Here is a 111086-nt window from a genome sequence, read left to right on the forward strand (position 1 = left end):
CCGACGACCGGTGAGCTGCGCAACAGTATCGCGTTCAGCGATATCGGCGAGACCGTCAAGCTGAGGGTGCTGCGCGACGGTGATGAAATGGACGTCGAAGTGGTGGTCGGCGAGCCGCAGAAACTGGCCGGCAGCGGGCTGCATCCTCTGCTCAAGGGCGTGACACTCGCACCAAGTCCGGAGGGTGGGGTCAAGATCGTCGAGATGGCGCGGGACTCCCAGGCGGCGATGAGCGGACTGCGTCCCGGTGACATTCTCCTGAGCGTCAACCGCGTCAAGGTGTCGACGGTCGAGGCGGTCGAAGAGGCGCTGTCGCAGGAGCAGGATCAGGTGCTGCTGCAGGTCCAGCGCGGCGCCGGCGTGTTCTTCCTGGTGCTGCGCTGACACCGACCCGCTCCCCCGCGCTGGCGGGGAGCGGGCCCGGTCAGCGGTTCTCCAGCCGGCTATAGTCGAGTATGCCGGCTTCCAGCGGCCGCAGCGCGCGGTAGTCCCGGTGCAGGCGGTCGCTGTACTGCCAGAAGCCGGACGCGGTGCGGCGCAGGCCGTAATGGTCCAGTGTCTCGCTGTAGGCACTCTCCGACCTCAGCTGTGACAGCCTCTGCACGAAATCGGCCACGCTATCCGCCTCGACGCGGAAGAACTGGTTCGGATAGACTCCGAGCACGCCATTGGCCAGAATCAGGCTGTCCTCTTCCGGCAGACGCCGGTCCTTTTCATTGAACAGCTCGGATACGTTGCTGTGGGCGCTGTTGTGCAGCAGCGTGAAGTACCAGCCTCCGTTTCCAGGCGCGTCGACCCTGATCAGCGATATTTCCGGAAACAGTGCCAGTTGTGAGCCGGAAACGGACTCCAGCCTGCTCAGCTGGTCAATCAGGGCAGGCGGTGCCTGGCTGTCGCGAGGCCTGTAACCGGCGGGCTGCAGCGGTGCGAACTCGGCCCGCAGCAGCGCGTAAAGTTCAGGCAGCGGCTCGTCGCTGCTGTAGCGGATCGCGGAATCGCCGCTGTAGAGTATCCCCTCGCCGAACAGGTATCCCTTGATATGGGACAGGTAATCCTGCACGTGCTGCCCGGCCTCGCGATACCAGTGATCCCGTGCCGCCTTTCGCGCGTTGCGCGGCAGCAGGGTGAGGAAGTTGAACTCCGATTCCATGCGTAGAAAATCCATGTACAGGCGGCTGCTGAGCTGGTGGCCGACGTTGCCGTAAACATCGAAGCCGGCCACCAGCAGGTAGTGAATCCGTTCCAGCGTCGGGTAGCCGATCAGCCAGGCGGTCTGGGGCGTGTCGCCCAGCAGGCCCTGAATCACCGAGGCACTGTCGAAATGGCGAAAGACGGTAAGGCTGGCATTGGGATTGTCGCCGTCGCCATCCCAGAGATAGTCCAGGGATGGCGGAATGCGACGTGCCAGCTGCCGGACCATGCGGCGTTTGGCTTCCAGGTAGTCGGCCTCGGCTTCGGCGTAGCGGATCCAGTTGAACAGGCCGGCGGTGCTTTCCGACGGCAAGCGCAGGTTGTCGCGCTGTTCGGCGAGAAAATGGGCCTCGCCCTCGGCCTGCAGCAGGTCCGGATCAACGAAGAATACCCAGAAATGATCGTTGATCACGTTCAGGGCCACCTGGCCGCGACAGACCGGGCTCTTGATAAAGCCCTGAAGGGTGAAGCCGGCTTCGTCGAGCATAAAGCGGTAGCGGCTGCGCACCGGTATGGCCTCGAAGGAGACGAAAGGGTTCGACGCCTTATCGGGGTTGTAGCCGGGCAGTTTTTCAACGCGATAGTCGGCGTCGAGAAACAGCTGCCGCCAGCGCTGCTGACGCTGCGGGTTCAGAGCATAGGGCATCTGGGTCTTGGCCAGGCGGGCGCCCTGAGCCGGCAGCAGCCGGTAATAGACCCGCTCGACACCGGGATCGTCGTACGGGCGGCGGCTGGCGATGGCACGGACCGGTTGCCCCGGTGGGGTGGCGGAGCGTACCAGATTAAAGAAGGTGCGCTCCGGCTGTCCCGCGTCGAGCTGGTCGAAGTGAAGGCTGGCAATGAAGAGGTGCTCATAGATATAGCGGCTCATCAGCCGGGCCTTGTTCGAGGGCTGGTTGAGAAAGGCTTCCCAGCTGGCGATGGCGTCCCGATAGTGATTTTCGGGCCAGCCCGGCCCGCGCCCCGGCGCGCCGGCTTCAAGCCAGCGCACCAGGGTGTCATGCTCGTCCGCGGGCAGTGCCGGCAGACCGTAGGGCATGCCCCAGAGCGGGTGGTCGCGGGCGAAAGCGTCGAACTCGCCGGGCGCGGGGCAGTACTGGTCCCGGTTCAGGGACAGGTCGAAGCTGTCTGGCAGCCGCTTGTCGCCGGGCAATGGATGCTGCTGCTTAAGCTCCAGCATGCGCCTCATCAGGCCGGCGGGCTGTCCGGGGCCCGGCAGTACCGCATGAAAACCCTTGCTGCGCCAGGCCGCGATGCCTTCGGCATCCTGGAGCCGGGTCAGGGGGCGGCGATCAGCCGGGTGACGTCATAGATTCTGTCCGGATGGGCCCCCCGCTCAACACCTTCCCAGGCACCGAGCTTGAGCTGGCAGGGGGCGTCGTAACAGCCATGGCAGACCACGCAGCGACGCTCGAGTATGGGGCCTATATCGCGCAGATAGTCCGGCGTCGCGCCCAGGGCGGCCAGGGCCGGCAGGCTCAGGAGGATGGCCGGCAGCCGGACCGGCCCCCAATGCAAAGGGGCTCTCGCATCGGCCCAGGGGCTCTGTTTCATGCGTGGCATCCGGTTGAAGGGCGTCGATAGCAGCATAGCCGTGAATGGCCGTGGCTTCATTGCGGGCGCGTTTTGTGCTTCTATCGCAGGGACCACTATCGAACAGGGATGCTTCCATGCCTTATGCGCTCACTCTGCACCTGCTGGCCGCCGTTATCTGGGTCGGCGGGATGTTTCTCGCCTATGTCTGTCTGCGCCCGGTGGCCGCCAGTCTGCTGGAGCCGCCGCTGCGGTTGCCGCTCTGGTCGGCGCTGTTCGGGCGTTTCTTTCCCTGGGTCTGGGCGGCGGTGGTTCTGCTGCTCGTGACCGGCCACTGGATGATCGCGCTGTTCGGCGGTTTCGCCGCGGTGGGCCTGCATGTGCATATCATGCTCGCCACCGGCTACCTGATGATCGCGCTCTTTCTACATCTGTACTTCGCGCCCTTCCAGCGCCTGAAAAGGGCGGTCGCCGCTTCGGAATGGCCGGTGGCGGGTATCCAGCTCAACCAGATCAGGCGCATTGTCGGCATCAATCTGATACTGGGGCTCGTTACGATAGCCAATGCGGTCGCCGGACGCTTTCTCTACGCCTGACACTATACTGAATGGATAGCGCCGAGGCTTGTTCCGGGTCTGGCCTGGCCGTTCAAGAGTCGTCCTATGAAAGAAATCGATGCACAAGCCCTCTGGCAGGCCAGGGGGCCAGCCTTTTTCCGCGAACTGTCCACCTTCGGCGCCCTGTCGGACCGGGTGGTCCGCCGAATCCTGGTCGAGGGGCGGGTGCTGCAGCTGGACAGGGGCGAAGTGCTCTACCGTGCCGGTGATGCGGTACAGTCCTTTTATGTAGTGCTGCGCGGCAGCCTCAGCATGTACGTCTGTGATGAGGACCATTATGCTCTGGCTCGCCGCCACCTGCAGGGGGAGCAACTGGGCTTCGTGCCGATGATCGGCCTGCACGACCATACGGCGACCGCTGTTGGCGCCGAGGACGAAACGCTGCTGGTCGAGATCAGCGCCGACCAGTTCTACGAGCTGCATGTCAGCGAACCGGACGATTTCGGTCTGCTGCTGCTGAATCTGGCCCGCGAGATGGCCCGTGCCATCGGTGCCCTGAGCCGCACAATCGTGGAGTTGAGCCTGCAGATGCAGAAAGGGCGCCAGCCTGGCTGAGTGAAGCAATCAGGGGGCGACAGGAGATGATTGAGCTGGACAGGGCGAGATGGTCGGACTTTCTGAAACCGGACTCTCTGAGCGAACTCTCGACCTTCGGAGCGCTTTCCCGCAACTGCGTGCATTTCATGCTGAACCGGGGCCGTCTGCTGCGGCTCGAGCCCGGCGAGGTGCTGTATCGACCCGGCACCTCATCGGGCAGTTTCTTCGTCCTTCTCGACGGGGCGCTAAGGTTCTACAAGCATTTCCCCCGCTGCGATGTGTTCACCCGGGTGTTCCGCAGCGGCGAGCAGCTGGGATTCGATGCGATGATCGGACTGCACGAGCGCACCGGCACACCGGTGGCGATGGAACCCTTGCTGATCCTGGAGATTTCCGTCGAGCTGTTCCACGATATCCACCTCCATTACCCGGCCGATTTCGGCCTGATCATGATCAATCTGGCGCGGGAGCTGTCCCGGGAGATCGCCGCGCTGGAAGAGGTGATCGGCCAGAGCAGCGGCTGGATGCCGGGCTAGTCTCATTTGTTTGATGCCCCGCTCGTTCCTGACGTACAGTGGGCAGATGCACAACGCCACAGGCTGCCCTGATGAGACACCGCTCCTCCCATTACCCGCCCGATCAGGACGAGGTGCAGTTCAATCTGCAGACGCTTAAATCTCTGGTTCCGTATTTGCTCGAATATCGCCTGCGCATCGCGCTGGCACTGGGGTGCCTGGTGGCGGCAAAGCTGGCCAGCGTCGGCATGCCCTTTATCCTCAAGCACATCGTCGATGCACTGGATTCCAGTCAGGGGGCGGCGATGGCGCTGCCGCTGGGGCTGCTGCTGGCCTATGGCTCGGTGCGCTTTGCCAACGTGCTGTTCGGCGAGATCCGGGACACCATCTTCGGTCGCGTCACCGAAAGGGCGATGCGCCGGATCGGGCTGACGGTATTCCGCCATCTGCATGCGCTGGAGCTGGATTTCCACCTCAATCGCAGCACCGGCGGCCTGTCGCGGGATATCGAGCGCGGCGTGTCCGGCATCAGTTTCCTGATGCGTTTCATGGTGTTCAACATCGTGCCGACGCTGTTCGAGATCGCGCTGGTGGTGGGGTTGCTGCTGGCCAACTATTCCGCCTGGTTCGCCCTGATCACACTGCTGGCGGTGGTGCTCTATGTGGCCTACTCGGTCGTGGCGACGGACTGGCGTACCGGCTATGTGCGGGCGGCCAACAAGGCGGATTCCGAGAGCAACTCCCGCGCCGTCGACAGCCTGCTGAATTACGAAACGGTGAAGTACTTCACCAATGAGCGCTACGAAGCCGAGCGTTACGACGAGGACCTGGCCAGCTGGGAGCAGGCGCGGCGCAAGAACCGCCTGACGCTCTTTGCGCTCAACGGCGGTCAGGCCCTGATCATCGCGCTGGCAATGACGGCAATGATGGTACTGGCGGGGCGCAACGTCGTGGCCGGCACCATGACCCTCGGCGACTTCGTGCTGATCAACGCCTTCATGATGCAGCTGTTCATGCCGCTGAACTTTCTCGGTTTCGTTTACCGCGAGATGAAGGGCTCGCTGGCGAATATCGAGCGCATGTTCGCCCTGCTGCGCCGTGCTCCGGCGGTCCGCGACGCCGCGGATGCCCGGCCGCTGCAGGTCGGGACCGGCAGTATCGAGTTCCGCGATGTCTGCTTCGGCTACGGTCCCGAGCGCCGGATACTCGACCACCTCAGCTTTCAGGTCCGGCCGCGGCAGAAGGTGGCGGTGGTCGGGGCCAGCGGTTCCGGCAAATCCACCCTGGTCAAGCTGCTGTTCCGCTTCTACGACGTCGACGGCGGCGCGGTACTGATCGATGGCCAGGATATTCGCGGCCTGACCCAGGATTCGCTGCGCCGCGCCATCGGCATCGTGCCCCAGGATACGGTGCTGTTCAACGCCTCGATCTACGACAATATCCGCTACGGCCGCATCGATGCGACGCCCGAGGCGGTGCAGGAAGCGATCAGGCTGGCCCATCTGGACGACTTTATCGCCCGGCTGCCGGACGGCCACCACACCCTGGTGGGCGAGCGCGGGCTCAAGCTCAGCGGTGGCGAGAAGCAGCGGGTCGCGATCGCCCGCACCATTCTCAAGCGACCGCCCATCCTCGTCTTCGACGAGGCGACCTCGTCGCTGGACAGCCGTTCCGAGCGCAGCATCCTGCAGGCGATCCGCGAAGTCTCCCGCGGCCAGACCAGCCTGGTGATCGCCCACCGCCTCTCGACCGTCGTCGATGCCGACCATATCCTGGTGCTGCAGGACGGCCGGCTGGTGGAGCAGGGCAGCCATCGGCAACTGCTGGAGCAGAACGGTACCTATGCGCACCTGTGGCGGATTCAGCAGCAGCAGCGGGATGCCGCAGGCCGGGAGCCTCAGGCGGCAAGCGAAACGTAGGAGTTGACTAAGCTATGAGAGGATGGGTCAAGCGATGCAACCCTGGTCCTTCAACCCTGGCCTCGCCGCCCGGGGCATCGTGGACCCATCATATCGATCGCCGTACAGATCGATTGGTTTCCGGTGGCAATCTAACATCCCGAAACATTTGGTGTTGGGTCCACTGTCATTTGCTCCTGCAATGACAGTATTTTCGCGGGGCGGCCTTCCGCCATCCATGGCGGTCCGCTCCTGCGTCGCTTGATCCAACCTACGATTGGTGTCAGGGTCGTACAGCGCTGTACTTATGCGTAGCCTGGAATGAGCTTGCGAATTCCGGGAAGTGGCGTCGGAATTCGCTGCGCTCATTCCAACCTGCAAGGAAGCTTCGGCACAGCCTTCAATCATGCGCGATGGGTTTGTCGGTGAACAGATAATCCCGCAGTTCCCCATCCAGTTTCGGGTCCCGGCGCCGGATCCACTCGAGCACCATCGCCGCGTGTTCCTTCTCTTCATCGCGGTTGTGTTTCAGAATCGCGCGCAGCTCGTCGTTCCTGCAGACATCGACACGCTGGTTGTACCAGTCGATGGCCTCGAGTTCCTCCATCAGCGAGGTGATGGCACGGTGCATGTCCCGGGTCTCGTCGGACATTTCGTCGACTGGCTCGTGGTAACCTTCATTGGCCATGGGCGTGCTCCTCTGGCAATTGCTCGGGATGGGCCTCAACTGAGTGTAGTCAAACGACGTGCCGGCCGCTGTTGACTATTCTTTAGACGGCATCGCAGGCGCTTCGGAGGTGGGGCATGGGCAGGCGTTTCGACAATATCCTCGGTACCGTGGGGCATACGCCGGTGGTCCGCATCAATCGCCTGGCGCCGCCGGGAATCGAACTTTTCGTCAAGCTCGAATCCTTCAATCCGATGGGGTCGGTCAAGGACCGTCTGGCCCTCGGTGTCATCGAGGATGCCGAGCGCCGAGGTCAGCTCAAGCCGGGGCAGACGGTCATCGAGGCCACCAGCGGCAATACCGGGATCGGACTGGCGATGGTCTGTGCCCAGAAGGGTTATCCGCTGGTGGTGACCATGGCGGAAAACTTCAGTGTCGAGCGCCGTCGCATGATGCGTTTCCTCGGGGCGCGGGTGGTACTGACGCCGGCGGCCGAGAAAGGCAGCGGCATGCTGGCCAAGGCCGTGGAACTGGCCGCCCGGCATGGCTGGTTCCTGTGCCGGCAGTTCGAAAACGAAGCCAATGCCGAGTTCCATTCCCGTACCACGGCTGTTGAAATCGTCGAGGATTTCGCGGATGTCGGGCTCGACTGCTGGGTCACCGGCTTCGGCACCGGCGGTACCCTCAAGGGGGTGGCGCGGGTACTGCGGGAACAGAGCCCGGCGACCCGGATCGTCGTCTGTGAACCGGACAACTCGCCGCTTCTGGGCAGTGGACTGAGGCAGTCGCGCGCGGCTGACGGTGCCCCCGCCGCCAGTCATCCGAGCTTCCGGCCCCACCTGATGCAGGGCTGGACACCGGATTTCATTTCCGGGCTGACGGAGGAGGCGGTCAACGAGGGGCTGATCGACGAGGTGGTGCCGGTATCTGGAGACGAGGCACTGCGCCTGTCACGGGAGCTGGCGTGCCGGGAGGGGATCTTCTGCGGCATCACCGCTGGTGCGACCCTGGCAGGAGGTCTGCAGCTGGCGCGGCGCAGCCCGCCCGGCACACGCATTCTCTGCATGCTGCCCGATACCGGCGAACGCTATCTGAGTACGCCACTGTTCGCCGACATCGAAACTGAAATGACCGCACAGGAGCTGGAAATATCACGCTCGACGCCGGGCTATCGCTTCGACCGTCCGTCGTCGGCGCCACCGGCACCGGCTGCGCCCGCCGTGGCGGCGACGCCCGGGGCCGAGGCCTTCCTGACGGAGCTGTTGTCCGACCCTGACCGACCGGTGGTGATGTTCGCGCTGGAGTGGTGCGAATTCTGCTGGTCGCTGCGCAAGCTGTTTGCGCGGCTGGCGCTGGACTACCACTCGGTCGATCTCGACAGTGCCCGCTTTCAGCGCAACAGCGAAGGCACTGCCATTCGTGCTGCTCTCAGTGACCGTACCGGTTGCGTGACGATTCCCCAGGTCTTCATCGGCGGTGACTTTGTCGGCGGCTGTACCGAGGTGTTCGACGAGTTCGGCAGCGGGCGCTTGCAGCAGCGGCTGCAGGATGCCGGCGTCGCCTTCGACAGCAGCGTCTCGGTCGACCCTTATTCGCTGCTGCCGGCCTGGCTGCACCCGCGCAGCTAGTGCTGGCTCAACGGCTGCCGAAGATTTCGTCGCCGAGCTGATCGATGGTCTGCCTGGCTTTCTGCAGCGTGACCTCGTCGCACTGTTCGCGGCTCGGTAGCTGGTCGGCCCGGATAAAGAGGTGTTCCCGGACTTCGCCGTCTATCTCCCTGCGGATCAGGCCGCCGACGCCATAAAGCCCATCGACGGGGCGCGCCTTGAGAAAAATCTGGTAACCCTTGTAGTCGATCGCCTCCCCGGATCTTCGTCCACCGGGGCCGCGCCCCCGCCACCCAGAAGCTTTTTCAGCATGGATCCCAGGCCCATCGTTTTCCCCCTCGCTCAAGCTGGATTATGGCCGCCGTCGCTCCGGCGCCCGGTTGCAACGCTGACGTTAGCCCGGGATGGCGCGAACGGCAACCGCTTCAGCGTCTTACTTCGTCGTCCCGGTAGTGGGCATCCGTCCAGCATCGTGGCAGGGCTTCCCCGGACAGGAAAATCAGGTTGTCCTTGCCGAACTCTTCGGGGTCCTGCGCTTCTTCACCATGGTTGTAACGGCCGGTGACGGAGGCATGGAAGGGGTTGAAGAGATCCGGCAGTGAGATGACTTCAACCAGATGGCCGCTGGACTTTTCTTTCAGGAACATGGTGTCCTCCATGGGCGGGGCATGTCGGGGCGGGGTGGACCCGCCCTGAAAGAATAGATGAACTTCAGCCGCGGCGCCGTGCGTCCGCCGACCGTCTCAGGGCCTGTCTGGCCCGGTATCTTGCGAATTCTGCATGTCTTTTCTTTTCCACTTAAGTCCCATTCATCCGGCATTGGCGCTTCAGGTTCGACCCGTGGCACGGATTGCGCGCTGTAACCGACTGTTTGCAGGGATTTTTTTGCGATCCTGAATAGGCTTGTATTGTTGACGTAATTGTTAACAAAGGTGAGCCCATCTTTTCTGTATTGTTTACATGATTGTTGACGACTATGTACATGGGATTGTGTTTTGTGTAAAACAGATAGCAACGGAGCGAGCAACAGAGAAGAAAAACCATGCAGATTCGAGTCATCAACCCCAATACGACCCTGAGCATGACCGACAAGATCGGCGAGGCCGCACAGCGTATCGCCGCCCCGGGCACCCGCATCGTGGCGACCAGTCCGGCCAGCGGTCCCGTGTCGATCGAGAGTCATTTTGACGAAGTCGTCAGCGCTGTTGGCGTGGCGGAAGAGGTACTGGCCGGCGAGCGGGAGCAAACCGATGCCTATATCGTCGCCTGCTTCGGCGATCCCGGGCTGCTGGCCGCGCGGGAGCTGACGCGGGCACCGGTGATTGGCATTGCCGAAGCCGCATTCCATATGGCGACCCTGATCAGTACCCGTTTCTCCATCGTCACCACGCTTGGGCGCACCGGCATCATTGCCGAGCATCTGCTGCAGGCCTATGGCTTTGCCCATCACTGCCGGCGGGTGCGGGCGGCCGAGATTCCGGTGCTGGACCTGGAGGACAGCGGCCGCGCCGCGCTGGAGAGAATTATCGCGGAGTGTCGGCGCGCCAGGGACGAAGACAATATCGGCGCCATCGTGCTCGGCTGCGGCGGTATGGCCGATCTGCGCGGCGAGATCAGCCGCGAGGTGGGGCTGCCGGTCGTCGAGGGCGTGACGGCCGCAGTGAAACTGGCCGAGTCGCTGGTCAGCCTGGATCTGGGCACCAGCAAGTTCGGCGACCTGGCCTTCCCGAGGCCCAAGACCTTCACCGGTCGCTTCGAGCATCTGTCGGGTATCGGCGGCTGAGCCGCAGGTCCCGTACTTGCTTAAAAATAAAATAACAAAGCGGGTTGTGGCCCGCGCCCTGAGGACAACACTATGAGTAACGAACAAGTACTACAGGCGAACCTGCCGGTGGACGACGTTATCGAAACCAAGCATGCCGGCGAGGAATCGCTGGCGCCGCAGAAAACGCGCATCATGGGCCGGCTGTCGTACCTGCTGGCCTGGTTCGGCGGCTGCGTTTCCATCGGTACCTTCACCATGGGGTCCAGCATCGTCGGGACCCTGAACCTGCTGCAGGCATCGCTGGCGATCGCGATCGGCTGCTTCGTCATCGGAATCGCCCTGGCGCTGAACGGGGCCGCCGGCTACAAGTACGGGATTCCCTTCATCGTCCAGGCGCGCAGTGCCTTCGGCTTCACCGGCACCCACTTCCCGGGGCTGGTAAGGGCGGTACCCGCGATCGTCTGGTACGGCTTCCAGAGCTGGGTCGGTGCCGGGGCCCTCAATGCCGTCTCGGCCACCATGTTTGGCTTCGACAACCTGGTCTTCTACTTCATCGCCTTCCAGTTGCTGCAAATCGGCCTGTCGATGTTCGGATTCAAGGGCATCAAGTGGCTCGAGAACGTGGGCAGCGGCTTCATTCTCGTCTCCCTGGTGTACATGTTCTACAGCGTGGTCACCAAGTACGGTGACGCCATCAGCACTCAGCTGGTGAATATCGAAGGCACCTGGGGCCTGCCGTTCTGGGGCGCCACCATGCTGTTCCTCGGTATCTACAGCACCATGATGCTGAACGTCAGCGACTATTCCCGTGAGCTCAAGGAAGGCAGCGGACGCGGTCTGCTGGCGACCCTCTACGCCATGTCGATCCTGCCCTGCACCCTGTTCATGGGGCTGATCGGCCTGATGGTCTCAGGCGCCACCGGCGTATCCGACCCGATTCAGGTATTCGCCAGCGCCGTCGACAATCAGTTGCTGCTGGTCACCACCCTGCTGTTCATCGCTTTCGCCCAGGTCACCACCAACGTGCTCAACAACGTGGTGCCGCCGACCTACATCCTGATGAACGTCTTCAAGCTGAAATTCCGTACTGCCACCATCATCGTCGGTCTGCTGGCCTTCTGTACTTTCCCCTGGGAACTGGTGAAGGACGAGTCGGCCGCCGGCCTGCAGATGTTCGTGCAGATCTATTCCGCTTTCCTCGGCCCGATCTTCGCGGTCATGGTGGTGGACTACTTCATTCTCCGTCGCCAGAAGCTGAACCTGGATCATCTCTACGACGAGAACGGCCCGTACCGCGGCGTCAACTATGCGGCCATCATCGCTTCCCTGCTGGGCGCCGTGGTCGCCCTCTGGTTCTCCTCGGTATCCTGGTACGCCAGCCTGATCCCGGCCGGTGTCACCTATTACCTGCTGATGAACAGCTGGTCGGCCTGCGCCCGGTTTCGCAGCTGATCGATCCTGAGCGACCGCCGGTAACCAGACGCCGCCCCCGAGGGCGGCGACTTCATTTTCGGGGTCAGCTTTGCTGGGCGCGGAGCGCATCGAGCGACTGCTTCTGATCGGCCAGCACCGACTGGCTGTGATCGCGGGCCTCGACCCTGGCCATCCAGGCGGCCAGCTCCGGTTCCTCGTCCAGCGGATTCCACTGGTAGACAGTCCGGGCGACCAGCAGGACCAGGCGCATGCAGTAGAAAAGCACGAGATCGGCATAGCTCAGGTCGTTCCCTGCCACCCAGGGGGTAGCGGGCGACCCGTTTCAGAGCCGCCAGGCCCTGCTCGATCGCCGGACGGGCCTCGTCAAGGGCGGCTTGCGAGAGTGGTTCGCCGAACAGTACATGGCCGAGGTGGCGACGGGCCGGAGCATCGAGATAAAGCGTCGCGATGCTCATGATCTCCCGGGCCTTGGCGCGTTCGAAGGTGTCGGCGGGAAACAGTTTGGGCACCGGATGGGTCTCTTCGAGGAACTCGAGAATCACCAGTGACTCGGAAAGAAAGCCGTCGGGTGTCTCCAGGCAGGGAATCTTGCCCATGGGACTCTTTGCCAGGAACCCGGGTTTCCGGGATGGCGGCGTCGGGACTTCCTCAAAGGCGATACCCTTTTCCAGCAGGCTCTGCTTGACGATGGCGTAATAGTTGCTGAGCGCAAGACCGTACAGTTTGAGCATGGGGCACAATTCCTTCGTTGGTGGGTGAATGTCATCCTTCCCGGCATTTGAGGCGCGATTGCGGGGCCGGTTCCCCGATAATGTCGCAACCTGCCGGTCCTGGCTACCGCTTCCGGCAGCCTTCATGCCCCGTTCATGCTGGCTGTTGTCTCATGGCACCATCAGGAGAGTCAGAGACGCGCAGACCCTTGTGCGCAAGGAGAGACCCATGAAAAAATTCATACTGACTGTTTTGCTGGCGTCGCTTTTGCCGGCCACGGCGATGGCGAGAGACCTGACCACCGATGCCGCCATCGGCGGTGCCCTGGGCGGGGCGATCGGCGGTGCCCTGGGCGCCGAGATGGGGGGCGTGACGGCGCAGTGCTCGGTTCAGGGGTAGGGGCGGCGGTCGGAACCGCCATCAACACCCGGGACTATCGCGAGAACACCCGGGACTATCGCGAGGCCTACCGTGATTACCGTCCGGTCGAGCGTCGTACTGTCGTCGAACATCACTACTACCCGTCGCAAGAGCACCACTACTACTCGGGCAAGCGCAAGCACCACTGGAAGCATCGTCATCATTCCAGGCGTCACCACCATGGCGGCCACCGGCGTCACTGGGAGCACTGATGCCGTTTATGCGTGACCAGCCCCGGCGAGGGGTGGTCAGCCGTTGCAGTCTCTATTACTGTATTCCTGTTCCGCCAAGCGGACAGCACTGGAGGTAAGAACCGTGAGAAAATCCAGAATTGCCATTGCCATGCTGGCCCTGTTGCCGACCCTGTCGATGGCCGGCGACCTGACCGTCGATTCAGCCGTTGGCGGGGCGGTCGGCGGCGCACTGGGGGCGCTATCGGCGCCGAACTGGGCGGGCGCGATGGCGCCGTGGTCGGTTCCGGCATCGGCGCGGCGGTCGGCACCTCGATCAATACCCGCGACCATCGCGACGATGGCTATCGCGAAGTGCGCCGGGACGACCGCCGCTACCGTGAAGAGCATCACCATTATCACAACAGCAACAGCAACAGCTTCTGCCCGCCGGGGCAGGCCAAGAAAGGACGTTGCTGAATTCAGCAACCCTACCTGCGGCGACGGCCTCAGCTGGTGAGGTCCTCGAGCAGTTCACGCAGTTCGGCAACCTCGGCTTTCAGGCTCGCGACCTCCTGTTCCAGTTCGGTCAGGCGGTCGTCGGCAGGTTCAGCCGCGGCCGATGCCACCGGGCCTGTCGCCACCGCTTCGGTGACCTCGCCGCTGAACAGGTGGGCATAGCGTGATTCGCGCTTGCCGGGCTCCCGGGCCAGGCGCACGACGAAGGGGCCGTTGTCCCGTTCCATCAGTTTCTGCAGCACCCGTTCGACCTGCTGTACGTCGTTGAAACTGCACAGGCGATTGGTGCGGGTGCGCAGCTCTCCCGGTGTCTGCGGGCCGCGCAGTAGCAGCACGCAGATAATGCCCAGTTCCTGCTCCGAGAACTGCAGTTCGCCGAACTCGGTATTGCAGAAGCGGTGCTTGTATTTCACCACCCGGCTGCCGAAGCCGCTTTCCTCCTTCACCAGTCTCAGGCGGGCCAGCTCGTCCAGGGTCTGCTGCACAGAGGTCTCGTCGAGTTCCAGGACGGGGTCGCGGTTACTCTTCTGGTTGCAGGCCAGGGTCAGTGCATTCAGCGACAGCGGATACTGGTCGGGGGTGGTAATCTCCTTTTCGATCAGGGCGCCGATGACGCGGGCCTGGTACAGGGTCAGATTCAGTTCCATGACGACTCCGTGGCAGTTTCTTTTGAGCTAAGCATGCATCAATCAGGGGCGATAAGCGAGATCTGCACAGGAGGTGCCGTTGGGCGCATACGCTGCTATGGTTTGGCAGTGGCCGGACAGTGGTGATCCCGTTCTCCGGTATTCTTCACTCGAAACAGGGAGTGCAGTATGCGCGACGCTTTTCTGCAGGCATTGCAAGACCAGCTCGATCAGATCCGGGCCGATGGCTTCTACAAGGATGAAAGGGTGATCGACAGTCCCCAGCAGGCCCGTATCCGGCTGGCGGACGGCCAGGAAGTGCTGAATTTCTGTGCCAACAACTATCTCGGTCTGGCCGACGATCCGAGGCTGATCGCAGCCGCCCGGGCGGGGCTGGAGCGTTACGGATTCGGCATGGCCTCGGTACGCTTTATCTGCGGAACCCAGTCGCCCCACCGGCAACTGGAGCGTGCGCTGTCGGACTTTCTTGGCACCGAGGACAGCATCCTCTACTCGAGCTGTTTCGATGCCAATGGCGGTCTGTTCGAAACCCTGCTGACGGAGCGGGATGCCGTGATCTCCGATGCGCTCAATCATGCCTCGATCATCGACGGCGTGCGTCTGTGCAAGGCGCGGCGCTACCGCTACCGCAACAACGATATGGCGGACCTGGAGGCGCAGCTCAAACAGGCCGTGGCCGACGGCACGCGGTTCCGGCTGATCGCCACCGATGGCGTTTTCTCGATGGATGGCGTCATTGCCGACCTCCGGTCGATCTGCGACCTGGCCGACCGTTACGGCGCCCTGGTGATGGTGGACGATTCCCATGCCGTCGGCTTCGTCGGAGAGCAGGGCGCCGGTACACCGGAATATTGCGGCGTGCGCGATCGCGTCGATATCATCACCGGCACACTCGGCAAGGCGCTCGGTGGCGCCTCCGGCGGTTTTACCTCGGGTCGGCGCGAGATCGTCGAGCTGCTGCGCCAGCGTTCGCGCCCCTACCTGTTCTCCAACAGCCTGGCGCCGGCGATCGTGGTCGCCACCCTGGAGGTGCTGCGGCTGCTGGCAAGCTCCGAGGGCCGGGCGTTGCGCGAAAAGTTGCGGCATAACAGCGAGCGCTTTCGCAGCGGCATGACGGCGGCCGGTTTCGAACTGGCCGGTGCCGGGCATCCGATCATACCGGTCATGCTTGGCGATGCCGCGCTGGCCGGGCGCATGGCCGATGCGCTGCTGGCCGAGGGGATCTACGTGATCGGCTTTTCCTATCCGGTGGTGCCCAGGGGCAGGCCCGCATCCGCACCCAGATGAGTGCGGCCCACAGCGACGACCAGATCGATGCCGCTATCGAGGCGTTCAGCCGCATCGGTCGGGAGCAGGGGTATTGCGATGAAAGCCCTGTGCAAGCTCGAAGCGGGCCCCGGGCTTACCCTGACCCGTACCCGCAAACCGGTGCTCGGCCATAACGACGTCATGATCAGGATCCGCAAGACCGCGATCTGCGGTACCGACGTCCATATCTGGAACTGGGATGCTGGGCACAGCAGACGATCCCGGTGCCGATGCACGTGGGCCACGAATATGTCGGCGAGATCGTCGAGATCGGTCAGGAGGTGCGGGGCTTCGAGGTTGGCGACCGGGTCTCGGGCGAGGGTCATATCACCTGCGGCTTCTGCCGCAACTGCCGTGCCGGGCGGCGCCACCTGTGTCGCAATTCAGTCGGCGTCGGCGTCAACCGGGAGGGCTTTCGCCGAGTATCTGGTAATTCCGGCGTTCAATGCCTTCAAGATCCCGGAAGACGTCTCCGATGACCTGGCCGCGATCTTCGACCCCTTCGGCAACGCCACCCATACGGCACTGAGCTTCAACCTGGTCGGCGAGGACGTGCTGATCACGGGGGCCGGCCCCATCGGCGTCATGGCCGTGGCCATCGCCCGCCATGTCGGTGCGCGCAGCGTCGTCATCACCGACGTCAACGATTACCGTCTCGGGCTTGCCAAGCAGATGGGGGCCACCCGCACGGTGAACGTGGAGCGCCAGTCGCTGAAGGAGGTGATGGAGGATCTGCACATGCTCGAGGGCTTCGACGTCGGGCTGGAGATGTCCGGCGTGCCCTCGGCCTTCACCTCGATGCTGGCCCATATGAACCACGGCGGCAAGATCGCACTGCTGGGGATTCCGCCGGACAACACCGCCATCGACTGGAATCAGGTGATCTTCAAGGGCCTGCAGATCAAGGGCATCTACGGCCGCGAGATGTTCGAAACCTGGTACAAGATGGTGGCGATGCTGCAGAGCGGGCTGGACCTGTCGCCGGTGATCACTCATCATTTCCCGGTTGCCGAATACGAGGCCGGCTTCGCCGCGATGCTTTCGGGGCAGAGCGGCAAGGTGATCCTGGACTGGATGCAGGGATGACCGGCCCCATATCTAACTTCCTGGAGAGCTTTATTCGATGAGGATCCTGCAACGGGCTTTGCTGTTCGCGTGGCTGCTGGTGCTGGCCGGCTGCGCCACGCTGCAGACGGATTTCGAAAAACCGACCGTCAGCGTCACTTCGTTCCGGGCGTTGCCGTCGGACGGCATGGTGCCGCGTTTCGAGATCGGACTGCATGTGATCAACCCGAATCGCACCGCGCTCGATATCGAGGGCATGACCTACAGCGTTGCGCTCGAGGGGCGCAGGCTGCTCAACGGCGTGGCCAATGACCTGCCGGTGGTGCCGGCGTACGGCGAGGCCGATATCCGCGTGCTGACGACCGCGGACCTGCTCAGCGGTTTCCGCCTGCTGGCGGACCTGATGCGCACGCAACGTGACACTGTCAGCTACGAGCTGAACGCGCGGCTGGATCTGGGGCGTTTCCTGCCCTATGTGGATATCGTCGAAAGCGGGGAAGTCAGTCTGACGGGCGGGCGTTAAAAAGTGACGCCTGTGGGAGCGGCGCCTCGCAGCGAACAGGCGATGGTGCGGGCATTGCGCCGGCACCATCGCTAGACATCACTTCTGCGCTTCGTAGGCCGCAGCGGCCTTGGTCACGGCGTCGCGGGCGGCATCGGCGTTGGCCCAGCCTTCCACTTTGACCCACTTGCCCTTCTCGAGGGTCTTGTAGTTTTCGAAGAAGTGCGCGATCTGCTCTTTCAGCAGTTCCGGCAGGTCGTCGACATCATTGATGTCGTTGTAGGCCTGACTCAGCTTCTGGTGCGGTACCGCAACCAGTTTGGCGTCTTCGCCGGCTTCGTCGGTCATGTTCAGAATCCCGACCGGACGGCAGCGGATCACGGAACCGGTCATCACCGGGTGCGGGGTCAGCACCAGCACGTCCAGCGGGTCGCCGTCGTCGGCCAGGGTGTTGTTCACATAGCCGTAGTTGGCCGGGTAGAACATCGGCGCCGCCATGAAGCGGTCGACGAAGATCGCATCGGCATCCTTGTCGATCTCGTATTTGACCGGGGAGCTTTCCGCCGGAATCTCGATGATGACGTAGAGGTCGTTCGGCAGTTCTTTACCGGCAGGCACTTTAGCAAAGCTCATGCGTGTCTTCCTGTTGGCTGTTGTAAGGGCAAAATCAGAACGGATTATAGCCAGTGGGGGCCCTGTAGTTGAATACGACTTAAGGCCGCCCACCGTTGCTACGGGCGGTTAATTTTCCGGTGTGTGGTACTGCAGCATGGCGTCGACCTCGTTGCGCGAGCCAAGCGCCACCGAAACGCGCTGATGGATTTCGGTCGGCTCGACGTCGAGGATCGGCTGGTAGCAGGTGCTGGCGAGGCCGCCGGCCTGTTCGATCAGCAGGCTCATCGGGTTGCCTTCGTACATCAGACGCAGCTTGCCGGGTTTCTGCGGTTCGCGCCCGTCCCAGGGGTAGCTGAAGATGCCGCCGCGGGTCAGGACGCGATGCACTTCGGCCACCATCGAGGCGATCCAGCGCATGTTGTAGTTTTTGCCGCGCGGGCCATCGCTGCCCTGCAGCAGGTCGCCGATATAACTGCGCATCGCCGGTTCCCAGAAACGCTGGTTCGACATGTTGATGGCGAACTCTTTCGTTTCCACCGGAACCTGGACGTTCTCCTGGGTAAGGATGAAGTCGCCGGTGTGGGCCAGGGTGAAGAAGTTGACGCCCTGGCCGGTGGTCAGGGCCAGCACGGCCGAGGGGCCGTAAAGTACATAGCCGGAGGCGAGCTGACGGCGGCCGTTCTGCAGATAGGCGCTGTGGTGCGCCGGATGTTCGCCCGCCGGCAGCTCCAGGATCGAGAAAATGGTGCCGACCGAGACATTGATATCGATGTTCGAGGAGCCGTCGAGCGGATCGAAGGTGACCAGGAAGCGGCCTTCGGGATTGCCGGCGACCGGATCGTCCTCCTCTTCGGAGGCCAGGCCCGCAACCAGCCGGTTGTCCAGCAGTACCTTCTTCAGCACGTCGTTGGCGATGATATCCAGCTTCTTCTGGGTTTCGCCCTGAACGTTGGTGTTCTCGGACGTGCCCAGCACGCCGGCGAGTGCACCTTCGCGCAGCTGCAATGCAATTTCCTTGCACGCGACCATCAGGGTGTCGATCAGTTCGACCAGTTGTTCGTCAGTTTTCCGATGTTTCAGGAACGAGCTCAGGAGCTGCATTGTTCTGCTTCAACCTTTGGGGTCTGCTTGGGAGGAGTTACGGCGCGATTGTAAGGGAATCGGTTGCCGAATGCATGGCCTGATGCCAGTTAATTGTAGATGAATTGACCATTTTTACCGCCATTCGAAACATTCAGCGAGGCTTCAGCAGCGCCGGTCGAAACTGGCCGGCCCGGGGAGCTTCGTGGCCCTGTTTTTGCCGAATTGGTGGCCGTCAACGGGTGCGGCCGCGGGCGTAAAACGGGTATTATCCCCAGATCAGTGTTTATGAACAGGATCCTGTTGCGTGCATATCCATATTCTCGGCATCTGCGGCACCTTCATGGGCTCTCTGGCCATCCTGGCCAGGCAGCTCGGGCACCGGGTGACCGGTTGCGATGCCAATGTCTATCCGCCGATGAGCACCCAGCTCGAACAGCAGGGGATCGAGCTGATCGAGGGCTTCGATCCGGTACAGCTCGAGCCCGCGCCGGACCTGGTCATCGTCGGCAATGCCATGTCCCGCGGCAACCCCTGTGTCGAATACATGCTCGATCGCGGCCTGCACTACATGTCGGGCCCGCAGTGGCTGTCGCAGCATCTGCTGCAGGATCGCTGGGTACTGGCCGTCGCCGGTACCCATGGCAAGACCACCACCGCGACCATGCTGGCCTGGTTGCTGGAGCAGGCCGATATGGCGCCCGGCTTCCTGATCGGCGGCGTGCCGAAGGACTTTCCGGTTTCGGCACGGCTGGGCGAGTCGCCGTTTTTCGTCATCGAGGCCGACGAGTACGATACGGCCTTTTTCGACAAGCGCTCGAAGTTCGTGCATTACCATCCCCGGACCCTGATCCTGAACAATCTCGAATACGATCACGCCGACATTTTTCCGGATTTGGCCGCCATTCAGCGCCAGTTCCATCACCTGCTGCGGATCGTGCCCGGTAACGGCCAGCTCGTGGTGCCACAGGGGCAACCGGCTCTCGACGAGGTGATCGGCATGGGCTGCTGGACGCCGGTGGTACGCACCGGACTGGATGCCGGCGCCGCTACGGAATGGCAGGCGCGGCTGCTGGCGGAGGATGGCAGTCGCTTCGAGGTGCTCCACCGCGGCGAGCCGCAGGGAGTCGTCGAATGGGCCCATACGGGCCGGCACAACGTCTCCAACGCGTTGGCGGCGCTGGTCGCGGCCCGGCATGTCGGGGTGAGGCCCGAGCATGGCATCGAGGCGCTCTGTTCCTTCGGCGGCGTCAAGCGTCGCATGGAACTGCTCGCCGAGGTTAACGGCATCTGCGTCTACGACGATTTCGCCCATCATCCCACGGCGATCGAAACCACCCTGGCCGGACTTCGGGCCCGGGTCGGCGACGCGCCGGTGATCGCGGTCGTCGAACCGCGTTCCAACACCATGCGCCTGGGCGCGCATCGCGCGGCACTGGCACCCTCGGTGGCCGCCGCCGACCGGGTCTACTGGTTCCAGCCGGCCGGGCTCGACTGGTCCCTCGATGCGGTGGTCGACGACAGTCCGGTGCCCGCCTCGCTGTCCAGCGATACTGCCACGCTGATCGCCGAACTGGTGCGGACCGCGGTACCGGGCAGCCATATTCTGATCATGAGCAACGGCGGCTTCGAGGGCGTTCACCAGCGCCTCGTGGCTGCCCTGACGGAGGCCGCGTCTTGAGTCCGGAACCGCGTCGCGTCACCCTTGCGATCACCGGCGCATCCGGTGCCCAGTACGGCCTGCGGCTGTTGCAGTGTCTGCTGGCGGCCGATGTCCAGGTCATGTTGATGATATCCAAGGCGGCCCAGGTGGTGATCGCCACCGAAACCGAGGTGGCACTGCCCGGGCGTCACGAGGAGCAGGAGGCCTTTCTCGGTCGCGAGTACGGCGCGGGCCCTGGCCAGTTGCGGGTATTCGGCCGCGAGCAGTGGATGGCACCGGTGGCCTCGGGCTCCGGCGCGCCGTCGACGATGGTGGTCTGCCCCTGCAGTACCGGCTGTCTGTCGGCGATCGCCACCGGCGCCAGCAACAACCTGATCGAGCGCGCCGCCGATGTCGCCCTCAAGGAGCGGCGTCAGTTGATTCTGGTACCGCGCGAGGCGCCCTATTCAGAGATTCACCTCGAACATATGCTCAAGCTGACCCGTATGGGAGCGGTGGTGATACCGGCCAGCCCCGGCTTCTATCACCGGCCGCAGAGCATCGAGGATATGGTCGATTTCATCGTGGCCCGCATCCTCAACCAGATCGGTGTGGAACAGACCCTGCTGCCGCGCTGGGGCGAGCCGCTGCCGGGTGGCGACTGAGTCCCGGTCCAAGATATTCACCCCCTGAAACAAGAAGGTTTTAATGAGCAAGATTCTTGCCCTGGATACCTCCACCGATGCCTGTTCCGTCGCCCTCTGGATCGACGGCGAGGTGCGGGAGGATTTTCGACTGGCGCCGCGTCAGCATACGCGGCTGCTGCTGCCGATGGCCGAAGCCCTGCTGGCCGAAGCGGGATTCGGTCCCAGTGCGCTCGACGCGGTGGCCTTCGGGCGCGGTCCCGGCTCCTTTACCGGTATTCGCATTGCCACAGGCGTCGCCCAGGGGCTGGCATTTGCCGCCGATCTGCCGGTACTGCCGGTCTCGACGCTGGCGGCCCTGGCGTTGCAGCAGGGACGCGAACAGCAACGCGACTGGATCATCGCCGCGCTCGATGCGCGCATGGACGAGATCTACTGGTGCGCCTATGAGTTGACCTGCGGTCTGCCGGACGAGAAGGTCGCCGAGCAGGTGAGTAGTCCCGCCGATCTCTATCTGCCGGTGATGGCACCCTGGCTGGCGATCGGCCCGGGCTTCAATTATCTGCAGGGCATGAGCGCCAGCGTACAGGCCGGCATCCAGGGGCAGCCGGTCACCGAACTCCATCCGTCGGCGGGGGCGATGCTGCCGCTGGCGGAGCGTGATCTGATCCAGGAAGGGGCCTGGCGCCCGAACAGGGGCTGCCGGTCTATCTGCGTGAAGGTACCTGGAAGAAAAAGGACGAGCAGTAACGATGGATATTTTTCAGGCTGTCTGGCTGGCGCTTATTCAGGGCGTGACCGAATTTCTGCCGATCTCGAGTTCGGCGCATCTGATCCTGCCGTCGCAGTTGCTCGGCTGGCCCGACCAGGGGCTGGCGTTCGACGTCGGCGTGCATGTCGGCACGCTGGCGGCGGTGGTGTTCTATTTCCGCCGGGACCTGGCGCAACTGTTCCTGGCCTGGTGCCGCTCGCTGGGCGGGCGCGGCTCGACCGAAAGTGCCCTGGCCTGGTACCTGGTGTTGGCGACGGTGCCGGCGGTGCTGGCCGGTTTTTCCTCGACAGCCTGATCGAGCATTTTGCCCGCTCGATCCTGGTTATCGCCGGCACCACCCTGATCTTCGGTGCACTGCTCTGGTACGCCGACAGCCGGCGCACCGAGCAGCGGCAACTGCAGCACATCGGCACGCGTGACGCCCTCTGGATCGGCATGGCCCAGGCGCTGGCGCTGATTCCGGGGACCTCCCGCTCGGGCATCACCATTACGGCCGGTCTGATGCTTGGACTCGAGCGCGCGGCGGCTGCGCGGTTTTCGTTTCTGTTGTCGATTCCGATCATTGTCGGGGCCGGCACCTTCAAGGGGCTGGAGCTGTACCAGAGCGGGACAGTGGAAAGCTGGTCGCTGGTGGGGTGGGGCGTACTGCTGTCCGCTGTCAGCGCCTGGGCCTGCATCTGTCTGTTCCTGAGCTGGCTGAATCGCATCGGCATGCTGCCGTTCGTGATCTATCGACTGCTGCTGGGCGTGGCACTTCTGGGTATCTACTTTGCCGGCTGACGCGCGCATCGTACCAATACTAGTGTACTGTTTCACCCTAATAGATACTTATAGAGCCCGCCAATTCGTGTCCAGCAAGGCGCCGTTCGCCGGGAATAGTGGCGCTCTTGCCAAGAACGGCAACGCCGCGGGGCGCGCATTGGCGGGCTCCCTCCGGGCGAGCCGCCAAGGGGCCGTCCGCGGTGTTGCATTTTCTCGACATAGACCCACTATGCCTTCAAAAATGCGCCTTGCGGCCAACCCCTTGGCGACTCGCTATAAGTGCCTTTAAGAGTGAAACAGTACACTAGAGCCAATTCCCATGACCGAGTCCTTTTCGCTGGCCGTCGAATACGCCAGCAGCGAGCATCAGTCCGAAGCCGCCAGCCTGGGTGCCACGCTCGGGGTCCCGGTGCTGTTCCGGGCCGATCTGCTGCATTGTGATTATGCCTGCCTGCTGCGCCTGACCTCCGAGGGGCTGCAGTTGCAGCAGACCGGGCGCAAGGCACCGGGGCCGGTCCGGGTGGATTTTGCCGGCGGCGCGGTCGCCCACCGACGCAGGCAGGGGGCGGTACCGGCCAGCTGATCGCCAGGGCGGTCGGCCTGAAGGGCGGTGTGCGTCCCCGGGTCGCCGACGTCACGGCGGGCCTGGGCCGTGACAGCTTCGTGCTCGCGAGCCTGGGCTGCGAGGTGCAGCTGATCGAGCGCGTGCCGGTGATCCAGTTGCTGCTGGCAGACGGTCTGGCCCGGGCGGCGCAGGACCCCGAGCTGACCCCGATCATCGAGCGCATGGAACTGATCCGCGAAGACAGTATCGCCTGGCTGCGACGCCAGGCCGGTGCTCTGCAGCGGCCCGAGGTGGTCTATGTCGATCCGATGTTCCCGCATTCCGACAAGAGCGCCCTGGCGAAAAAGGAGATGCGTCTGTTCCGCGACCTGGTCGGCGACGACGGCGATGCCGAGCTGTTGCTGGCCGCGGCCCTGGAGGCCGCGCAGAACCGGGTCGTGGTCAAGCGCCCGCGCAAGGCGCCCCTGATTCCGGGCCCGGCGCCGAGCTTTCAGCTCGAGGGCAAGTCGGGCCGCTTCGACATCTATGCGTTGAAAAAGCTCGAACGGTAGGGTGTTGCTGACCGCCACGGATGGTGGAAACACTGTAAACGCAGGAGCGGTTTACAGTGGAGTGAAACGAAGCGCACCGAAAAGAGGCGCGAAGGCACCGGCTGACATTTCGACGCGGTGCGCTTACCGGCACCCTACGCCTAACGCCTAACGCCTAACGCCTAACGCCTAACGCCTAACGCCTAACGCCTAACGCCTAACGCCGCTAACAGAAAAGGTGACAAGTGACAGTAGCCCCGTCACCCTAACCCTTGCTTCAAGCCTCCAGCTGTTCATCGATAAAATTGATCAGCCTTGGCGTCAGCAGCTGCCTGGCCTGGCGCATCAGCCCGCCGATATCCACGGCGGTCTCCAGTAATTCTTCCCGCTGAACCAGGATGCCGCGGTCGAGCAGCTGGGCAAGGAATGTCTCCAGTACGCGGCGGTCGGCATATTCGGCTGAGTCGAAACCGAACTCCCGATGCAGCTTGCGGGCGAGGTCCAGAGCCCGCTCGACCAGGCTCTGGGGCGGCAGGCGGCCCTCGCGCTCCAGCAGCCGGAACAGCAGATAATAGCGCAGCAGGAGTGGCTCCACGCTGCGCATCAGTGCAAGCGCCGTGTCGCACTCGCCGGCGACCAGGTGCCGGCCGTCGAGACTCAGCAGGCCCCGCTCGATCAGCCGCCGGCGCAACAGCGCCGCGACTTTCGTGAAACCGGTCTCGTCCCAGGGCAGAAAAAGTTCGGCCTGCAAATAGGGATAGAGTACCTTCAGCATCCGGGTCACGAGTTGCGGCAGCGGGTTGGGGCTGCGGCGCACCAGCAGCAGGCACAGTCCCGGCAGCACGAAAAAGTGCAGCAGGTTGTTGCGATAGAACGTCATTTCACGTGCCTGGGGCGCCGCCAGCTGCGTCATGGCACCGTCGATCTCGAGCTGGCCTCGCTGGCGGGCCTGCTCTATCCAAAGTCGCGGGCGCCTGTCCGGTATGCCGGCCGGCGCATTGGGCAGCACGCAGGCCAGGGCGCTCAGAGCCTCGAGCAGTGCCTCCAGCCGTTCGGTTTCCAGGCGCTGTGCCGGCTGCGGCAGCAGTGCGCAGGCCAGCATTCCGCTTTCGGTCAGGGTTGCGGCGGCATTGATGCGGGCCATGATCTGCAGGCCGATGGCCCGGGCCTGGGCGCGGGTTTCGAGCTTCAGGTCGAACCGGTCCGCAAGGAGAAGCGGTTCACCGATGCTCAGAGTGGCGCGGCCGAATCGCTGGCGCAGGATTTTCAGTGCACCGAGCAGTCCGCCGAGGCTCTCCGAGCGCTTGCGCTCGCCCTCGAGTTCGCGCTGGTAGTTTTCGGCCTCGACCACCCGGTCGTAGCCTATCCAGACCGGGATCAGCGCCACCGGGCGTTCCGGGCTGGTGCGCCAGCCGTCGAGTGTCATGCCCAGCAGGCCGGTACGTGGCGGCAGCAGGCGCCCGGTGCGACTGCGTCCGCCCTCGACAAAGTATTCCAGTGCGTGGCCGTGGCGCGACATCAGTGCCAGATACTGCTGATAGAGGGCCTGGTAGAGGGCGTCGTCCTGAAAACTGCGGCGCATGAAAATGGCACCACCGCGCTTGAGAATGGCACCGACCAGCGGCAGGTCCAGGTTCTCGCCGGCGGCGATATGGGGCAGCATCAGCCCGTGGCGATAGAGCGCCCAGGACAACAGCAGGTAGTCCATGTGACTGCGATGGCAGGGCAGGTACACCAGCTGATGATCCAGTGCCAGGGCCCGGATGCTGTCCAGTCCTCTGATGTCCACCTCGTTGTAGAGACGGCGCCAGACGGCATTGAACAGCGGATACAGCATCCGGGCCGTAACCGGGCTGAAATCGGCGGCGATGCCGTCGAGGGCGGCGGCGGCATAGCGTTCGGATTCGAGCGAGCTTTCGCGTTTTTCCCGTGCCCGTCCGGCAATGGCTCGGCGTACCTGCGGGTGACGCAGTATCAGCGACATCAGGGTGCGGCGGTGGGAAAGGTCGGGCCCGACGACTGCCTGGCGACGGCTGTGAAAGTGCTGCAGCAGCAACCGGGTGGCCTTGCGGCACAGGGCGTTGCTGTCCTCCGTATTGGCACGCAATTGCTGCAGGTGCAGGGGGCAGTCGATGTGAACCAGCGTCTGACGACCGTTGACCAGCAACTGCAGCAGCCTGCCGATACGCCCGCCCTGGTCCCAGGACTCTGCATACAGCAGGTTCAGCCAGGAGGTCTCCCGGATCGGCAGGCGCCCGTGAAACACCGAAACCGGAATCAGGGTCAGCCGGTATTCCGGGTCTTCACGGGTCAGTCGGCAGGCTTCGTCCAGCTGCTCCGGCAGCACGGACTGGCCATTGTGCCGGGCACAGAGTATCTGCGACGGCTGCAGCTGCACACCGGCACGGCGTGCCTGGGCGAGCAGCAGCTGGCGGTGGCTCCAGCGATCGGTTTCGAGCACATAGCGTACCCGGGAACCGCCATGCAGCCATTGATCGCCGATCAGCGTCGTTTTTACCAGGCCCCGCAGCAGTACTCTGCCGAGCAGGTGCAGCAACGACATCAGTAGTGGGGGAGGTTCGTCGGCCACCTCGTCACCGCCGCCCAGATCCAGTTGCTTGAGCTGGCTGTTGATGATCTTGATCATGCGGGTCAGGCGCTCGATCTCGAGCTCCTGCCGTGACACGACATCATTGAGCTTGTCGAGGGTATCTTCCTGGAAGGCGATACGGGACTCGAGGTCTTCCATTCGCTCGGCGTCACTCATGGCAATGCTCCCGATGGGTGTGGTTTGTCGTTAGTCTATGTTTTCTAAAAGTTTTTTTCGAGCCGTCGAGCGCAGTGAGGGCCATGACGGCAAGGCCGGGCATGGCGGCGGCTGTCCCCGCTGTCCGGTATTCGCAGCCGGGTTCGCCGGGCGCTGCTCAGAGGATAGCCCATTATTAACGGTAAGCTGTTGAAAAATTACGCAAAATTAGCTATATCTTGCGAGCGTCCGGGTTTTTTCTCCAGACGTTGGTCAACTGAGTTATAACTGCAAATCACAAGAGAAGATTAAATGAGTGGTGTACAACTGATACGTAGTATTGTTGTCAGTGCCCTGGCGGCCGTCGTGATTCCCTACCTGTTGGGAGCTGTCGCCAAGGTCGAAGTTGAGTTGAATGTTGCGGTACTGGCTGTGGTTTTTGTCGTCGTTCTGGCAGCTTCCGTCGTTTCCGGTCTGGGAAGCGGCACGCAGGCCCGATCCGGCGCCACGCCGCGTTACGAGGACGAGGTGCCCGACGAGGATGACAATCGGGAAATGGGTCAGGTCAAGTGGTTCAACGTTTCCAAGGGCTTTGGTTTCATCACCCGGGAAAACGGCGACGATGTGTTCGTGCATTTTCGCAGTATCCGGGGGCGCGGTCACCGGTCCCTGACCGAGGGGCAGCAAGTCCGCTTCAATGTCCGTGAAAGCGACAAGGGTCTGCAGGCGGAAGATGTTTCCGTCGTCCGGACCTGATCGATACCGGCGGGGTTGTCCCCGCCACCGGAGGCCTGACCTCTGCCAATACGGGAGCCCTAGGGCTCCCGTATGCGTTTCCGGATCCGGGGAATCAGACCGGATGCCGTGTCATAGCCGGCGCTCAGCGCAAGTAGATCATCGCCATGCTGCAGCAGCAGTGCCGGGAAGCCCTGCACGCCCAGTTTGTCCTTGAGCGCCAGGTGTCGCTGCAACTGCCGTTCGGTATCCGGGTCCTGTAACATCCCGCGGAACCGCTCCGGGTCCAGCCCGGTTTCCTGGGCCAGCGCCACCAGAACATCCGCATCCGAGGGGTTGCGCGCCTCCAGGTAATAGGCACGCTGGATCGCGGCGACCATTCTTTCGTCCGCTCCGGTTTCAATCCGGCCGGCACTGATCACGGCGCGGCAGGCGCTCCAGGTGGCCCGGCGGGGCTGGTTCAGGCGCCAGAAGTCGTGGTTGAAGGGGGTGCCGGTGCGAGCCTCGATGTGGCGCCAGGTCGCCTGGATCTGCTGCTGCAGCGGTGCCGGCATCGGCGCCTCGGTATCCGGTGCCAGCCCCCAGAACGTACTGCAGCGCCAGGTCGTCGAAATGCCGGCGAACCGCCGCAAGCTGGGGCGCGAAGGCCCAGCACCAACTGCACATCGGATCCATCACATAGATCAGTGTCGTCATCAGAACAGGGTCTCCTGCTGGCGGATGCCCGGGCTCCAGGGGCTGAAACCCTGGACGCCGGGGCAGCGCTGTAACAGCCGTTCGGCGAAGAGCCGGGCCAGTTCCGGCGACTCGCGGTTGTCCGGGGTATGGAAAAACAGATAGGGCGTGCGTCCTTCACCGAGCCAGTGGGCGACCTTGCCAACCCAGGGCTCGAGCCAGGGCAGGCCCCGCTGCCAGTCCAACGGCGTGATGAAGCGCACCATCGGCGCCGTGCCGGTTGCGATGACGTGCAGCGGTACCCGCGGCTTTTTCTGCAGCGCATCGCGGCTCAGGTCATCGTCCGCCGGCAGTGCGAAGAGGGCGCGGGTATCGAACAGAGTGCGATTGATGCCGCGTTCCATCAGCATCCGGTTGAGCCTGCGCTCCGCATCGCCTTTGTCGAAAAAGCCCGGATGCCTCACTTCGAGACCGTAGCGATAACCCTCTGGAAGTGCCGCGAGAAAAGCGGTCAGTGTCTCCAGCGATGCGGGTCCGCAGCGGGCCGGCAATTGCAGAAAGAGCTGGCCCAGCTTGGTTTCGAGCGGTGCAATGCTGTCGAAAAAGGTGCGCAGTTCGGCAGTGCAGTGGCGCAAGCTCTGCTTGTGGCTGATTGTTTGGGGAAACTTGAAGCAGAAACGGAAACCTGCCGGTGTTTCGGCGTACCAGCGTTGCACGGTATCGGCCGCGGGAAGGGCATAGAAGGTGGAGTTGCCCTCGACGGTCGAAAAGTGCGCGGCATAGCGCTCCAGCGCTGGCTGCCGGCGGCTGCCGCTGAGGGCGGAGTGTCCCCAGTCGGGATGATGCCATTGCGGCAGTCCGATATAGCAGTGGTTCTGCACCTGTCTTCCACGGGGTCGGGTTGATGTCCGGCGTTGCCATTATAACGATCTTTGGCCGCGGGCAGCAGGGCCGCAACGGCCGGTCCTGGAGTATCGCGCCATGCTGGCATGATATTAGACTGTTTTGTAATAAAGGGATTGACGGCGCCTGAATTCGAGCGTAGTATTCGCTCCACGTTGATGCGGGGTGGAGCAGCCTGGTAGCTCGTCGGGCTCATAACCCGAAGGTCGTCAGTTCAAATCTGGCCCCCGCTACCAAATTAAGAAAAAAGCCTGAAGTCGAAAGGCCTCAGGCTTTTTTCGTTCTGAGGCAGGCTAAAGCAAAGCAGCGTCGGGCTCGCTCTTCATAACCGCGGGCGAAGGTCGTCAGTTCAAATCTGGCCCCCGCTACCACTTTATTGCCTGGTACTTCGTAGTCAGGGCCCGACGAGTCGGGCTCGCTTTCTACAAGTGCCCGGCGAAGCCGGGGCGAAGGTCGTCTAAGTACTTCGCACCCAGTTTGAGAGAAAAGCCTGAAGTCGAAAGATTTCAGGCTTTTTTCGTTTAATAGGGCGTAAAAGATTGGCGTCGGGCTCGCTCTCTATAACAACCGCGGACGAAGCTCGCTGACGCTTGATGTTCCGACGTAGGGTGCTGCTGAGCGCAGCGAAGCGCACCGGCATTTTGACAGTGCGGTGCGCTTACTGTCACGCCTCACGCCTCACGCCTCACGCCTCACGCCTCACGCCTCACGCCTCACGCCTCAGGATCCCTGATAAAGGTCCAGGTATCGCCCTTGGACATTTCCGGGGCGAACTGGTAACCCTCGAGGTCGAACTGCTTGATCTGCTCCGGGTTTTCGATGCGGTTCTGGATGATATAGCGGGTCATCAGGCCGCGGGCCTTTTTGGCGTAGAAGCTGATGATCTTGTACTGGCCGTTTTTCCAGTCCTTGAACACCGGGGTGATCAGCCGGGCATTGAGCTTTTTCGGCTGCACCGACTTGAAGTATTCGTTGGATGCCAGGTTGACGAGCACCGGCTCCGGGCCTTCGAGTTCGTCGTTCAGCGCTTCGGTCAGGCGAGAGCCCCAGAAATCATAGAGGTCCTTGCCGCGGGCATTGCCGAGCCGGGTGCCCATTTCGAGCCGGTAGGGCTGCATCAGGTCCAGCGGCTTGAGAAGGCCATAGAGGCCGGACAGAATGCGCAGGTGCGACTGGGCAAATGCGAGGTCGTCGTCGCTCAGGCTTGCGGCCTCGAGCCCGCCATAGACGTCGCCCTTGAACGCCAGCAGGGCCTGCTTGGCGTTTTCCGGGGTGAAGGGGCGCGACCAGCTTTCGTAACGCGCGACGTTGAGGCTGGCGAGCTTGTCGCTGAGCTTCATCAGGCCGGCCAGGTCCTGCACCGAGAGCTTGCGCAGCTCGTCGATCAGCAGTTCCGACTGGTCGAGCCAGTCCGGCTGCGAATAGCGCTCGGTGGCGGCCGGGGTTTCGTAATCCAGGGTCTTGGCGGGGGAAATGACAATCAGCATGGCTTCGTGATCGGTTGCATCGGTTTGCCAGTGATCATACGCAGATCGGGGAGGCAAAAAAGCAACGGCAGGCTTGGCCAGTCCATTACCCATAAGCTCTGAACGGCGACTTGTGGGTAAAGGGCAGGGCTTGGCTACCACCCCATGTGAGCCATGCACGCAGATGCGACCTGGATGGCATGGGTCTCATCGATGATGCCGTCGGTCGAGGCGATGCGGTCTATGCAGCCGAGCAGCTGTTCGGCAAAGGGTTTCAGCGTCTCGATATCGCCGCTGCGCCTGACCGTCGCTTCGACGCGCTTGCTGGCCAGTGCCCAGTCCGCCGAGGTGGCCAGGCGGTTGGCGTAGGAGGCCCGGCTCCAGTCATGCACCGAGCTGGCATGCAGGGAGCCGCCCTGAAACCATTCGTTCGCCTTGGCGTGGGCCGGCGACAGCAGCGTGACCGCTGACAGAACGACCGCTGCAACGCTCGGAGCCTTCATCCTGAATGGCGGCGATCAGTTGCGCAGGCGGCTGTCGAGTTCGTCGACGACTTCGCACCAGTCCGAGTCTTCGTCAAAAGCCTCGCGCAGAAATTCAGCCTGGGACTCGGTCCAGAAGGTGGCCTTGTCCAGGCGGATGTCCTGGCTGAAAAGCCGATGGGTGCGAATGAACTGCTCGACCTCGCGTTCGCCGCTGGGAAGCCCGAGCTGCTCGAAAAGATTGTGCATATTGTGTTGCGACGTATCCATGACGAACTCCTGCCATCGGGGATATTCAGAGCACTATGGAGTTTTGTTCAGGAAACCGTGAAAGTCAAAGCCGCCGCCGGCGCGGCGGGATGGGCGGCTCGGCCGGCTCCGGCTCAAGACGACCCTTGTCACTTTTGTGTATCATAGCGGCCAAACCCCTTGTCAGGCTTCTGCGAGCACAGCGAGCGTCATGAGTAAAAAGACAGTCCTTACCGGTATCACCACGACCGGTACCCCCCATATCGGCAATTACCTCGGGGCGATCAAGCCCGCAATCGAGGCCAGCCGCAACCCGGCCTACAACAGCTACTTTTTCCTGGCCGATTACCACGCCCTGATCAAGTGCCATGACCCGGGCCGGGTGGCGCGCTCGACCCGCGAAATCGCGGCAACCTGGCTCGCACTGGGGCTTGATACCGATGTGGCGACCTATTACCGCCAGACCGATATCCCCGAGATACCGGAGCTGACCTGGATCCTGACCTGCATGACGTCCAAGGGACTGATGAACCGTGCCCACGCTTACAAGGCGGCGACCGATGCCAACCGCGAGGCGGGTAATGCCGATCTCGATGACGGCGTGACCATGGGGCTGTTCAGCTATCCGATCCTGATGGCGGCCGATATCCTGATGTTCAATGCCGATATCATTCCGGTGGGACGGGATCAGATCCAGCATATCGAGATGGCGCGGGATGTGGCCGGCCGTTTCAACCATGTGTTCGAACCGCTGTTCACGCTGCCCGAAGCCCAGGTCGACGAGCAGACCCAGCTGATTCCGGGCCTCGATGGACGCAAGATGTCCAAGAGCTACGACAATACCATCCCGCTGTTCTGCTCCAGCGACGAGCTGCGCAGGCTGATCAACCAGATCACCACCGACCTGCGCGAGCCGGGGAGCCCAAGGATCCGGACAGCAGCACCCTGTTCCAGCTCTACAGCTGTTTTGCCGAGAGTCACGAGATCGAGGCGGTGCGCAGGCAGTATCTCGAAGGCATCGCCTGGGGCGACGCCAAGAAGCAGCTGTTCGAATACCTGGACGCCAAACTCAGCGAGCCGCGCAACCGCTACAACGAACTGATGAACGACCTGGGTCACGTCGAAGACGTACTGCAAAAGGGCGCCGAGAAAGCCCGTGCCCAGGCCGCGCCGCTGCTCGAGAAGGTCCGCATCGCCGCCGGTATCCGCCCGCTGACCTACGTGCCGGCTGCCGTTCAGACCGAGGCGAAGAAAAAGGAGAAGTCGGCGGAGGAGCTGGCCCGTGCCGAAGAGGGGCGCCGGCGGGCGATTCTGCTGCAGCTGCAGCCGCTGCTCGATGAGGTCGCGAATGCCGAGGACAAGGCGGCGGTGGCCCGGGCGATTGTGGCCGGCAAGACCGAAGAGGTCGAAAACCTGAAGAAGAAGGCGAAGCAGAAGGCTCAGAACGAACTGGACCTGCTGCGCGAAGAACTGGCGGCCTATCTCTGATCCCTGGCCCGAACCGAATCCTGCTGGAGGCACCCATGTACAACACCCTCGTGAGTGCGGAGCAGGTCCGGCGGCACCTCGGTGACTGGTGCCTGCTCGACTGTCGCTTCAGTCTCGCCGATACCGGCTACGGCCGCCGGGTCTATGGCGAGGGGCATATAGCGGGTGCCCGCTTTCTCGATCTGGATCGGGACCTGTCGTCGCCGGTCGGCCCGCGGACGGGACGGCATCCGTTGCCGGTCCCCGGGCGGCTGAATGCGCGCCTGCGTCAGTGCGGCGTCGGGCCCGGCGTTCAGGTTGTGGTCTACGACGATTGCGGCGGCGCCATGGCTGCCCGTGCCTGGTGGCTGTTGCGCTGGCTCGGGCATGATGCGGTGGCACTGCTCGATGGCGGTTATCCGGCCTGGCTGGCCCTTGGCGGCGAGACACAGCAGACGCCTCCGGCCGACGCGGATTCAGGTTGGCGTGCCGAGTGTGACGGGCAGGCGGTCGTCGACGTCGATGAAGTGGAAGCCGGTCTCAGGGCGCCGGCCTTCACCCTGGTCGATGCGCGCAGCGCCGAACGCTTTCGCGGCGAGCAGGAGCCGATCGACCCGGTGGCCGGCCATATCCCCGGCTCCCTCAACCGGCCGTTGAGCGAGAATCTGGCCGGCGGGCTGTTCAAGGAGGCCGCGCAACTTCGGCTGGAGTGGCAGGCGCTGCTGGGGGATCGCGATCCCGCGTCGGTGGTGCACCTGTGCGGCTCCGGCGTGACGGCCTGTCACAATCTGCTGTCGATGGAGGTCGCGGGTCTTGCCGGCTCGCGTCTTTATGCCGGCTCCTGGAGCGAGTGGATAAGGGATCCGGCGCGCCCGGTCGCGACCGGTGCCGGCTGACGGCTGTCGTCGCTGACTGTCATTAAACTTTCGTAGTGTCTCCGTAGTCTATACTGAGTAGTTAAGACAACGACAAGAATGAGTGGAGACGGGCGGATGCAGATCAAAGAACGCGTCAGAAAAATAGCGGTGCTGGATATCGACGGCGAAAGTTTCGAGGTGGACGGCCATTACAGGGGCCAGGAGTCCAAGGTGAGCTGGTATACCGTGACCCGCAGCCGGGATCACAGTGTCACGGTCGATCATCTCGCCCAGTTTCCGAGCTGTGACAAGATTCGCAGCCTGATTCACTGATCCCGGGAGGTACGCCAGGAACAGAGGGTGCCTGTGTTACGACCAGGGAAGGTCAGCAAAAGGAGCCGAAAGGCTCCTTTTGCGTCTGTGAGCGCCTACTGAACCAGCTCGTTCTCGCTGAACAGGCCCTCGAACAGCGCTGTCGAGAGGTAGCGCTCGCCGGAGTCCGGCAGGATCACGACAATATGCTTGCCGGCGAAAGCCGGGTCGTTGGCGATGCGCAGCGCGGCGCAGGTGGCGGCGCCGCAGGAAATGCCGGCCAGGATGCCTTCCTTCTCCATCAGCGCCCGGGCGGTGGCGATGGCATCGTCATTGCCGACCTGCTCGACCCGATCGACCAGCTCCAGGTCGAGGTTGGCCGGCACGAATCCCGCACCTATACCCTGGATCTTGTGGGGTGCCGGCTTGATTTCCACCCCTTCCAGCGTCTGGCTGATGACCGGTGAGTCGGTGGGCTCGACCGCAACCGAGGTGATCGCCTTGCCTTCCGTCTGCTTGATGTAGCGCGATACCCCGGTGATGGTGCCGCCGGTGCCGACGCCGGCCACCAGGACGTCGATCAGACCCTCGGTATCCTGCCAGATTTCCGGGCCGGTGGTTTTCTCGTGAATGGCGGGGTTCGCCGGGTTCTCGAACTGCTGCAGCATCAGGTGGCTGTCGGCGTTGGCCGCAACCAGCTCCCGGGCTTTCTCGATCGCACCCTTCATGCCCTTGGCCGGTTCCGTCAGCACGATTTCGGCGCCGAGGGCCTTCATCAGCTTGCGTCGCTCCAGGCTCATCGACGAAGGCATCGTCAACACCAGGCGGTAGCCGCGGGAGGCCGCGACAAACGCCAGGGCGATGCCGGTGTTGCCGCTGGTCGGTTCGACCAGTGTCATGCCCGGCTTCAATCGTCCGGACTCCTCTGCGGCCCAGATCATGCTGGCACCGATGCGGCATTTCACCGAGCCGGCCGGGTTGCGTGCCTCGATCTTGGCGTAGAGATTGGCGTTGGGGGCCAGGTGCTTGAGCCGGACCAGCGGGGTATTGCCGATCGACTGGGAGTTGTCCTCGTAAACCTTCATGATCATCCTTACGTCTGGTTAGCAGCTGTTCTTTATAGCGGACCCCGGCGCTTTGTTAAAGGGCGGCGCCAGGCCTTACAATAGCGGACTTCCGGGGAAAGGGTGTCAAAATGCGTCTGTTGATGAAGTTGATGGCGCCGGCCATTTTCTGGCTGGCCTACGGGCTCTTCCGCTCGCGGCTGCTGCGGTCGTCGAAACGCAAACACGACCTGGTCATGAAACTGTTCCGCTTCGCCGCCGACAACGGCAGCCGGCGTGCCCTGTCGGTATACGGACATTTGCTGCATTTTCGCGGCGAAGGCATCGCCAACCGCATCCAGGGCGCGCTCTATCTCGAACGCGCCGCCGGAATGGGGGACGCCAGGGCCTGTTACCAGATGGGGCGCATCAGCGAGCAGGGTTTCGAACATCGCTTTTCGCCCGATCCCGTCCGTGCGTTGCATTACTATCGTCTGGCGGCGCAGCAGCGACATCCGCTGGCACTGAGGCGGCTGGTGGAGGTCTATCGCGACGGCGGGCTCGGGCAGACGCCGGATCCCGCCGAGCGGGCGCGCTGGGAGGCATTGATACCGGACTCTGCAGGCGCCTGACGTGTGGCAGATTCTATGGTTCATGGCCACCCCTGATCGTGACAGGTGCCATGGCCGGTATTGCGTAGGAGCCTCGCCCCGAGGCGAAAGGTTCCGGTACCGAGGTTGTTCGCACCGGGGCGGCGCTCCTACGGCGGGCGCCGAAATTTCCGAGGCCGGCTTTAGCCGCGAACAGCCGCCCTGAGTGCCATCCTTTGTGTGGGCTAATCCGGCTTTTTCAGTCGCACGCGGAAACGCAGCACCCTCTTGTCCTCGGCGGGGATGTCCAGAGTCCACTGGGCGCGGCCACTGTTTTCCTGCTGCATCGGCAGGCTGCTGTGTTCCAGGGACCAGGGCTGGGTGAAATTGACCGCCAGCTGCAGCTGCTTGTCGGCGGCGGCGCTGTTGCGCACCAGTACCTCGTATTCGAGCAACTGGCTGTCATACTCCTTGCTGAACAGTGTCTGCTGGCGCTCTATGCTCAGGTCGAAGGCATCGCCGAGCTGCAGCTCCACGTCCTGGCCTGTGGCCGTATGGTCGATCCGGGCGCCGCCGACGAACTGCAGCCGGCCCTGTTCATCGGGGGCGAAGGTGCGCACGGCGCCGGCCGGCAACGGCTGATCGGCGCCATTGCGAAAGGCCAGCCAGGTCTGTGCGGGGGACTTGTGGCGCTGGTTGTCCAGTCGCGGTATCACCAGGAACTCGTGCCGGTATTCCCGCTTGACCGGCAGTGCCGCCTGGCTGACCAGCGGCAGCTGCTTGTGTTGCTGATCGAGCAGGCTGGTGCGCTGGGGCAGGCTGTAGAGGTGATAGTCCTGGAAGGCCTCCGGTGCCATGCCACTGGCGTCGGCCATGGCCGCCATTGCCAGGTTGGCCTTGCGGTAGGCTTCCGGTGCCGGTTGATTGATCGTGCCGGCCAGTAGCTGGAAACCGGCATCCCGAAAGTCGGTACCGGTATCGTTGTGCAGGGTGGCAAGACCTTCCAGTGCCATACGCTGGCCATTGGCGTCCAGGTTCAGCACGTAGTCCATCTGCCAGCTCAGTCCGCCGGTCAGGTAGCTGATGGTGGCCGGCGCCGGTGCCGGGGTTCCCTGGCTGCGAAACTCGAGACTCGGGCGGCTGATCAGGTGAGCCGGCAGCTGCGGGAAGATGAATCGCCAGTCCTGACCCAGCGGAATGCTCTCGATCTGCTCGTTGCGGCGCACCAGGGCGCGGTCGCCCTCGATGCTCAGCAGTGTTACCGCGCTGAGGCTCTCTTCGCCGTCGGCGGGGTTGCGTCGCGCCAGGCTCAGTTCACGACCGAGATAGTGTTGCAGCAGCGAGTGGTGATTCAGCAGGTTGGTGTTGAGCGTCTGCTCCAGGATGGCGCCGGCGCCGTTGATCGACAGCGTCTCGGTCTGCATCTGGCGGCTGACATCCTCGATGACCACCGGCTGGCCGGCGCTCAGTGCCGGCAGTTGCCGGGTATCCCGCACCAGCCCCAGGTTCTGATTGTAGACGGTCAGCGACAGCGCCTGGCGGGCGCCGGCGTCGACCGGCAGCGTTGTCTCGGCCTGCAGCGGGCAGACGATGAAGGCCGTCAGGGCCAGGCTGTAGCGGTTAAGAGGGGCTCGCATCGAAATTCTCCATTTTCTCGTCATCGGGCGGCAATCGTTCAATTCGGCAGGTCGACCGCCACGCGGAAACCCCAGCTCGAACGGCGGGCCCCCGGCGGGTGCCGGTAGCGGCTCGATGATCTCACCAGCCGGCCGATGTCGAACCAGGAGCCGCCACGCATCACCCGAAACTCGCAGGTGGCGGCGGTACGGGACGAACCGTCGTCCGGCGCACCTTCGTAAGTATCGGCATAACAGTCCTGGACCCATTCATCGACATTGCCGTTGAGATCGTGCAGGCCCCAGGGTTGGCGCTCAGGCTTGCGGCCGGCGCCGGCTGGCGACCGTCCCATTCGCTGCCGCATTCGTCACAGACCGCATTGCCGCTGCCAAGTTCAGTGCCCCACCACCAGGGCGTCCCGGTGCCGGCGCGGGCGGCATACTCCCATTCCGCTTCCGTGGGCAGGCGATAGGGCTGACCGGATTCGGCCGCCAGCCAGCGGGCATAGGCCCGGGCATCCTCCCAACTGACGTTGACGACCGGTATGGCGCCGCGGCCCCAGCCATTGTCGTCGGGCCGGGCGCGGCCGGTGGCGTCGGCAAAGCGGTCGTATTGCTCGAAGGTCACCTCGTGACGGGCCAGTGCAACTCCGTATTCGATCCTGACCCGGTGCACCGGGCGTTCGTTATCGTCGCTCAGTTTCGAGTCGGAGCCCATCAGGAAACTGCCGCGGGGCAGCGGTACCATCTCAGGGCCGAAGCCGCCACTGTCGAGTTCATCGCGAAAGGCGCCGGCCGCTTTGTCGACTCTGGTCGTCGCGTCCGCGCTGGATGCGGCGGCACTGACGGTCGCAGGCGCGGCATCGGTTTCGGCTTTGTGATGGACGGGAAGCGCGGTCAGCCCCGCGCTGGCGGCGGCCAGGCCGGGAAGAGCGGTATCGGCTCCGCTGGGGGACGATTGCAGAGCCTGCAGCGCGGTTTGTACGTCGGCGCCCTGCCGGGCGACCTCGAGCAGCTGCTCCCGGGTGCTGTCGAGCTGGCGCTGGCTGGCCCAGAGTCCCAGCCAGAAGCCCAGTGCCAGTCCGCCGAAAAACAGGCCTGCATAGACCGCGAGCCTCGGATTGAACCAGGCCGGCATTTGTAGCGCGCCGGCGCCGGCAGCCGTATCGGTTGTCGCTGCCGGGGTCAGGCGCTTGAGCCAGGATGCCAGACGCCGGCGCAGCGGCGCGGACGGTTGCGACTCGGTGAGATTGCTGTCTTCGGGGAGGAGTTCGGCTGGGGGTTCGGGGGCGGGCCTGGCCGGCGGTTTCGGCGCCTTGGGATCGAACAGCTGCCGGACCCAGGCCGCCGTGCCCGCTGTGCGCGGTACGTCCTCTGCGGCCAGTGCCTCCTGCAGCAGCGACCACTGGTCGGGACTGATCCTGGACGGTCGAGACAGCTTGGCAGGGTCGCGTTCCTGGCCGGCCGACGGCCAGGGCAGGGCGCCGCTCAACAGCTCAAAGGCGATCACCGCCAGGGCGTGGCGGTCGATGGCGGCGCCGGTCGCTGTCTCCGACTGATAGAGTCCTGGTGCGAGGGCGTTCGGGTTGAGCATGCCCGCGGCCGACTCGACGCAGGCGGCGGTGGCGAAGCCGAACAGCTTGACGCCACCCTGGCGGTTGATGAAGACCTGGTCCGGTGTCAGGGCGCCATGGGGCAGGCGCAGCTTGCCAAAACCGGCATCGAGGGCCAGTGCCAGCTGTCCCAGCAGGGCTCGTTTCTGTGCGCTCGGCAGCTTGCGGCCGCGGCCCTTGTCCAGCAGTCCGGTGAGGGTCAGGCCATCGAGCGCTTCGTGGGCGCTGAACAGCAGGCCGCTGCGGTCGAGGAAGTAGCCGTAACTGGCGACGATGTGATCGTGGGACAGGGACTTGCATAGCGTCAGCTGCTTCTTGAAGGCATTGACGAAGCGGCTGTTGCGCAACAGCGGCGGATTCAGGATCAGCAGGCTGACCGTCGCCTGAGGCGTGGTGCTAAGGTCACGCGCAAGCCATATGACGCCGAACAGGTGTTCGCCGAGGGCTTCGCCGAGGCGGAAGCGGTGGTGTTCCGGGCCGAGAATCAGGCCGCTGGCGAGAGACGGGTACTGCTTGTCCGTAGGCGTTTCCATCGCGGGCCTTGTACAGAGTCGTTACAGGTTACGCGTGACGCGTCACCTGTCCGAGCGAGTCGCTTGTCTTTTACGCGTAACCCGTAACTTTCGGTCAAACGGCCGAGGTGTCCAGCGGCGCGAAGCTCTTGACCAGTTCGTCGACGGCCTTCATCTGGGCGAGATAGGGCTCGAGCTTGGCCAGCGGCAGGGCACAGGGACCGTCGCACTTGGCCTTCTCGGGCTCGGGGTGAGCTTCGAGGAAGAGGCCGGCAATGCCCTGGGAGAGACCGGCGCGGGACAGCTGCGCGACCATCGCGCGACGACCGTCGGCGGAGTCTGACCGACCGCCCGGCATCTGCAGTGCATGGGTGGCATCGAACATCACCGGATAGCCGAACTCTTTCATGATGGTGAAGCCGAGCATATCGACGATCAGGTTGTTGTAACCGAAGCAGCTGCCGCGCTCGCACAGGATCAGGCGGTCGTTGCCGGCCTCCTCGCACTTGTGCAGGATATGCTTCATTTCGTGGGGCGCGAGGAACTGGGCTTTCTTGATATTGATCGCGGCATCGGTCCCGGCCATGGCGCTGACCAGGTCGGTCTGACGCGACAGAAAGGCCGGCAGCTGTATGATGTCGCACACTTCGGCGGCCGGTGCGGCCTGATAGGGCTCATGGACATCGCTGATGATCGGTACGTTGAAGGTGTTCTTCACCTCTTCGAGAATCTTCAGGCCTTCGTCGAGGCCCGGACCGCGGAAGGAGCTCAGCGACGAACGGTTGGCCTTGTCGAAGGAGGCCTTGAAGACATAGGGAATACCCAGCTTGCCGGTGACTTCGACATAGTGCTCGGCGATCTGGAGGGCCAGGTCGCGGGATTCGAGTACGTTCATGCCTCCGAACAGCACCATGGGCTTGTCGTTGGCGATCTCGATGTTGCCAACCTGTACGACTTTCTGCTGCATCTTTTCCTACCGTTAGCGGGTGTCTTGGAGAGCGGGCTGCGCCGTCACCCGGCGCCGGACCGCCTTGGCGGCGGGGACCCGGTCGAATGGCCCCGATTATAGGTCATTCGCCGGGAAAAGTGCGGCGTATTTGGCGATCCACTCCAGCGCCGCCTCGTCTTCACTGAGCAGCCGGCCCTGCTCTTCCCGCATGCGCAGGCGATAGCGGCGGATATGGCAGACCTGTTCGAACATCCGCATGCGCATCGCGTGCTCGCCGTTGGCAAAGAGGATGCCGAGTTCGTAACCGCCCCGCCCGGGATGGCACCAGTCGATACGGCCGGTGATATTCGGGCAGTAGATCATGCCATGGGCGCTGATACTGACCTGCTGTCCGCACTCGAGCTGGGCGAGGGATCTGCAGACAAGGCCCAGGGGCATGGCTGTTGCGTCAGGGGCGAGAGGACGTTCGACGACTTCCAGGTCGAGCGGGATCTCGTCCGGGTGCCGGATAAAGAGTTGCAGGTTGCTCATGACAACCTCCGCAGTCCAGAAAAACTTGGACGTCGGTGAATGAATCGGGGGTGCTGGATCAGACCTCGGTTCATTCACCGGCTCCCTTGGAAATCGGAAATTCGAGTCCCGTTGCATTTCTGGGTTTTGAGCCTCGAAAAGGCCCGCTATGGCTCGTTTCCCGTTTCCATACCTACAGTATATCGGCCGAGGTGAAAGTAACCTGAACAGAAGGGATCAAATTTTTTCGGCTCTTTCCGGTTTGTATCAGCGGCAACTGATAGCCGGGGGGATGCTGTACCGATAACTGAACACTCAGAGGGTCAGCAGGAGTTCGCCGGCCATCCAGCTGGCGGCCAGTACGGCCAGGAAGCAGCCGTGGGCATACCAGCGATAATGGCGCGACAGCTTTTCCTCGTCATGGGTCGAGAGCAGATAGGGCTGATCGCTCTCGTCGGGGCAGTTGAGGATATGCATCGTCGGCAACGCATGCAGCTGACGCTGCTGCTGCCGGGCCTGGCGCTGTGCTTCGGTCTGGACGCGCTGCCATTCATCCGTGTCCAGCTGGCCGTTGCCGTCGCTGTCGAAACGTGCGAGCAGATCGTCATAGCGGGTCTTCCAGCGCCGGATCAGTTCGCCGGCGGTGCTGTCCCGATCGAGCTGGTCGCGGCCGCCACCGACGCTCTGAAAGCGCCCCAGGGCATAAAGGGTTTCATACTCGAGGATCAGCTCCTCCAGATAGCGATAGCGCCGGCCGAAACTCAGGGAGATATTCAACAGCGAGCCACTGCGGGCGGGACGGGCGCCGGGCATCGGCGTGCTGCCGTACCAGCGACGCCGGCTCTCGGCCCGGATCCGGGCGCCCTCGGGATCGATCTGGCAGATGCCGCTGCCGTCGTCGAGCTGGAACCACTGGCTCGAGGTGCCCTCTTTTTCGGTCACCCAGCGGCGGTTCTTGCCGCTGCCTTTCTCGCGCTCGACCCGGTAGTGGTACCAGAGGCATTCGTTGCCGGTGAGCGGCGAGCGCACCGGACCCTCGGGACCCGGCAATGCCTGGCCGACCAGTTCGACATAGCCCTGGTGGGCCGAGCGCACCCGGGCTGTCGGGGTATCGGCGATCAGGCGGTAGCGCCGCAGCTGGCGGAATCCATACCAGGTTCCGGCGGCGACGATGCCGGCGCAAAGCAGCAGAAACAGCAGGCGCTCATGGTACTCGAGGCCGGTGACGTCTATCAGCATCAGCCGAACAGTGCCCTGATATCCACGTCGGCCTTCTGCTCCTCTTCGAACTCCAGCAGGTCCGCGGCCCTGAAGCCGAACCTGCCGGCGACCAGGTTGTCGGGGAACTGTTCGATGCGGATATTGTTGAGGTTGACCGACTCGTTGTAGAACTCGCGCCGGTCGGCGATCGCGGTTTCGAGGCCGGTGATGCGCGACTGCAGGTGTTGAAAGGACTCGTTGGCCTTGAGGTCGGGGTAGGCTTCGGCGACGGCGAAGAGGTTGCCGAGGCCGAAACGCAGCTGGGTTTCGGCCTTGCCGAGCGCCTTCACATCCTGGGCTTCACGGGCTTCGGAGACCGAACTGCGGGCCCGCATCACGGCCTCGAGGGTTTGCTGCTCGTAGCCCATGTACTGCTTGCAGGTCTCGACCAGCTTGGGCAGTTCGTCGTGACGCTGCTTGAGCAGCACGTCGATATTGGCCCAGGCCTTGGATACGTTGTGCTTGAGGCGCACCAGGTTGTTGTACAGCGTGATGCCGTACAACAGCAGCAGTACCAGTGCGGCCAGTACGATCAGGGTAACGGGGTCCATGGCGGTCGTCCTTGGCGTTCTTTTTCCGAACTATAGCGTAATGGAAGCAGGTGAGTCGCCAGGAATGGTGCGGTGCGCTCCGCTTACCGGCACCCTACGGCCTGTGGGAGCCCGGTCTCCGGGCGAACAGACCTGGCACCGGGGTTGTTCGCCCACAGAGTGGGCTCCCACATTCGGCTTACCGCTTGTTAAATATTCCCGCCGCCCATCAATTCGACGACCACGGTCTTGATGACGAAGGCGAAGAGGCCCATGCCGAGGACGACGAACAGCATGGCGGTGCCGAACTTGCCGGCCTTCGACTTTTTCGCCAGGTCGTAAATGATGAAAAACACGAAGGCCGCGAACATGGCGAGGCCAATGTTCAGGGCGATGGATTCCATTTCAGCCAGACGCATGCAGGGCTCCTCTGAAAAAGGGATAAAAAGAAGAGGGGAAAAATTGGTCGGCAATTGTACAGCAATGCTGCCCGCCAAAGAACCGGTGTTTTGTAGGTGTATTTTTTCTGCATGATTGTGCTTCGCGGCGGTGTCTGCCGGCCCTGAACGCAACGGCCGGCTGATGGTTCAGGTTGGTGCGTTGCGCCAATAGGGGCGCGGCCTGCACCCTGAGGGCGCATTCCGGCAGGCCAGGGTCGCACCTGGACAGCTCCTGTCAGCCTGGAGGCGCCGAGAGAAAGGGCTCCGGCGCCATTCGGCGACAGTTGGCACCCCTTTGCAGAATTCCCGTCGCAGAAAAACCTCTGCAAAAAGTACTGCGCATGTTTCTGACTGATGCACTTAATCGAAGAAGGGGTGACTGTTGATGAATACCGGTAAATCAAAGTCCAGGCTGCTGTTCGGTTCGATGTCCGCGCTGGCGCTGTCGGTCTCGATGAATGTGGCAGTGGCGGCGGAAGACACCATCAAGGTCGGCGTCCTGCATTCGCTCTCCGGCACCATGGCGATCAGCGAAACCACGCTGAAGGACACCATGCTGATGCTGATCGAGGAGCAGAACAGGAAAGGCGGTCTGCTGGGGAGGAAGCTGGAGCCGGTGGTGGTGGATCCGGCCTCGAACTGGCCGCTGTTCGCCGAGAAAGCCCGCGAGCTGGTGGAGAAAAACGGCGTTGATGCGGTGTTCGGCTGCTGGACCTCGGTATCCCGCAAATCGGTATTGCCGGTGTTCGAGGAGCTGAACAGCCTGCTGTTCTATCCGGTGCAGTACGAGGGCGAAGAGTCGTCGAAAAACGTCTTCTACACCGGTGCCGCGCCCAACCAGCAGGCCGTGCCGGCCGTCGACTACCTGATGAACGACCTCGGTGTCGAACGCTGGGTGCTGGCCGGTACCGACTATGTCTATCCGCGCACCACCAACAAGATCCTCGAAGCCTACCTGAAAGCCAAAGGCGTGGCGGCCGAGGACATCATGATCAACTACACGCCCTTCGGACACTCCGACTGGCAGTCGATCGTCTCGGACATCAAGAAATTCGGTTCCGAGGGCAAGAAGACCGCCGTCGTCTCGACGATCAACGGTGACGCCAATGTGCCCTTCTACAAGGAGCTGGGCGCCCAGGGCGTCTCGGCCGGCGATATTCCGGTGGTGGCCTTCTCGGTGGGCGAAGAGGAGCTCTCCGGCATCGACACCGCGCCGCTGGTCGGCCATCTCGCAGCCTGGAACTACTTCATGAGCGTCGATTCAGAGGCCAACGACGGCTTTATCGACAGCTGGCACAGCTATATCAAGGACGACAAGCGCGTTTCCAACGATCCGATGGAGGCCCACTACATCGGCTTCAACATGTGGGTCGAGGCGGTCAAGAAGGCCGGCACCACCGATCCGGCCGCGGTGCAGGATGCCATTGTCGGTGTCTCGGTGCCGAACCTCACCGGCGGTTACTCCACCATGATGCCGAACCATCATATCACCAAGCCCGTGCTGATCGGCGAAATCCAGGATGACGGTCAGTTCGAGGTGGTCTGGGAAACCTCCGGCACCGTGGCCGGCGATGCCTGGTCCGACTATCTGGAAGGCTCGAAGGACATTATCTCCGACTGGCGGGCACCGCTGTCATGCGGCAACTACAACACCAGGACCGGCAAGTGCTCGGGTCAGAACTTCTGATCTGACAGGGCAGGGACAGATCTGTCCCTGCCAGCACCGACTCTGTGCCGGCACGCCGCTGTGCCGGTGTCCGATCTGAGACACCTGTTGGAGAACCCATGCCCATGGCCCGGCTGCTGCCCTTTTTCGCGCTCTGGATGCTGATCACCGTGCTGCTTGCTCTGTCGATGGAGAGCCGGGCTGCCACGGACGATACGCTGCAGGAGGCGAGTGCGTTACTGGTGCAGAAATTCGACGCGCGCGCACAGGCAGTCAGTCTGTTGGTGGAGCGCAATCATCCCCGTACCCGCGAGATCCTGCGTCTGCTGCAGCAGGGCGAGCTGTACTATCGCAAGCGCGACGATCGCCTGTTCGTGATCGGGAATCACGAGACCGGCGCTCCGGCCGTCGATCTGCTGGACGGGAGCCGTATCGACATCGGGAAAACCCGCGACTTCAAGCGGGTGACGCTGAACAACCAGATGCGTGGCCAGATCAGCCAGGCGCTGGCGGAGCTCGGCCTCAAATCGGAGGACCCGCAACGCCGGGCTTCGGCGGTGCGCGAACTGCTCGGCGCCCTGGATGACGAGACGGTGGCGGTGCTGCGCAACCGCATCGCCAGCGAGCCGGTCACGGAGGTGCGGGATCTGATGACGCTGGCGCTGGCTATCCGGGATCTTGGCCAGGAGACGAGGCGGCCCGGCTGTTGGCGGTCGAGCGCCTCGAGGGCTCGCTCGAACCGCCGGTGCGCAATGCGCTGAGCGCGCTGCTGGCCTCGGATGTCAGTGCCCCGCTCAGGCAGCGGGCGCAGCTGGCGCTGAACGGCATCGACGAAAAGGTGCGCTACTACGGCATGCTCGAAACGCTCTACTTCGGCATCAGCCTCGGGTCGGTACTGGTACTGGCCGGTATCGGTCTGGCGATCACTTTCGGTGTCATGGGCGTGATCAACATGGCCCACGGCGAGCTGATCATGCTCGGTGCCTACACCACCTACGTGATCCAGCAACTGATGCCCAATCATATCGGGGCTTCCATTCTGGTGGCGATACCGGCGGCCTTCCTGGTGTCGGCCCTGGTCGGCATCGCCATCGAGCGCGGCGTGATCCGCTTCCTCTATGGCCGCCCGCTGGAAACGCTGCTGGCGACCTTCGGCATCAGCCTGATACTGCAGCAGGCGGTGCGCTCGATCTTCTCGCCGCTGAACCGTTCGGTGGCGACACCCGACTGGATGAGCGGTCTGGTCGAGATCAATCCGGTGTTTTCGCTGACCCTGAGCCGGCTCTACATCATCCTGTTCTGCCTGCTGGTCTTCCTCGCCCTGGTGCTGGTGCTCAAGCGTACGTCGCTGGGCCTGCAGGTTCGCGCCGTGTCCCAGAACCGGGCCATGGCCCGGGCGATGGGGGTGCGTTCGAAGTGGGTCGATGCAATGACTTTCGGTCTCGGCTCCGGCGTGGCGGGCGTCGCCGGTGTGGCGCTGTCGCAACTGACCAACGTCGGTCCGAACCTCGGCCAGGCCTATATCATCGATTCCTTCATGGTGGTGGTGTTCGGCGGTGTCGGCAATCTCTGGGGCACCCTGGTCGCGGGCCTCAGCCTCGGCGTCGCCAACAAGGTGCTGGAGCCCTGGGCCGGCGCGGTGCTGGCCAAGATCCTGGTGCTGGTGTTCATCATCCTGTTCATTCAGAAGCGCCCGCGCGGGTTATTTCCGCAGCGTGGTCGTGCGGCGGAGGGCTGAGCCATGCTGTTGGGCGTAGCGAGAAATGTGACGGGCGCGGCCTGTTTCCCCATCAACGGCGGTCGTGCGGCGGAGGGCTGAAGCATGCTGTCACTGAAAGCGCTCAAGGAAGACCGCGGCGGCCAGGTACTGCTGGGCGTGCTGCTGGCACTGACGATCCTGGTGCCGTTGCTGAATCTGGTGGTACCCGAAGGGCATCCGCTGCACGTGCCGACCTATACCGTCACCCTGATGGGCAAGTACCTGACGCTGGCGCTGCTGGCGGTGGCGGTCGACCTGGTCTGGGGCTATCTCGGCATCCTGACCCTGGGACATGCGGCCTTTTTCGCCCTCGGCGGCTATGCCATGGGCATGTACCTGATGCGCCAGATCGGCGACCGCGGCGTCTACGGCAATCCGCAGCTGCCGGATTTCATGGTATTCCTGAACTGGGACGCACTGCCCTGGTTCTGGCACGGCTTCGATCAGTTCTGGTTCGCCGCGCTGATGGTGCTGCTGGTGCCCGGCCTGCTGGCATTCGTCTTCGGCGCCCTGGCGTTCCGTTCGCGGGTCTCCGGCGTCTACCTGTCGATCATCACCCAGGCCCTGACCTATGCGCTGATGCTGGCCTTCTACCGCAACGAAATGGGTTTTGGCGGCAACAACGGCCTGACCGACTTCAAGGACCTGCTCGGCTTCGACCTCCAGGCCGACAGCACCCGCATCGGACTCTTCGTGGCCTCGGCGCTGGCGCTGATGCTCGGCTACCTGCTGTGCCGCGTGCTGATGGCGGGCCGGCTCGGACGGGTCTGCGTCGCGGTGCGCGATGCCGAGTCGCGGGCGCGCTTTCTCGGCTACCGGGTCGAGAACGTCAAGCTCGGGGTCTTCACCGTCTCGGCGATGCTGGCCGGTATCGCCGGCGCCCTCTACGTGCCTCAGGTCGGCATCATCAATCCCAACGAGTTCTCGCCGCTGAACTCCATCGAGGTGGTGGTCTGGGTCGCCGTCGGTGGTCGCGCCACCCTCTACGGCGCCGTGGTCGGGGCCCTGGTGATCAACTATGCCAAAACGTACCTGACCGCCGAGTTGCCGGAAGTCTGGCTGTTCGCCCTCGGCGGACTCTTCGTGATGGTGACGCTGCTGTTGCCGCAGGGGCTCACCGGATTTTGCGGCGCAAGGAGGCCCGCGCATGACCGTTGCCAGCATTTTCGAGCAGATGCTCGACCGTGATCATGTCTATCCGTTCATGCAGCGGTCGCAGCCGCACCGGGTGGACGTCAGCCACCAGGTGCTGCTGTACCTGGAAGGCATCTCGGTCAGCTTCGACGGTTTCCGGGCGATCGACGACCTGAACCTCTATATCAACGACGGCGAGCTGCGCTGCATCATCGGACCCAACGGTGCCGGCAAGACCACGATGATGGATATCATCACCGGCAAGACCCGCCCCGACAGCGGTTCGGCCTGGTTCGGTCAGAGCATCAACCTGCTCGAACTCGACGAGCCGGCGATCGCCCAGGCCGGCATCGGCCGCAAGTTCCAGAAACCGACGGTGTTCGAGTTTCTCAGCGTCGCGGAAAACCTGGAGCTGGCGATGGATGACGACCGAAAACTCTGGACCCTCCTGCGGGCGAAACTCAGCGGCGAGCAGCGCGACCATCTCGACAGCGTGCTGGAGATGATCGGCCTCGGGGAGCAGGCGGCGCTGCGGGCCGGCAGCCTGTCCCACGGCCAGAAGCAGTGGCTCGAGATCGGCATGCTGCTGATGCAGCGCCCGCGCCTGCTGCTGGTGGACGAGCCGGTCGCCGGCATGACCCATCAGGAGATGGACCGCACCGCCGAGCTGCTGATTTCACTCGCCGGCCGCCACTCGGTGGTGGTGGTCGAGCACGACATGGATTTCGTCCGCAACCTGGCCGCAGGCGGGCGCACCGTCACGGTACTGCACCAGGGGTCGGTGCTGGCGGAGGGCACCATGGATCAGGTGCAGAATGACCGGAAGGTCGTCGAAGTCTACCTGGGGAATGAGATGCTGAAGGTAAGCGGGCTCAATCAGTTCTACGGCGAGAGCCATACCCTCTGGGATATTGATCTCGAGGTGCCCGAAGGGGAGTGCACGGTGATGATGGGGCGAAATGGCGTCGGCAAGACCACCTTGTTGCAGTGCATCATGGGGCATCAGGCGGTGCGCAGCGGCACCATCGAGCTGGGGGGAGCGATTTGCTGGCCCGTTCGGTGGAGCAGCGCCCGCGGCTCGGGATCGGCTATGTGCCCCAGGGGCGGCAGATCTTTCCGCTGCTGACGGTCGAGGAAAACCTGCAGATCGGCCTGCCGGTGCGCAAAAGAGGCGACCGCAGGGTGCCCGACTATATCTTCGAGCTGTTCCCGGTGCTCAGGCAGATGCTCAACCGGCGCGGCGGGGATCTCTCCGGTGGTCAGCAGCAGCAGCTGGCGATCGGCCGGGCACTGGTGGTGGATCCGAAGCTGCTGATCCTCGACGAGCCGACCGAGGGCATTCAGCCCAACGTGGTACAGGAGATCGGCGATATCATCCGCCACCTGAACCGCGAGATCGGCCTGACGGTGCTGCTGGTCGAGCAGAAACTGCCGTTCGCGCGCAAGGTCGCCGACCGCTTCTGCATCCTCGACCGCGGCCGCAGCGTCGCCACCGGCGCGATGGACCAGCTCGACGATGGCCTGATCCGGCAGTATCTTACGGTTTAAGAGAAAGCGGCAAGCGACAAGCTACGAGCGGCAGGTGACCCTGAGACCACGTAGGAGCCGCGCCCCGCGGCGAACAGGGCCGGCACGGTGCTAACCCCGTTCGCTCCGGGGCGGCGCTCCTACGAGCGGGGCCGGTGGTTGCTATCACCCGCTACGCTTTCAATTTGGAGCTTATCCCATGAATATGGCTATACCTGAATCCCGCGGCTGGCAGGCGCGGCTGGAGCTGGGCTTCGAGCCCAGGCCCGGCCGGACGCGGCTGGTGCATCGCAGCCAGCGCGGACCGCTGGCGGTGCAGCGCCCCTTTTATCCCGAGACAGGCGTCTGTCACTGCTACCTGCTGCACCCGCCCGGCGGGGTGGTGGGCGGCGATGAACTGGAGATCGAGGTGCGGGTCGCGGCGGGTGCCCGGGCGTTGATCACGACGCCGGGGGCGACCAAGTTCTACCGCTCGGCCGGATTGACGGCCTTGCAGACGCAGCTCCTGCGAGTCGAAGCCGGAGCATCGCTCGAGTGGCTGCCGCAGGAGGCGATCTATTTCCCCGGCGCACGGGCCCGGTTGCGCAGTCGCATCGAGATCGACGAGGGTGGCCAGTTTCTCGGTTGGGAGCTGCACTGCCTGGGGCGGCCGGCCAACGGCGAGCGGTTCGATCAGGGTGCCGTCGACAGCCTGGCCGAGTTCTGGCTGGACGGGCAACGGGTGCTGCTCGACCGTCTGCAGGTGCTCGGCGATGATCAGTACCGGGCCGCTGCCGGTCTGCGCGGCCATGCGATGGCGGCTTCGCTGTATGCGGTCGGCGCCGACCAGACGATGCTCGATGCCGTGCAGCAGTTGATCGACGAGCGATTTGCACAACTGCCGGTCGGCGCAACCCTGGTCGATGGCGTGCTGGCGGTGCGAATGCTGGGGCAGAGTACCGAAGGTGTCCAGGCGGCACTGGTACCCGTATGGGGTCTGTTGCGTCAGGCGCTGCTTGGACTCGAGCCCTGCCCGCCACGGATCTGGGCCACCTGAAAAAAGACGGCAATCGGCTGCGACTTTGGTCTACACTCGGCTGTTCATCCTCGTTGCTCGGGAGCGCAGCCGATGACCAGAAACCGGTATCTGATCCTCAACGGCAACACCAATACGGCCATGACGCAGAGCATGGTGAGGCTTGCCGCGGACTGGTTCGGTGACGATGGGGAGGTTCGCGGTCTGAGTGCGGCCTCTGGATACCCCTATATCAACACCCGGGAGCACTGTGTCGCCGCCTGTGACGCGGTGCAGGAACTGCTGCAACAGCCGATCGCAGACGTCGATCTGGCGATCGTCGGCTGCTTTGGCCTGCCCGATATCGAGCGCCTGCGGGCGAGCGCACCCTATCCGCTGATCGATATGCTCGAGTCCGGTGTCCGGGCGGCGCGTCAACTCAGTGACCGGTTCGTCATTCTGACCGCCGGGCAGCAGTGGCCAGGCATGCTGCACCAGGAACTCGAGCGCCGTGGCCTGATGGGTGGCTGTATCGGCATCCGTGCACTGGATCAACTGGCGCTGGATCCCCTGAGCGAGCGCGATGCGCTGATCGAAACGATGGCGGACCAGGTGAAGGAGGCGGTCGAGGCGCTGCAACCCGGTGCGGTGCTGATCGGCGGAGCGGCCTTTGCCGGCATCGGCACCGAGCTGCAGGCGCAGTTCGAGATTCCGGTCATCGACTCGTTCCAGGCCACGCTGGCGCTGGCCGAGACGCTGCTGTCGATGCAGCATGCCGGTATCGACTGGCAGGAGGGCTTCAGGAGTCCCCGTCCCGGTCGCGATCGAAAAGTCGATGGAACCATCTGAGATCCTGTACCGGATCCCGGCTGCCTCGGCTGTCCGGCGTCCGGTCATGGTGCCGGGCCCGGTCGCCCCTGTTGTAGTGGCGGGGCACCGCATCGGCCTTGCCTCGCTCGTGGCGGTTGTCATGTTGCCAGGACTTTCGAGACGGCTCTCTGGTGAATCGCTCCGGGCGCCGGTCGCCATCCAGGCTCCGTCTGTGACGGTCGTCGTCCCGGTACCTGTCGTGCAGACGGCGGTTCCGGTCATCGGTCCGCCTGATCGAGTCGTTCTCCCGTTGCCTGTCCCAGTGACGGTCGCGCTCGAACCGGCTGCGATCGCGCCAGCGGTGATCGTCGCGGTCCCGGCGTCTGTCCCAGTCGCGGTCCCGATCCCTGTCTCTGTCCCAATCGCGGTCGCGATGGTGATAGCGGCGGCGATGGTCGTCGTAGTGGCGGTAGGGGCGGTCATGGTCAAGGCGCAGCTTCACCCTGTGACGGGGCTGCAGGTGGATATGGGACGGCAGCGTCCGCACCCGGGTCCAGTGACCGTGAGGGCGATACCAGTAATCGCCCGAGCGAATGCTGAAATAGACGCCGACGTTGGGATAGAAGTAGAAGTCGTCGTAGCGGCTGTCGTAGTAGCCGGTGCCGCCGACAGTGGCGCTGGTATGGTAGGGACCGGAAGCGCAGGCCGTGAGCAGCAAGGCCGTTATCAGCAGCGCCGGTCCCGCGATGATTCTGGATGACATGGGTCACCTCCAAGATCGGGAGTGGGACGTTAGGAGCTTTCCTGTCTCCCACCTTTAACCATTAGGACAACAATCAACTGAATCGATGCTTAAACTCCGATAATATCGTTGCGGATCGCTGTTCAGAGGGAGTTTTCATGCGCACTATCATCGCTGCACTGGGTCTTGGGCTGATGCTGGCGGGCTGTTCCGACAGCGAAGTCGGCGAGGTCAGTCTCGGCGTCTTCACCACCAAGGACATCAAGCTGGAAATGCTGAAGGACCCGAAGATACCGGGTGTCACCTGCCATATCAGCCATGTCGAGGCCAATCTCGACTTCGCCGACCCCTCGGACATGTCCATCGCCTGTCGTCAGACGGGTCCTATCACCGCCGGGATGATCGCCGCGATCGACAAGTCGAAGAGCGGAGAAGTGCTGTTTCGCACCTCCAAGAGCGTCTTGTTCAAGTCGCTGAAGGTGCGGCGCATCTTCGATGCCGAGAACCGCACGCTGCTGTACGTCAGCTACTCGACCAAGGAGGTCCAGGGCAGCCACAAGCACGCCCTGTCCACGGTGCCGCTCTGGGGCAATCCGGTTTGGTCCGAGCTCGATATCCCCACTCAGCCCTGAGGGGCTTTTTCTCCCGCGTGGCAGGCCGTGGTGCATGCTACGCCCCATAATGACGCCTATCCTGTCAGTAGCGCCCTGTTGCGGGGCATAAATAACGCCGTTCAGCGCTGTTTTGACCGCCTGGCGTCCGGATGCCGGATTGGTCCGGGTATTGCAGTCCTTATTGCCATCCGCCGGTTGAGCGCTCGCGACACCGGCTGCCAGCCATTGATGGAGAGGTCCGGTATGGAACTGACGCCACGGGAGAAGGACAAGTTGCTGCTGTTCACGGCAGGGCTGTTGGCCGAACGCCGCAAGGCACGGGGGCTGAAGCTCAACTACCCCGAAGCGGTGGCCTATATCAGCGCCGCGATCCTCGAGGGCGCGCGCGATGGCCGCACCGTCGCCGAATTGATGGACTACGGCCGCACGCTGCTGAGCGCCGAAGACGTCATGGAGGGTGCCCGAAATGGTGCACGAGGTGCAGGTCGAGGCGACCTTCCCGGACGGCACCAAGCTCGTCACCGTTCACGATCCGATCGTTTGAGGAGTGCGGCATGATTCCCGGAGAGATGATCGTTCAGGATGGCGAGATCGAGCTCAACGCCGGCCGTCCCACCGTCACCCTCGAGGTGGCCAACACCGGTGACCGGCCGATCCAGGTCGGCTCCCACTACCACTTTTATGAAGTCAACGAGGCGCTGCAGTTCGATCGCGACCAGGCGCGGGGCTTTCGCCTCGATATCGCCGCCGGCACCGCGGTGCGCTTCGAGCCGGGCCAGACCCGCACCGTCGAACTGGTGGCTTATGCCGGCGATCGCCGGGTATTCGGCTTCCAGGGCAAAGTGATGGGGGATCTGTAATGGCCAGGATTTCACGGCAGGCGTATGCGGAGGCTGTTGCGGGAGCGGCCCACACCGGCTTCTTCGTCGCCGGCAGGGAGGTTTAACCGATGGCTAAAATCTCGCGACAGGCGTACGCCGAAATGTTCGGCCCCACCACCGGCGACCGGGTGCGGCTGGCCGATACCGAGCTCTGGCTCGAGGTCGAGAAGGACTTCACGGTCTATGGCGACGAGGTGAAGTTCGGCGGCGGCAAGGTGATCCGCGACGGCATGGGGCAGGGCCAGCGACCCAGCAGCGAAACCATGGACCTGGTGATCACCAACGCGCTGATTCTCGACCACTGGGGCATCGTCAAGGCCGACATCGGCATCAAGGCCGGGCGCATCGCCGCGATCGGCAAGGCCGGCAACCCCGATGTGCAGCCCGGCGTCGATATCCTGATCGGGCCCGGTACCGAGGTGCTGGCCGGGGAGGGGCAGATCGTCACCGCTGGCGGCATCGACTCCCATATTCATTTCATCTGCCCGCAGCAGATCGACGAGGCGCTGATGTCCGGCGTCACGACGATGCTCGGCGGCGGCACGGGGCCGGCCACCGGCACCAACGCCACCACCTGTACCCCGGGGCCCTGGAACATCCACCGCATGCTGCAGGCGGCCGATACGCTGCCGATGAACATCGGCCTCCTCGGCAAGGGCAACGCCAGCCAGCCGGCGGCGCTGCGCGAGCAGGTCGCGGCCGGCACCATCGGCCTCAAGCTGCACGAGGACTGGGGCACCACCCCGGCGGCGATCGACTGCTGTCTGACGGTGGCAGACGAGATGGATGTCCAGGTCGCGATCCACACCGATACCCTGAACGAGGGCGGTTTCGTCGAGGAGACGCTGAAGGCGATCGGTGGGCGTACCATTCACACCTACCACACCGAGGGCGCCGGCGGCGGTCACGCGCCCGACATCATCAAGGCGGCCGGGTTCGCCAATGTGCTGCCGTCCTCGACCAACCCGACGCGGCCCTACACCGTCAACACCGTCGACGAGCACCTCGACATGCTGATGGTCTGCCACCATCTGGACCCGGGCATCGCCGAGGATGTGGCCTTCGCCGAGTCGCGTATTCGCCGCGAAACCATCGCCGCCGAGGATATCCTGCACGATCTGGGCGCCTTCTCGATGATCTCGTCGGACTCGCAGGCCATGGGCCGGGTCGGCGAGGTGATCACCCGCACCGCAGACGGCGCACAAGATGAAGGTGCAGTTCGGCAGCCTCGACGGCGATCCGTCCCGCCACGACAACAATCGTCTCAAGCGCTACGTCGCCAAGTACACCATCAACCCGGCGCTGGCCCACGGCATCGCCCACGAGGTGGGCTCGGTCGAGATCGGCAAGCTGGCGGACCTGGTGCTCTGGAAGCCGGCCTTCTTCGGTACCAAGCCCAGCATCATTCTCAAGGGCGGCCTGATCGCCGCGGCGCCGATGGGCGATCCCAACGCCTCGATCCCGACACCGCAGCCGGTGCACTACCGGCCGATGTTCGGCGCCTATGGCGGGGCCTGCCAGGCCACCTCGATGCTGTTCATGTCCCGCGCCGCCCTGGCGGCCGGCGTGCCGGAGCAGCTCGGGCTCGGCAGCCTGATCGGGGAGGTCGAGCGCTGTCGTAGCGTCACGAAGAAGGACATGGTGCACAACAGCTACCAGCCGGTGATCGAAGTCGATGCCCAGACCTACCAGGTGCGCGCCGACGGTCGTCTGCTGGTGTGCGAGCCGGCCGAGGTGCTGCCGATGGCGCAGCGGTATTTTCTGTTCTGATCCGGTGTTGGGATACGGCCTGCGGCCTGCACCCAACCTACAGAAGCTCGTAGTCAGATGGGTGAAGCGATGCATCGCCGGAAAGGTTACAGACTTGCACCTGTTACGGGCATCGCGTAACCCATCATAAATACCCCGAAGAGTGGCGAGTAAAGAATGATCAAACTGACCCGGGTGCTGAGCGAAGCGAAGCCCACGAAGCGACGCTGCGGCTGCCGATCGACAAGCGCATCAAGAGCCGGCTGCGGGCCGAACTGACCGACGGCCGCGAGGTCGGGCTCTTCCTGCCGCGCGGTCTGGTTCTGCGCCACGGCGATCTGCTCGGGAGCGATGAAGGGCTGGTGGTGCGCATCGAATCCGCCCCCGAGAGCGTTTCGACGGTGCGCAGCAGCGATGCCCTGCTGCTGGCCAGGGCCTGCTATCACCTCGGAAATCGCCATGTGCCGCTGCAGGTCGAGGCGGGCTGGATCCGCTACCTGCACGATCACGTGCTCGACGACATGGTGCGAGGACTCGGACTCGAGGTGACGAGCGAGGAAGCGCCGTTCGAGCCGGAGGCGGGTGCCTACCAGAGCGGCGGTCATGGCCACCATCACACTCAGGATGGCCACCATCACACTCAGGATGGCCACCATCACACTCAGGATGGCCACCATCATGGTCACGACCATCATCACTGAACACGGACAAGCTGAAACGGAGAAGTCGCGATGAATATCAAGCAAACACTGACGCTGGCCGCCGCTGCCACCCTGGCGTCGCCGCTGGCGCTGGCCCATGACGGCAGCGAGACCGCAAGCGTTGCCGCCGGCCTGCTGCACCAGCTGACCGGCCTGGACCATCTGGCATTGCTGCTGATTGCCGGCTTCGGCCTCAGCCGTCTGCTCAAGCGCAGGCGCCGCTCTGCCGAAAAGTCGTCCCGATCCGACGCCCGGGACTGAGCGTCCGGCGATGCTGGCGGACCTGCGTCTCTACCAGCTGATCAGCCCGTCGCTGCCGGTCGGGGCCTTCACCTACTCCCAGGGGCTGGAATGGGCCATCGAGCGGGGCTGGGTGAACTCGGCCGACAGCCTTTGCGACTGGCTCGGTTCGGTGCTCGATCACAGCCTGGTGACACTGGAGTTGCCACTGCTGGCGCGGCTCTGCGAGGCCTTCGCCCGCGAGGACGCCGATGCCGTACGACACCACTGCGAATGGCTGCTGGCCTGTCGCGAAACGTCGGAGCTGCGCAAGGAGGAGCGCCAGCGTGGCGCGGCGTTGGCGACCCTGCTGCCACAGCTCGATCTGGAGGTTCCAAAGGCTCTGCAGGAGGCGGTTCGCAGTACCCAGCTGGCGGGTTTCGCGCTGGCGGCGTCTGAGTGGCGGATAAACGTCGACGACGCTCTGGGCGGCTACTGCTGGAGCTGGCTCGAGAACGGCGTCATGGCCGGCGTCAAGCTGGTGCCGCTGGGACAGACCGCTGGGCAGCAGCTGCTGATGCGCCTGGCCGGAAGGATCCCGACCGCTGTGAGCCGTGCCCGGACGGTGGACGACGACCATATCGGCAGCTCGACGCCGGCGCTGGCCATCGCCAGCGGTCGGCACGAAACACAGTACACCAGGCTATTCCGTTCCTGAGGGGCGAGATGTACACGACAATGTGCCAGCAGTCACTGTCCCACTCGCAACCCAATACACACGATTGTTCCGTTCCTGAGGTTAAACAATGACTGATTACAAATCTCCGCTGCGCATTGGGGTTGGCGGGCCGGTGGGCTCCGGCAAGACCGCATTGCTCGAGGTGCTGTGCAAGGCGATGCGCAATGATTTCGATATCGCCGTGGTGACCAACGATATTTACACCCAGGAGGATGCGAAGATCCTGACCCGTGCCGAGGCGCTGGCGGCCGACCGCATCATCGGCGTCGAGACCGGCGGCTGTCCGCACACAGCAATCCGCGAGGACGCGTCGATGAACCTGGCGGCGGTGGAGGAACTGGCGAAGCGCCACCGGACCCTCGACCTGGTGTTCGTCGAGAGTGGCGGCGACAACCTCAGCGCCACCTTCAGCCCGGAACTGGCGGACCTAACCATCTACGTGATCGATGTCGCCGAAGGCGAGAAGATCCCGCGCAAGGGCGGGCCGGGCATCACCCGATCCGACCTGCTGGTGATCAACAAGATCGACCTGGCGCCCTACGTCGGGGCCGACCTCGATGTCATGGACCGGGACACCCGGCGCATGCGGCCGCAGAAGCCCTATGTGTTCACCAACCTGAAGGAAGGCAAGGGACTTCCCGAAATCATCGATTTCATCGTCCGCGAAGGCATGCTCGAAAAGAAAGCTTGAACCTGTAGGGTGGAATGAGCCTGCGAATTCCACCGGTGAATCGCATTCCGGGTGGCGTTCCACCGGGTGGCGATCCACCGGGTGGCGATCCACCGGGTGGCGATCCACCGGCTATACCAGGCTACAGCAGGGTCGGTCGAATCGATTCCCGCTGCAAGCCGGAAGCACCGGTGGAATTCGTGCCTGCGGCACTCATTCCACCCTACGCGAGCTTGAACCTGGGCGTCCAATGCCGGTCTATCGACGTATCACCCTCCGATAGGAGCTGAGCCGTGCTGTCCCGGTGGTCGTTGATCCTGCTGTTGCTGTTTTCGCTGACCGGCTGTGCCGGGCAGCCGGTATCGGTCGACTACGAGCCCCGGGCGGCGTTCGGCCTGATGAAGACCTTTGGCTGGGCAAACGGCGATTCCGCAGAGCTGGCGGCGCAGAACGGGCTGGTGGACCGACGCATTCGCGATGCCATTGCGCAGCAGTTGAAGTGGCACGGTTACAGCGAAACGACGGCCGAACCCGACTTCCTTGTCGATTACCGGCTGCGGGACGAGCAGCGGTTGCGCTATCGCACCTACTATGACGATCCCTTCTTCTGGGGCCATTACCGGCCTTTTCATGGCCCGGCATTTTCCCATACGGTGGCCGAACCCTATCCCGTGCGCATTCTGACCCTGGATATACTGGACCCTCAGCGCCGGCTTGTCTGGCGCGGCAGCTATAGCGCGGCGCCCTGGCGGGCCGATACCCCGGCCGAGCGTGAAACCGCGATCCAGGCACAGGTCCAGGCCATCCTGCAGCATTTCCCGCCCTGAGGCATGCCGGCTCAGTACTGATTGATGCGAAACTTCAGCATCTGGTCGTCGATCGGCTTCATCAGTACCTCGTCGACGCCCATCTGCAGCGCCACCTCGATCTCGTCCTTTTCCCCTGTTTGTGCCATCGCAAAGATGCGGCAACGCTGGAGCTGAGGCGAGTCCTTGATGCGCTGAATCAGATGCAGGGCGCTGATATCGGGCAGGCTGAGGTCCAGCATCACGACATCGGCCTTCATCTCGGCGAGGTCGCGGATAAAGTGGGTGCCGCGGCTGTAGGCGGTGGTATCGCAGTTCTGGTTGATCAGGATGGTTTCGAGCGCGTTGAGCGCATCCTGGTTGTCCTCGACCAGCACCACCTGCTTGAAGCGGCCGCCCAGTTCCGGGTGGGCGCGGCCGATCGAGACGCGCTGGGCGGCCGCCTCCTCGCCGAGGTCGCTCATGATGGAGTCGACCCGGTCGGTGGTGCGTCGAACCTCCTGCCTGACCGGTTCGCTGACCAGCTCGTTGGAGAAGTCGGTCATCACCTCCCGGATGCGCTGGCTGCCGGAAGATTCCAGTTCCTCGATCTGCTGCAGCTTCTCGGTCAGCACGGCGATGGCGCTGTTCAGGGTACCGGTGAGGCGTTGCAGCAGGTCGGTATTGAGCCCGCTGACCTGGTTTCCGGCATCGGAGATGCGGTCGAGGCATTCGCAGACATCGGCCAGGGTATTGGCCTGGATCCGGTCCATCGGTACGGCGCCGTCCTGCAGGCTCTTGATGAACTTGAAGCGCAGCAGGATATGGTAGGGGTCGTAGAGCGGGGCGCCGACAAAATAGTCGCTGAAGATCTTCTTGCGGCACAGCTGATAGGCCTGGCGGCTTTCGGCCTTGGCGCAGACCAGCATGGTCGAGGCGACCTGCTGTTCGATTTCGGGATAGGATTTGATCAGCTGGAAGTAGCCGACCTGGCTGTCCTGCAGGCTCTTTTCAGCCAGCAGCAGCACGCTGATGCTGTGCTGCTTGGCAAAGGAGACCACTTCGTCGACACTCAGCGCCCAGTGGAAGACGCGGCAGCTGCGCTCGAGAATACGCCCCAGCGATTCGTGCTGTTTGCGGTCCCGGGATAACATCACCACGCTGAACGGTTTTTTCATTGCAGTATTCATCCTTGGCAACCGGATCTTCTCCGGCGAGCGACTCCGACGCTCAAGCTCCGTTCGAGACTCCTTGACGCAGCTGTATGGGCCGCAGAAGTATCAAACCGCCCCGTCGATTCCTGTTATGGCCGATCGAATCGGACCCTTGTCGGCAAATTAACATAGATAAGAAATCCATGTTAATGCATGCTGTATATTATAGTCGCAAAAAAGAGACGCCTGGATAATAACCGATGCGACCGGTTTGGAAACAGCTTAGACCTTAAACCGGCATTTTTGCAGGCGCTTTTGTCAACGGTCACCGCCTGCGCCACTGATGGTAGCGGCCTATCCATTCGAGCAGCCTGCGGGGCGCGTGCTGGCGCTTCCACTCGCCGGCGGCGTACTTGTTGGCCTCGCTCATCGTCGGATAGATATGAATGGTGCCGAGAATCCTGTTGAGGCCCAGGCCCTGCTTCATCGCCAGGATGTACTCGCTCAACAGGTCGCCGGCATGGGCGCCGACGATGGTGACGCCGAGGATGCGGTCCCGGCCCGGCACCGTCAGCACCTTGACGAAGCCTGTCTCACGGCGGTCGGCGATGGCGCGATCCAGTTCCCCGAGTTCGAAGCGGGTGACCTCGTGGGGGATGTTGCGCTCGGAGGCCTCCCTTTCGTTGAGCCCGACCCGCGCCACCTCGGGGGCGGTAAAGGTGCACCAGGGGATCACCCGGTAGTCGACGCGGAAGCGGCGAAAGCGTCCGAACAGCGCATTGACCGCGGCATACCAGGCCTGATGCGCGGCCGTATGGGTGAACTGGTATCCGCCCAGGACATCGCCGACGGCGAAGATGTTGGGCACGCGGGTGCGCAGGCAGTCGTCGACCAGGGGGCGCCGCGCTTGTCGAGCTGCACGCCGATCTCCTCGAGACCGAGTCCGTCGGTATTGGGCGTGCGGCCCAGCGCAACCAGCAGCGTATCGAAGCCGATCCGCACTTCCTCGCCCCGGTGCTCGCAGATCAGAACATGGACGCCGTCGCGGCTTTCGAAACGGCGCGCGGCATGCCCGGTCAGAACCCGGATTCCCTCCTGCTGAAAGCGCTGCGCCAGGACCTCGGCGGCGTCGGCGTCCTCGCGCGGCAGCAACTGATCGCGCCGCTGGACCAGGGTCACCTCGACGCCGAGGCGGGCGAAGGCCTGGCCCAGCTCGCAACCGATCGGACCGCCCCCAGTACCAGCAGCCGGCCGGGATGCTCGCGCAGTTCCCAGAGGCTGTCCGAGGTGTGGCAGGGCACCTCGTCTATCCCTTCCAGCTCCGGCAGCGCCGGTCGCGCGCCGGTGGCGATGACGATGTTGCGGCTGCTCAGTACCCGGCCGTCGACCTCGACCTGCCAGGGCGACAGCAGCCTGGCCTGTCCGCGGATGCAGTCGACGCCGAGACCCTGGTATCGCTCGACGGAATCATGGGGCTCGACCTTGGCGATCACCTGCTGTACCGCTTCGAATACGGCACGAAAATCCACCTCGGGCTCCGCCGCGCCGATACCCAGCCTGCCGGCGTCGCGCATATCCTGCGCCAGCGCCGCCGAGCGTATCAGCGCCTTGCTCGGCACGCAGCCGGTATTGAGGCAGTCCCCGCCCATGCGGTGTTTCTCGATCAGCGCGACCCGGGCCTTCACCGTAGCACTGATGTAGGCGCTCACCAGGCCGCCGGCCCCGGCGCCGATGGCGATCAGGTTGTAGTCGAACCGCTTCGGCCTGTCGAAGCCGGCCAGGGCACGGCGCCGCTGCACGCCGTCGATGATCCGGCGCGTCAGCAGCGGGAACAGGCCCAGCAGCACGAAGGAACCGATCAGTTGCGGCGACAGTATTCCGGAAAGGCTCTCGATCCGGCCGAGCTGGGTACCGGCGTTGATATAGACGACGGTGCCCGCCAGCATGCCGACCTGGCTGACCCAGTAGAAGGTCCAGGTGCGGATCGGCGTCAGCCCCATCGCCAGGTTGATGATGAAAAACGGAAACAGCGGCACCAGCCGCAGCGTGAAGAGATAGAAGGCGCCGTCGCGCTCGATGCCGCGGTTGATCGCTTTCAGCGTATGGCCGAAGCGCGACTGCACGGCGTCGTGGAACAGGTAGCGGGACACCAGGAAGGCCAGCAGTGCGCCGATACTGCTGGCGAAGGAAACCAGCAGCACGCCGGTGGCGAGACCGAAGAGGGCGCCGGCGGCCAGCGTCATCACAGCGGCACCGGGCAGGGACAGGGCCGTGACCAGTACATAGATGGCGAAGAACAGCGCCAGGGTCGGCAGCGGATAATGGTCGTAGAAGGCATCGAACCGGGACTGGCGGGCCTTGAGCGACTCCAGGCTCAGATACTGCTGCAGGTCGAAGGCGAAGAAGAGCACGACCAGCGCCGCGATCGTCAGCAGCAGTATCAGACGGGTTTTGTTCATGCGCGGCCTTCCCGGGGCAGAGATCCTGGCAAATGGGTCCATTGTGCAGGTCAGACTGAAACCAGTGTGAATCGGCGTTGACCTGGGGCAACAGGTGGAAGCCTGTGGCTCTCTTATACTAAAGGATGGACGGGGCGAGGGCTGCAGTACGATGGATACCGAGCGCATTTTCGATCAGAGCTACGAACGGGTGCTGTCGCGCGATGTCGGGGGCGGGCCTTTTTCGAGGCCTTCTACGACGCCTTCCTCGCGGCTTCGGACGAAGTGGCGGAAAAGTTCCGCGATACCGACATGGACCGGCAGCAGGCGATGCTGATGAAATCCTTCTATCACCTGCTGAGTTTCTATGCCTCCAGCAACGCCGACTACTACCTCGACCGGGTCGCCATCAGCCACAACCGTGATCATATCGATATACGTCCGGCGCTCTACGACCTCTGGCTCGATACCCTGATCGCCACGGTGCAGCGCTTCGATCCCGACTTCGACGCCGCCGTGGAGCTGGCCTGGCGCCTGGTGATGACGCCGGGCATCGTCTACATGAAGTTCCACTACGACCGCAAGACCATCGTCGGGTCCTGATGTGTGGGAGCCCGCTCCGCGGGCGAATGCCCCCGGCCAAAGCCGGTGCGAATTCGCCCGGAGACCGGGCACCCACAGGCGCGAAGATCTAATCGTTGGCCAGCAGTATCACCAGGGTACGGGGGCCGTGGGCACCCATCTGCAGTTTCTGTTCGATATCGGCGCTGCGGGACGGGCCGGTGATCAGGTTGACGGTGCGGGGCATCCGGCCACCGGTGGCGCCGCGCAGCTGCTTCCAGGCCTCCTCGTAGACGCCGACGATCTGCGACCGGCGCAACACCACCAGATGGTTGTCCGGCAGGAAGTTCAGCGTGGTCGGGCTCTCGGCGCGGGAATAGAGCATCAGGGTGCCGGTTTCGGCGATGCCGGCGAAGCTCGTCGTCAGGCTCGCCAGGTCGCCGGACCGGGCCACGCGCTGCTCGCGGCGGATATCCCCGGCGCCGGACCAGTCCATCGACTGCAGCGCCTCGTCACCGGCGCAGACCAGTTCGTCGATACCGTTATCGCGCAGCCAGCCCGCCACCGCGCCGGGCACTTCGGCGACACTGTCGAGCTCGATCAGCTCGGCGGCCGCTTCCAGCGCCATCGACTTGAACAGCTCGACCTGGTCGTCGTGGGGCAGCTGGGCCCGGCTCGGAATCAGGTTGTCGGCCCGGCCTCGAGCCGGTTCAGTACGGCGCGGCGCTGGGCCTCGCCCGGCTCGCCGCGTTTCAGGCCGCGGCGGATATTGCCCAGAATCTCGGCGCGACTCATGCTTTTTCCTCCCGGTTCATGGCGGTTTCCACCTGGCTCATGGCGGTTTCGCCCCGCTGTTTTTCGTTCCACTGCTGCATAAAGGTCCTGCCGGTGGGGGCCGGCATATCGCGCCAGTCGGTCCAGCTGCCGGCCAGCGGAATCTTGCGGATACGGCCTTTTTTCCGTGCCATCAGCCGCAGGGCGGCGTTCGACAACCGGCTCAGCAGCCGGTAGGCGGCCGGCCTTTTGGCGAAGAAGGCCCAGCCGCCAAGCCCGAAGCGCACGGTCCGGGGCGTCAGGTGTTTTTCGAACTCCTTCTCGCGCCAGTGGCGCATCAGTTTCGGCAGCGGGATCCGCACCGGGCAGACCTCCTCGCACTTGCCGCAGAAGGTCGAGGCATTGGGCAGCAGCGCCGCCTGCTCGATGCCGACCATTTGCGGTGTCAGCACCGAACCCATGGGCCCCGGGTAGACCCAGCCGTAGCTGTGACCGCCGACGGCGCCATAGACCGGGCAGTGGTTCATGCAGGCCGAGCAGCGTATGCAGCGCAGCATCTCCTGAAATTCGCTGCCGATCATGTCGCTGCGGCCGTTGTCGACCAGCACCACGTGGAAGTTTTCCGGGCCGTCCCGGTCGCCGGGGCGTCGCGGCCCGGTCGAGAGGCTGTTGTAGACGGTGAACTCCTGGCCGGTGGCCGAACGGGCCAGCAGGCGCAGGAACAGCGTCATGTCCTCGAGAGTCGGCACCACCTTTTCGATCGAGGTGACGACGATATGGGTTTTCGGCAGTGTCTGGGTCAGATCGCCGTTGCCCTCGTTGGTCACGATAATGGTCGAGCCGGTTTCGGCGACCAGGAAGTTGGCGCCGGTGATGCCGACGTCGGCGGCGACGAACTGCCTGCGCAGCATCTCCCGCGCTTCGCGCATCAGCACCGCGGGGTCGTCCGATTTCGGCCGGTGATGATGCTGGTGGAACGCCTCCGAGACATCCTCGAGATTGAGATGGATGGCCGGGGCGATAATGTGGCTCGGGTGATCGCCGCGCAGCTGCAGGATGTATTCGCCGAGGTCCGTCTCGACCGGCCTGACGCCGTTCTTCTCGAGGTACTCGTTGAGGTTGATTTCCTCGGAGACCATCGACTTGCCCTTGGTCACGGTCCTGGCGTCGACCTGGCGGCAGATGTCGAGGATGGTCTGGCAGGCATCGTCGGAGGTGCGGCACCAGTGGACATGACCGCCGCTTTCGACCACCCGGCTTTCGAACTGTTCGAGATAGAGGTCGAGGTTTTCCAGGATATGGTTCTTCAGGTCGCGACCCTGGTCGCGCAGCGCGTCGAATTCCGGCAGCCGCGAGACGGCGATGGCGCGCTTCTGCGGGAAGCCGGCCTTGAGGTTGCCGAGCGCCCGCTGCAGGTTGACATCCTCGAGGGCGATACGGGCGTTTTCCTTGAAATGGGGACTGTTGATCTGCATGGGACTGTCCTGCTCAGAGTTCGCGGGCGAGATCGGCGCGGGTTTCGGCGATGGCCGGCATGTCGGTCATGCCGGCGAGGATCTCCACCAGGTGACGGGTCTCGACCGCGTAGCCTTCGCGCTTGAGCTTGCCGGCCATGTTCAGCAGGCAGCCCAGATCGCCGCCGACCAGGGTGTCGGCGCCCGATGCGGCGATGTTGCCCGTCTTGTTGCCGACCATGCGGTTCGAAATATCCGGATACTTGACGCAGAAGGTGCCGCCAAAGCCGCAGCAGGTCTCGGCTTCCTCCATTTCGTTCAGCTCGAGGCCCTCGACCTTGCCGAGCAGGGCCCGCGGCTGTGCCTTGATGCCGAGTTCGCGCAGCCCCGCGCAGGAGTCGTGATAGGTGATGGTGCCGCTGAAGGCGGTCTCCAGTGTCTCGAGGCCGATCACATCGACCAGGAAGCTGCTGATTTCGAAGGCGCGGCTTTTCAGGTCCTGCGCGCGCTGATGCCAGGGGTCCCCGGCTTCGAACAGCTCCGGATACTGGTGCAGCATGCCGATGCAGGAGCCGGACGGCGCGACCACATATTCGTATCCGTCGAAGGCCCTGATGGTCTGCATCGCGATATCGCGGCTGGTTTCGCGGTCGCCGGAATTGAACGCCGGCTGGCCGCAGCAGGTCTGGGCATCCGGCACTTCGACACGGCAGCCGGCCTGCTCCAGCAGGCGGACCGTGGCGAAACCGATTTCAGGCCGGAACATGTCCACCAGGCAGGTCACGAAAAGCGCAACCCTGGGCGTGCGTGTGGAGCTCTGCATTTGTTCACCTTTTTGTTATGCGGCAGCGGTGGCTGAACAATAGAAGGCGACGGGACAAAAAGAAATGTTACAGTTGTCACTGGTCTGACCAAGAACGGAGCACGGCATGAAAGCGGCCGAAAAATCCAGCCAGCTGACAGCGCGGCTGGCTGACGAGATTCTGGATGGCACCCTGCTGCCCGGTACCCTGTTGCCGTCCGAGCGTAGGCTGGCCGAGGATCACGGGCTGTCCCGGGCGACCGTGCGTGAAGCGATAAGGACCCTGGAGCTGCGCGGGCTGGTCGAGACCCGGCAGGGCGACGGCAGCCGCTGCCGCAATCTGCTGGAGCCCCATTTCCGCATGCCGCCCGGTGGTGCGGACAGCCTCGCACTGCAGTTGCAGGTTCAGGAGATGCGCGCGGCACTGGAGGGGAGGCCGCCTGGTACTGCGCACAACGGGCCAGCGATGCCGAGCTTGGCCGCATCGACGAGGAGTACCAGCGCATGGCCCGGCGCAGCGAAGGCGAAACGACCCTGAGCAAGGCCAAGGCTGACCTGACCTTCCATCTGATGATCGCCGAATCGAGTCACAATCTGCTGCTGATCTCCTTCAGCCAGCTGTTCTACAGCCGCTTTTTCAACGCCATCTACGGCGTGCTCGACCGCACCCTGAAGCGCTACGGCCGCTACCCCGACGGCATTCGCGGCCAGCATGCGGCGATCCACCAGGCGCTGATGGCCCGCGATGCCGACGCCGCCCGCGCCCGCGCCACCGAGCATATCCTCTATACCTGCCGGCTGCTGGCACAGAGTGACGCCTGATGCGTCACCTGTTCGGTGCGCTGTTCGGTGCGGTTCGCTTCGCGTCACCAGCACCCTACAAAATCACCGAACGCCGTAGGGTGCTGCTGAGCGAAGCGATGCGCACCGGCTTTAGACTCGTCACAGCGGCGGCACGCCGCTCATGAACTTTATGAACTCAATACCCGCAATGCACTGAACACTCAGTATTTCCGCAAACTGTTCAGTTTTTCGTCACAGGACTAAGGTTCGTCTGTCTGCACCAGCGAGTGGCAGGCATGCACCTTTAAAGTGCCTGTCGCCCGCTGTGCCCACATCCTTTCGATACTGGCGTGCCGAAGAGCGCGCCCGATGACAAAAACAACGACGGAGTCAATCGGTATGAAATTTCCCTCAGTTAAAACCCTGATCGCATCTGCAACCCTTGCGCTTGCGGCCAGCCAGGCCGGCGCTTTCGAGCAGTCCCGTACCGCCGAATGTATCGCGCCGGCCAACCCCGGTGGTGGCTGGGACTTCACCTGCCGCAGCGTCGGCAAGGTGCTCGCCGACCTGGGCTACATCTCCGGCAACGTCCAGACCGTCAACATGCCGGGTGCCGGCGGCGGCGTCGCTTTCGCCCACACCGTCTCCAAGCGCGGCGATGACAGCGCCCTGATCGTGGCGGCCAGCACCGCCACCACCACCCGTCTGGCCCAGGGCCAGTTCGTCGGCATGGACCAGGAAATGGTGCGCTGGGTCGGTGCGCTGGGTGCCGATTACGGTGTCATCGCGGTTTCCAAGGACTCCCCGTATCAGAGCCTGAACGATCTGGTCGATGCGCTGAAGGAAGACCCGAACTCCGTCAAGTTCGGTGGCGGCAGCGCGGCCGGTGGCTGGGATCACCTGAAAGTGCTGATTGCCGGCCGTGCCGCCGGTATCGAAAAGGCCAGCCTGCCGAAGATCAAGTACCTGGCCTTCAGCGGCGGCGCCGAAGCGATCACCCAGGTGGTTGGCGGCCATATCGAAGCCTTCACCGGCGATATCTCCGAGGCCCAGGGCTTTATGGAGTCCGGTGACCTGCGCGTACTGGCGGTCTTGTCCGAGGAGCGTCTGCCGGCGCCGCTGGACGCGATCCCGACTGCCCGCGAGCAGAACATCGATGCGGTCGCCCCGAACTGGCGCGGTTTCTACGTCCCGAAGGATGTCTCCGACGAAGCCTACCAGTGGTGGGTCGACACCATGGACAAGGTCTACACCAGCGACAACTGGAAAGAGGTCATGGTGCAGAACGGCCTGATGCCGTTCCACAAGACCGGCGCCGAGTTCGACACCTTCGTTAAAGAGCAGGTGCAGAGCATCAAGGAGATCTCCACCGAAATCGGGCTGATTAAATGATCGGGGATCGAATCCTCGGTGTACTGCTCCTCCTCCTGGCCGTCGCGTACGGCTGGGAGGCGGTGCACTTTCCAGAGCCCTTTGGCGGTGCCGAGGCCGTCGGGCCGGAAACCTTCCCGATCATGCTGGCGATCATTCTCGGGCTCAGCAGCCTCTATCTGATCGTGCGCCCCGATGCGGACGAACCCTGGCCGCACAAGGCGATGCTGGGCGAGCTGGCCTTCGTGCTGGTGGTGCTGGCGATCTTCGCGACCATGCTGCAGCCGGTTGGCTTTATCCCGGCCACCACCCTGATGGTGGGTCTGCTGTGCTGGCGCATGGGCGCGAAGCCGCTGGCATCGCTGCTGACCGGTGTCGGCAGTGCGGTGGTCGTGTTCGTGCTGTTTAACTTCATGCTGGAGCTGCACCTGCCGGCCGGTCTGCTGAAACTGAGCGGGAGCTGATCTGATGGAAACGTTGAACTTTCTGCTTCAGGGCTTCGCGGTCGCTCTGACCCTGGACAATCTGATGTTTGCCGCCATCGGGGCCGTGCTCGGTACCCTGATCGGCGCACTGCCGGGCCTCGGTCCGGCCAATGGCGTGGCGATCCTGATCCCGCTGGCCTTCAGCCTCGGCTTGCCGGCCGAGTCGTCGCTGATCCTGCTGACGTCGGTCTATGCCGGTGCCATGTACGGCGGCCGCATTTCGAGCATTCTGCTCAATATCCCCGGCGACGAGCCGGCCATGATGACCTGCCTCGACGGCTATCCGATGGCGGTCAAAGGCAAGGCGGCGGAAGCGCTGGCGATCTCGGCGATTGCCTCCTTTATCGGCAGTCTGCTGGCCACCATCGGTCTGGTGATCCTGGCGCCCTGGCTCGCCAAATTCGCGCTGAAGTTCGGGCCCGCCGAGTATTTTGCGCTCTTTACCCTGGCGTTCGCGACCCTGGGCGGCATTACCGGCAAAAACCAGTTCAAGACCGTGATCGCGGCCTGCCTGGGACTGATGATCGCCACCGTCGGTGTCGATATCTCCACCGGCAACCAGCGCTACACCTACGACATTCTCGAACTCTATGAAGGCATCGACTTCATCATCGCCATCGTCGGACTGTTCGCGATCAGCGAGCTGCTGTTCTTCATCGAGATGCATGCAGGTGAAGGGCTGAAAAAGGTCACGCTGAACAAGCTGAAACTGACCATGGCAGACATCATCCATGTGCTGCCGACCAGCCTGCGCGGCTCGGTGCTGGGCTTCATCTCCGGCGTGCTGCCGGGTGCCGGGGCCTCGCTGGGAAGCTTTATCAGCTACACCCTGGAAAAGCGCCTGGTCGGCTCGAAGGGCAACTTCGGTGAAGGCGATCCGCGCGGCGTGGCCGCACCCGAGGCCGGCAACAACGCCGCGGCCAACGGTGCCCTGGTGCCGATGCTGACCCTCGGCGTCCCGGGCAGCGGCACCACGGCAGTGCTGCTGGCGATGCTGGTGTCGCTGAACATTCAGCCGGGTCCGATGCTGTTCACCCAGAACGCCGATCTGGTCTGGGGCGTGATCGCGGCGCTCTTCGTCGGCAACCTGATCCTGCTGCTGCTGAACATCCCGATGGTCGGGGTCTTCGTAAAGCTGCTGAGCATCCCGCCGAAGTACCTGATGCCGGTCGTGACCCTGGTCGCGTCGGTGGGGATCTTCGCGATCAGCAACAGCCCGCTGGACCTGTACTTCATGATCGGCTTCGGCCTGCTGGGTTACGTGCTGCGCAAACTGCACATCCCGCTGGTGCCGATCATCCTCGGAATGCTGCTGGGCCCGGAAATGGAGAAGAGCCTGCGCCATGCGCTGACGATCTCCGACGGCGACTGGACCATCCTCTGGAGCAGCGGCCTGTCGGTCGGCATCTGGATCGTCGCCATCGCCGGCCTGGTGCTGCCCTACGTGATCGGCCCGATCCTGCGCCGCCGCATGGCCAACGAAGCCGAGAAAGCCCACACCATCGGCGACTGACATCTCCAACCCGGCAGGCGGTTTAGGGCCTGCCTGCCACCTTTCAGCCGCCTCCGGGCGGCTTTTTTATGTACAGGATGTACGGTATGCCGCGGGCGCATGGATGCGCAGGAGCGGCGCCTGTCAGAGCGCAGAGAAGGGAAGGTGACGGGTTACGCGTGGGCGGCTTCAGCCGCGAAGAGGGCAGCACCTAAGGCGGCTATTCGCGGCTGAAGGCGCCACAAGCTGTAACCCGTGACCGTAGCAGTTACAGTACGCGCGCTTTGTCGTAGGTTGGGTGGAGTGGCGACGCCACGTAACCGCCAGGGACGGCGGAAGGCCGCCCCGCGGAAATGCTGGCATTGCAGGAGCAAATGCCAGTGAACCCAACATCCGTCACCGTGGCGGCACAACCCGATGCCAACCGACCTGGAATGCGGTCGATATGATGGGTTGCGCTGCGCTCCACCCATCCTACAATTAATCGGTCAACTCGACGTAACCACGGATGGATACGATGGAATACCGCCGGATTCGGGAGCCGGGAGGCACCTATTTCTTTACGGTTGTGCTCGCCGACCGTAGCTCTGCATTGTTGACCGATAACGTTGAAATATTGAGGGAAGCTTTTCAGCAGACGAAAGCGGCGATGCCTTTCGCGCTGGTGGCCGCCGTGGTGTTGCCGGAACATCTGCACTGTATCTGGCGGCTGCCGGAAAACGACGCAGACTATCCGCGCCGCTGGCAGTACCTCAAGGCCGGGTTTTCACGCAAGCTGCCACGTTCTGCTTCAAGAACACCGAGCAAGGCCAAAAAGGGTGAACGCGGTATCTGGCAGCGTCGCTACTGGGAACACCTGGTTCGTGACGAACGCGACATGCACAGGCATCTGGATTACATCCACTACAATCCGGTCAAACACGGGCTGGTGGAACGTGTTCGGGATTGGTCCTATTCGAGTTTTCACCGTTATGTGGGGCGAGGGTATTACGACCTGGATTGGGGCGATTAACCGGATGATTTCGATGCCGGCGAATGATGCTCGGACGCGATACCGGCTGTTGGTTGGGTGGAGTGGCGACGCCACGTAACCGCCAGGGACGGCGGAAGGCCGCCCTGCGGAAATACTGACATTGCAGGAGCAAATGCCAGTGAACCCGACATCCGTCACGGTGGCGGCACAACCCGGTGCCAACCGACCTGGAATACGGTCGATATGATGGGTTGCGCTGCGCTCCACCCATCCTACAAACGTCACCCGGCACCCGTCACCCATCACCGCGGCAGTTACAGTAAACGCGCTTTTTCGTAGGTTGGGTGGAGCGGCGAAGCCGCGCAACCCAACATCCATCACCCGGCACCGTGGCGGTATAACCCGATGCCAACCGGCCTGGAATGCGGTCGATATGATGGGTTACGGTTAACGTTACGGTAAGCGCCTAAACGCTCACCTGGGCAACCGGTACTGCCGTTCCGGGCGGCCGACGCTGCCGTAGGCGACATCGGCCATCAGTTCCTGGGTGCCGACCAGGTATTCGAGATAGCGTCGCGCGGTGGTGCGGCTGGAACCGATCCGGTCGCCGACCTGCTCGGCGCTGAGGCTCTCGGCGGGCTGGCCCTTGAACACCTTGCGCACCTTTTCCAGGGTCAGGGTATCGATGCCCTTGGGCAGTGAGGCGATGCCGGTGCCGGCTTTGGGCGCGGTGCTGGCGGTGCGCGGCAGCAGGCCGTCGACCTCCTGCTGCGACAGGCTCTGCAACTGCAGCAGCCGCTCGCGGTGGGCGCGGTAGTTGCCCAGTGCCTGCTGCAGCCGGTCGAATACCACGGGCTTGAGGATATAGTCGAATACGCCCCAGCGCAGCGCCTCGGTCAGCGTCTCGACCTCCTTGGCGGCGGTGATCATCACCACGTCGGTGGCGCTGTTGTCGGTACGCAGCCGGCGCAGCAGCTCGAGGCCGTTGCCGTCCGGGAACTGGATATCCAGCAGCAGCAGGTCGGGCTGCATCACCTCGACGAGGTCCGCGGCATCGCGGGTATCGTGGGCGATGCCCCGGACCTCGAAGCCGTCGATGCGTTCGATGAAACGGCGCTGGATCTCGGCGATCTGCGGGTCGTCTTCCGCGATCACGACGCTGATTGCAGGATTCAAACCTCCACCTCCCTGGGCATATTTCCTGTGAAAAAGCGGGCCGTGAATCGCGTTTCGCCGATTGCAGGACTCAAGCGTCCACCTCCTTGGGAATATAGGCCGTGAATCGCGCGCCGCCAGTGCCGGCCTCGGATACGGTGATTTCGCCGCCCAGCTGGGCCAGCGTCTGCCTGACCAGGTGCAGGCCGATGCCGCGCCCCCGGGCCTTGCTGCTGTGGCCGCGCTCGAAGATCTGCTCGCGCTCGCTTTCCGGCACGCCCAGGCCCTCGTCCTCGATCTCGAAGATCAGTTCGCGGCCCAGGTCCGTCATCGACAGCTGCACCTGGCGGCCGCCGGCGGCCAGCGTCGCTTCGAAGGCGTTGTCGAGCAGGTTGCCGAGCAGGGTGACGATGCGTTCCGGGGCGATATGGGCCGGCAGGGCACCCATATGGCTGTCCGGGTCGATGATCAGCCGCAGCCCGAGCTCGTGGGCGCGATTGTACTTGCCGAGCAGGCAGCCGGACAGCACTGGTTCGGTGACCGAATCGACCAGCCAGCGCAGCAGCTCCTGGTGTTCGCGGGTTTCCTGGCCGATGATCTCCAGCGCCCGGTCGGTGGCGCCGATCTGGATCAGGCCGGCGATGGTGTGCAGCTTGTTGGCATACTCGTGGGCCTGGCTGCGCAGGGTCTCGGCGTACTGCTGGATCTGGGTCAGCTGACGGCTGACCTGGTCGAGCTCGTCCTTGCGGCGGAAGCTGGCGACGCCGCCGATCACCTGGTGGCCGTCACGAATCGGGATGCGGTTGACGATCAGGGTCTGGCCCTTGAGGGTCAGCTCGCGGTCGAACTCGGGCTTGCCGGTGACCAGCAGGTCCGGCAGCCGGCTGTCGGGCAGGACCTCCTGGATCGGCCGGCCGCTCAGCGGTTCCGATGCCGCCAGCCCCAGCGTCCTGGCGGCGGCCTTGTTGAAGGTGGTGATGCGGCCCTCGGTATTCACGGCGATGATGCCTTCGCGCACCGATTCCAGGGTGGCATTGCGCTCTTCGAACAGCCGGGCGATCTGGTGCGGTTCCAGGCCGAAGATCGCCGACTTGAAGCGGTGCGAGATCCAGACCGCCAGCAGGATCGACAGCAGCAGGAGTCCCAGGGTCACGCTGATGACGATGCTCTGGTAGCGCAGGATGATGGTCTCGAGACTGGTGGTCAGGTAGCCGACCGAGACGACGCCGAGGATCTCCCCTCGGGCGAGAAGATCGGCGCCTTGCCGCGAATCGACGGCCCCAGGCTGCCGACCGCGCGGGAGATATAGCTCTGACCCAGCTCCAGCGCGCGGTAGTTGTCGCCGCCGACCATCGGCTTGCCGATGCGTTCGGGCAGCGGGTGGGCGAGGCGGATGCCCTCGCTGTCGCCGATGGAGATGAAGCTGGCGTCGGTGGCCTCGCGCAGTTCCTCGGCCAGCGCCTGCATGCTGAAACTGTCGCGGTCGCGGGCGGCATCCCGTACCGCCGGCGTCTGGGCGATCATCGAGGCCAGCTGCAGCGCGCGCAGCCCGATCTGGTCCTCCAGCGAGGTGCTCAGGTAGCGCAGCGCAAAGCCGCCGAGCAGGGCGGCCTGCAGCAGTACCAGCAGGCACATCATGATCATCAGGCGGGTGCTGATCTTCAGTCGCGTCATAATGGATTCTTGTTCTGAACGTCTACCCTTCATTATCGGCGCCCGGGTGCCGTCACCGCAATCGGTGGTGGTCGCGCGGCGCGGCTTCCGGTATACTTTTTCGCCCTTAACGCCGTACTTCGTTTGTACGGCTTTGTATTGGTTCATCACGTTTTAGCGGAAAACAGGCTTAATTCGTAGGATGGGTGGAACGACGCCTCGGCCCGGTCTTTCCGGTCGTTACGCAGTCTGGGCGTCGTGTAACCATCTCGAATGCAGCACTGAGGAAACCGAATAGTTGATGGGTTGCGCCGCGCCAAACCCACTGCGTAGCGATCGCGAAGTGGCAACGCGCGGCTCCACCCATCCTACGGTTTAGTCACCTGGTTTCCCTCTATCGCGAAGAACTTTTTTATTTTACCCATAGCAACACTTAAGTGACCTGTCGTGGGGGTCACCACTGAGCCAGAAGGGATTTACATGCCTGTTATTACGCTTCCTGATGCCAGCAAACGCGAATTCGACAACCCGGTCAGCGTCCATGACGTCGCCGCTTCCATCGGCACCGGGCTGGCCAAGGCCGCTCTGGCCGGCAAGGTCGACGGCACCCTGGTGGATACCAGCTATACCATCACCGAAGACTGCGACCTGGCGATCGTCACCGCGCGGGACGAGGAAGGCGTCGATGTGATCCGCCACTCCTGCGCCCACCTGATGGCGATGGCGGTGCAGGAGCTGTTCCCCGGCGCTCAGGTCACCATCGGTCCCGTGATCGACAACGGCTTCTATTACGATTTCGCCTACGAGCGCCCGTTCACGCCGGAAGATCTCGAGAAGATCGAAAAGCGCATGCAGGAGCTGTCGAAGCAGGACCTGCCGGTCGCCCGTTCGCTGATGAGCCGCGACGAAGCGGTCGCGATGTTCGAGAAGATGGGCGAGAAGTACAAGGTCGAGATCATCAGGGATATCCCGGGCAACGAGGCGCTGTCGTTCTACTCCCAGGGCGAGTTCATCGACCTGTGCCGCGGTCCGCACGTACCCTCGACCGGCCATATCAAGGCGTTCAAGCTGATGAAGGTGGCGGGCGCCTACTGGCGCGGCAACTCCGACAACGAGATGCTGCAGCGTATCTACGGCACCGCCTGGGGCGACAAGAAGGAGCTCAAGGCCTATCTGCACCGCCTCGAGGAAGCCGAGAAGCGCGACCACCGCAAGCTGGGCAAGGCGCTGAACCTGTTCCACCTGCAGGAGGAAGCCCCGGGCATGGTGTTCTGGCACCCGGCCGGCTGGACCCTGTACCAGGAGATCGAGCAGTACATGCGCAACAAGTTGCGCAAGCATGCCTACCAGGAGATCAAGACCCCGCAGGTGGTCGAGCGCACCCTGTGGGAAAAGTCGGGTCACTGGGACAAGTTCTCGGAAGAGATGTTCACCACCCATTCCGAGCATCGCGATTTCGCCATCAAGCCGATGAACTGCCCCTGCCACGTCCAGGTGTTCAACCAGGGGCTGCGCTCCTACCGCGAGATGCCGCTGCGCCTGGCCGAGTTCGGATCCTGCCACCGCAACGAGCCGTCCGGTGCGCTGCACGGCCTGATGCGCGTGCGCGGCTTCGTCCAGGACGATGCCCACATCTTCTGCGCCGAAGGCGACATCCAGAGCGAAGTGGCGACCTTCATCGACTTCCTGCACGAGGTCTACGAGGACTTCGGCTTCACCGAGGTGCTGTACAAGCTCTCGACCCGTCCGGAGAAGCGCGTCGGTTCCGACGAGAGCTGGGACAAGGCGGAGCAGGCGCTGGCCGAGGCGCTGGACGCCGCCGGCCTGAAATGGGAGCTGCTGCCGGGCGAGGGCGCCTTCTACGGCCCGAAAATCGAGTTTTCGCTCAAGGATTGCCTCGGCCGGGTCTGGCAGTGTGGTACCATCCAGGTCGATTTCTCGATGCCGGGCCGCCTCGGTGCCCAGTTCGTCAACGAAGAGGGCGAGCGCGAAACGCCGGTCATGCTGCACCGCGCGATCCTCGGTTCGTTCGAGCGCTTCATCGGCATCCTGATCGAAAACTACGCCGGCGCGCTGCCCACCTGGCTGGCGCCGCAGCAGGTTGCGGTCCTCAATATCACCGACAAACAGGGTGAATATTGCAAAAAAGTGGCGCAACTTCTTGAAGACAGGGGTTTCCGTGCGCAAGCGGACTTGAGAAACGAGAAGATCGGCTTTAAAATCCGCGAGCGTACACTGCAGAAGGTCCCCTACCTTCTGGTAGTGGGAGACAAGGAAGTGGAGTCCGGCGCGGTCGCCGTAAGAACCCGCACAGGTGAAGACCTGGGAACCTTGTCCATCGAAGAATTTGTTGTCCTTCTGTCACAAGACGTGACCCGGAAGGGACGCCAGAATTAATCTGAGCAGGAGATAGTACCATCAGGCGCGATAACAGACGCGGCGAGAAACGCCCAGCGATCAACGACAATATCAAAGCACGCGAATGTCGACTGATCGGTCCGGACGGCAGCCAGATTGGAATAGTATCGATTAAAGACGCTCTTGAGGCAGCTCAGGAAGCGGGTCTTGACCTGGTACAGATTGCGGAATCCGACCCCATCGTCTGCAAGGTGATGGATTACGGCAAGCATATGTACGAAGCGAAGAAGCAGCAGAACCTCGCCAAGAAGAAGCAGGTTCAGATGCAGGTCAAGGAAGTGAAATTCCGTCCCGGGACGGAAGAAGGGGATTACCAGGTAAAACTGCGCAACCTGGTACGTTTCCTTGAAGCCGGAGATAAGGCCAAGGTGACCTTGCGTTTCCGCGGTCGCGAGATGGCCCATCAGGAACTGGGTATGCAGCTGATGTTGCGGGTCGAAAAAGACCTGGAAGAGCTGGGTACCGTTGAACAGCGTCCGAAGATGGAAGGCCGTCAGATGACCATGGTCATTGCTCCGAAGAAGAAAAAGTAACCCGTTGAGCGCACAGCCCGTAACCGGCTCCTGACGGAGGCGGCTGCGGGTTTTGTCGTTGTCCGGGCGAACACAACTTAACGAATGCGTGGAGATTGTTAGAAATGCCTAAGATCAAGTCCAACCGCGGCGCTGCCAAGCGCTTCAAGAAAACTGCGACCGGCTTCAAGCACAAGCAGTCCTTCAAGAGCCACATTCTGACCAAGAAGAGCACCAAGCGTAAGCGTCAGCTGCGTCCGATGCTGCAGGTTCATGCAGCGGACCAGGCACTCGTCAAGCGCATGCTGCCGTACATCTAAGTCACTCTTGGTATCAACAGAATTCAACTTTAGGAAGGTATTGCAATGGCTCGCGTAAAACGTGGTGTTATCGCACGTCGTCGTCACAAGAAAGTATTGAAGCAGGCCAAGGGTTACTACGGTGCCCGCAGCCGTGTATTCCGCGTTGCTAAACAGGCTGTCATCAAGGCCGGTCAGTACGCTTACCGCGACCGTCGTCAACGCAAGCGTCAGTTCCGCGCCCTGTGGATCGCCCGTATCAACGCCGGTGCCCGCACCAACGGTCTGTCCTACAGCCGTCTGATCGCCGGCCTGAAAAAAGCCAGCATCGAGATCGACCGCAAGGTCCTGGCCGATCTGGCCGTTCACGAGCAGGCAGCGTTTGCCGCCGTCGTCGAGAAAGCGAAAGCTGCCCTGGCGTAAGGCACACCCGCCTCTTGTAGGTAATTGATCGAATCGAACAGGGGAAGGGTGCAAGCTCTTCCCCTGTTTTTTTGGTTCTTCGCAGGTCATAGAAATCAGGCGATGAAACCGTAGGATGGGTGGAACGACGCTTCTCGCGGACTATCCGATCCAGACGCGAACAGGGCGTCGTGGAACCCATCCAAAGGCGGCGCTCAACGTCGCTGATGGGTTACGCCGCAACGAATCCGCTGCGCTTCGGCAGCGGAGTGCCATTGCGGCTTCACCCATCCTACGAATTACGTTTTCTTCACGCCCAGGCGCGAAGAGCCATTTTATGGAGCCGGTAATGGAAAACATTGAGTCCCTGTTGGCGCAAGGCATCGAAGCCGTCGAACAGGCCGCGAGCACCCAGGATCTCGACCAGGTCCGTGTTCAGTATCTCGGTAAGAAAGGTCATCTTACTCAGCTGCTGAAAGGGCTGGGACAGCTGTCCGCCGAAGAGCGTCCGCAGGCGGGCGCGCGCATCAACGAAGCCAAGCAGGCGCTGCAGGCTCAGCTCAACATCCGCAAGGACGCGCTGGAAAGCGAAGCGCTGAACGCGAAGCTGGCGGCCGAGACCATCGACGTCACCCTGCCGGGCCGCGGTCAGGAACTGGGCGGGCTGCATCCGGTGACCAAGACCCTCGAGCGCATCGAGGCGTTCTTCGCCGGCATCGGCTACAGCGTCGCCGAAGGGCCCGAGATCGAAGACGACTACCACAACTTCGAGGCGCTCAACATCCCCGAGCACCATCCGGCGCGGGCGATGCACGACACCTTCTATTTCAACGCCAACACCCTGCTGCGGACCCACACCTCGCCGGTGCAGATCCGTACCATGGAGGCGCAGAAGCCGCCGGTGCGCATCATCTGCCCGGGGCGCGTCTACCGTTGCGACTACGACCAGACCCACTCGCCGATGTTCCACCAGGTTGAGGGTCTGCTGGTCGACAGGAACATCAGTTTCGCCGACCTCAAGGGCACCCTCGAGCAGTTCCTGCGCGAGTTCTTCGAAGAAGACGTCAAGGTGCGCTTCCGTCCGTCCTACTTCCCGTTCACCGAGCCCTCGATCGAGGTCGACATCGATCGCGGCGACGGCAAGTGGCTGGAAGTGCTCGGCTGCGGCATGGTACACCCGAAGGTGTTCGAATATGTCGGCATCGACCCGGAAGAGTACACCGGCTTTGCCTTCGGCATGGGGGTCGAGCGCCTGGCCATGCTGCGTTACGGCGTCAATGACCTGCGCCTTTTCTTCGAGAACGATCTGCGATTCCTGCGCCAGTTCAGCTGAACCGGTACCCGTGGATTCGAGAGTTAACAGCATTGTCAGGACAGCAGAATGAAATTCAGTGAACAGTGGTTGCGCGAACTGGTCAATCCGGCGATCGATACCGATGCCCTAGTGGCGCAGATCACCATGGCCGGCCTCGAAGTGGACGAGGTGGTCCCGGTGGCCGGCAAGTTTTCCGGTGTGGTGGTCGGCGAAATTCTCAGCGCCGAGCCGCACCCCAATGCCGACAAGCTGCAGGTCTGCACCGTCAGCGACGGCCATGAAGAGTTCCAGGTGGTCTGCGGCGCGCCGAACGCCCGTGCCGGCCTGAAAACCTCCTTCGCCAAGGTGGGCGCGACCCTGCCGGGCGACTTCCAGATCAAGAAGGCCAAGCTGCGCCAGGTCGAGTCCTTCGGCATGCTCTGCGCCGAGGACGAGCTGGGCCTGTCGGACGATCATGGCGGCATCATGGAGCTGGCGGCCGATGCGCCGGTGGGTCACTGCCTGCGTGATTATCTCGGCCTCAACGACCAGATCATCGACGTCGACCTGACGCCGAACCGCGGCGACTGCCTCAGCATTACGGGCCTGGCCCGCGAGGTCGGCGTGCTGAACAAGGCGACGGTGAAGTTCGTCGAGCCGGCCCAGGTCGAGGCGGTGATCAAGGACGCCTTCCCGGTGGTGGTCGAAGACAAGGCGGGCTGCCCGCGCTATGTCGGCCGGGTGATCCGCCGCATCAACGCCGGTGCACAGACGCCGCTGTGGATGGTGGAGAAGCTGCGCCGGGCCGGCATCCGCTCGATCGACCCGGTCGTCGACGTCACCAACTACGTGCTGCTCGAACTGGGTCAGCCGATGCATGCCTTCGACCTGGCCGGCTCAACGGCAGCATCATCGTGCGCCCGGCGCAGAAGGATGAAAAGCTGACCCTGCTGGACGGCCAGGAAGTGAGCCTGACCGAAGGTACCCTGCTGATCACCGACGAGCAGGGACCGCTGGCGATGGCCGGCGTGATGGGCGGTGAAGACAGCGGCGTCACCACCGAAACCCGCGACATCTTCCTCGAGAGCGCCTTCTTCGCGCCGCTGGCGATTGCCGGTCGCGCCCGTTCCTATGGCCTGCACACCGACTCGTCGCACCGCTTCGAGCGCGGCGTCGACTGGAAACTGCAGCGCAAGGCGATCGAGCGTGCCACCGAGTTGCTGCTCGAGATCGTCGGCGGCGAGCCGGGCCCGGTCACCGAGGTCAAGAGCCCCGAGCACCTGCCGGAAGCGGCCACCGTGCGGCTGCGCCACGCCCGCGTCAACCAGCTGCTGGCCTTCGAGATGCCGGCCGACGAGATCGAAGAGATCCTGACGCGTCTGGGCATGACGCTGATGCCGGTCGAAGCCGGTGTCTGGGATGTCGCCGTGCCGTCATACCGCTTCGATATCGACATCGAGGTGGACCTGATCGAGGAGCTGGCCCGGGTCTACGGCTACAACAACCTGCCGGTGAAAACGCCGACCGCCGAGCTGCCGTTCACGCCGCACAACGAGGCCCAGGTCGAGACCCGCCAGATGCGCCGTCACCTGATCGCGCTGGGCTACCAGGAAGCGATCACCTACAGCTTCATCGAGGCCGGCCTGCAGAAGCAGTTCGACGACCGCTACGAAGGCGTCGCCCTCGCCAACCCGATTTCGGCCGAAATGGCGGTGATGCGCACCAGCCTCTGGCCGGGCCTGGCCAGGGCGCTGCAGTACAACCAGAACCGCCAGCAGGACCGCGTGCGCCTGTTCGAAACCGGCCAGCGCTTCCTGACCCAGGACGCCGAACTGGTGCAGGAAAACGTCATCGCCGGCCTGATCGCCGGCAGCCGCGAACCGGAAAGCTGGACCGGCAAGGCGCAGAAGGTCGACTTCTACGACCTCAAGGGCCATGTCGAGTCGCTGCTGTCGCTGGGTGGCGCCCGCGAGCGCTTCAGCTTCAGCGCGGCCAGCCACGGTGCGCTGCACCCGGGCCAGAGCGCCGCGATCGAGCGCGACGGCAAGGTGATCGGCTACATGGGCGCACTGCATCCGAACCTGGTCAAGGCGCTGGACCTCGACGCTCCGGTCTACCTGTTCGAGCTGAGCCTCGAAGAGGTCGCCCGCGGACGTCTGCCGCGCTTCAGCGAGCTGTCGAAGTTCCCCGAATCGCGTCGCGACCTGGCACTGGTCGTCGACGAGAAAACCGCCTTCGAAGACCTCCGCAAGGTGGCGCTGAAAGAGGGTGGCGAGTACCTCAAGGACATCACCCTGTTCGACGTCTATCAGGGCCAAGGTATTGAAGCAGGACGAAAAAGTCTGGCCGTCGGCTTGACCTGGCAGCATCCATCGCGCACTCTTAATGACGAAGAGATCAACGGAACTATCCAGGCGGTAGTCGCCGCGCTGAAGTCCGAATTCGGCGCGACATTGCGGGAGTGATGACAGGGGTGAGTGGCATGGGCTCTTTGACGAAAGCGGAAATGGCGGAACGCCTCAACGAGGAACTTGGCCTCAACAAGCGTGAGGCCAAGGAGATGGTTGAATCCTTTTTCGACGAGATCCGTGCCAGCCTGGCGTCCAACGAACAGGTCAAGCTGTCGGGCTTCGGCAACTTCGACCTGCGCGACAAGCGCCAGCGCCCCGGCCGCAACCCCAAGACCGGTGAGGAGGTCCCCATCTGCGCCAGGCGGGTGGTGACCTTTCGTCCAGGCCAGAAACTCAAGGATCGGGTAGAAGCCTATGCCGGAAACCGGTCGGAATAACCACGACCGGCTCGACCCCATCCCCGGCAAACGGTATTTCACGATCGGCGAAGTCGCCAAGCTCTGCGACCTCAAGACCCACGTGCTGCGTTACTGGGAGCAGGAGTTCGAGCAGATCGCGCCGGTCAAGCGCAGCAACCGCCGCTACTACCAGCGCCAGGACGTACTGGTGATCCGCCAGATCCGCAGCCTGTTGCACGAGCAGGGCTACACCATCAGCGGTGCCCGCCAGTGGCTCGCGGGCGAGCAGGCCGGCGACGATGCGGCGCGCTACAAGCAGCTGGTCCGGCAGACCATCACTGAACTCGAGGACATCCTCAGCAACCTGAAAAGTTTTTGAAGAAAAAACTTCACAGATTCAAAACCTTAGGGTATATTACCCACCACTTCGAAACGACGTTCGTCGGTTCGTTCTTACAGTCGGGGCGTAGCGCAGTCTGGTAGCGCACTTGCATGGGGTGCAAGGGGTCGCAGGTTCAAATCCTGCCGTCCCGACCATTAAAATCAAAGACTTAGGCATCCTGTCTAAGCGCCGAAAATCTAAAAGTTCCGAATATTGCCTTGTTAGTCGCCGTTTGGTCGCCGTTTGTTGCTGGCTAGTGATATGACCTAATGTAGCTTCCCCAGTTATCGGGCAATGTCGTCAATCCTGATTCCCCACCTTCCCCAGATGAATTCGTGTCTACCGACTACTATCAGTCACCTTTACCGTCTAAGGTCTTCAACTGGTGTGGAGGCGCTAAGGCGGCAAAAAATAGCCGCTCTCCACGTGTCTGCCCGTGTCCCCGAGGTTTTTTTCATAGCCCAGGGGCCCCACCAGTCGGCAGAGGTGTACGCCAATCGCTCTCTGGGTGTAGTTCTGACGGAGGGCCCGTCTTTGTTTAGACGATACCTGTCGGCGCTCCACGGCCAATACAAGGGCAAAGGGAGTCTATGGTAGTGTTCAGATGAAGGCGCTACTTTTTCAACTATGGCTAGTTGTGTAGAAAGCTATTGGGCTGGAAACAGCGTTGACACGTAGGATTCGTAGAAGGGTATGGATATATATAAGACTCCCCAATATGGAACAGGTCGAAGATTGTAGGGGTCGTTTTAGAGTTCCAATGTGGAGTAGGTACAGCATCTAATTTATATGACCTACTCCAAATGGGAGGACTATGGGACTTTAACTACTCCAAGTAGGAGGAGTTAGTTGGACTTTGTCCATCTGCTTGAAAGGTAAATCTATTTTCGTATCACTGTAATATCCTACTTTTCTTCTTAATAATACTTTGTGATTTGTTAAAAATTTCTTGGATTTTTTTATTATCAAACTCAAGCAATTTACAAAAATGTATTTGTAAGAGAATTTCTAGGACTAGGCATAGCTTATAAAGATCGTCTCCGCTTGCTGATCTCCTCTTGAGACTGTTGTCGTAGTGTGTCAGATAGTTTCGAGTGTTTACAATTTTATCGATATTTGATTTGATCTTCTTGCTTCCGCCAAATATGGATTTGTAATCGTTGAATAGAGATTTTATTCTACTTCTTAGATTGAGTTCATTCCCATAGCGGAGTCTTGCTTCTACCCATTCTCTATACTTTTCAGGAACGGAATTTAGTAGCGACTTCGATAACTCGTCATATTCTTCAGTGGTATACGTTGAGTCGGGTGACATTCTTCTATGTAGGGATTCTACGGCTTGGGCAAGCATTAAAAACCGGTTATCTAGATATAGTCCTTTGGCGCTTTTAGTTGCAAAATATAGATTGAAAGTTGAATCATATTTTTCATAATTGGTCAGCCATGAACTGATTATATGCCCAAAGTTATCAGAAATGTCATCGAATTTTAGTAATATGAATGGTTCGCTTAGTTCGCTAAAATCAATATCATCATTTGGGGATAGGTTTAAAAAGATCTCGATTGGTGCCATTCGAGTGGATTCTTTGTATGGCTCAGTTATATCGCTTCTATAGGCACGAATAGATTCTATATATAAGTTTTTGTCGCAGGAAAATGAAGCGAAATCGATAAATCGCCAAATATATGATAGAGCGTCATTAACGGGTAATAGCTTATTGTAATTAATTGATATCCAGGTTTTTTGTGCAATTTTAACCTCCCTTCCTCCCCAGCCTTGAGGCATTAAACATTCAAAGTCTAAAGTTAATTCTCCTCCATTTTTTAATTGCCATTTAGGGCTGGCTGAAAATGAGTAATTGATATGGATAGATTTATTCTCGCCATTCTTTATAGCGACATTAATAGGATTGCATTTCATCCATTCGTCAAGTGCCGTTGAGTGAAAAGATATTTTTTCAAACTCTATCGGTTCATCTTTGTCGAAATGAGCGCCTATATACATTTGGTTTATTCGGATTTTTGAAACACCTATCCCAGGAAAACTTATGTTTCGATTCCTAAAAAAGCAATTATCTAGAGTTATTGGCTTTCCTCTTTGTGTTATTCCTAATATCCTTTTGATTTTAGTGCTGTCCATATCAACTGTTTCTCCTGTTAGAGACCCAGCTACTTCAAGCTCTAGCTGACCAGATGTATTGCAATATAAACGTCCTGGAACTTCGTTTTCTTCATGGTCAGGCAGCCAAAAAATACCATGTTGTTCCGGAAGGGATAGTGGGTTCATTAAGACTTCCTTTTCATTTTATGGTTTCTTGAGAATTATCAGGCTAATTATTGTTTCTTGATAAAGTCTTTTTTGGCGAAGGTATGTTTAAATATAGTAAGAATGTTAGTGGAAGGTGCTTAAAGGCTTGAATTGGTATGGTCGGGATACTAGATTGAGGCATGATAACCATTATTCTTCCATGATTATGAAACGATTCGTTAGACTGTTTCTTTGTGTTCGCTAAACCTAAGTTCTAAATGATGGTTCACTTTTTTGGAAAGTTCCAGTGGAAACTCGATTTCGCTTAGGCAATGATGGCAGAGAAGCACGATCGCTTTGGCTATCTAGGAGAGCGTTACTAGAGCAATTCAGTATCGCTTTTTAGTGTGAGTCTGTCATGCCGTAGGATCTTTGCACCACAATGCCAATGGTACCGGACTCGGTTTGATACCTTCGTCGAACATGATGCCGTTGCGAGGTTCATCGATGCCGTTCCAAGTGATAGCCACCAGCGTTGCTCGTCCACGGACTTTCCAACCCTGCCGGGTGACGACAAGAAACCCCTTCGAAAGCAGTGCAGAAAATGCCCGGTGCAAAGATGATTTGGCCCACCCCCGCTTCCTCATCAGCGAATGGCAAGGCGATAGGGATCCGTTGTTGCTGCCAGTATACTGCGTCAACATATCAATAAGCAGTTTGACCTCCGCTGCTTTCAATGAGGCAAACTGACTACTCTGTGCGACCCGGTAAGGAATACCAATAAACCGCTCTCGCTTCTTAAGCTGCTTACGTTGTGCGGTACTACCCATGAATCAAACTCCTGTGCCGGGGCATTGCTGCCCCGGCTCGGCTCGGTATTAAGCGGTGGTAGTCGGAAGCTGCATCTGCTCCGGGTCACCGGAGCGAAGGTGGGAAGTGCGGCGTTTGATATTCGCCAAGCGGCGGGCGAAAGCAGCCTGTGCCCGTTCTACTTCGACTTTCTCTGCTACCTCACGGCACGGCAGAACGTTGGGAAGCGGAGCAGCATTGGCGATCAGTTCTGCGGTGGGATAAAGATCTATCTTTCCGAGCATCAGCCATTCGTGGCAGTGTTCGTTGCAAGCAGTGGCAATAATCACGCCCATCTGGCGGAGGTTCGAGACCGGTTTGCGAGTCTCCAGGTGGTCGTGTTTAAGATCGTTGATCATTACCCAGTTGCCATCACGAAGTGCGGCAACAATCGCCATTTCACGTCCGTTCAGCAGCATCAGTACCCCGGATTTAGAGCCGGGTGCGTAGTAGACTACGGGGGAAAATACACCCGTATTCGCAGAGTTCCGGCTATTGAACAGTTCTGCGGCGGGAAGCGGTCCAGTGCTGCCGATATTGAGCTTGGCATTATCGGGGAGGGTCTTGAGTTCTGCCCACTCAATGCCGGACTCGATTGCGTGGAGCTTGTTAATCAAGGTGTGAGTATTCATTAGCAACGCCCTCCTTTACGCATTGACGGCGTTGTTAATTTGCTGCTGGACCCAGTCCTGAACTTCGGACTCGACCCAGGCGACGGAGCGGCTATTCCCCAGCTTTATCGGTTTGGGGAACTCACCCTGCTGTATACGCAAGTAGAGCGTAGAGCGAGCCTGCCCGGTGACTTCCAAGACGGCAGCAAGGCGAAGAAGGCGCTGATATTCGATTTGTTCAGTAGGTTTCATGTCCTGTACCTCAGAGGGTTTGTGTGGATACAGGACTGATCATGGTGTCGGGCTTGAATTGAGGCACCGACAGAAAAACCGACTTTGTGTCATTGACTTTTTCTTAGGGCTTCTATCCGTTTTTTGGCTTCCACCAGTTCTTGTCTTGACTCTTGATAAGATGGATTTTTCTGAAGGCTTTTTGGAAGTTTAGCGAAAGCCTCATCATGTTCTTCAATCTGCCTGTCAAGCTCATCAAGCTTGGCATTCATTAACAATGCGAACTGTCGCTCATCGTCCTCTGTTACTGGCTGGTCTTGCATTCGTTCTTGCAGATCACTGAGCCTTTGATCAATGTCAGCCATACGGTAGGCAGCGTCTTGCAACTGTGCGGAGCTGCGGGCTATGCCGAGTTGCTCACTTGACTCCCTATCCATTTTTTCCTGCTCAGAAATCCACCGCTCAAGCGTTCGTTGGCTACAGCCGAAACGGGCGGCAATCGCCTCTAGTAAAAGATCCCGATTAGAGTCTTCACCTCTAAGCTTCTTTCTCGAAGCTAATTTCGGTTGATCTTCAAGTTGCGTTTGCAGGTCTTTGGCCCATAGAGCTGCATTTCGCCTAGTCTCATAGGGGCGCTTATGAAGTCCATTTTTGAACGTGATCTCACCGGAGATAATGGAAGCTAATATCGGACGCACTTCGTCTGGTATTGGGTCGCTACCATTAAGTAAATCAATTGTTTCCTTTTTGGTTGCAGTCCCTTCTTTGACACGGGCCAACCAGAAAAACCAATCGTTATTAAACTTTTCGAGATCGAATGCCATTTCCTTAGCTCTGCCGTTTGAAGTTCACAGAAATTACGTTGTCGCCGCCAGGAAGGGTCAGCAGCTCCAGCCGCTCTCCAAGCACTTGCCATGCCCGTTTCATCTCCAGAGCGTAGCTGTAGCGCTGATAGATGCGCTTTACCTTGTTTTCCTCGGTATGGTTCAAACATCGCTCCGCAACTTCGGGCAGGACTCCTGCCTCAACCATAAGCGTCGCACCTGTGCGGCGCAGATCGTGCGGAGTCCACTTGCCGCCGGGAAGCAAAAGAGCGTCGGCCTGTCTGGTTCGCCCTGTAAGCCTCTCTCCCCCGGCTTCACTTGGCGGTCCGTTAACTGCTTGGTAATCGACCGAGGGTCAATGGAGTCGGAAACGTGGCGATTTGGATAACACCAGCGGCCCGAACCGCTGAGTCTGTGTAACTGTCGGAAGTGCTGTATGGCGAATTCGGAAAGGGAAACGCTGTGGGATTTACCGTTCTTACTGTTTTCCGCCGGAATCAGCCATTCGTGTTTTTCCAGATCGACATGCTGCCATTCGGCCCTCAGAAGCTCACCGATACGGCAGCAGGTAGCGAGGGCGAGCCAAACAGCAGTTTCAGTCGTTGGAAGTAATTTGGCTTCCGGCATTTGCTGGTGGAGCAAACGGATCTCGTCGTCTGAAAGAATGCGGTCCCGTTCGGTGTCCTTGCCGCCAATACTGACCTTGCGAATCGCTGCGGTTGGATCAGCCTCGACAATGTCCCGATCCACGGCAAAGCGGAACATCTGGCGCATTGAACTAAACGCCACCTTTGCCATGCGAGGCACTCCACGGGAGAGCAGGGCGTCCGTCACTTCGGTCACGTGGCGCTTGCGTATATCCTCTGCGGCTATCGTGCCAATCAGAGGCAGAATGTCCCGGTTGAACAGGCGGCGCATTTCGGCCCCGGCATCCTTGCGGCGTATAAGATCGACAGCGGCCCAATGCTCGAATAGTTCCGCTACAGTCTTGCGACCACGGTGCTGCTGCTCCTCACGCTCTAGTCGGGCAAGTTCCGCTGCCTGTTGTGCTTTACGGTGGGCTTCCTCGTCTTCAATGTGCTGGCGAATATTGAGGATGCCGGACTGATACAACCGTGACATTTCTGCTGACTTTGCCCGAGCCTGCTTCAAGGTGAGCCCGTCGCTGCTGTCTTTGGGGTCGTAGTAGCCGAGTGGCAAGTAGTCCCGTTTGCCGTCTGCTGTCGTGTATCGGAAGTAGAATGCCGCTGGACGGGTGGGAGTCAGCTTGGCAGAGAAGCGGCCATGCCCTTTGGGGGCGTCCTCGGTCAGCCAGGTCGTTTTATCCACCTTGGCGGTGATCGCCTTGTCTGTAAGCCTCGCCATATCGGGCTTCCTCCCCTAAATACCGGTCGCCGTTTGGTCGCCGTTTGTTGCCGGTTTAGGGTAGATTTTAGTGGATTCTGTTGGAATTGCCTAACGTGCGTGCATCCTTTAAGTATTTGAAAAATTGATGGTTTTTGATTTAGATGGAGCCTGTTGGAAAAGGCTTTTGATTTATGGGGTGCAAGGGGTCGCAGGTTCAAATCCTGCCGTCCCGACCATTAAGTTTTTCTTGGAATCAGTCACTTAGATAAGGTCGCGTTAATCCAATCGACGGATCTTCGATGCATGGCTTTAGGACGGGTGCAGGAAAACCTTCTCAGAGATATCGTTACCCATAAGCGTGCAACTTCCCTAGCGATTCCTAGTCACGCAAAATCTAGTGTTAAGCGGGCTGCACTCAACTCACTATTGCCCGGTATTCTTCTCGGCGGAAGTGTTGTGTCCATCGGTTGCATCTGCACTCCATGCCGCTACTCCAATGGTTGGGCTATTCGTCTCCTAAGGGCACATAGCGATCGTTGCCTATAGACCTCATCTACTTCGTAAGCGTTCATTCCAAGGCGTTATGCCGAGCGTGGTTTTCACGCGATAAGCTGGCCTCACTTTCATCAAGGAGGTAGCACCATGACCCAAGCCCGCGCACCCCGCATCTCCACTGAACAGTGGCAGGTTCTGATCGAGCAGTGGCAGACCAGTGGTCTGTCCGCTGAAGCGTTCTGACACGACAAGGGCGTCAGCTACAACCGCTTTTGCATCTGGCGCAAACGGCTGGTAAAGACCGCCACGGCCCCAGCCGCCGAGGCGAACTTCATCGACTTGGCCGCATTGGCCGCCACAATACCGGGGCGTGGCTGGAACATCGTGCTGAGTCTCGGCAATGGCGTCGAGCTGCGCTTGAGCCAGTCCTGATGTTCACGCCCGGCAGTCAGGCCCGGATCTGGCTCTGTACCGAGCCGACCGACATGCGCAAGTCCTTCGACGGTCTGAGCGCGCTGGTCAAGAACCGACTCGACCGGGAACCGCTCAGTGGTCAGTACTTTGTCTTCGTCAATCGGCGCAAGACCGTAAGCGTTGACTGGTTACACGTTGTTTCAGAATACGTGAGATGTGAAGTTCCCATTTAAAAATAGATGGGAACGTAACATGCCTGAATCCACACTACCGCCTCGCCGTCGATACCTGCCAGAACTCAAACTGAAAATCGTCCGCGAAGCGCTGGATGGGCCTCTGTCCAAGGCCGCTGTTGCCCGCAAATACAACATCAATGCCAATATGGTGTCGAACTGGATTCGTGAGTATCGCGACGAGGCGCGCTGGGTCAAAAAAGCGAAGGCACCGATATTGCCTATTGTCGTGGATGATGCGGCCACGGCTGATCCCACAGCATTAACACCAGCAACACAGGTTCATGTACCGGAACCGATCCGGCCAATCGAAGCGACCCTGACGATCCAATTCACCTCAGGCCATCAAATAACCGTCAGCAATCCGAGCGAGACCCTGGTCCGCCAAATACTGAGTACACTGGCATGATCGGTTTACCCTCCGGAACGCACGTCTGGCTGGTCGCAGGCTATACGGATATGCGAAAGGGCTTTGACGGTCTTGCCGCCCATGTTCAGTACCAGATCGATAAAGATCCCTTCTCAGGGCATCTCTTCGTGTTCCGAGGTCGGCGAGGTGATCGCATCAAAGTGCTCTGGTGGGATGGTCAGGGGCTCTGCATGTTTTACAAGCGTCTTGAGCAGGGACGTTTTGTCTGGCCGCAGGCACAGAACGGTGTCATTCACCTGTCGTCTGCACAGCTGTCCATGCTACTCGAAGGGATCGACTGGCGGACGCCGAGGCGCACTGAACGCCCTGTTCTATCAGCATAAAACCCAATAAATACGGGGTCTCCAGGCAGGTTCATGGTAAAATTAACGCCATGAAATTGACCGCTGACTCCCTGCCAAGTGATCCAGAACTGCTTAAGCAGATGGTACTTGCTATGCAGCAGGACATGGCCAGTTTGCAGCAGGACCTCACCGCAGAGAAGACTCGGACAGAGCGCCTCGAACTCCGCCTGGCTGCATTGCTTCGGAATCGCTTTGGTCGCTCCAGCGAACGATCTGGAAGCTCAGACCAGCTCGATCTTCTGATCGAAGATACCGAAACGGCCCTCGCGCAAATATCACCGAGTTCCAACATCTCGGCAACGCTGCCGTCTACCTCGCGCAGCCGCAAACGCTTCAGCGAATCGCTTCCCCGCGAGGAGCGTCGTTACGAACCCTCCAGTTGTAACTGCCCCGACTGTGGTGGGGATATGAAGCTGATCGGAGAAGATACCTCTGAAATGCTGCATGTGGTTCCAGAACAGTATGTCGTTATCCGGCAGGTTCGGCCTAAATATAGCTGTAGTGCCTGCGATCGAATCGCCCAGGCACCTGCACAGGAGCGTGTGATCGATAAGGGGATCGCTTCGGCGGCGCTGATCGCGCAAGTGATCGTTGATAAATACGCTGATCATCTACCTCTCTACCGTCAGGAAGAGCGCTTCAGGCGTGCGGGTATCGATCTGGATCGCTCCACGCTGGCGGGCTGGGTGGGTCGTGCCGGTGCACTGTTGGAACCCCTGGTCCAGGCAATCCGCAGCCATGTCATGGATGCGGACAAGCTCCATGCCGACGACACCACAGCGCCCACGCTCAAGCCTGGGAACAGTAAAACCCTGACGGGACGCTACTGGAACTATGTGCGTGATGATCGTCCCTGGGCTGGTGATGCCGCACCGGCGGTCTGGTTCCAATACAGCACAACGCGATCTGGGAAAGAGCCAGCCGCTCACCTGAAAGGGTATTGCGGCATTATCCAGGCAGATGCCTATGCGGGTTACAACCTGGCGGTTCAATCAGGCATCACGAGAGCCGGTTGTTGGGCGCATGTGAGAAGAAAGTTCTTTGAACTGGCAGAATCCACACAAAGTCCTGTAGCACAGGAGGCCGTTGATCGAATCAACGCGCTGTATAGCGTAGAGAAACAGATCAATGGCCGGCCACCCGATGAACGGCAAGCTTATCGAGCAGGACAGGCCAAACCGTTAATGGATGATCTGCATGCCTGGCTGGATCAGACGCTTCGGCAATGCTCTAAAGGCTCTGCCCTGGGGAGAGCGATCAACTATGCCCGTAAGCAGTGGGATAGCCTGACGCTGTATCTCAACGATGGTCGAGTCGAGATCGATAACAATGCCGCTGAACGTGCCATCCGTCCCTTGGCCTTGGGGCGGAAAAATCATCTTTTTGCTGGATCTGAGGATGGCGGGCATTACGGTGCGGCGCTCTACAGCATCATGGGTACAGCGAAGTTGAACGGTATCGATCCGAAAGCTTACCTGACAGCCGTACTGAAACGGATCAACAATACCAGGGCATCAGACGTCGAAAGCCTGCTCCCCTGGAACATCAACCTCGACGACTCGCAGGTTGCTGAGGCCATCTAGGGTGTAAGCAGTCAACGCTTACGCAAGACCCAGATGAAGGTGCTGTACTTCGAACCGTCGGGCTTTTGTCTGTGGAGTAAACGCCTCAAACGAGGCCAGTTCCAGGTCAGGCCTTCGGCAAGCGGACAGCAGGCCCTGACCTGGACCGACCTGCAACTGATCCTAGATGGCATCGAGGTGGAGAAGGCTCGCCGGTTCAAGCGCTATCACCACCCATCCTGATCGCTTTTGGGTATACTCCAGTGCCATGACGACGACTTCTGCACCCCAGCCCAGCCCCGCACCAGCATCGACGACGACCTGACGGTCGCGGAGTTGGCGGCATTGAATGCCGAAAACAGCCCGTTGCGGGAAGAGAATGCCGCCCTGCGGCAGCGGGTGGAGTGGTTCGAGCGGCAACTGTTCGGCCAGAAGTCGGAGAAACGTCCGGTCGACAACCCGCACCAGCCCAGCCTGCTGGGCGCAGTGCCACCCGCAACACCGGCGGAAGGCGAACAGGTCACTATCACCTATCAGCGCGGCAAGGCCCCCAAGCAGCGCCCCGATGACTGCGTCAACGACACGGGGCTGCGCTTCTATGCCGAGGTGCCTGTAGAAGTGATCGCGCTGACCGCGCCGGAGCTGGACGGGCCGGAGGCGGATCAGTTCGAGATCATCGGCACCAAGAACACCTTCCGTCTGGCACAGCGTCCGGCCAGCTATGTGGTGTTGCAGTACGACCGCCCGGTGGTGAAGCGCAAAGGCAGCGAGCAGCCCTTGCCGAGCCCGGCGCCGTCCAACGTCCTGGACCGTAGCCTAGCGGACGTCAGCCTGCTGGTCGGTCTGCTGGTCGACAAGTTCCTCTATCACCTGCCGCTGCACCGTCAGTATCGGCGTATCGAGCAGGCGGGCATCACGCTCAGCCGGACGACGCGGACCAACCTGACCAAGCGCGCGATCGACCTGCTGCGCCCCATCGTCGATGCCCAGCTGGCCAGCGTGCTGCTGAGCCGGGTACTGGCGATGGACGAAACGCCGATCAAGGCCGGAAAGGCGGGGCCCGGCAAGCTGAAGCAGAGCTGGTTCTGGCCGCTGTATGGCTATCAGGACGAGGTCGTGTTCACCTTCTCCGCCAGCCGGGGACGGCAGCATATCGAAACGCTGCTGCGGCAAGGCTTCAGCGGTGCCTTGATCAGCGACGGTTATGCCGCCTATGCACGCTATGCGCAGCAGTACGAGGCGGTGATCCATGCGCAATGTTGGGTCTACAGTCGTCGCCAGTTTATCGAAGCGGAATCGACCGAACCGGCAGTGGTACGCGAAGCCCTGGACTACATTGCCGCGCTGTACCGGATCGAGGAGCAGATCCGCGAGCAGCGTCTGAGCGACGATAAAAAGCAGCAGTACCGGCTGACGCACAGCAAGCCGCCGGTCGATGGCTTCTTCGCGTGGAGTCAGACGCAGCTGCAACGGGCTGACCTGACGCCGTCGAATCCTCTGAAAAGGGCCTTGAATTATGTGCTCGCCCGCGAGCACAAACTGCGGGTATTCCTGGAAGATCCGGCGGTGCCGCTGGACACCAACCATCCGGAGAGAGCGCTGCGCCCCATACCCATGGGAAGGCGCTCATGGCTCTTCTGTTGGACCGAACTGGGCGCCGAGCACGTCGGGATCATCCAAAGTCTGATCAGCACCTGCAAGCTGCACGACATCAATCCCTATACCTATCTGACCGATGTCTTGCTGCGGGTCGGCCGCCATCCCGCCAGTCAGGTTGAAGACCTGACACCTCGGCTGTGGAAGGCCAAGTTCGCAGCCAATCCGCTGCGCTCAGATCTCTATCGGGTGGTCAATACCGCCTCAGAATGACCGCTTACTCTACTTCGTTATAGCGAAATAAGCTGACTTTAGGTTTTGGATCTCCCTGACACCCGCTTGTTTCCACACCGAGCCAGCTGTAGCTACGGGGGAATTCCATACAAGTTAACAGCAAGTTCCAGAAGAAAAGTTGACGTGGTGCTAAATGTTGTCTATATGTTGGATATATAGACAATGTATATCGGATGTATTTCAGCATGAAAGAGTCGAAGAATGAGCGTTTCCGGCGTCTCGCGGAATCCAGAGGAAATCGGCTGATACGCGAAATAGCCTTGCTGGGCAATCTTGCCAATCCAAAGAACTACTCCTACTCCGAGGACGAAGTGGAACGGCTGTTCGCCCCGATCGAGCAGGAATTGAAGGAAACAAGAGCACTTTTCAACATGAATTCTGAATCAGCAAGGAAGGTAAAATTCTCGTGAACATTGACGGATTCGGTTTCTACTTTGAAAAGCAGGGCAGATCTGGTGACGAAGGCCCTATTGACCCTTCCCAGCAGTACTTTGAGGGTTCTCATGCCGGCGATGCTGTTGTTCGGGAGACCGGACAGAACACCCTAGACAACCGGGGTAAGAGTGCTGAAGGCCCGATAAGGATGGAGTTCGAACTGGCATCAATGCTTACCGAGGAAATTCCCGGAATCGAGCAGTTACGGGAGCATCTGGATGCGGTAGCATCCCAGACCGTCGGCCAGCAGGGGCATGAACGCATGGTTCAGGCTGCAGAGCTGGCTAAACAGAAAGAAATCCCTGTCCTTCGTATATCTGATTACAACACCACCGGTTTAACCGGCAGTGAATCGCTCAGTTCCCGCAGTTCTCCACTCAGTCGGCTGACACGAGGAAAGGGCGGATCGGAGGATGATGAACGCGGTGGTTCATTCGGAATTGGGGCTGCCGTCGGCCCCATGGCATCGAATTTGTCAACGGTAATCTATACCTCCCTTCCTGAGGACTCTGACCGGTCGGTTATGGCTGGGTACACAAGGCTCGCAACACATGAACTGGAAGGGATTAGCTATAGGGCTGAGGGATACATCACCTTACTGGACGCAGATGACTTCTCATATCCACGGCCGGCACCGGCAATTGGTCCCTTCGATGAGCGGACTGAGCCCGGTACGGACATTTACATTCTCGGCTATCGGATGGCTGAAGATGATCCCGAACTGGAACGCCTCCGCGAAGCACTAATAGACAACTTCATGGCGGCTATTGATCAAGGCCGACTCGTGGTCGAGGGGTGTGCCCTCGGCAATCATTGGAGACTTGATGTAGACACGCTCGGAGGGTTCGCAAAAAAACGGCCCGAATTACACGCTTTTTATCGAGCGCTGAAGGACCCAGATCCCACGGAGGCGGATCTGCCGCATGTTGGTAAAGTGCGGCTGTATGTGAACATTGATGATCGGCTGGAAAAGAAACTGCACACCATAACTATGCGTGCACCGTTGATGAAGATTGATACCTTTAAACACAATTCCATTTCCGCCAAGTACGCGGCGGTTCTGATTTGCGAGGAGACTAAAGGCAATAAGTACCTGCGTACTCTCGAGCCCCCCAGCATCACATGTGGGATGCTGCCAGAGATCCACATTATGGTGTCACTGTGGTGCGTTCGCTCAAGGAATTTGTCAGAGAGGCGCTCAAAGACCGGGTCAGGGAGGAAATCGGCGACCTTGTGGAAATAGATGGTCTTGCGCGATTCCTTCCCACGAATAGCGTGGGGGATGGGAGATCCGGAGACCCCGCCATGCCTACTTCTGAACTAGATGCAGAAGGCAGCACGATTGAATCTAGCTCTGTCACCGGTGCCCGGTCAGATGTTGAACCGGTCGTTCAGAAGCCCGGCAGGAAAGTGCAGGTTAAAGTGCGCAGACCGGCAGTAGGCGGAGTTGATGATGAAGAAATCGAGCAGGGTCGTGACCGTGGTGGACCCCGCCGAAGAAAAAGAGAAGGCGGTCCTCTTCCGGGATTTGGTGCAGACGGTGAGGGAGCATCCCGTATCCGGGGGCGCGATCTTCGCTTCAGAAGCTGGAGCGCACCAACTGACGATGCGACAGCTGCTATTATCGCAGTCGCAATTATTGCCGAAAGTGATGAGTCGGGCGACTTGGAGCTTGTAGCGCTGGGTCCGGGAGGCGAGCCTGAGAAAGGTTTTGAGCTCGGGATTTCTAGAGCGGTCCTGCATGGGCCTGATGGTAAAGTAGATGTCAGTTTTTCCGGAAATATGCTCAGGAACATCAGACTGTCACAAGGTCAGAAGACCCGTATTGATATTTATGTTCCGGCTGGCGAGCGGTATCGCCTGGAGGCTGTCTGATGGCAAAACGTGGCTCCTATCCTCACCCAATAATCGATGAGTCTGACGATGTAGACTCTCAATTCGAGGTTCGCAATGTTTGTGTTGGAACGACACAGCAGGACATCGAAGTCACATACGAGATTCTGGCTGATGACCAAGACCTGATCAGATTGCTGGACAGCGGCGAGGCCATGCATAGCCTTCGCTGGAGCTGCTCCTCAACCATATCGACAGGTGAGATGGAACCAGCTGTATACCAGCGAACTGAGGCAGGCATGCACCTCAGGGCGTGGCTGGATCAGGATCTCGTAAAGGGGGATGTAGTTTTAGAATTTCGTGTGATTACAACCAGTGCCATTTCGGGCTACTCATGGGAGAGGCAGCACGATGACTACGGAGCTGCAGCGTTTGATCTGCAGCCGGGGGATCTGCTGGCAGAGGGGGAACGACCAGGTTCGGAGTTAACAAGCTCTACGATCCGCTGGACCCTCCAGTTGGCAGCTGTTTCAGTTTCGTCCGCAGTACCAGCCGTCACAAGCGAATACTTGTGACTTTCGACAGCGACGAGACTGTTCATGTTCAGCTGCCCGCAAAAACGTTCGATAACTTCAAATTGTTCAGCAACAGGCCGGACCTCCAGATTAGCTTGGTTGTACTACCAGCACTTATAGAAACGCTTTTTTTATGAAAGCTAACAGGGATGCTGAGCCACTTGATGACAAGGCTTGGTTCATTGTAATTGACCAGCTTGTGGAAGATCGAGGGGGTGGGAACAATCCATTCTTGACCTTGCGCAAAAGATCCTTGAGAGCCCGATTGACTCTGCTATTTGTGCTGGGCTGACAACAGAGGATGAATACTGATGACCAAAGTACCTGAAGTTAGGGCGCTCACTGAATCCGCGGTACTCGACCTCTTTGCCCAACTTGAGTCAGCATCTGAACCTGAAGTATTTCTGGCCAGTGCCAATGCCATCCTGACTAAGACCGATAATCAGCTGGCACTGCCCGTCAGCTTGGGCGTTCCCGATATGCTCAAGGCAACGGGTACCAGAGCAGTTGATATTGAAAATGCACCTTGCGTTCATGAGTATCTAGGGGAGTTGAAACTCGCAAATGCCGCAGATGCCCGATTGTGGAACTACCTTGCATTCGGCACATACCGCACTTATATGGAGGCGAGATGGCCACTACTGGCATCTGACTCAGACAGAGATGCCTGGAAACGACGTGTAAAAGACCGCTGGATGCTTCCCATTGGTTCAATTACTCGAGGTAGGCTCGTGCGCCATGGAATCGCCCGTCTCTGGTGGGTTGCTCATCTTACTTATTCGCCACATGCGACAGAAGGCATAGCAAAGGATGACCCATACGCATACACCCGCGAGGTGTTCAGAAGCGAAGATCGTCTGAACGCGATATTTGACAGGGAAGTCGGGGCCTTTCCGCACGTAAGAGCTGCCGTGCTGGACCATGCAGCAAATCTCGGGGCCGAAGCAACTGACAAGTACCTCCATCGCGTCATGCAGTACCTGACTTTGGTACATGGATATCGTGACGTGGGCGCCTTGGATGCTGAGGGGATCAACAACCTGGTCAGCCTCGCTGCCGCGCATGCCTTAGCAGGTGCTCAGGCAACCAATGCCTGAAACTAACAGTATAAATAAATTGGAGCAGGTCAGGTATCTCGGTCTGCTTCTCCTTGGCTGCCATGATTCTGTCTATCATCTGCTTGGCAGCTGACTCCAACTCCGGTACTACGACCGTGTTTCCGAGCTGGCGGTATGCTTAGGTGTATTAAAACGGAAATAAAAGAAAAACAAGAAATACCGATCTATAGAACTTTTGTTGTGCCGACGATATCTTGATCGATTATGGTCAGCCATAAGCTAGGATGGATGTATTTCCATGCTCCTGTGGATTACTGCGGCTACAGGTACGGCTTCGCGCTCTTTTGCGATACCGGGCATTAGCAGTAGTATTAAATGTTTTGAAATCCTCATATCACCCGGTTACTCTTGTCGCAACAGGAAGACAAGGAGTTCGATATGAGGTGGTTCTTCTCCCCGCAGCTCCCCGGCCAGGTCGAGACCGAGGTTACACAACGAGATCAGTTCAGTAACGATGAGGTCGAGCTTTCTGAAACGATAATCCGGGAAGCCATTCAGAACTCCCTAGACGCAGCGGCTGATGATCCTCCCAAGGTCCATGTATCAATTCGGATGCTGACTGCTGACGACGGCTTGGACGATGCATTTCTGGGGGGCATACTTGATGAACAGCTGGTGCATGCGCGTGCCGCAGGGCTTGATCTGAGTGATGTACCTTTTGATTCCCCGTCTATTCTATTGATAGAGGACTTCGGTACGAAGGGTCTTACGGGCAGCGTAAGCAGCAAGGATAATGACAACTTTTCGGACTTCTGGCGTCGTCATGGCAAATCCCATAAAACGGGTAAAAGTCGTGGGCGCTGGGGGTTGGGAAAGCTGGTGTATTCCGCAACCAGCCAAGTCGGTGTTTTTTTTGGTGTGACACTCCGCGATGGAGACAGCATTCCCCATCTTATGGGGCAGACTGTCCTGAAGCTACGGCAGGTGGATGAGCTTGAGTACCCTCCGCATGCTTTCTTCGCTCACGTAGAGAATGCAGGGGACCGACTGAGGGAGTTCCCTGTCCCGGGTGAGGATCTGGAGGAGGTCAACCGCTATATCAAGCAATTCGGGGTACAGCGAAAAGCCGGAGAGAACGGACTCTCAATAATCATTCCGTTTCCCAACCCTAAATTCAGTATAGAAGCGATGATCGGAACCGCCATCGCGAACTATTTTTACCCGATTATTACGAAGCAGCTAACCTTGCGCTTCGGTGAGCTGGATGTTGACGCATCTAACATCAGGAAATTGGCGCATCAGTACGCTAAGGATAAGTTTGCTGATATCGAGGCCTTGTTCGATTTCGTTGAAGAGGCCTATGCGCTTGAAGGCTCGAAAATACAACCGATGCGTTTGAGCTGGATCGATGATGGGCGGCTGGATGAAGACGACTTTGAGCCTGAAGTACTTGATAGCATCAGGGAGCGGTACGCTGAAGGTAAGCTCGTCAGCCTGAGTTTACCAGTCACTTTAACTAAAAAAGTGGTGAGCGCGAAAGCACCTATTTCGCGGTATTTCTCAAAAAGCCCACTGACCTGAGTAAAGGGGTCGACCTGTATGTTCGTGGCGGGCTGACCCTGCCTGGTGAGACTAAATTCAGAGACCGGAAAGCCCTCGGAGCAATGATTGCTGATCAGGAAGAAATATGCTCTTTTCTCGGATATGCGGAGAATGCTGCTCACACGAAGTGGATAGGGAGTGCCGAGAAGCTGAAGGAGCACTACAGGAATCCGAATAAGCCCATCCAGGCAATCAAGCAGTCTCTTGTTCAGCTATACGACCTTTTATCTGAAGAAATTGAAGAGGTTGATGAGCAGGCCCTCCATGATTTCTTCTGGATTGATGAACCGGGAGCTGATGGGCCTTCAAAGAAAAAGCAGAAAAAAACACCTATCGTAATACCTCCCCCGAAAGAGCCTAGCCAAAGGCATTTCAGTATTTCAACTGTTGATGGTGGTTTTTCCGTTGTCACTCCGAAGGATGCTTGCCCTGATAACTATCCACAGGCGGTAAAGATTGAGGTGGCTTACGATGTGGAAGCCGGGAATCCATTTAAAAAATACTCCCCGCACGATTTCAAACTTGGACAGGGTGGGAATCTGAAGATAGCTCTTACGAAAGAAACCGGCAAGGTTGTGAGCAGAGCTGAAAATGTATTGCAGCTGGAAGTGAAAAGCCCCCGTTTGGGCTGCATGTGACCGGGTTTGACGATAACCGTGATGTGAAAGTAAAACTGACTAGAGAGGGCTGGTCTGATGCAGAAAACGATTAACCACACTGGTCGTCGAAGAATAGAACTTAGCGAGCTTAGGATCTTTATCGAATCTGCGGCGGACGGGGTGCCTGAATTCAGTGTGGATTTCAGCCTCAACAAGAAGGGCCTGCCAGAAGAAGCACAGATCTATATAGAGGCGTACCGCAAAAACACACTTCAGCGGTTCCAATTCGGCCAAGTAGGTCGTATTTCACCACCTGCAACGACGCGACTTGATCAACTCGAACTTAGTGGCCCTGTATTGTTCAGAGCACTTATTGTCGATGAGAGTGAGCATGTTGGACGCCTCATAGCTAAGGCCGAGGCGCTCCGGCCGGAGGGGATAATGACGAGGATAATAAAGCGAGTCTTTTGACTGTCCGTTCCGGACCTTTGGGACAGGTTACCTGGAGGATTGACTTTGAAACAGGTGGCAAACCACAGCTTTGTATCAACAGCAAAATCCCAAATGCCGTTGACCAGATAAAAAGCAATCCGATGTTTCAGGCTTTAGTGCTTCCAGCAGCGTTGCGTCAGATTCTTCTTCATTATCTGTGGAACGATGATGAAGACAACCAAGAAGCGGACGGATGGCTCAGGTTTGCTGAACACATCGCGATTGAAAGACCAGTTGAAAAAGATCCTCTTACTTTGAACAACTGGGTGGAGGATGTAGTGGACAGCTTCAGCAAACAGTTTGGGCTTTGTGATCAGCTGATCAGGTCAATGGAGGATGATAATGATTGAACGCAAGCTTAACGAAGCCGGCCTGATTGAGTTCGAAAACTTTATCCTAGAGCTTCGAAACGAAGGTACCCCGAGCACGCCCATTTACCTGCTGAATGAGGACTCGACATCAGAGCCCATCGGTGAGTCACTGCCATTGGTAAATACCAATTTCGAAACCCGCTATCTGCTGGGCGAACATCTGGTAGATACCTTGGGTGGCACCGCAGATGCAGCTCGCTTTTTTGGTGACCGGGGCTTCTGGAGTGGTCTCGCGCTGTTCTGGTTCGACCTGCTTTGTCCGGCTAGGGATGACGGGTCCCGGAAGCCTAGCAAGGAATACAATTACATACTTAGTGAAAACTTTAATCACCGCCCCCGGCATTCTGTTTTCACTACTTGGCAGCTCGTCTCGCGTTATGGTGAGGACGCTAAGTTCCTGCTCAATGGCGCATTGCCTGTCAGGGGTGAACTGGTCGAACAGCTAATGGCAAGACAGTACCTGCTGAGTTGCGAAGGGGTTATAAGAACTGCGAGTCAGCTCTACTACGATCCTGAACGCAATACTTACAAAAAAGGTGCGGCTGCAAGAAAAAGCGCGGGATGTATCGCCAGATATATAAGCTGGATGGACCAACTGAAGGTCAATTATGACCTTTTTGCTATGAGCCCCGATGACTTTTTCAGCCTGATGCCGGCTGAATTCGATCGGTTCAGGCAGGCCTGAAAAACGGGAGTGCTATGCCAGACTGAACATGCTGATTCTATGCTATTCGTTGTGAGTGATTCTTCTTCATAGCCTAATGGAAACAGTTCCTGTAGTGATTCGATGATCCAAGACAACGATTTTACTGGTAAAGTCATGCCTTAACAGAGGTGTTAAATGGCAAGATAGCGTTAAGCGTCGGGCGAACCAGTCCAGAGCATCAAATTGCCGTCTGGCAATAGTGTCCACCTATTTGTCAGTAAGGTTAATAACTAGTGTGAAGTGATATCGGAAGGTATTGAACTGCTCGAGCTGCCAAGCGTCAGCCATTGGGCTATTGACGAAATCAGTGATGACGTATTCACTTTGTTCCTTCCCCGAATAGCACATTCCCAGACAGTGAGAACCTTCCAGCCAAGTTCTTCTAATTCTTTTTGGGCTAAAAGGTCTCTCTTTTTATTTTGGTTAAGCTTTTTAATCCACCATTCTGTTCGGGTTTTAGGTATTTTGAAAAGTGAGCAGCAGTGCATGTGCCAAAAGCATCCATGCACAAAAATCACTGCTTTGTACTTTGGAAATACAAGATCAGGCTTGCCTGGAAGGCGAGAGTCATGAATTCTATACCTGAAGCCAAGAGAGTGTAAGTGGGACCTTACCAATAACTCAGGCTTGGTATTGCCCGGTTTTATCGCAGCCATGTTACGGCTGCGAGTTTTTTGGTCGTGTACATCGGTCATGGCTACATTAGTTCTAATTGTTGGTCATTTTTTATTTTGTCTTTGGCCTTTTGATGTTCAGAGATAACAGTCTCTTCTCTATTAATTACTGCTTTCACTATTTTAGCGATTTCAAAAGCGAGTAATGGAGGTACTGCGTTACCTACTTGCTTGAACTGCTCCGTTCTGGGTCCTTGAAAGAAGTAGTTATCAGGAAATGTCTGCAATCTCGCTGCTTCACGCACAGTCAAACTACGACCTTGACTAGGGTCTGGGTGAATGAAGTAGTGCCCATCTTTTGAAATATGGCTTGTTATAGTTGTAGATGGAGTTTGGTACATTTGTACTCTAAATCGATCTGCAAACTTGCCTGTTTCCCAATTCTTGTGTTCGGGGCGTAGCATAGGAAGAGAAAATTCTTGGTGCCCCTTCGGTGACTTTTTAAAGGCTGATGCAAAACATGAAGCATAAATGTACCTTCGCAGATCCTCTGACATATGTCCTCGTGACTCGTGATTTAGCCATACTTCCAATTTACTACCGTCTTTTTGATACCAATGATCAAAAGTGGGATTGGAAATTTTGAGATGGCCCGATAGGTTCTTATTATATCGAAGACCTCCTGGTGCTCTATTGTTTTCGATATTAAACTTAGCATCGCTAAGATATGGAAGCAGCTCTTCTAATTTTAAAGAAGGATAGTTTTTTATGTATGATATCAAATCATCGATATGATCTGATATTAAAACTCGCCAGTTGTCTGGTGAGTCTTTTTCTTTGCTTAACGTGCTTCTTAAAGGAGGTATACCTTCAAGCGCCTCTTGAACAGTTGTTGTTTTTTTCTCTGTCAGGACTCCACAATTGACTTTGATGTCCTCCCTAATACCTATAAGTATTACTCGATGCCTAGCTTGTGGGATGCCGTACTTCTCTGCTTTAACGACAAACTTACGAGCATCAAAGTCTTCAGGCGAGTCGTTATGATGAAAAGTGTCACCTGTTACAAGTGAACAAATACGATACTTACTATTTTCGTCTTCTTCTTCAAATCCTAACGCTTTGTTTGGATTCGAAAGATCTCTGAGAATCTCGTGAAAAATAGGCTTCTCATTTACTTTTGATGACAGGATTCCTTTAACATTTTCCATGACAAATACAGAGGGTGAGTACCTTTGAATAATTCTTAAGTACTCTTTATACAGGAAGTGTCGATGATCAGACTCAGCTTTATAATCAGCAATGCCTTTGTTTCTAGCTCTTCCAACTAGTGAATATGCTTGGCAAGGGGGCCGCCAATGAGTACCCAGTCTTGGTCGCTATTCCCCAATCCAGCTTTGTTGATTTGCTCTTCCAGCTCATCGTTTCCTTTCGGAGAACCGAGCTTAATCTGGCGTGCTTCTTCGCCTGACAAAACCCACAAGTCTTCAGTGTGTTCGCTGTATGGAACTGGAGCTTTTCCATTACAAAAGGCGAAATAGTCACCAAGATGCTCAGGTCTGTTGGCTTTTAGAAGGCGAAAAAATGCCCGGAGTCTCAGTGTAGCGCGGGCGTGAGTGTCCATCTCGGCGGAGACTGCTATCTCAAATGCGTTTTCTAAGGACGAAAAGCCCTCGCCGAGACCGCCGGGACCGGCGAATAGATCTACGATTTTTGTTGAAGACATCTGATGATTGTATCGTGTGTTAGATGGCTGCCAGGATATCAGGGGGACGTCGCTAGGCAACAGATAGAGCCTCCCTAGCGTTAATGTAGAATGTATTTCTCGTTTCAGCAGACCATCACCATCGACTCGTTGGATACCTTCACGCGGAAGACGCAGGAGGTCTTGGATTGGCGTTTCGCTCATTACAGGGATCGCTTGCCACGATCGTCCTTCGCCGACGTTACGACCACAGCGAACGACAGCGACGCGCCGGCCGCCGCAACCCCAGTTGCCGTTCTTTCCCAATATCCGCATCGCCTGCGGACATTTCAAAACCGGTAGCGCCGATGCCGAAGAGTTCGTGCGCATGCCCACGGGTTTCGGCGCGCTCAGCCAGGGGCGGCATTTCATCGCGCGCGCCTCCGGCAACTCGATGAACGGCGGCCGCAACCCCATCCAGGATGGCGACTATCTGCTGCTGGAGCAGATTACCTCGTCAACCGCCGGCAGCATCACCGGCGCTTCGCGACATGCCCGGTCAGGCTGGAAATTGTCCCTTGAGATGATCGGCAAGTCGCAACGCCAGCGCCACGATGGTCAGCGTCGGATTCATGTAACCGCTGGTGGTAAAAACGGAGCTGCCGGCGATATAGAGGTTGGTCACCGAGTGCAGGCGGCAGTTCCGATCCACGACGCCCTCTTTGGGGTTGTCGGCCATCCGTGTCGTGCCCATATGGTGAGAACCCCAGTTCAGCGAATCGGGCCAGTTCACCTGGTTTGTCGTCAGCCAGTCGGCCAGCTGGACGTGCCCCAGGCCCAGACGGCCAAGCTCTTCCCCGATCAGTTCGAGGCTGATCCGTATCGTTTGAAAATCGAGTTCCGTGAGCCGCCAGTCCAGCAAGACCTTGTTGAGTCCCAGGGCGTCCCGTTCGTGGCTCAGGGTGATGCGGCTGTCCGGATTGGGGGCCTGTTCGCTGCGCGTGGTGAGATTGAAGAAGGCGCCTTGTTGTAACCTGCCGTCATCCAGGTCTGCCATGAGGGTTATCCGCTCTTTCTCCAGATCGGCCGGCCAGGCATCCCTGTCCGTACCGGCACGGGGATCGGGTGCCCGCGTGAAGGTGGCGCTGCAATTGAGAATCCGCCGCGTGCGCTGGGATAGCGGCGTTGGACACAGGCCGGCAAGGGCGCGCTGGTCCTCTTTTTCGATCGGTTCGAAAAGCGCCTTGATCCTGACCGGTTCGCGGGTGAATACCCGGGCCGAGCGTTGCACCATGGGATGATCCATGAAAAAGCGCCCGACCCGGTCGTATTGGTTGCCAAGTCCCGCCCTGGCGACCCGGTTGGAGAGCAGCAGGATGCGGGCGTTTTCTATCCCGCCGCAGGCGAGGACGAAATACCGGGCCCGCACCGACCCCTTGTGACCCCAGGGGTGCGAATCTGTGCCCTTAGCACCCGCGAGGCGTTTTCGTCGGTCTCGAGTTCGGTGACGTTGGCATAGAGGTAAGCCCGGATGTTGCCGGCCTCCCCGAGCTCGCGTCTGTAGACCGTGCCGAAGCGGGTCGGTGGACTGAACTGCCACAACTGCGCGTGCAGCTTGGCCGGGTGAAAATCCGGAAACCGGCGGGCGTCGTCTTCCCAGTCGGCAATCCCGTAGCGATAAGGGCCCAGCTCGCACAGGGCCTGCGCCGCCGGATAGTAGGCATCCAGCGCCTGCCTGCGGATCGGCCAGCCGCTATGGGGGACCCAGGGGCGCGCCTCGAAGTCGCTTTCGTCGAGCGGGCCGCACCAGCCTCCCCAGTGATTGGTGCTGCCGCCGAAATAGCGCAGGCGGGCCAGGTGCAGCTCCCAGTAGGGGAGTCCTCTTTTCTCGCCCCGGTAGAGGGACTGAATCTCCTCGTTCAATTCGTAGCCGCCGCTCTCCAGCAGGCAGACCTGGACCCCGGATCCGCGCAGTGCCCCGGCAAGCGTGATACCGGCCGCGCCGGCGCCGATGATACAGACATCGGCCTCGATCTCAGTGCCGTTGTCGAGTTGCCTGAAGTCGATAATCATGCGCAGGATGGCCTGTTAATTCAGGGGGAGAGCGCCAGCAGGGCGCAGAGAGAGGCCTCGGATTGCGCCAGTATCCAGCCCTCGAGGATGACGGTATTCCCGGCGAGAAAGTCCTGCCTGCGCCTCTGATCGATGGCGGTTTTTGACCCTGCCCCGCCGCCAGGCGGAGGGTTTTGACGCATGGCCAGGCCTGAATGTTCCAGCAACAGCGCAGGGTTGGCCCGTTCGGGGAAACGCTCCAGGTAACGCCGACCGATCGCCCTGGCGCCTGCGGGATCGAAAAGCAGCTGTTCGATCGCCGTCTCGATCGACTGGAGCGACAGCCGGCTTTCAGGGGCGGGTGCGGATCGGCCCAGCGTCTGGCCACTGCATAAACCGGGGACGCCCATTCCGCCACCCAGTATGAACAGGAGAAATTGCCTTCGTTGCATGGGGCGCACCGCCATCGTCTGCCAGGCTGAGCTGAAATCTATTGCTCATCGATAACAGTATGGTTCCGTGCCGGCGGAACAGCTAACGACGACGAGGCCTTGCACCGTTCCGCCGTCCAGCGGGCAGGCTGTTCACCGGCTTCCCAGGCCGCACGGTGCCGAGCTGCGAAGTGGGTTGGGCGAAACCGGCTGGACAGGCGCGCCTGTCATTGCGTAGCGGCGACCCGCTGTGTCAGAGCTTCCAGGAAGGTCCGGATCCGCCCGGCATTGGTGCCCAGGTCGCTGCGCCCCAGGCGCGAGGCGGAGCGCATGTCCACGCGTGTGCCGCCGTCGGTCTCGCTGAGGCGGATCACCACGTCATCCTTGAAGCCGAACCACAGGGTGGTGGCGGTGGCTTCCAGGCCATGGTCGGTGATGGCGACGATCTCCCAGCCCTGATCCAGTGCAGTGGTCTCCACGGCGTTGCGTACGAGGTCGAGCGGCAGGTCGAGGACGAGCGGCCGGATGTCGGGATAGGCCTCGATCTGCTGGCGGGCGGTGCCGGTGCCGGGATAGTCCACCGCGTTGGGGGCCGCCTCGCGCGCGGCGGCCAGAGCCACGAAGGCGGGCGGGTTCCCGGTGTCGGTGGTGATGTCGTGGATGGGAGGCACCTGCTGAGCCCGTTGCCAGAGCTGCCACGGCACGGCCAGCAGAGCCAGGGCGCTGACGACGACCAGGCCCGCGGCCAGCGCCGGGCCGGCGCGCCGGTTGAGCCCGGCGGCGAGCAGTGCCAGCATGCCCATGGCGCCGGCGCCGATGGCGACGTAAACGCCGTAGCGCAGCACCCCGAAGGCGGCACCCAGCCCGAGCCACTCCAGGCGGTAGCCCGGACCGGCGCCGGCCATCAGCAGTGCGGCGACGATCAGCAGCAGCAGGGCCAGCCAGGACAGGCGCGCCGGCCAGCGGCCACCGGTGATACGACTTCCCGAACGCAGGATGGACATTGCAGACTCCTCGGTATCGAAGCACGGCTGTTCTCAGCATACCTTCTATGGCTGTCGAGGTGACCGTCGGCCGACGCTTCGAATCAGGAAAGGGGTATCCGTTTTGGCTCAAGGTTGTTTGGATCAGCCAGAGCACGCCGAGATGCAGCGGGTAGTATACGTAGAAAACCCAACGCAGGCGGGGCAGGCGCAGATCGACGCGGGTGGCGGCCAGGATCAGCGGTACCGCCGCCAGGGCCCAGCCGTTGCCGTTGATGAGCCAGAGGCCGGCGCAGGCTGATAGCGCGACAACCGCCGCCGGCAACGACGGCTGTTTGCAGTAGGTCCAGACGGCGACGCCGAGGGCGAGGCCCAGCCACCAGTATTCCACCAGGTTGCCGCCGACGAGGAAGAGCACGCCGGCGGCGGCGAGGTCCCCGCGTTCGATCAGGTACAGCGTTGCGGTCAGCACCAGGAGCGTAAACAGGACGTTCAGCGGCAGCCATCCTGCATTTTGAAGCTGTCCCAGCGCGATAAAGGGCAGGGAGGCGAGGGCTCCTGCCAGGCCCAGGCGCCTGATCGTGCGCGGGTATGCACCCCGCCCGAGCAGGCCAGGCCGGGACAGGTTGTACGCGAGGACAAAGACGAAGACCGGCAGGGCGAGCCGGCCCATCTCGAACAGAACCGGAAGGCTGGCGTTGAACAGGTACCTGTTGACGTGATCGCCGGTCATCAGGATCAGCGCGAGCCACTTCAGGGCCTCGACGGTTCCATCGGCCAGGGTGAGGCGTGGAAGCGCAGGCCTGTCGGTCTGCATCAGGCCTTTCTATAGGGGTTGGGCAGCTTGAGGTTGAACTGAATCGCCAGTGCGCGCAGCACGAAAGCGACCAGGAAACCGCCGAGCAGGTCATAGCTGTCGGGAACATTCAGGCTGCTGAGGCCGAGGCAGGCAACGGAGCCGGCCAGTGCCGTGGTGATATAAAGCTCTTCGTTCATCAGTGTCAGGTTGCTGCCGCAGAGCACGTCGCGGGCGATGCCGCCAAACGTCGCCGTCATGACCCCCATGCAGATGGCAATCAGGGGCGAGGTGCCAAAATCCAGCGCGACTTTTGTTCCCACCACCGAAAACAGCGCCAGTCCGACCGCATCCATCCAGACCAGCGCCCGCGACAGCGAGGCCAGCCTGGGCGCCACGAAGTAGGTCGCCGCCGAGGAGACCAGACACACCAGTATCCAGACGGGTTCGCGAACCCAGAATACCGGTACGCTGCCCAGCAGCACATCGCGAAGCGTACCACCGCCGATTCCGGTCGCTGTGCCGATCAGCATAAAGCCGAGGATATCCATTCTGTGACGGGCCGCATCGAGAGCGCCGGATATGGCAAAAACGGCCACAGCGGCCAGGCCCATGATGTTCACAGCAGCGCTTATATCGAATGGCATCGTCTGTCGGGTCCAATTTTGTATGCGTCAACGCCCCGGGAACTTCGGCGGCAATCCTGTCCAGGTCGGGCCGTCTCAGCTGAAGCGCCCCGCCACGTACTATAACGACAACCGGTCTGTACCGTTACAGGAACTCCGGATTTTGTTCCTGCTGCCGCTGTCGTGAAGGCTGCCGGCAATGTCCGTCACCTGAGTTTGATGAGCTCGTAGATTTTCAATGGCATCTGCTTGCCCTTGACCTGAATTTCGACGGCAGGCCGCACCTCGACCAGGTCGGCGACACGTTCGTAGGTGGCGGCACTGAGCAGAATCTGGTCAAGACCGGCGTGCTCCTGGATGCGCTTGGCCGTGTTGACGTCATCGCTGATGGCGGTGTATTCGATCCGGTCCCGGGTGCCCACCAGCCCCAGCACGGCTTCCCCCACATGGATCCCGATGCCGAAGGAGAGCCGGAAGATGGGCGAGAGTTCGTCGTGCAGTACCCGGATTGCCTGGCGTATGGCGAGGGCGGCGCGGATTGCGCGTAACACGTGATCCTGCTGGGGCACCGGTGCATTGAACCAGGCCATCACGGCATCGCCGAGAAACTTGTCGATGGTACCCTCTTCGGCGAGTACCGCATTGGCCATGGCGGCAAGATAGCGGTTCAGCAGGCCGACCAGATCTTCTGCATTGAGCTGCTCGCTGATGCTGGTAAAGCCGTGGATATCGGCGAACAGTACGGTGATTTCGGTGCGCCGTCCCCCAGCTGCAGGTGTTCGGGGTCGAGTTGATCCAGGATGGCCGGCGACACCATGTGTTCGAGGAGCAGATGCTGCGCCTCCATGCGTTTCTTTTCGGTGATGTCGTCGACGACCAGGGCGATGCCCTGGGTGTCGTCGGCGGCCTTGAGCCCAGAGATGTTGAAGCGCAGGTGCACGGCCCCGCGCTGGGGCAGGTCATGGCTGAGTTCGATGCCGATCAGCGGCTCATCGGTCTTGCGTACCTTGTACAGATAGGGCAACAGCGAACTGCCGAGCGGCGGCAGCAGTTCGGCCAGGTTCAGGCCGACCAGTTGCGAGCTGTCCCGCAAGCCCAGGATGCGCAGGGCGGCACGGTTGCACATGCTGATATTGCCATCCAGATCGGCGGTGAAGACGCCGCTGACGATGGATGCAAAGAGGTTGTCGAGGAGGTTTTTCAGTTCGGTGGCTTCCGCGAGGGAACGGTTCAGTTTCTGTTCCCGGTCCTGCAGCTTGTCGGCCATGCTGTCGAAGGCGTGCGCCAGGTCCGCCAGTTCGCCCTCGCCGGGCGTACCGCCGGTGCGTGCGCCGAGATGACCGGCCTCCAGTTGCCGGGTGGCATCGCGAAGCGCATCCACCGAGCGCAGAATCCACGCATTGGCGAACCACCAGGCCAGCGCCAGTGCGACCAGGGCAACCAGGGCGAACACCAGCAGGTTGCGGATGAAGCGCTGATCGATTTCGGCGAACGCCAGGTGCCGGGGCACGGCTATGACCAGATAGGCGTTGTACTCCTCGTCACTGTCGGTGGCCTTGCCTCCCTGCAGGGGCGCAACGGCGAACAGGCTCGTTTCGCCGTTCAGGTTCCGGGTCTCGAAGGTCCCGGTTCCGCCGGTGGCGGTTATGCGCTGAAACAGCGGGGTTTCGGCGACCGAAGTGCCTGGCGCCTGTTGTGCGGACGGGTAATGCACCAGGATCGTCCCGTTGCGGTCGAGCAGGGTCAGGGAGGTGCCCGGCTCGAGCCCGGCCTGGGCGGCCTGCTTTTCGAGCCAGGCCAGATCGAGCGCGGCATAGACGATGCCCTGCAGGCCGCCCTCGTCATCGAGCACCGGCGAGCCGAAGTTGACCGCGGCCTTGCCGGTGATGCGGCCGATCTGGTAGTCGCCAATGGCGAAATCGCGCGTGCGCAGGGCGCCGATGGCATAGGAGCGGTCCGCCAGGTTCACGGGCCGGGTCATGCGCAGGGCGCTGCAGTAAATATCGCCGTCGAGATCTGCGGCACCCAGGTTGGTATAGAAAGGATACAGCCTTAAAAAATCGGCGAAGAGCGCGCTGCAGGCCGGGCCGTTCTGGTTCTGGACGGATGGCAGGTGGGCGAGGGCGGCCAGCAGCTGGCGGGCGCCCTCGATGAACTGCTGCTGCTGACCGACGGTCATGCGTATCAACCGCTGCATGTCGGTCTGCACCTTGGCGGCCGCTATGCGCCGGGCTTCGAGGTTGTTGCTGACGATCAGCACGAAGGCGGGCAATACCGCCAGTGCCACCAGCAGCAGGAGCCGGCTGCGCAGTCCCCGAAACTTTTGCGGCCATTGAGCCATCCCGAACGCCCCCTTGCGCAAATTGCCGGACCGACGGACGCTTCTGCGCGCCCGGGCCTGGACGATATCCCGCCAGCGGAGGCCTTGCCGACAGCCGGTTGCCCGGCTACCGGCAAGGCGCCAAACGGCGGTGCCTGCTGTAAAACATAGCCAAGTCCCGCGCCGGGGGCGTTAAAGGGCGGGATGGATTTGTTCAGGAGGGTCGCGGTTTATCCGCGGATCCGCGATAAGCCATGAAAACGGCCCTCCGGTCGGGGGATTGTAGGATGGGAGAAGCTGCCATGGGCCCTGTATTGCCGCATGGCACCGTCGCTCGGGGCAGCGTAACCCATCGATGATCCGGTTTCTGCGGTGCTGATCCGGAGCCCAAAGATGGGTTACACGACGCCCCGGCTGCGTAAGGGCGGACGTCCGGTGGCAGGCGTCGTTCTACCCATCCTACCCAATCTACATTCTTCGCAGGGAAGCGCGATGAGGCAAAACTTGGCCCTCCGGTCGGGGGATTGTAGGATGGGTGAAGCTGCCATGGGCCCTGTATTGCTGCATGGCACCGTCGCTCGGGGCAGCGTAACCCATCGATGATCCGGTTTCTGCGGTGCTGATCCGGAGCCCAAAGATGGGTTACACGACGCCCCGGCTGCGTAAGGGCGGATGTCCGGTGGCAGGCGTCGTTCCACCCATCCTACCCAATCTTCATTCTTGCCCTGGCGTTACGACAGGTCGGCGATCTCGCGCTCGATCATCCGCTTGATATGCGCCTCGTTGTCGACGATGGTTTCGCCGTCCTCGCGCAGCGACTTGATCAGCCCCACCATCATTCCCAGCAGCACGAAGGTGAAGGGCAGGGCGCCGGCGATCGATGCCGCCTGCAGCGACTTCATGGCCTGGTCACCGCCGAGTACCAGCAGGATCAGCGTTACGGCGCCGAGGACCGAGCCCCAGATGATGCGCTGCTGCACCGGCGGGCGGCGGCCGAACGCCAGCAGGCGGCCCAGCACCAGGGTGCCGGAATCGGCGGAGGTGACGAAGAAAATGACCACCACCGCCAGCGCCGCGGCTTTGGCCAGCGTCGCGATGGTGCCGGGTGTCAGCACGTCGAAGATGGCGTAGAAGGCTCCGGCATAGTCCCAGTTGTTGACGGCGGCATCGTAGATCGTCATGTCGGTGCCGTAGATCGATTCGTAAATGCCGGCGGAGCCGAGCACGCCGAACCAGACCAGCGCCACGATGGACGGGATGAACATGACGCCGAGCATGAACTCGCGAATGGTGCGGCCGCGGGAGATGCGCGCGATGAACATGCCGACGAAGCCGGCCCAGGCGATCCACCAGCCCCAGTAGAAGATGGTCCAGCCGCCCTGCCAGACGCGCTCCTCGGGGCTGCGGGCGGTCCAGAGCGTCATGGAGACGGCGTCGGAGATGTAGTCACCTAGCGCGGTGACCGAGCTGGCGATCAGGTAGTTGGTATTGCTGGCCAGCAGGAAGTAGGACAGGATTGCGACACAGATCCAGGAGTTCAGTGTCGACAGCCGCTTGATGCCCTTGGCGACGCCGCTGGTCGCCGAGGCGGTGGCGACGATGGTGATGAGAACAATCGAGAC

At 61.0% G+C, this 111086-nt stretch carries 115 protein-coding genes, 2 tRNA genes and 13 pseudogenes (2 of these 130 only partly in view); 77 read left to right on the forward strand and 53 right to left on the reverse strand.

All coding sequences use genetic code 11. The features are described 5' to 3' along the window. On the forward strand, positions 1–384 hold the 3' portion of the coding sequence (locus ACFQDL_RS18005) for a PDZ domain-containing protein (RefSeq protein ID WP_379913154.1). The gene continues 222 nt to the left of window position 1, outside the view; only the last 384 of its 606 coding nucleotides appear in the window; the start codon falls outside the window, past its left edge; the stop codon is at positions 382–384. Between the two features lie 40 nt (positions 385–424). Here ACFQDL_RS18005 and ACFQDL_RS18010 read toward each other — a convergent pair whose 3' ends face one another. Further along, positions 425–2473, reverse strand: coding sequence for a fatty acid cis/trans isomerase (locus ACFQDL_RS18010; protein ID WP_379913156.1), 2049 nt, complete (start codon positions 2471–2473; stop codon positions 425–427). Further along, a complete protein-coding gene (locus ACFQDL_RS18015; RefSeq protein ID WP_379910237.1) occupies positions 2470–2745 on the reverse strand; it encodes a hypothetical protein in 276 nt (91 codons plus the stop codon). The genes ACFQDL_RS18010 and ACFQDL_RS18015 overlap by 4 nt, the downstream gene beginning before the upstream one ends. Positions 2746–2861: 116 nt before the next feature. Here ACFQDL_RS18015 and ACFQDL_RS18020 point away from each other — a divergent pair, with 116 nt between their 5' ends. From ACFQDL_RS18020 to ACFQDL_RS18035, 4 genes are all read left to right on the forward strand, one after another. Further along, entirely contained in the window at positions 2862–3320 is a 459-nt protein-coding gene (locus ACFQDL_RS18020) for a CopD family protein (protein WP_379910238.1), read from the forward strand. Positions 3321–3386: 66 nt separating this feature from the next. Then, a complete protein-coding gene (locus ACFQDL_RS18025) occupies positions 3387–3896 on the forward strand; it encodes a Crp/Fnr family transcriptional regulator (protein WP_379910239.1) in 510 nt (169 codons plus the stop codon). A gap of 26 nt (positions 3897–3922) precedes the next feature. Next, the gene (locus ACFQDL_RS18030) at positions 3923–4414 is read left to right on the forward strand and encodes a cyclic nucleotide-binding domain-containing protein (RefSeq protein ID WP_379910240.1); all 492 of its coding nucleotides are present in this window, start codon (positions 3923–3925) and stop codon (positions 4412–4414) included. 71 nt (positions 4415–4485) lie between these two features. Further along, a complete protein-coding gene (locus ACFQDL_RS18035) occupies positions 4486–6312 on the forward strand; it encodes an ABCB family ABC transporter ATP-binding protein/permease (protein WP_379910241.1) in 1827 nt (608 codons plus the stop codon). 379 nt (positions 6313–6691) lie between these two features. On the opposite strand, the gene ACFQDL_RS18040 is transcribed toward ACFQDL_RS18035, so the two are convergent. After that, positions 6692–6979 (reverse strand): encapsulin-associated ferritin-like protein, encoded by a 288-nt coding sequence (locus tag ACFQDL_RS18040; RefSeq protein ID WP_379910242.1) that lies wholly within the window; start codon positions 6977–6979, stop codon positions 6692–6694. 116 nt (positions 6980–7095) lie between these two features. Between ACFQDL_RS18040 and ACFQDL_RS18045 the strand changes: the two genes are divergently transcribed. Further along, positions 7096–8586, forward strand: coding sequence for a pyridoxal-phosphate dependent enzyme (locus ACFQDL_RS18045; protein WP_379910243.1), 1491 nt, complete (start codon positions 7096–7098; stop codon positions 8584–8586). A gap of 7 nt (positions 8587–8593) precedes the next feature. Here the strand turns inward: ACFQDL_RS18045 and ACFQDL_RS18050 are convergent, their stop codons facing one another. Next, positions 8594–8911, reverse strand: a complete 318-nt coding sequence (locus ACFQDL_RS18050; RefSeq protein ID WP_379910244.1) for an HlyU family transcriptional regulator — start codon at positions 8909–8911, stop codon at positions 8594–8596. 79 nt (positions 8912–8990) lie between these two features. Beyond that, complete coding sequence (locus tag ACFQDL_RS18055; protein WP_379910245.1) at positions 8991–9212, reverse strand: acetyltransferase; 222 nt, start codon at positions 9210–9212, stop codon at positions 8991–8993. A 395-nt stretch (positions 9213–9607) separates the two neighbouring features. Between ACFQDL_RS18055 and ACFQDL_RS18060 the strand changes: the two genes are divergently transcribed. Together ACFQDL_RS18060 and ACFQDL_RS18065 are read left to right on the forward strand one after the other, a co-directional pair. Then, entirely contained in the window at positions 9608–10348 is a 741-nt protein-coding gene (locus ACFQDL_RS18060; RefSeq protein WP_379910246.1) for an aspartate/glutamate racemase family protein, read from the forward strand. Between the two features lie 72 nt (positions 10349–10420). After that, on the forward strand, positions 10421–11782 hold the full coding sequence (locus tag ACFQDL_RS18065; protein ID WP_379910247.1) for an NCS1 family transporter: 1362 nt from the start codon (positions 10421–10423) through the stop codon (positions 11780–11782). Between the two features lie 64 nt (positions 11783–11846). Here ACFQDL_RS18065 and ACFQDL_RS18070 read toward each other — a convergent pair whose 3' ends face one another. After that, positions 11847–12062, reverse strand: a complete 216-nt coding sequence (locus ACFQDL_RS18070) for a glutathione S-transferase family protein (protein WP_379910248.1) — start codon at positions 12060–12062, stop codon at positions 11847–11849. A 220-nt stretch (positions 12063–12282) separates the two neighbouring features. Then, positions 12283–12621 (reverse strand): annotated as a pseudogene (locus ACFQDL_RS18075) (glutathione S-transferase family protein); the annotation flags it as partial. Between the two features lie 82 nt (positions 12622–12703). Between ACFQDL_RS18075 and ACFQDL_RS18080 the strand changes: the two are divergent. From ACFQDL_RS18080 to ACFQDL_RS18090, 3 genes are all read left to right on the forward strand, one after another. Further along, positions 12704–12874, forward strand: coding sequence for a hypothetical protein (locus ACFQDL_RS18080; protein WP_379910249.1), 171 nt, complete (start codon positions 12704–12706; stop codon positions 12872–12874). After that, on the forward strand, positions 12856–13107 hold the full coding sequence (locus tag ACFQDL_RS18085; RefSeq protein ID WP_379910250.1) for a hypothetical protein: 252 nt from the start codon (positions 12856–12858) through the stop codon (positions 13105–13107). Before ACFQDL_RS18080 ends, ACFQDL_RS18085 begins: the two co-directional genes overlap by 19 nt. 255 nt (positions 13108–13362) lie before the next feature. Then, a complete protein-coding gene (locus ACFQDL_RS18090; RefSeq protein ID WP_379910251.1) occupies positions 13363–13545 on the forward strand; it encodes a hypothetical protein in 183 nt (60 codons plus the stop codon). A gap of 29 nt (positions 13546–13574) precedes the next feature. On the opposite strand, the gene ACFQDL_RS18095 is transcribed toward ACFQDL_RS18090, so the two are convergent. Further along, positions 13575–14231: a YceH family protein gene (locus ACFQDL_RS18095; RefSeq protein WP_379910252.1), complete on the reverse strand. Its 657-nt coding sequence runs from the start codon at positions 14229–14231 to the stop codon at positions 13575–13577. A gap of 168 nt (positions 14232–14399) precedes the next feature. On the opposite strand from ACFQDL_RS18095, the pseudogene ACFQDL_RS18100 reads away from it, so the two are divergent. The 3 genes and pseudogenes from ACFQDL_RS18100 (at position 14400) to ACFQDL_RS18110 (ending at position 17127) form a co-directional block, all read left to right on the forward strand. After that, positions 14400–15673, forward strand: a pseudogene (locus ACFQDL_RS18100) (glycine C-acetyltransferase). Next, the gene (tdh, locus tag ACFQDL_RS18105; RefSeq protein WP_379910253.1) at positions 15597–16625 is read left to right on the forward strand and encodes an L-threonine 3-dehydrogenase; all 1029 of its coding nucleotides are present in this window, start codon (positions 15597–15599) and stop codon (positions 16623–16625) included. Before ACFQDL_RS18100 ends, tdh begins: the two are co-directional and overlap by 77 nt. A 37-nt stretch (positions 16626–16662) precedes the next feature. Continuing rightward, a complete protein-coding gene (locus ACFQDL_RS18110; RefSeq protein ID WP_379910254.1) occupies positions 16663–17127 on the forward strand; it encodes an LEA/WHy family protein in 465 nt (154 codons plus the stop codon). Between the two features lie 78 nt (positions 17128–17205). On the opposite strand, the gene ppa is transcribed toward ACFQDL_RS18110, so the two are convergent. Then, positions 17206–17739 (reverse strand): inorganic diphosphatase, encoded by a 534-nt coding sequence (gene ppa / locus ACFQDL_RS18115; RefSeq protein WP_379910255.1) that lies wholly within the window; start codon positions 17737–17739, stop codon positions 17206–17208. 108 nt (positions 17740–17847) lie between these two features. Further along, a complete protein-coding gene (locus tag ACFQDL_RS18120) occupies positions 17848–18822 on the reverse strand; it encodes a class 1 fructose-bisphosphatase (protein WP_379910256.1) in 975 nt (324 codons plus the stop codon). Positions 18823–19108: 286 nt separating this feature from the next. On the opposite strand from ACFQDL_RS18120, the gene mpl reads away from it, so the two are divergent. The 6 genes and pseudogenes from mpl to ACFQDL_RS33005 all read left to right on the forward strand — a co-directional run bounded on the left by mpl (position 19109) and on the right by ACFQDL_RS33005 (position 23737). After that, positions 19109–20482 carry a UDP-N-acetylmuramate:L-alanyl-gamma-D-glutamyl-meso-diaminopimelate ligase gene (gene mpl / locus ACFQDL_RS18125; RefSeq protein WP_379910257.1) on the forward strand — a complete coding sequence of 458 codons (1374 nt, stop codon included), beginning with the start codon at positions 19109–19111 and terminating at the stop codon, positions 20480–20482. Continuing rightward, positions 20479–21108 (forward strand): flavin prenyltransferase UbiX, encoded by a 630-nt coding sequence (locus ACFQDL_RS18130; RefSeq protein WP_379910258.1) that lies wholly within the window; start codon positions 20479–20481, stop codon positions 21106–21108. Before mpl ends, ACFQDL_RS18130 begins: the two co-directional genes overlap by 4 nt. 43 nt (positions 21109–21151) lie before the next feature. Next, positions 21152–21706 (forward strand): annotated as a pseudogene (gene tsaB, locus ACFQDL_RS18135) (tRNA (adenosine(37)-N6)-threonylcarbamoyltransferase complex dimerization subunit type 1 TsaB); the annotation flags it as partial. A 133-nt stretch (positions 21707–21839) separates the two neighbouring features. Further along, positions 21840–22639, forward strand: a pseudogene (locus ACFQDL_RS18140) (undecaprenyl-diphosphate phosphatase). A gap of 301 nt (positions 22640–22940) precedes the next feature. Beyond that, on the forward strand, positions 22941–23204 hold the full coding sequence (locus tag ACFQDL_RS33000; RefSeq protein ID WP_465263967.1) for a hypothetical protein: 264 nt from the start codon (positions 22941–22943) through the stop codon (positions 23202–23204). Positions 23205–23233: 29 nt separating this feature from the next. After that, the gene (locus ACFQDL_RS33005; RefSeq protein WP_465263968.1) at positions 23234–23737 is read left to right on the forward strand and encodes a class I SAM-dependent methyltransferase; all 504 of its coding nucleotides are present in this window, start codon (positions 23234–23236) and stop codon (positions 23735–23737) included. A gap of 256 nt (positions 23738–23993) precedes the next feature. On the opposite strand, the gene ACFQDL_RS18150 is transcribed toward ACFQDL_RS33005, so the two are convergent. Then, complete coding sequence (locus ACFQDL_RS18150; RefSeq protein ID WP_379910259.1) at positions 23994–26483, reverse strand: SlyX family protein; 2490 nt, start codon at positions 26481–26483, stop codon at positions 23994–23996. Positions 26484–26774: 291 nt separating this feature from the next. Between ACFQDL_RS18150 and ACFQDL_RS18155 the strand changes: the two genes are divergently transcribed. Further along, a complete protein-coding gene (locus ACFQDL_RS18155; protein WP_379910260.1) occupies positions 26775–27218 on the forward strand; it encodes a cold-shock protein in 444 nt (147 codons plus the stop codon). A 59-nt stretch (positions 27219–27277) separates the two neighbouring features. Here the strand turns inward: ACFQDL_RS18155 and ACFQDL_RS18160 are convergent, their stop codons facing one another. Beyond that, positions 27278–27829, reverse strand: a complete 552-nt coding sequence (locus ACFQDL_RS18160) for a DsbA family protein (RefSeq protein WP_379910261.1) — start codon at positions 27827–27829, stop codon at positions 27278–27280. A 63-nt stretch (positions 27830–27892) separates the two neighbouring features. After that, a complete protein-coding gene (locus ACFQDL_RS18165) occupies positions 27893–28753 on the reverse strand; it encodes a DUF72 domain-containing protein (RefSeq protein WP_379910262.1) in 861 nt (286 codons plus the stop codon). A 181-nt stretch (positions 28754–28934) separates the two neighbouring features. Here ACFQDL_RS18165 and ACFQDL_RS18170 point away from each other — a divergent pair. Next, positions 28935–29011: transfer RNA gene (locus tag ACFQDL_RS18170), tRNA-Met, on the forward strand. Positions 29012–29488: 477 nt separating this feature from the next. Here ACFQDL_RS18170 and yaaA read toward each other — a convergent pair. From yaaA to ACFQDL_RS18185, 3 genes are all read right to left on the reverse strand, one after another. Then, positions 29489–30262 (reverse strand): peroxide stress protein YaaA, encoded by a 774-nt coding sequence (gene yaaA / locus ACFQDL_RS18175; RefSeq protein ID WP_379910263.1) that lies wholly within the window; start codon positions 30260–30262, stop codon positions 29489–29491. Positions 30263–30396: 134 nt separating this feature from the next. Continuing rightward, the gene (locus ACFQDL_RS18180) at positions 30397–30744 is read right to left on the reverse strand and encodes a hypothetical protein (protein WP_379910264.1); all 348 of its coding nucleotides are present in this window, start codon (positions 30742–30744) and stop codon (positions 30397–30399) included. A 15-nt stretch (positions 30745–30759) separates the two neighbouring features. Further along, positions 30760–30993 (reverse strand): DUF2789 domain-containing protein, encoded by a 234-nt coding sequence (locus ACFQDL_RS18185; RefSeq protein ID WP_379910265.1) that lies wholly within the window; start codon positions 30991–30993, stop codon positions 30760–30762. A gap of 190 nt (positions 30994–31183) precedes the next feature. On the opposite strand from ACFQDL_RS18185, the gene trpS reads away from it, so the two are divergent. The 4 genes from trpS (at position 31184) to ACFQDL_RS18205 (ending at position 33629) form a co-directional block, all read left to right on the forward strand. Continuing rightward, entirely contained in the window at positions 31184–32074 is an 891-nt protein-coding gene (gene trpS, locus ACFQDL_RS18190) for a tryptophan--tRNA ligase (RefSeq protein WP_379910266.1), read from the forward strand. Then, positions 31966–32460 (forward strand): tryptophan--tRNA ligase, encoded by a 495-nt coding sequence (locus tag ACFQDL_RS18195; RefSeq protein ID WP_379910267.1) that lies wholly within the window; start codon positions 31966–31968, stop codon positions 32458–32460. The genes trpS and ACFQDL_RS18195 overlap by 109 nt, the downstream gene beginning before the upstream one ends. Before the next feature lie 35 nt (positions 32461–32495). Then, a complete protein-coding gene (locus tag ACFQDL_RS18200) occupies positions 32496–33335 on the forward strand; it encodes a sulfurtransferase (RefSeq protein ID WP_379910268.1) in 840 nt (279 codons plus the stop codon). 96 nt (positions 33336–33431) lie between these two features. Beyond that, positions 33432–33629, forward strand: a complete 198-nt coding sequence (locus ACFQDL_RS18205) for a hypothetical protein (RefSeq protein WP_379910269.1) — start codon at positions 33432–33434, stop codon at positions 33627–33629. A 95-nt stretch (positions 33630–33724) separates the two neighbouring features. Here ACFQDL_RS18205 and cysK read toward each other — a convergent pair whose 3' ends face one another. Then, positions 33725–34693, reverse strand: coding sequence for a cysteine synthase A (gene cysK / locus ACFQDL_RS18210; RefSeq protein WP_379910270.1), 969 nt, complete (start codon positions 34691–34693; stop codon positions 33725–33727). Between the two features lie 110 nt (positions 34694–34803). On the opposite strand from cysK, the gene ACFQDL_RS18215 reads away from it, so the two are divergent. Further along, positions 34804–35283 carry a tetratricopeptide repeat protein gene (locus tag ACFQDL_RS18215; protein WP_379910271.1) on the forward strand — a complete coding sequence of 160 codons (480 nt, stop codon included), beginning with the start codon at positions 34804–34806 and terminating at the stop codon, positions 35281–35283. Positions 35284–35486: 203 nt separating this feature from the next. Here the strand turns inward: ACFQDL_RS18215 and ACFQDL_RS18220 are convergent, their stop codons facing one another. From ACFQDL_RS18220 to ACFQDL_RS18250, 7 genes and pseudogenes are all read right to left on the reverse strand, one after another. Further along, entirely contained in the window at positions 35487–36878 is a 1392-nt protein-coding gene (locus ACFQDL_RS18220) for a DUF4139 domain-containing protein (RefSeq protein WP_379910272.1), read from the reverse strand. A 38-nt stretch (positions 36879–36916) separates the two neighbouring features. Then, positions 36917–39003 (reverse strand): annotated as a pseudogene (locus ACFQDL_RS18225) (SUMF1/EgtB/PvdO family nonheme iron enzyme). A 94-nt stretch (positions 39004–39097) separates the two neighbouring features. Next, positions 39098–39949 (reverse strand): 3-deoxy-8-phosphooctulonate synthase, encoded by an 852-nt coding sequence (gene kdsA, locus ACFQDL_RS18230; protein ID WP_379910273.1) that lies wholly within the window; start codon positions 39947–39949, stop codon positions 39098–39100. A 96-nt stretch (positions 39950–40045) separates the two neighbouring features. Beyond that, the gene (locus ACFQDL_RS18235; protein WP_379910274.1) at positions 40046–40462 is read right to left on the reverse strand and encodes a hypothetical protein; all 417 of its coding nucleotides are present in this window, start codon (positions 40460–40462) and stop codon (positions 40046–40048) included. Between the two features lie 294 nt (positions 40463–40756). Next, complete coding sequence (locus ACFQDL_RS18240; protein ID WP_379910275.1) at positions 40757–41680, reverse strand: GIDE domain-containing protein; 924 nt, start codon at positions 41678–41680, stop codon at positions 40757–40759. Beyond that, positions 41680–42252: a LemA family protein gene (locus ACFQDL_RS18245; RefSeq protein WP_379910276.1), complete on the reverse strand. Its 573-nt coding sequence runs from the start codon at positions 42250–42252 to the stop codon at positions 41680–41682. Before ACFQDL_RS18245 ends, ACFQDL_RS18240 begins: the two co-directional genes overlap by 1 nt. 188 nt (positions 42253–42440) lie before the next feature. Next, positions 42441–42650 carry a DUF2788 domain-containing protein gene (locus ACFQDL_RS18250; protein WP_379910277.1) on the reverse strand — a complete coding sequence of 70 codons (210 nt, stop codon included), beginning with the start codon at positions 42648–42650 and terminating at the stop codon, positions 42441–42443. A gap of 448 nt (positions 42651–43098) precedes the next feature. Here ACFQDL_RS18250 and urtA point away from each other — a divergent pair, with 448 nt between their 5' ends. The 8 genes and pseudogenes from urtA (at position 43099) to ACFQDL_RS18290 (ending at position 50600) form a co-directional block, all read left to right on the forward strand. Continuing rightward, positions 43099–44358 (forward strand): urea ABC transporter substrate-binding protein, encoded by a 1260-nt coding sequence (gene urtA / locus ACFQDL_RS18255; RefSeq protein ID WP_379913158.1) that lies wholly within the window; start codon positions 43099–43101, stop codon positions 44356–44358. A gap of 98 nt (positions 44359–44456) precedes the next feature. Then, positions 44457–45098, forward strand: a complete 642-nt coding sequence (locus ACFQDL_RS18260) for a hypothetical protein (protein ID WP_379910278.1) — start codon at positions 44457–44459, stop codon at positions 45096–45098. Continuing rightward, on the forward strand, positions 45044–46075 hold the full coding sequence (urtB, locus tag ACFQDL_RS18265) for an urea ABC transporter permease subunit UrtB (protein WP_379910279.1): 1032 nt from the start codon (positions 45044–45046) through the stop codon (positions 46073–46075). The genes ACFQDL_RS18260 and urtB overlap by 55 nt, the downstream gene beginning before the upstream one ends. An 84-nt stretch (positions 46076–46159) precedes the next feature. Further along, positions 46160–47284, forward strand: a complete 1125-nt coding sequence (urtC, locus tag ACFQDL_RS18270) for an urea ABC transporter permease subunit UrtC (protein WP_379910280.1) — start codon at positions 46160–46162, stop codon at positions 47282–47284. Next, positions 47244–48077, forward strand: a pseudogene (urtD, locus tag ACFQDL_RS18275) (urea ABC transporter ATP-binding protein UrtD); the annotation flags it as partial. The gene urtC and the pseudogene urtD, both read left to right, overlap by 41 nt. 6 nt (positions 48078–48083) lie before the next feature. Then, positions 48084–48778: pseudogene (gene urtE, locus ACFQDL_RS18280) on the forward strand (urea ABC transporter ATP-binding subunit UrtE). 178 nt (positions 48779–48956) lie between these two features. Further along, positions 48957–49793 carry an urease accessory protein UreD gene (locus ACFQDL_RS18285; protein ID WP_379910281.1) on the forward strand — a complete coding sequence of 279 codons (837 nt, stop codon included), beginning with the start codon at positions 48957–48959 and terminating at the stop codon, positions 49791–49793. Positions 49794–49865: 72 nt separating this feature from the next. Further along, on the forward strand, positions 49866–50600 hold the full coding sequence (locus ACFQDL_RS18290; protein ID WP_379910282.1) for an aspartate/glutamate racemase family protein: 735 nt from the start codon (positions 49866–49868) through the stop codon (positions 50598–50600). Here ACFQDL_RS18290 and ACFQDL_RS18295 read toward each other — a convergent pair. Next, positions 50551–51324 (reverse strand): hypothetical protein, encoded by a 774-nt coding sequence (locus tag ACFQDL_RS18295; RefSeq protein ID WP_379910283.1) that lies wholly within the window; start codon positions 51322–51324, stop codon positions 50551–50553. The two genes, ACFQDL_RS18290 and ACFQDL_RS18295, sit on opposite strands and share 50 nt — an antisense overlap. Before the next feature lie 137 nt (positions 51325–51461). Here ACFQDL_RS18295 and ACFQDL_RS18300 point away from each other — a divergent pair, with 137 nt between their 5' ends. The 4 genes and pseudogenes from ACFQDL_RS18300 (at position 51462) to ureC (ending at position 54568) form a co-directional block, all read left to right on the forward strand. Further along, complete coding sequence (locus tag ACFQDL_RS18300) at positions 51462–51935, forward strand: CreA family protein (RefSeq protein WP_379910284.1); 474 nt, start codon at positions 51462–51464, stop codon at positions 51933–51935. Positions 51936–52160: 225 nt separating this feature from the next. Next, positions 52161–52461: pseudogene (ureA, locus tag ACFQDL_RS18305) on the forward strand (urease subunit gamma). Between the two features lie 10 nt (positions 52462–52471). After that, positions 52472–52777 (forward strand): urease subunit beta, encoded by a 306-nt coding sequence (locus ACFQDL_RS18310; RefSeq protein ID WP_379910285.1) that lies wholly within the window; start codon positions 52472–52474, stop codon positions 52775–52777. 89 nt (positions 52778–52866) lie between these two features. After that, positions 52867–54568 (forward strand): annotated as a pseudogene (gene ureC, locus ACFQDL_RS18315) (urease subunit alpha). 86 nt (positions 54569–54654) lie between these two features. Here ureC and ACFQDL_RS18320 read toward each other — a convergent pair. Then, positions 54655–54879, reverse strand: a complete 225-nt coding sequence (locus ACFQDL_RS18320) for a hypothetical protein (RefSeq protein ID WP_379910286.1) — start codon at positions 54877–54879, stop codon at positions 54655–54657. Between ACFQDL_RS18320 and ureE the strand changes: the two genes are divergently transcribed. The 5 genes from ureE (at position 54799) to ACFQDL_RS18345 (ending at position 57703) form a co-directional block, all read left to right on the forward strand. Beyond that, complete coding sequence (ureE, locus tag ACFQDL_RS18325; protein WP_379913160.1) at positions 54799–55248, forward strand: urease accessory protein UreE; 450 nt, start codon at positions 54799–54801, stop codon at positions 55246–55248. The two genes, ACFQDL_RS18320 and ureE, sit on opposite strands and share 81 nt — an antisense overlap. Positions 55249–55278: 30 nt before the next feature. Next, positions 55279–55509 (forward strand): HupE/UreJ family protein, encoded by a 231-nt coding sequence (locus ACFQDL_RS18330; RefSeq protein ID WP_379910287.1) that lies wholly within the window; start codon positions 55279–55281, stop codon positions 55507–55509. Positions 55510–55519: 10 nt separating this feature from the next. Continuing rightward, positions 55520–56185: an urease accessory protein UreF gene (locus ACFQDL_RS18335; RefSeq protein ID WP_379910288.1), complete on the forward strand. Its 666-nt coding sequence runs from the start codon at positions 55520–55522 to the stop codon at positions 56183–56185. A gap of 88 nt (positions 56186–56273) precedes the next feature. Next, a complete protein-coding gene (gene ureG / locus ACFQDL_RS18340) occupies positions 56274–56897 on the forward strand; it encodes an urease accessory protein UreG (RefSeq protein WP_379910289.1) in 624 nt (207 codons plus the stop codon). Between the two features lie 272 nt (positions 56898–57169). Next, complete coding sequence (locus tag ACFQDL_RS18345; RefSeq protein WP_379910290.1) at positions 57170–57703, forward strand: DUF4136 domain-containing protein; 534 nt, start codon at positions 57170–57172, stop codon at positions 57701–57703. A gap of 11 nt (positions 57704–57714) precedes the next feature. On the opposite strand, the gene ACFQDL_RS18350 is transcribed toward ACFQDL_RS18345, so the two are convergent. Both ACFQDL_RS18350 and ACFQDL_RS18355 read right to left on the reverse strand, forming a co-directional pair. Beyond that, entirely contained in the window at positions 57715–58839 is a 1125-nt protein-coding gene (locus ACFQDL_RS18350) for a response regulator (protein WP_379910291.1), read from the reverse strand. A 301-nt stretch (positions 58840–59140) separates the two neighbouring features. After that, positions 59141–61274: pseudogene (locus ACFQDL_RS18355) on the reverse strand (FAD-dependent oxidoreductase). Between the two features lie 264 nt (positions 61275–61538). Here ACFQDL_RS18355 and ACFQDL_RS18360 point away from each other — a divergent pair. After that, positions 61539–61856, forward strand: coding sequence for a globin family protein (locus ACFQDL_RS18360; RefSeq protein WP_379910292.1), 318 nt, complete (start codon positions 61539–61541; stop codon positions 61854–61856). An 88-nt stretch (positions 61857–61944) separates the two neighbouring features. Here ACFQDL_RS18360 and ACFQDL_RS18365 read toward each other — a convergent pair whose 3' ends face one another. The 3 genes from ACFQDL_RS18365 to ACFQDL_RS18375 form a co-directional block, all read right to left on the reverse strand. Then, the gene (locus ACFQDL_RS18365; protein ID WP_379910293.1) at positions 61945–62442 is read right to left on the reverse strand and encodes a LutC/YkgG family protein; all 498 of its coding nucleotides are present in this window, start codon (positions 62440–62442) and stop codon (positions 61945–61947) included. 163 nt (positions 62443–62605) lie between these two features. After that, the gene (locus tag ACFQDL_RS18370; RefSeq protein ID WP_379910294.1) at positions 62606–64063 is read right to left on the reverse strand and encodes a LutB/LldF family L-lactate oxidation iron-sulfur protein; all 1458 of its coding nucleotides are present in this window, start codon (positions 64061–64063) and stop codon (positions 62606–62608) included. 13 nt (positions 64064–64076) lie between these two features. Continuing rightward, positions 64077–64865, reverse strand: coding sequence for a (Fe-S)-binding protein (locus ACFQDL_RS18375; protein WP_379910295.1), 789 nt, complete (start codon positions 64863–64865; stop codon positions 64077–64079). Between the two features lie 106 nt (positions 64866–64971). On the opposite strand from ACFQDL_RS18375, the gene ACFQDL_RS18380 reads away from it, so the two are divergent. From ACFQDL_RS18380 to ACFQDL_RS18405, 6 genes are all read left to right on the forward strand, one after another. Further along, positions 64972–65382 (forward strand): FadR/GntR family transcriptional regulator, encoded by a 411-nt coding sequence (locus ACFQDL_RS18380; protein WP_379910296.1) that lies wholly within the window; start codon positions 64972–64974, stop codon positions 65380–65382. Continuing rightward, positions 65328–65666 carry an FCD domain-containing protein gene (locus ACFQDL_RS18385; protein WP_379913162.1) on the forward strand — a complete coding sequence of 113 codons (339 nt, stop codon included), beginning with the start codon at positions 65328–65330 and terminating at the stop codon, positions 65664–65666. Before ACFQDL_RS18380 ends, ACFQDL_RS18385 begins: the two co-directional genes overlap by 55 nt. A 360-nt stretch (positions 65667–66026) precedes the next feature. Next, positions 66027–67019: a Bug family tripartite tricarboxylate transporter substrate binding protein gene (locus ACFQDL_RS18390; protein WP_379910297.1), complete on the forward strand. Its 993-nt coding sequence runs from the start codon at positions 66027–66029 to the stop codon at positions 67017–67019. Further along, positions 67016–67462 carry a tripartite tricarboxylate transporter TctB family protein gene (locus ACFQDL_RS18395; protein ID WP_379910298.1) on the forward strand — a complete coding sequence of 149 codons (447 nt, stop codon included), beginning with the start codon at positions 67016–67018 and terminating at the stop codon, positions 67460–67462. Before ACFQDL_RS18390 ends, ACFQDL_RS18395 begins: the two co-directional genes overlap by 4 nt. A gap of 4 nt (positions 67463–67466) precedes the next feature. After that, positions 67467–68996: a tripartite tricarboxylate transporter permease gene (locus ACFQDL_RS18400; RefSeq protein WP_379910299.1), complete on the forward strand. Its 1530-nt coding sequence runs from the start codon at positions 67467–67469 to the stop codon at positions 68994–68996. A 496-nt stretch (positions 68997–69492) separates the two neighbouring features. Beyond that, on the forward strand, positions 69493–69987 hold the full coding sequence (locus ACFQDL_RS18405) for an REP-associated tyrosine transposase (RefSeq protein ID WP_417568591.1): 495 nt from the start codon (positions 69493–69495) through the stop codon (positions 69985–69987). 435 nt (positions 69988–70422) lie between these two features. Here ACFQDL_RS18405 and ACFQDL_RS18410 read toward each other — a convergent pair whose 3' ends face one another. The 3 genes from ACFQDL_RS18410 to ACFQDL_RS18420 form a co-directional block, all read right to left on the reverse strand. Then, positions 70423–71124: a response regulator gene (locus tag ACFQDL_RS18410; protein ID WP_379910301.1), complete on the reverse strand. Its 702-nt coding sequence runs from the start codon at positions 71122–71124 to the stop codon at positions 70423–70425. Positions 71125–71194: 70 nt separating this feature from the next. Beyond that, the gene (locus ACFQDL_RS18415) at positions 71195–72256 is read right to left on the reverse strand and encodes a sensor histidine kinase (RefSeq protein WP_379910302.1); all 1062 of its coding nucleotides are present in this window, start codon (positions 72254–72256) and stop codon (positions 71195–71197) included. 50 nt (positions 72257–72306) lie between these two features. After that, positions 72307–72777, reverse strand: a complete 471-nt coding sequence (locus ACFQDL_RS18420; protein WP_379910303.1) for a sensor histidine kinase — start codon at positions 72775–72777, stop codon at positions 72307–72309. A 459-nt stretch (positions 72778–73236) separates the two neighbouring features. Between ACFQDL_RS18420 and thrS the strand changes: the two genes are divergently transcribed. The 9 genes and pseudogenes from thrS (at position 73237) to ACFQDL_RS18465 (ending at position 80967) form a co-directional block, all read left to right on the forward strand. Beyond that, positions 73237–75153, forward strand: coding sequence for a threonine--tRNA ligase (gene thrS / locus ACFQDL_RS18425; RefSeq protein WP_379910304.1), 1917 nt, complete (start codon positions 73237–73239; stop codon positions 75151–75153). A gap of 20 nt (positions 75154–75173) precedes the next feature. After that, positions 75174–75707 carry a translation initiation factor IF-3 gene (gene infC, locus ACFQDL_RS18430; protein ID WP_379913164.1) on the forward strand — a complete coding sequence of 178 codons (534 nt, stop codon included), beginning with the start codon at positions 75174–75176 and terminating at the stop codon, positions 75705–75707. A gap of 104 nt (positions 75708–75811) precedes the next feature. Beyond that, positions 75812–76006, forward strand: a complete 195-nt coding sequence (gene rpmI / locus ACFQDL_RS18435; protein WP_379910305.1) for a 50S ribosomal protein L35 — start codon at positions 75812–75814, stop codon at positions 76004–76006. Positions 76007–76051: 45 nt separating this feature from the next. Continuing rightward, a complete protein-coding gene (rplT, locus tag ACFQDL_RS18440; protein ID WP_188860671.1) occupies positions 76052–76408 on the forward strand; it encodes a 50S ribosomal protein L20 in 357 nt (118 codons plus the stop codon). A gap of 328 nt (positions 76409–76736) precedes the next feature. Next, on the forward strand, positions 76737–77720 hold the full coding sequence (gene pheS / locus ACFQDL_RS18445; RefSeq protein ID WP_379910306.1) for a phenylalanine--tRNA ligase subunit alpha: 984 nt from the start codon (positions 76737–76739) through the stop codon (positions 77718–77720). A 48-nt stretch (positions 77721–77768) separates the two neighbouring features. Next, positions 77769–80146, forward strand: a pseudogene (pheT, locus tag ACFQDL_RS18450) (phenylalanine--tRNA ligase subunit beta). Between the two features lie 17 nt (positions 80147–80163). Further along, the gene (gene ihfA / locus ACFQDL_RS18455) at positions 80164–80469 is read left to right on the forward strand and encodes an integration host factor subunit alpha (RefSeq protein ID WP_379910307.1); all 306 of its coding nucleotides are present in this window, start codon (positions 80164–80166) and stop codon (positions 80467–80469) included. Continuing rightward, entirely contained in the window at positions 80447–80809 is a 363-nt protein-coding gene (locus ACFQDL_RS18460; RefSeq protein WP_379910308.1) for a MerR family transcriptional regulator, read from the forward strand. The genes ihfA and ACFQDL_RS18460 overlap by 23 nt, the downstream gene beginning before the upstream one ends. An 81-nt stretch (positions 80810–80890) precedes the next feature. Then, a tRNA-Pro gene (locus tag ACFQDL_RS18465) sits at positions 80891–80967 on the forward strand. A 737-nt stretch (positions 80968–81704) separates the two neighbouring features. Here the strand turns inward: ACFQDL_RS18465 and ACFQDL_RS18470 are convergent. The 7 genes from ACFQDL_RS18470 to ACFQDL_RS18500 all read right to left on the reverse strand — a co-directional run bounded on the left by ACFQDL_RS18470 (position 81705) and on the right by ACFQDL_RS18500 (position 86940). Further along, positions 81705–83099, reverse strand: coding sequence for an ApeA N-terminal domain 1-containing protein (locus tag ACFQDL_RS18470; protein WP_379910309.1), 1395 nt, complete (start codon positions 83097–83099; stop codon positions 81705–81707). Between the two features lie 377 nt (positions 83100–83476). Further along, positions 83477–83890, reverse strand: coding sequence for a hypothetical protein (locus ACFQDL_RS18475; protein WP_379910310.1), 414 nt, complete (start codon positions 83888–83890; stop codon positions 83477–83479). Between the two features lie 48 nt (positions 83891–83938). Beyond that, positions 83939–84541: a hypothetical protein gene (locus ACFQDL_RS18480; protein WP_379910311.1), complete on the reverse strand. Its 603-nt coding sequence runs from the start codon at positions 84539–84541 to the stop codon at positions 83939–83941. Between the two features lie 15 nt (positions 84542–84556). After that, the gene (locus ACFQDL_RS18485) at positions 84557–84772 is read right to left on the reverse strand and encodes a helix-turn-helix transcriptional regulator (protein ID WP_379910312.1); all 216 of its coding nucleotides are present in this window, start codon (positions 84770–84772) and stop codon (positions 84557–84559) included. A gap of 89 nt (positions 84773–84861) precedes the next feature. Continuing rightward, positions 84862–85575, reverse strand: a complete 714-nt coding sequence (locus ACFQDL_RS18490) for a hypothetical protein (RefSeq protein ID WP_379910313.1) — start codon at positions 85573–85575, stop codon at positions 84862–84864. A 4-nt stretch (positions 85576–85579) separates the two neighbouring features. Further along, on the reverse strand, positions 85580–85783 hold the full coding sequence (locus ACFQDL_RS18495) for a site-specific integrase (RefSeq protein ID WP_379910314.1): 204 nt from the start codon (positions 85781–85783) through the stop codon (positions 85580–85582). Then, a complete protein-coding gene (locus tag ACFQDL_RS18500) occupies positions 85738–86940 on the reverse strand; it encodes a tyrosine-type recombinase/integrase (protein WP_379910315.1) in 1203 nt (400 codons plus the stop codon). Before ACFQDL_RS18500 ends, ACFQDL_RS18495 begins: the two co-directional genes overlap by 46 nt. Positions 86941–87678: 738 nt before the next feature. On the opposite strand from ACFQDL_RS18500, the pseudogene ACFQDL_RS32890 reads away from it, so the two are divergent. From ACFQDL_RS32890 to ACFQDL_RS18580, 17 genes and pseudogenes are all read left to right on the forward strand, one after another. Continuing rightward, positions 87679–87849 (forward strand): annotated as a pseudogene (locus ACFQDL_RS32890) (hypothetical protein); the annotation flags it as partial. Continuing rightward, on the forward strand, positions 87849–88064 hold the full coding sequence (gene tnpB, locus ACFQDL_RS18505; protein ID WP_379910316.1) for an IS66 family insertion sequence element accessory protein TnpB: 216 nt from the start codon (positions 87849–87851) through the stop codon (positions 88062–88064). The pseudogene ACFQDL_RS32890 and the gene tnpB (ACFQDL_RS18505), both read left to right, overlap by 1 nt. 19 nt (positions 88065–88083) lie before the next feature. Continuing rightward, positions 88084–88473 (forward strand): IS66-like element accessory protein TnpA, encoded by a 390-nt coding sequence (gene tnpA / locus ACFQDL_RS18510; protein WP_379910170.1) that lies wholly within the window; start codon positions 88084–88086, stop codon positions 88471–88473. Further along, the gene (gene tnpB / locus ACFQDL_RS18515; protein WP_379910171.1) at positions 88470–88817 is read left to right on the forward strand and encodes an IS66 family insertion sequence element accessory protein TnpB; all 348 of its coding nucleotides are present in this window, start codon (positions 88470–88472) and stop codon (positions 88815–88817) included. Before tnpA ends, tnpB (ACFQDL_RS18515) begins: the two co-directional genes overlap by 4 nt. 50 nt (positions 88818–88867) lie before the next feature. Continuing rightward, on the forward strand, positions 88868–90421 hold the full coding sequence (gene tnpC / locus ACFQDL_RS18520; protein WP_379910172.1) for an IS66 family transposase: 1554 nt from the start codon (positions 88868–88870) through the stop codon (positions 90419–90421). A 33-nt stretch (positions 90422–90454) separates the two neighbouring features. After that, positions 90455–90643, forward strand: a complete 189-nt coding sequence (gene tnpB / locus ACFQDL_RS18525; RefSeq protein WP_379910317.1) for an IS66 family insertion sequence element accessory protein TnpB — start codon at positions 90455–90457, stop codon at positions 90641–90643. Between the two features lie 66 nt (positions 90644–90709). After that, positions 90710–92269, forward strand: coding sequence for an IS66 family transposase (tnpC, locus tag ACFQDL_RS18530; protein ID WP_379913166.1), 1560 nt, complete (start codon positions 90710–90712; stop codon positions 92267–92269). A 206-nt stretch (positions 92270–92475) separates the two neighbouring features. Further along, a complete protein-coding gene (locus ACFQDL_RS18535; protein ID WP_379910318.1) occupies positions 92476–92700 on the forward strand; it encodes a hypothetical protein in 225 nt (74 codons plus the stop codon). Then, entirely contained in the window at positions 92697–93968 is a 1272-nt protein-coding gene (locus ACFQDL_RS18540; RefSeq protein WP_379910319.1) for a hypothetical protein, read from the forward strand. Before ACFQDL_RS18535 ends, ACFQDL_RS18540 begins: the two co-directional genes overlap by 4 nt. A 62-nt stretch (positions 93969–94030) precedes the next feature. Beyond that, positions 94031–94600, forward strand: coding sequence for a hypothetical protein (locus ACFQDL_RS18545; RefSeq protein WP_379910320.1), 570 nt, complete (start codon positions 94031–94033; stop codon positions 94598–94600). Then, a complete protein-coding gene (locus ACFQDL_RS18550; protein WP_379910321.1) occupies positions 94600–95133 on the forward strand; it encodes a hypothetical protein in 534 nt (177 codons plus the stop codon). Before ACFQDL_RS18545 ends, ACFQDL_RS18550 begins: the two co-directional genes overlap by 1 nt. Positions 95134–95444: 311 nt before the next feature. After that, complete coding sequence (locus ACFQDL_RS18555; protein ID WP_379910322.1) at positions 95445–96230, forward strand: DUF6339 family protein; 786 nt, start codon at positions 95445–95447, stop codon at positions 96228–96230. Positions 96231–96629: 399 nt separating this feature from the next. Then, on the forward strand, positions 96630–97772 hold the full coding sequence (locus ACFQDL_RS18560) for a hypothetical protein (protein ID WP_379910323.1): 1143 nt from the start codon (positions 96630–96632) through the stop codon (positions 97770–97772). Positions 97773–97855: 83 nt separating this feature from the next. After that, on the forward strand, positions 97856–98431 hold the full coding sequence (locus ACFQDL_RS18565) for a hypothetical protein (protein ID WP_379910324.1): 576 nt from the start codon (positions 97856–97858) through the stop codon (positions 98429–98431). Positions 98432–98488: 57 nt separating this feature from the next. Then, on the forward strand, positions 98489–98863 hold the full coding sequence (locus ACFQDL_RS18570) for a hypothetical protein (RefSeq protein WP_379910325.1): 375 nt from the start codon (positions 98489–98491) through the stop codon (positions 98861–98863). Next, positions 98860–99234, forward strand: a complete 375-nt coding sequence (locus ACFQDL_RS18575; protein WP_379910326.1) for a hypothetical protein — start codon at positions 98860–98862, stop codon at positions 99232–99234. Before ACFQDL_RS18570 ends, ACFQDL_RS18575 begins: the two co-directional genes overlap by 4 nt. After that, positions 99227–99940: a hypothetical protein gene (locus ACFQDL_RS18580; RefSeq protein WP_379910327.1), complete on the forward strand. Its 714-nt coding sequence runs from the start codon at positions 99227–99229 to the stop codon at positions 99938–99940. The genes ACFQDL_RS18575 and ACFQDL_RS18580 overlap by 8 nt, the downstream gene beginning before the upstream one ends. A gap of 251 nt (positions 99941–100191) precedes the next feature. On the opposite strand, the gene ACFQDL_RS18585 is transcribed toward ACFQDL_RS18580, so the two are convergent. The 12 genes and pseudogenes from ACFQDL_RS18585 to ACFQDL_RS18640 all read right to left on the reverse strand — a co-directional run. Continuing rightward, on the reverse strand, positions 100192–100656 hold the full coding sequence (locus tag ACFQDL_RS18585) for a very short patch repair endonuclease (RefSeq protein WP_379910328.1): 465 nt from the start codon (positions 100654–100656) through the stop codon (positions 100192–100194). A 2-nt stretch (positions 100657–100658) separates the two neighbouring features. Next, the gene (locus tag ACFQDL_RS18590; protein ID WP_379913168.1) at positions 100659–101942 is read right to left on the reverse strand and encodes a DNA cytosine methyltransferase; all 1284 of its coding nucleotides are present in this window, start codon (positions 101940–101942) and stop codon (positions 100659–100661) included. Then, positions 101900–102298: a hypothetical protein gene (locus ACFQDL_RS18595; protein WP_379910329.1), complete on the reverse strand. Its 399-nt coding sequence runs from the start codon at positions 102296–102298 to the stop codon at positions 101900–101902. The genes ACFQDL_RS18590 and ACFQDL_RS18595 overlap by 43 nt, the downstream gene beginning before the upstream one ends. 517 nt (positions 102299–102815) lie before the next feature. Then, positions 102816–103685 carry a GMC oxidoreductase gene (locus tag ACFQDL_RS18600; RefSeq protein ID WP_379910330.1) on the reverse strand — a complete coding sequence of 290 codons (870 nt, stop codon included), beginning with the start codon at positions 103683–103685 and terminating at the stop codon, positions 102816–102818. Next, a complete protein-coding gene (locus ACFQDL_RS18605) occupies positions 103646–104329 on the reverse strand; it encodes an FAD-dependent oxidoreductase (RefSeq protein ID WP_379910331.1) in 684 nt (227 codons plus the stop codon). The genes ACFQDL_RS18600 and ACFQDL_RS18605 overlap by 40 nt, the downstream gene beginning before the upstream one ends. Positions 104330–104349: 20 nt before the next feature. Further along, positions 104350–104760 carry a hypothetical protein gene (locus tag ACFQDL_RS18610; RefSeq protein WP_379910332.1) on the reverse strand — a complete coding sequence of 137 codons (411 nt, stop codon included), beginning with the start codon at positions 104758–104760 and terminating at the stop codon, positions 104350–104352. 206 nt (positions 104761–104966) lie between these two features. Then, the gene (locus ACFQDL_RS18615; protein WP_379910333.1) at positions 104967–105743 is read right to left on the reverse strand and encodes a DUF1499 domain-containing protein; all 777 of its coding nucleotides are present in this window, start codon (positions 105741–105743) and stop codon (positions 104967–104969) included. Between the two features lie 181 nt (positions 105744–105924). Then, positions 105925–106539: pseudogene (locus ACFQDL_RS18620) on the reverse strand (TraX family protein); the annotation flags it as partial. Beyond that, positions 106539–107165: a trimeric intracellular cation channel family protein gene (locus ACFQDL_RS18625; protein ID WP_379910334.1), complete on the reverse strand. Its 627-nt coding sequence runs from the start codon at positions 107163–107165 to the stop codon at positions 106539–106541. The gene ACFQDL_RS18625 and the pseudogene ACFQDL_RS18620, both read right to left, overlap by 1 nt. A gap of 185 nt (positions 107166–107350) precedes the next feature. Then, on the reverse strand, positions 107351–107893 hold the full coding sequence (locus ACFQDL_RS18630) for an adenylate/guanylate cyclase domain-containing protein (protein ID WP_379913170.1): 543 nt from the start codon (positions 107891–107893) through the stop codon (positions 107351–107353). Next, positions 107812–109485: a cache domain-containing protein gene (locus tag ACFQDL_RS18635; protein WP_379910335.1), complete on the reverse strand. Its 1674-nt coding sequence runs from the start codon at positions 109483–109485 to the stop codon at positions 107812–107814. The genes ACFQDL_RS18630 and ACFQDL_RS18635 overlap by 82 nt, the downstream gene beginning before the upstream one ends. 710 nt (positions 109486–110195) lie before the next feature. Beyond that, positions 110196–111086, reverse strand: partial view of a BCCT family transporter gene (locus ACFQDL_RS18640; RefSeq protein WP_379910336.1) — the 3' portion only. Its footprint extends 843 nt past the window's final position; the window shows 891 of its 1734 coding nt (coding positions 844–1734); the start codon falls outside the window, past its right edge; the stop codon is at positions 110196–110198.

The sequence above is a fragment of the Marinobacterium aestuariivivens genome, from assembly GCF_042661465.1.
GTDB lineage: Bacteria > Pseudomonadota > Gammaproteobacteria > Pseudomonadales > Balneatricaceae > Marinobacterium_A > Marinobacterium_A aestuariivivens.

Excerpts from the sequence above, each read along its gene's own strand:
- ACFQDL_RS18335 (WP_379910288.1), top strand. The coding sequence starts at position 55,520 with ATGCTGGCGGACCTGCGTCTCTACCAGCTGATCAGCCCGTCGCTGCCG.
- ACFQDL_RS18095 (WP_379910252.1), bottom strand. The coding sequence starts at position 14,231 with ATGGAACTGAATCTGACCCTGTACCAGGCCCGCGTCATCGGCGCCCTG.
- ACFQDL_RS18215 (WP_379910271.1), top strand. The coding sequence starts at position 34,804 with ATGCGTCTGTTGATGAAGTTGATGGCGCCGGCCATTTTCTGGCTGGCC.
- urtC (WP_379910280.1), top strand. The coding sequence starts at position 46,160 with ATGCTGTCACTGAAAGCGCTCAAGGAAGACCGCGGCGGCCAGGTACTG.
- ACFQDL_RS18180 (WP_379910264.1), bottom strand. The coding sequence starts at position 30,744 with ATGAAGGCTCCGAGCGTTGCAGCGGTCGTTCTGTCAGCGGTCACGCTG.
- urtA (WP_379913158.1), top strand. The coding sequence starts at position 43,099 with ATGTCCGCGCTGGCGCTGTCGGTCTCGATGAATGTGGCAGTGGCGGCG.
- ACFQDL_RS18615 (WP_379910333.1), bottom strand. The coding sequence starts at position 105,743 with ATGTCCATCCTGCGTTCGGGAAGTCGTATCACCGGTGGCCGCTGGCCG.
- ACFQDL_RS18555 (WP_379910322.1), top strand. The coding sequence starts at position 95,445 with ATGACCAAAGTACCTGAAGTTAGGGCGCTCACTGAATCCGCGGTACTC.
- ACFQDL_RS18060 (WP_379910246.1), top strand. The coding sequence starts at position 9,608 with ATGCAGATTCGAGTCATCAACCCCAATACGACCCTGAGCATGACCGAC.
- ACFQDL_RS18495 (WP_379910314.1), bottom strand. The coding sequence starts at position 85,783 with ATGGTTGAGGCAGGAGTCCTGCCCGAAGTTGCGGAGCGATGTTTGAAC.
- ACFQDL_RS18155 (WP_379910260.1), top strand. The coding sequence starts at position 26,775 with ATGAGTGGTGTACAACTGATACGTAGTATTGTTGTCAGTGCCCTGGCG.
- ACFQDL_RS18535 (WP_379910318.1), top strand. The coding sequence starts at position 92,476 with ATGAAAGAGTCGAAGAATGAGCGTTTCCGGCGTCTCGCGGAATCCAGA.
- ACFQDL_RS18380 (WP_379910296.1), top strand. The coding sequence starts at position 64,972 with ATGAAAGCGGCCGAAAAATCCAGCCAGCTGACAGCGCGGCTGGCTGAC.
- ACFQDL_RS18220 (WP_379910272.1), bottom strand. The coding sequence starts at position 36,878 with ATGCGAGCCCCTCTTAACCGCTACAGCCTGGCCCTGACGGCCTTCATC.
- ACFQDL_RS18365 (WP_379910293.1), bottom strand. The coding sequence starts at position 62,442 with ATGGCGCTGGAAGCGGCCGCCGAGCTGATCGAGCTCGACAGTGTCGCC.
- ACFQDL_RS18080 (WP_379910249.1), top strand. The coding sequence starts at position 12,704 with ATGAAAAAATTCATACTGACTGTTTTGCTGGCGTCGCTTTTGCCGGCC.
- ACFQDL_RS18565 (WP_379910324.1), top strand. The coding sequence starts at position 97,856 with ATGATTGCTGATCAGGAAGAAATATGCTCTTTTCTCGGATATGCGGAG.
- ACFQDL_RS18605 (WP_379910331.1), bottom strand. The coding sequence starts at position 104,329 with ATGATTATCGACTTCAGGCAACTCGACAACGGCACTGAGATCGAGGCC.
- ACFQDL_RS18235 (WP_379910274.1), bottom strand. The coding sequence starts at position 40,462 with ATGAGCAACCTGCAACTCTTTATCCGGCACCCGGACGAGATCCCGCTC.
- ACFQDL_RS18635 (WP_379910335.1), bottom strand. The coding sequence starts at position 109,485 with ATGGCTCAATGGCCGCAAAAGTTTCGGGGACTGCGCAGCCGGCTCCTG.
- ACFQDL_RS18330 (WP_379910287.1), top strand. The coding sequence starts at position 55,279 with ATGAATATCAAGCAAACACTGACGCTGGCCGCCGCTGCCACCCTGGCG.
- ACFQDL_RS18045 (WP_379910243.1), top strand. The coding sequence starts at position 7,096 with ATGGGCAGGCGTTTCGACAATATCCTCGGTACCGTGGGGCATACGCCG.
- ACFQDL_RS18250 (WP_379910277.1), bottom strand. The coding sequence starts at position 42,650 with ATGCGTCTGGCTGAAATGGAATCCATCGCCCTGAACATTGGCCTCGCC.
- tnpB (WP_379910317.1), top strand. The coding sequence starts at position 90,455 with ATGAAGGTGCTGTACTTCGAACCGTCGGGCTTTTGTCTGTGGAGTAAA.
- ACFQDL_RS18200 (WP_379910268.1), top strand. The coding sequence starts at position 32,496 with ATGTACAACACCCTCGTGAGTGCGGAGCAGGTCCGGCGGCACCTCGGT.
- ACFQDL_RS18185 (WP_379910265.1), bottom strand. The coding sequence starts at position 30,993 with ATGGATACGTCGCAACACAATATGCACAATCTTTTCGAGCAGCTCGGG.
- ACFQDL_RS18240 (WP_379910275.1), bottom strand. The coding sequence starts at position 41,680 with ATGCTGATAGACGTCACCGGCCTCGAGTACCATGAGCGCCTGCTGTTT.
- ACFQDL_RS33000 (WP_465263967.1), top strand. The coding sequence starts at position 22,941 with ATGACCGAGTCCTTTTCGCTGGCCGTCGAATACGCCAGCAGCGAGCAT.
- ACFQDL_RS18290 (WP_379910282.1), top strand. The coding sequence starts at position 49,866 with ATGACCAGAAACCGGTATCTGATCCTCAACGGCAACACCAATACGGCC.
- ACFQDL_RS18370 (WP_379910294.1), bottom strand. The coding sequence starts at position 64,063 with ATGCAGATCAACAGTCCCCATTTCAAGGAAAACGCCCGTATCGCCCTC.
- ppa (WP_379910255.1), bottom strand. The coding sequence starts at position 17,739 with ATGAGCTTTGCTAAAGTGCCTGCCGGTAAAGAACTGCCGAACGACCTC.
- cysK (WP_379910270.1), bottom strand. The coding sequence starts at position 34,693 with ATGAAGGTTTACGAGGACAACTCCCAGTCGATCGGCAATACCCCGCTG.
- rpmI (WP_379910305.1), top strand. The coding sequence starts at position 75,812 with ATGCCTAAGATCAAGTCCAACCGCGGCGCTGCCAAGCGCTTCAAGAAA.
- tnpC (WP_379910172.1), top strand. The coding sequence starts at position 88,868 with ATGAAATTGACCGCTGACTCCCTGCCAAGTGATCCAGAACTGCTTAAG.
- ACFQDL_RS18295 (WP_379910283.1), bottom strand. The coding sequence starts at position 51,324 with ATGTCATCCAGAATCATCGCGGGACCGGCGCTGCTGATAACGGCCTTG.
- ACFQDL_RS18610 (WP_379910332.1), bottom strand. The coding sequence starts at position 104,760 with ATGCAACGAAGGCAATTTCTCCTGTTCATACTGGGTGGCGGAATGGGC.
- ACFQDL_RS18420 (WP_379910303.1), bottom strand. The coding sequence starts at position 72,777 with ATGACGCGACTGAAGATCAGCACCCGCCTGATGATCATGATGTGCCTG.
- rplT (WP_188860671.1), top strand. The coding sequence starts at position 76,052 with ATGGCTCGCGTAAAACGTGGTGTTATCGCACGTCGTCGTCACAAGAAA.
- ACFQDL_RS18460 (WP_379910308.1), top strand. The coding sequence starts at position 80,447 with ATGCCGGAAACCGGTCGGAATAACCACGACCGGCTCGACCCCATCCCC.
- ACFQDL_RS18020 (WP_379910238.1), top strand. The coding sequence starts at position 2,862 with ATGCCTTATGCGCTCACTCTGCACCTGCTGGCCGCCGTTATCTGGGTC.
- ACFQDL_RS18485 (WP_379910312.1), bottom strand. The coding sequence starts at position 84,772 with ATGAAACCTACTGAACAAATCGAATATCAGCGCCTTCTTCGCCTTGCT.
- trpS (WP_379910266.1), top strand. The coding sequence starts at position 31,184 with ATGAGTAAAAAGACAGTCCTTACCGGTATCACCACGACCGGTACCCCC.
- ACFQDL_RS18065 (WP_379910247.1), top strand. The coding sequence starts at position 10,421 with ATGAGTAACGAACAAGTACTACAGGCGAACCTGCCGGTGGACGACGTT.
- ACFQDL_RS18400 (WP_379910299.1), top strand. The coding sequence starts at position 67,467 with ATGGAAACGTTGAACTTTCTGCTTCAGGGCTTCGCGGTCGCTCTGACC.
- ACFQDL_RS18260 (WP_379910278.1), top strand. The coding sequence starts at position 44,457 with ATGCCCATGGCCCGGCTGCTGCCCTTTTTCGCGCTCTGGATGCTGATC.
- ACFQDL_RS18110 (WP_379910254.1), top strand. The coding sequence starts at position 16,663 with ATGAGGATCCTGCAACGGGCTTTGCTGTTCGCGTGGCTGCTGGTGCTG.
- ACFQDL_RS18500 (WP_379910315.1), bottom strand. The coding sequence starts at position 86,940 with ATGGCGAGGCTTACAGACAAGGCGATCACCGCCAAGGTGGATAAAACG.
- ACFQDL_RS18475 (WP_379910310.1), bottom strand. The coding sequence starts at position 83,890 with ATGGGTAGTACCGCACAACGTAAGCAGCTTAAGAAGCGAGAGCGGTTT.
- ACFQDL_RS18570 (WP_379910325.1), top strand. The coding sequence starts at position 98,489 with ATGCAGAAAACGATTAACCACACTGGTCGTCGAAGAATAGAACTTAGC.
- ACFQDL_RS18025 (WP_379910239.1), top strand. The coding sequence starts at position 3,387 with ATGAAAGAAATCGATGCACAAGCCCTCTGGCAGGCCAGGGGGCCAGCC.
- ACFQDL_RS18560 (WP_379910323.1), top strand. The coding sequence starts at position 96,630 with ATGAGGTGGTTCTTCTCCCCGCAGCTCCCCGGCCAGGTCGAGACCGAG.
- ACFQDL_RS18055 (WP_379910245.1), bottom strand. The coding sequence starts at position 9,212 with ATGTTCCTGAAAGAAAAGTCCAGCGGCCATCTGGTTGAAGTCATCTCA.
- ACFQDL_RS18150 (WP_379910259.1), bottom strand. The coding sequence starts at position 26,483 with ATGAGTGACGCCGAGCGAATGGAAGACCTCGAGTCCCGTATCGCCTTC.
- ACFQDL_RS18120 (WP_379910256.1), bottom strand. The coding sequence starts at position 18,822 with ATGCAGCTCCTGAGCTCGTTCCTGAAACATCGGAAAACTGACGAACAA.
- ACFQDL_RS18310 (WP_379910285.1), top strand. The coding sequence starts at position 52,472 with ATGATTCCCGGAGAGATGATCGTTCAGGATGGCGAGATCGAGCTCAAC.
- ACFQDL_RS18030 (WP_379910240.1), top strand. The coding sequence starts at position 3,923 with ATGATTGAGCTGGACAGGGCGAGATGGTCGGACTTTCTGAAACCGGAC.
- ACFQDL_RS18585 (WP_379910328.1), bottom strand. The coding sequence starts at position 100,656 with ATGACCGATGTACACGACCAAAAAACTCGCAGCCGTAACATGGCTGCG.
- ACFQDL_RS18545 (WP_379910320.1), top strand. The coding sequence starts at position 94,031 with ATGCCTACTTCTGAACTAGATGCAGAAGGCAGCACGATTGAATCTAGC.
- ACFQDL_RS18470 (WP_379910309.1), bottom strand. The coding sequence starts at position 83,099 with ATGAACCCACTATCCCTTCCGGAACAACATGGTATTTTTTGGCTGCCT.
- ihfA (WP_379910307.1), top strand. The coding sequence starts at position 80,164 with ATGGGCTCTTTGACGAAAGCGGAAATGGCGGAACGCCTCAACGAGGAA.
- yaaA (WP_379910263.1), bottom strand. The coding sequence starts at position 30,262 with ATGCTGATTGTCATTTCCCCCGCCAAGACCCTGGATTACGAAACCCCG.
- ACFQDL_RS18390 (WP_379910297.1), top strand. The coding sequence starts at position 66,027 with ATGAAATTTCCCTCAGTTAAAACCCTGATCGCATCTGCAACCCTTGCG.
- ACFQDL_RS18595 (WP_379910329.1), bottom strand. The coding sequence starts at position 102,298 with ATGTCTTCAACAAAAATCGTAGATCTATTCGCCGGTCCCGGCGGTCTC.
- ACFQDL_RS18480 (WP_379910311.1), bottom strand. The coding sequence starts at position 84,541 with ATGAATACTCACACCTTGATTAACAAGCTCCACGCAATCGAGTCCGGC.
- ACFQDL_RS18580 (WP_379910327.1), top strand. The coding sequence starts at position 99,227 with ATGATTGAACGCAAGCTTAACGAAGCCGGCCTGATTGAGTTCGAAAAC.
- ACFQDL_RS18490 (WP_379910313.1), bottom strand. The coding sequence starts at position 85,575 with ATGGCATTCGATCTCGAAAAGTTTAATAACGATTGGTTTTTCTGGTTG.
- ACFQDL_RS18245 (WP_379910276.1), bottom strand. The coding sequence starts at position 42,252 with ATGGACCCCGTTACCCTGATCGTACTGGCCGCACTGGTACTGCTGCTG.
- ACFQDL_RS18040 (WP_379910242.1), bottom strand. The coding sequence starts at position 6,979 with ATGGCCAATGAAGGTTACCACGAGCCAGTCGACGAAATGTCCGACGAG.
- ACFQDL_RS18285 (WP_379910281.1), top strand. The coding sequence starts at position 48,957 with ATGAATATGGCTATACCTGAATCCCGCGGCTGGCAGGCGCGGCTGGAG.
- thrS (WP_379910304.1), top strand. The coding sequence starts at position 73,237 with ATGCCTGTTATTACGCTTCCTGATGCCAGCAAACGCGAATTCGACAAC.
- ACFQDL_RS18375 (WP_379910295.1), bottom strand. The coding sequence starts at position 64,865 with ATGCAGAGCTCCACACGCACGCCCAGGGTTGCGCTTTTCGTGACCTGC.
- ACFQDL_RS18300 (WP_379910284.1), top strand. The coding sequence starts at position 51,462 with ATGCGCACTATCATCGCTGCACTGGGTCTTGGGCTGATGCTGGCGGGC.
- ACFQDL_RS18625 (WP_379910334.1), bottom strand. The coding sequence starts at position 107,165 with ATGCCATTCGATATAAGCGCTGCTGTGAACATCATGGGCCTGGCCGCT.
- ACFQDL_RS18035 (WP_379910241.1), top strand. The coding sequence starts at position 4,486 with ATGAGACACCGCTCCTCCCATTACCCGCCCGATCAGGACGAGGTGCAG.
- tnpA (WP_379910170.1), top strand. The coding sequence starts at position 88,084 with ATGCCTGAATCCACACTACCGCCTCGCCGTCGATACCTGCCAGAACTC.
- tnpB (WP_379910316.1), top strand. The coding sequence starts at position 87,849 with ATGTTCACGCCCGGCAGTCAGGCCCGGATCTGGCTCTGTACCGAGCCG.
- ACFQDL_RS18550 (WP_379910321.1), top strand. The coding sequence starts at position 94,600 with ATGGCAAAACGTGGCTCCTATCCTCACCCAATAATCGATGAGTCTGAC.
- ACFQDL_RS18015 (WP_379910237.1), bottom strand. The coding sequence starts at position 2,745 with ATGAAACAGAGCCCCTGGGCCGATGCGAGAGCCCCTTTGCATTGGGGG.
- ureG (WP_379910289.1), top strand. The coding sequence starts at position 56,274 with ATGACTGATTACAAATCTCCGCTGCGCATTGGGGTTGGCGGGCCGGTG.
- tdh (WP_379910253.1), top strand. The coding sequence starts at position 15,597 with ATGAAAGCCCTGTGCAAGCTCGAAGCGGGCCCCGGGCTTACCCTGACC.
- ACFQDL_RS18205 (WP_379910269.1), top strand. The coding sequence starts at position 33,432 with ATGCAGATCAAAGAACGCGTCAGAAAAATAGCGGTGCTGGATATCGAC.
- pheS (WP_379910306.1), top strand. The coding sequence starts at position 76,737 with ATGGAAAACATTGAGTCCCTGTTGGCGCAAGGCATCGAAGCCGTCGAA.
- tnpB (WP_379910171.1), top strand. The coding sequence starts at position 88,470 with ATGATCGGTTTACCCTCCGGAACGCACGTCTGGCTGGTCGCAGGCTAT.
- ACFQDL_RS18350 (WP_379910291.1), bottom strand. The coding sequence starts at position 58,839 with ATGAAAAAACCGTTCAGCGTGGTGATGTTATCCCGGGACCGCAAACAG.
- kdsA (WP_379910273.1), bottom strand. The coding sequence starts at position 39,949 with ATGCAGCAGAAAGTCGTACAGGTTGGCAACATCGAGATCGCCAACGAC.
- ACFQDL_RS18405 (WP_417568591.1), top strand. The coding sequence starts at position 69,493 with ATGGAATACCGCCGGATTCGGGAGCCGGGAGGCACCTATTTCTTTACG.
- ACFQDL_RS18395 (WP_379910298.1), top strand. The coding sequence starts at position 67,016 with ATGATCGGGGATCGAATCCTCGGTGTACTGCTCCTCCTCCTGGCCGTC.